At 71.2% G+C, this 115343-nt stretch carries 95 protein-coding genes and 1 riboswitch (2 of these 96 cut by a window edge); of the genes, 23 read left to right on the forward strand and 72 right to left on the reverse strand.

Annotated elements, in window-relative coordinates; translation table 11 throughout:
* The 12 genes from ACQXVK_RS12995 to ACQXVK_RS13050 form a co-directional block, all read right to left on the reverse strand.
* Window positions 1-1733 carry the 5' portion of a ComEC/Rec2 family competence protein gene (locus tag ACQXVK_RS12995; RefSeq protein ID WP_430853807.1) on the reverse strand. Its footprint begins 802 nt before the window's first position, so only the first 1733 of its 2535 coding nucleotides appear in the window; it begins with the start codon at window positions 1731-1733; its stop codon lies off the left edge, out of view.
* Between the two features lie 11 nt (window positions 1734-1744).
* Window positions 1745-2461 carry a helix-hairpin-helix domain-containing protein gene (locus tag ACQXVK_RS13000; protein WP_430853808.1) on the reverse strand — a complete coding sequence of 239 codons (717 nt, stop codon included), beginning with the start codon at window positions 2459-2461 and terminating at the stop codon, window positions 1745-1747.
* A gap of 265 nt (window positions 2462-2726) precedes the next feature.
* Window positions 2727-5267 carry a leucine--tRNA ligase gene (gene leuS, locus ACQXVK_RS13005; RefSeq protein ID WP_430853809.1) on the reverse strand — a complete coding sequence of 847 codons (2541 nt, stop codon included), beginning with the start codon at window positions 5265-5267 and terminating at the stop codon, window positions 2727-2729.
* 125 nt (window positions 5268-5392) lie between these two features.
* Window positions 5393-7141 carry a thiol reductant ABC exporter subunit CydC gene (gene cydC / locus ACQXVK_RS13010; protein ID WP_430853810.1) on the reverse strand — a complete coding sequence of 583 codons (1749 nt, stop codon included), beginning with the start codon at window positions 7139-7141 and terminating at the stop codon, window positions 5393-5395.
* On the reverse strand, window positions 7138-8787 hold the full coding sequence (gene cydD / locus ACQXVK_RS13015; RefSeq protein ID WP_430853811.1) for a thiol reductant ABC exporter subunit CydD: 1650 nt from the start codon (window positions 8785-8787) through the stop codon (window positions 7138-7140). The genes cydC and cydD overlap by 4 nt, the downstream gene beginning before the upstream one ends.
* Before the next feature lie 9 nt (window positions 8788-8796).
* Window positions 8797-9801, reverse strand: a complete 1005-nt coding sequence (gene cydB, locus ACQXVK_RS13020; RefSeq protein WP_430853812.1) for a cytochrome d ubiquinol oxidase subunit II — start codon at window positions 9799-9801, stop codon at window positions 8797-8799.
* The gene (locus tag ACQXVK_RS13025; protein ID WP_416394439.1) at window positions 9801-11213 is read right to left on the reverse strand and encodes a cytochrome ubiquinol oxidase subunit I; all 1413 of its coding nucleotides are present in this window, start codon (window positions 11211-11213) and stop codon (window positions 9801-9803) included. The genes cydB and ACQXVK_RS13025 overlap by 1 nt, the downstream gene beginning before the upstream one ends.
* Before the next feature lie 272 nt (window positions 11214-11485).
* Window positions 11486-12421: an ABC transporter substrate-binding protein gene (locus tag ACQXVK_RS13030; RefSeq protein WP_022907007.1), complete on the reverse strand. Its 936-nt coding sequence runs from the start codon at window positions 12419-12421 to the stop codon at window positions 11486-11488.
* Complete coding sequence (locus tag ACQXVK_RS13035) at window positions 12418-13158, reverse strand: ABC transporter permease (RefSeq protein ID WP_022907006.1); 741 nt, start codon at window positions 13156-13158, stop codon at window positions 12418-12420. The genes ACQXVK_RS13030 and ACQXVK_RS13035 overlap by 4 nt, the downstream gene beginning before the upstream one ends.
* On the reverse strand, window positions 13155-13877 hold the full coding sequence (locus ACQXVK_RS13040; protein WP_022907005.1) for an ABC transporter permease: 723 nt from the start codon (window positions 13875-13877) through the stop codon (window positions 13155-13157). The genes ACQXVK_RS13035 and ACQXVK_RS13040 overlap by 4 nt, the downstream gene beginning before the upstream one ends.
* The gene (locus tag ACQXVK_RS13045) at window positions 13874-14743 is read right to left on the reverse strand and encodes an ABC transporter ATP-binding protein (RefSeq protein WP_022907004.1); all 870 of its coding nucleotides are present in this window, start codon (window positions 14741-14743) and stop codon (window positions 13874-13876) included. Before ACQXVK_RS13045 ends, ACQXVK_RS13040 begins: the two co-directional genes overlap by 4 nt.
* 201 nt (window positions 14744-14944) lie before the next feature.
* A complete protein-coding gene (locus ACQXVK_RS13050; RefSeq protein WP_416394436.1) occupies window positions 14945-15592 on the reverse strand; it encodes a TetR family transcriptional regulator in 648 nt (215 codons plus the stop codon).
* Window positions 15593-15738: 146 nt separating this feature from the next.
* Between ACQXVK_RS13050 and ACQXVK_RS13055 the strand changes: the two genes are divergently transcribed.
* On the forward strand, window positions 15739-16803 hold the full coding sequence (locus tag ACQXVK_RS13055; protein ID WP_402262183.1) for an App1 family protein: 1065 nt from the start codon (window positions 15739-15741) through the stop codon (window positions 16801-16803).
* Between the two features lie 55 nt (window positions 16804-16858).
* Window positions 16859-18748, forward strand: coding sequence for a glycoside hydrolase family 15 protein (locus ACQXVK_RS13060; RefSeq protein WP_430853813.1), 1890 nt, complete (start codon window positions 16859-16861; stop codon window positions 18746-18748).
* A gap of 102 nt (window positions 18749-18850) precedes the next feature.
* Here the strand turns inward: ACQXVK_RS13060 and ACQXVK_RS13065 are convergent, their stop codons facing one another.
* From ACQXVK_RS13065 to ACQXVK_RS13090, 6 genes are all read right to left on the reverse strand, one after another.
* Window positions 18851-20230, reverse strand: a complete 1380-nt coding sequence (locus ACQXVK_RS13065; protein WP_430853814.1) for a glucose-6-phosphate dehydrogenase — start codon at window positions 20228-20230, stop codon at window positions 18851-18853.
* Window positions 20231-20389: 159 nt separating this feature from the next.
* Complete coding sequence (locus ACQXVK_RS13070) at window positions 20390-20806, reverse strand: cytochrome c oxidase subunit 4 (protein WP_402262175.1); 417 nt, start codon at window positions 20804-20806, stop codon at window positions 20390-20392.
* A gap of 4 nt (window positions 20807-20810) precedes the next feature.
* Window positions 20811-22550, reverse strand: a complete 1740-nt coding sequence (gene ctaD, locus ACQXVK_RS13075) for an aa3-type cytochrome oxidase subunit I (RefSeq protein WP_402262172.1) — start codon at window positions 22548-22550, stop codon at window positions 20811-20813.
* A 12-nt stretch (window positions 22551-22562) separates the two neighbouring features.
* Window positions 22563-23462, reverse strand: a complete 900-nt coding sequence (ctaC, locus tag ACQXVK_RS13080) for an aa3-type cytochrome oxidase subunit II (RefSeq protein WP_430853815.1) — start codon at window positions 23460-23462, stop codon at window positions 22563-22565.
* Between the two features lie 258 nt (window positions 23463-23720).
* Window positions 23721-24095, reverse strand: a complete 375-nt coding sequence (locus tag ACQXVK_RS13085) for a HesB/IscA family protein (protein ID WP_022905381.1) — start codon at window positions 24093-24095, stop codon at window positions 23721-23723.
* A 58-nt stretch (window positions 24096-24153) separates the two neighbouring features.
* Window positions 24154-25599 (reverse strand): dipeptidase, encoded by a 1446-nt coding sequence (locus ACQXVK_RS13090; protein ID WP_430853816.1) that lies wholly within the window; start codon window positions 25597-25599, stop codon window positions 24154-24156.
* A 53-nt stretch (window positions 25600-25652) separates the two neighbouring features.
* Between ACQXVK_RS13090 and ACQXVK_RS13095 the strand changes: the two genes are divergently transcribed.
* Window positions 25653-26228 (forward strand): DUF3043 domain-containing protein, encoded by a 576-nt coding sequence (locus ACQXVK_RS13095; RefSeq protein ID WP_416394431.1) that lies wholly within the window; start codon window positions 25653-25655, stop codon window positions 26226-26228.
* Window positions 26229-26820: 592 nt separating this feature from the next.
* Here the strand turns inward: ACQXVK_RS13095 and ACQXVK_RS13100 are convergent.
* The 3 genes from ACQXVK_RS13100 to hisD are packed head-to-tail and all read right to left on the reverse strand — an operon-like array spanning window position 26821 to window position 29693.
* The gene (locus ACQXVK_RS13100; protein ID WP_416394454.1) at window positions 26821-27888 is read right to left on the reverse strand and encodes a quinone-dependent dihydroorotate dehydrogenase; all 1068 of its coding nucleotides are present in this window, start codon (window positions 27886-27888) and stop codon (window positions 26821-26823) included.
* A gap of 5 nt (window positions 27889-27893) precedes the next feature.
* Window positions 27894-28373, reverse strand: coding sequence for a transcriptional regulator NrdR (gene nrdR / locus ACQXVK_RS13105; protein ID WP_430853817.1), 480 nt, complete (start codon window positions 28371-28373; stop codon window positions 27894-27896).
* A 12-nt stretch (window positions 28374-28385) separates the two neighbouring features.
* Window positions 28386-29693 carry a histidinol dehydrogenase gene (gene hisD / locus ACQXVK_RS13110; RefSeq protein WP_430853818.1) on the reverse strand — a complete coding sequence of 436 codons (1308 nt, stop codon included), beginning with the start codon at window positions 29691-29693 and terminating at the stop codon, window positions 28386-28388.
* A 53-nt stretch (window positions 29694-29746) separates the two neighbouring features.
* Here hisD and ACQXVK_RS13115 point away from each other — a divergent pair, with 53 nt between their 5' ends.
* The 4 genes from ACQXVK_RS13115 (at window position 29747) to ACQXVK_RS13130 (ending at window position 35407) form a co-directional block, all read left to right on the forward strand.
* Window positions 29747-31099 carry a hypothetical protein gene (locus tag ACQXVK_RS13115; RefSeq protein WP_430853819.1) on the forward strand — a complete coding sequence of 451 codons (1353 nt, stop codon included), beginning with the start codon at window positions 29747-29749 and terminating at the stop codon, window positions 31097-31099.
* The gene (locus ACQXVK_RS13120; protein WP_430853820.1) at window positions 31096-32541 is read left to right on the forward strand and encodes a glycosyltransferase family 2 protein; all 1446 of its coding nucleotides are present in this window, start codon (window positions 31096-31098) and stop codon (window positions 32539-32541) included. The genes ACQXVK_RS13115 and ACQXVK_RS13120 overlap by 4 nt, the downstream gene beginning before the upstream one ends.
* Window positions 32541-35144 carry a glycosyltransferase gene (locus tag ACQXVK_RS13125; RefSeq protein ID WP_430853821.1) on the forward strand — a complete coding sequence of 868 codons (2604 nt, stop codon included), beginning with the start codon at window positions 32541-32543 and terminating at the stop codon, window positions 35142-35144. Before ACQXVK_RS13120 ends, ACQXVK_RS13125 begins: the two co-directional genes overlap by 1 nt.
* Before the next feature lie 104 nt (window positions 35145-35248).
* Complete coding sequence (locus ACQXVK_RS13130; RefSeq protein WP_430853822.1) at window positions 35249-35407, forward strand: hypothetical protein; 159 nt, start codon at window positions 35249-35251, stop codon at window positions 35405-35407.
* Window positions 35408-35415: 8 nt separating this feature from the next.
* Here the strand turns inward: ACQXVK_RS13130 and ACQXVK_RS13135 are convergent, their stop codons facing one another.
* Window positions 35416-36129 carry an SGNH/GDSL hydrolase family protein gene (locus tag ACQXVK_RS13135; protein ID WP_430853823.1) on the reverse strand — a complete coding sequence of 238 codons (714 nt, stop codon included), beginning with the start codon at window positions 36127-36129 and terminating at the stop codon, window positions 35416-35418.
* A gap of 5 nt (window positions 36130-36134) precedes the next feature.
* A complete protein-coding gene (locus ACQXVK_RS13140; protein ID WP_430853824.1) occupies window positions 36135-38153 on the reverse strand; it encodes an acyltransferase family protein in 2019 nt (672 codons plus the stop codon).
* Window positions 38154-38270: 117 nt separating this feature from the next.
* Here ACQXVK_RS13140 and ACQXVK_RS13145 point away from each other — a divergent pair, with 117 nt between their 5' ends.
* Complete coding sequence (locus tag ACQXVK_RS13145; protein WP_430853825.1) at window positions 38271-39950, forward strand: hypothetical protein; 1680 nt, start codon at window positions 38271-38273, stop codon at window positions 39948-39950.
* A 21-nt stretch (window positions 39951-39971) separates the two neighbouring features.
* On the forward strand, window positions 39972-41078 hold the full coding sequence (locus tag ACQXVK_RS13150) for a glycosyltransferase (RefSeq protein WP_430853826.1): 1107 nt from the start codon (window positions 39972-39974) through the stop codon (window positions 41076-41078).
* A gap of 38 nt (window positions 41079-41116) precedes the next feature.
* Here ACQXVK_RS13150 and ACQXVK_RS13155 read toward each other — a convergent pair whose 3' ends face one another.
* The 8 genes from ACQXVK_RS13155 to ACQXVK_RS13190 form a co-directional block, all read right to left on the reverse strand.
* A complete protein-coding gene (locus ACQXVK_RS13155; protein ID WP_430853827.1) occupies window positions 41117-42883 on the reverse strand; it encodes a glycosyltransferase family 2 protein in 1767 nt (588 codons plus the stop codon).
* Window positions 42880-44397 (reverse strand): polysaccharide pyruvyl transferase family protein, encoded by a 1518-nt coding sequence (locus ACQXVK_RS13160; RefSeq protein WP_430853828.1) that lies wholly within the window; start codon window positions 44395-44397, stop codon window positions 42880-42882. The genes ACQXVK_RS13155 and ACQXVK_RS13160 overlap by 4 nt, the downstream gene beginning before the upstream one ends.
* Before the next feature lie 19 nt (window positions 44398-44416).
* Window positions 44417-45091 (reverse strand): hypothetical protein, encoded by a 675-nt coding sequence (locus tag ACQXVK_RS13165; protein ID WP_430853829.1) that lies wholly within the window; start codon window positions 45089-45091, stop codon window positions 44417-44419.
* A complete protein-coding gene (locus tag ACQXVK_RS13170; RefSeq protein WP_430853830.1) occupies window positions 45088-46308 on the reverse strand; it encodes a hypothetical protein in 1221 nt (406 codons plus the stop codon). The genes ACQXVK_RS13165 and ACQXVK_RS13170 overlap by 4 nt, the downstream gene beginning before the upstream one ends.
* Window positions 46305-47543, reverse strand: a complete 1239-nt coding sequence (locus ACQXVK_RS13175; RefSeq protein WP_430853831.1) for an SGNH hydrolase domain-containing protein — start codon at window positions 47541-47543, stop codon at window positions 46305-46307. Before ACQXVK_RS13175 ends, ACQXVK_RS13170 begins: the two co-directional genes overlap by 4 nt.
* 257 nt (window positions 47544-47800) lie before the next feature.
* A complete protein-coding gene (locus ACQXVK_RS13180; RefSeq protein ID WP_430853832.1) occupies window positions 47801-49228 on the reverse strand; it encodes an SGNH hydrolase domain-containing protein in 1428 nt (475 codons plus the stop codon).
* A 238-nt stretch (window positions 49229-49466) separates the two neighbouring features.
* Window positions 49467-50180: an ABC transporter ATP-binding protein gene (locus ACQXVK_RS13185; RefSeq protein ID WP_430853833.1), complete on the reverse strand. Its 714-nt coding sequence runs from the start codon at window positions 50178-50180 to the stop codon at window positions 49467-49469.
* 11 nt (window positions 50181-50191) lie between these two features.
* Entirely contained in the window at window positions 50192-51013 is an 822-nt protein-coding gene (locus ACQXVK_RS13190) for an ABC transporter permease (protein ID WP_430853834.1), read from the reverse strand.
* A 192-nt stretch (window positions 51014-51205) separates the two neighbouring features.
* On the opposite strand from ACQXVK_RS13190, the gene ACQXVK_RS13195 reads away from it, so the two are divergent.
* Both ACQXVK_RS13195 and ACQXVK_RS13200 read left to right on the forward strand, forming a co-directional pair.
* Window positions 51206-52576, forward strand: coding sequence for a glycosyltransferase family 4 protein (locus ACQXVK_RS13195; protein ID WP_430853835.1), 1371 nt, complete (start codon window positions 51206-51208; stop codon window positions 52574-52576).
* Window positions 52573-54027 carry a glycosyltransferase family 2 protein gene (locus tag ACQXVK_RS13200; protein ID WP_430853836.1) on the forward strand — a complete coding sequence of 485 codons (1455 nt, stop codon included), beginning with the start codon at window positions 52573-52575 and terminating at the stop codon, window positions 54025-54027. Before ACQXVK_RS13195 ends, ACQXVK_RS13200 begins: the two co-directional genes overlap by 4 nt.
* A 57-nt stretch (window positions 54028-54084) precedes the next feature.
* Here the strand turns inward: ACQXVK_RS13200 and ACQXVK_RS13205 are convergent, their stop codons facing one another.
* From ACQXVK_RS13205 to ACQXVK_RS13310, 22 genes are all read right to left on the reverse strand, one after another.
* Complete coding sequence (locus ACQXVK_RS13205; protein WP_430853837.1) at window positions 54085-54840, reverse strand: hypothetical protein; 756 nt, start codon at window positions 54838-54840, stop codon at window positions 54085-54087.
* Window positions 54841-54902: 62 nt separating this feature from the next.
* The gene (dnaE, locus tag ACQXVK_RS13210; protein ID WP_430853938.1) at window positions 54903-58385 is read right to left on the reverse strand and encodes a DNA polymerase III subunit alpha; all 3483 of its coding nucleotides are present in this window, start codon (window positions 58383-58385) and stop codon (window positions 54903-54905) included.
* Window positions 58386-59019: 634 nt separating this feature from the next.
* A complete protein-coding gene (locus ACQXVK_RS13215; protein ID WP_416395882.1) occupies window positions 59020-59943 on the reverse strand; it encodes an RluA family pseudouridine synthase in 924 nt (307 codons plus the stop codon).
* A complete protein-coding gene (gene lspA / locus ACQXVK_RS13220) occupies window positions 59940-60602 on the reverse strand; it encodes a signal peptidase II (RefSeq protein WP_430853838.1) in 663 nt (220 codons plus the stop codon). Before lspA ends, ACQXVK_RS13215 begins: the two co-directional genes overlap by 4 nt.
* Window positions 60603-60604: 2 nt before the next feature.
* On the reverse strand, window positions 60605-61288 hold the full coding sequence (locus ACQXVK_RS13225; protein WP_402262118.1) for a DivIVA domain-containing protein: 684 nt from the start codon (window positions 61286-61288) through the stop codon (window positions 60605-60607).
* 177 nt (window positions 61289-61465) lie between these two features.
* Window positions 61466-61768 carry a YggT family protein gene (locus ACQXVK_RS13230; RefSeq protein WP_402262115.1) on the reverse strand — a complete coding sequence of 101 codons (303 nt, stop codon included), beginning with the start codon at window positions 61766-61768 and terminating at the stop codon, window positions 61466-61468.
* 71 nt (window positions 61769-61839) lie between these two features.
* Window positions 61840-62403, reverse strand: a complete 564-nt coding sequence (locus tag ACQXVK_RS13235; RefSeq protein ID WP_430853839.1) for a cell division protein SepF — start codon at window positions 62401-62403, stop codon at window positions 61840-61842.
* 44 nt (window positions 62404-62447) lie between these two features.
* Window positions 62448-63173 (reverse strand): YggS family pyridoxal phosphate-dependent enzyme, encoded by a 726-nt coding sequence (locus tag ACQXVK_RS13240; protein ID WP_430853840.1) that lies wholly within the window; start codon window positions 63171-63173, stop codon window positions 62448-62450.
* 7 nt (window positions 63174-63180) lie between these two features.
* Window positions 63181-64350 (reverse strand): cell division protein FtsZ, encoded by a 1170-nt coding sequence (gene ftsZ, locus ACQXVK_RS13245; protein WP_022905410.1) that lies wholly within the window; start codon window positions 64348-64350, stop codon window positions 63181-63183.
* A 138-nt stretch (window positions 64351-64488) separates the two neighbouring features.
* The gene (locus ACQXVK_RS13250) at window positions 64489-65766 is read right to left on the reverse strand and encodes an FtsQ-type POTRA domain-containing protein (protein ID WP_430853841.1); all 1278 of its coding nucleotides are present in this window, start codon (window positions 65764-65766) and stop codon (window positions 64489-64491) included.
* Window positions 65763-67184, reverse strand: coding sequence for a UDP-N-acetylmuramate--L-alanine ligase (gene murC / locus ACQXVK_RS13255; protein WP_402262102.1), 1422 nt, complete (start codon window positions 67182-67184; stop codon window positions 65763-65765). Before murC ends, ACQXVK_RS13250 begins: the two co-directional genes overlap by 4 nt.
* Entirely contained in the window at window positions 67181-68302 is a 1122-nt protein-coding gene (gene murG, locus ACQXVK_RS13260; protein ID WP_402262099.1) for an undecaprenyldiphospho-muramoylpentapeptide beta-N-acetylglucosaminyltransferase, read from the reverse strand. The genes murC and murG overlap by 4 nt, the downstream gene beginning before the upstream one ends.
* A complete protein-coding gene (gene ftsW, locus ACQXVK_RS13265) occupies window positions 68299-69639 on the reverse strand; it encodes a putative lipid II flippase FtsW (protein ID WP_430853842.1) in 1341 nt (446 codons plus the stop codon). The genes murG and ftsW overlap by 4 nt, the downstream gene beginning before the upstream one ends.
* Complete coding sequence (gene murD / locus ACQXVK_RS13270) at window positions 69608-71134, reverse strand: UDP-N-acetylmuramoyl-L-alanine--D-glutamate ligase (protein WP_430853843.1); 1527 nt, start codon at window positions 71132-71134, stop codon at window positions 69608-69610. Before murD ends, ftsW begins: the two co-directional genes overlap by 32 nt.
* Window positions 71124-72227, reverse strand: coding sequence for a phospho-N-acetylmuramoyl-pentapeptide-transferase (gene mraY / locus ACQXVK_RS13275; RefSeq protein WP_022906691.1), 1104 nt, complete (start codon window positions 72225-72227; stop codon window positions 71124-71126). Before mraY ends, murD begins: the two co-directional genes overlap by 11 nt.
* The gene (locus ACQXVK_RS13280) at window positions 72224-73729 is read right to left on the reverse strand and encodes a UDP-N-acetylmuramoyl-tripeptide--D-alanyl-D-alanine ligase (RefSeq protein ID WP_430853844.1); all 1506 of its coding nucleotides are present in this window, start codon (window positions 73727-73729) and stop codon (window positions 72224-72226) included. Before ACQXVK_RS13280 ends, mraY begins: the two co-directional genes overlap by 4 nt.
* Window positions 73726-75363: a Mur ligase family protein gene (locus tag ACQXVK_RS13285; RefSeq protein WP_416395864.1), complete on the reverse strand. Its 1638-nt coding sequence runs from the start codon at window positions 75361-75363 to the stop codon at window positions 73726-73728. The genes ACQXVK_RS13280 and ACQXVK_RS13285 overlap by 4 nt, the downstream gene beginning before the upstream one ends.
* A gap of 14 nt (window positions 75364-75377) precedes the next feature.
* Window positions 75378-77147: a peptidoglycan D,D-transpeptidase FtsI family protein gene (locus tag ACQXVK_RS13290; protein WP_022906687.1), complete on the reverse strand. Its 1770-nt coding sequence runs from the start codon at window positions 77145-77147 to the stop codon at window positions 75378-75380.
* 49 nt (window positions 77148-77196) lie between these two features.
* Window positions 77197-77898: a hypothetical protein gene (locus tag ACQXVK_RS13295; protein ID WP_430853845.1), complete on the reverse strand. Its 702-nt coding sequence runs from the start codon at window positions 77896-77898 to the stop codon at window positions 77197-77199.
* Between the two features lies 1 nt (window position 77899).
* Window positions 77900-78907, reverse strand: a complete 1008-nt coding sequence (gene rsmH / locus ACQXVK_RS13300; protein WP_402262079.1) for a 16S rRNA (cytosine(1402)-N(4))-methyltransferase RsmH — start codon at window positions 78905-78907, stop codon at window positions 77900-77902.
* Between the two features lie 64 nt (window positions 78908-78971).
* Window positions 78972-79403 (reverse strand): division/cell wall cluster transcriptional repressor MraZ, encoded by a 432-nt coding sequence (gene mraZ, locus ACQXVK_RS13305; RefSeq protein WP_022906684.1) that lies wholly within the window; start codon window positions 79401-79403, stop codon window positions 78972-78974.
* A gap of 1210 nt (window positions 79404-80613) precedes the next feature.
* Window positions 80614-81009: a DUF3040 domain-containing protein gene (locus tag ACQXVK_RS13310; protein WP_022906683.1), complete on the reverse strand. Its 396-nt coding sequence runs from the start codon at window positions 81007-81009 to the stop codon at window positions 80614-80616.
* Window positions 81010-81092: 83 nt separating this feature from the next.
* On the opposite strand from ACQXVK_RS13310, the gene ACQXVK_RS13315 reads away from it, so the two are divergent.
* Window positions 81093-82211 carry a polyprenyl synthetase family protein gene (locus ACQXVK_RS13315; RefSeq protein WP_402262073.1) on the forward strand — a complete coding sequence of 373 codons (1119 nt, stop codon included), beginning with the start codon at window positions 81093-81095 and terminating at the stop codon, window positions 82209-82211.
* A 72-nt stretch (window positions 82212-82283) separates the two neighbouring features.
* Here ACQXVK_RS13315 and ACQXVK_RS13320 read toward each other — a convergent pair whose 3' ends face one another.
* On the reverse strand, window positions 82284-82640 hold the full coding sequence (locus ACQXVK_RS13320) for an Rv2175c family DNA-binding protein (RefSeq protein WP_430853846.1): 357 nt from the start codon (window positions 82638-82640) through the stop codon (window positions 82284-82286).
* Window positions 82641-82812: 172 nt separating this feature from the next.
* Between ACQXVK_RS13320 and ACQXVK_RS13325 the strand changes: the two genes are divergently transcribed.
* Entirely contained in the window at window positions 82813-84030 is a 1218-nt protein-coding gene (locus tag ACQXVK_RS13325) for a LysM peptidoglycan-binding domain-containing protein (RefSeq protein WP_430853847.1), read from the forward strand.
* A gap of 169 nt (window positions 84031-84199) precedes the next feature.
* Window positions 84200-86224 (forward strand): Stk1 family PASTA domain-containing Ser/Thr kinase, encoded by a 2025-nt coding sequence (gene pknB, locus ACQXVK_RS13330; RefSeq protein WP_430853848.1) that lies wholly within the window; start codon window positions 84200-84202, stop codon window positions 86222-86224.
* 212 nt (window positions 86225-86436) lie between these two features.
* Here pknB and ACQXVK_RS13335 read toward each other — a convergent pair whose 3' ends face one another.
* The 3 genes from ACQXVK_RS13335 to ACQXVK_RS13345 form a co-directional block, all read right to left on the reverse strand.
* Complete coding sequence (locus tag ACQXVK_RS13335) at window positions 86437-87780, reverse strand: class II 3-deoxy-7-phosphoheptulonate synthase (protein WP_402263783.1); 1344 nt, start codon at window positions 87778-87780, stop codon at window positions 86437-86439.
* Between the two features lie 97 nt (window positions 87781-87877).
* On the reverse strand, window positions 87878-88618 hold the full coding sequence (locus tag ACQXVK_RS13340; protein WP_402262063.1) for a lysophospholipid acyltransferase family protein: 741 nt from the start codon (window positions 88616-88618) through the stop codon (window positions 87878-87880).
* Window positions 88619-88650: 32 nt separating this feature from the next.
* Window positions 88651-89604, reverse strand: coding sequence for an ROK family glucokinase (locus ACQXVK_RS13345; RefSeq protein WP_031261143.1), 954 nt, complete (start codon window positions 89602-89604; stop codon window positions 88651-88653).
* A gap of 79 nt (window positions 89605-89683) precedes the next feature.
* On the opposite strand from ACQXVK_RS13345, the gene ACQXVK_RS13350 reads away from it, so the two are divergent.
* Window positions 89684-91570: an AMP-dependent synthetase/ligase gene (locus ACQXVK_RS13350; RefSeq protein ID WP_430853849.1), complete on the forward strand. Its 1887-nt coding sequence runs from the start codon at window positions 89684-89686 to the stop codon at window positions 91568-91570.
* A gap of 105 nt (window positions 91571-91675) precedes the next feature.
* Here ACQXVK_RS13350 and ACQXVK_RS13355 read toward each other — a convergent pair whose 3' ends face one another.
* The 3 genes from ACQXVK_RS13355 to ACQXVK_RS13365 form a co-directional block, all read right to left on the reverse strand.
* Window positions 91676-91807 carry a hypothetical protein gene (locus tag ACQXVK_RS13355; protein ID WP_402262056.1) on the reverse strand — a complete coding sequence of 44 codons (132 nt, stop codon included), beginning with the start codon at window positions 91805-91807 and terminating at the stop codon, window positions 91676-91678.
* Window positions 91808-91906: 99 nt separating this feature from the next.
* Complete coding sequence (locus ACQXVK_RS13360) at window positions 91907-92410, reverse strand: peptide deformylase (protein ID WP_430853850.1); 504 nt, start codon at window positions 92408-92410, stop codon at window positions 91907-91909.
* A gap of 1 nt (window position 92411) precedes the next feature.
* Entirely contained in the window at window positions 92412-95822 is a 3411-nt protein-coding gene (locus ACQXVK_RS13365; protein ID WP_430853851.1) for a pyruvate carboxylase, read from the reverse strand.
* A gap of 60 nt (window positions 95823-95882) precedes the next feature.
* On the opposite strand from ACQXVK_RS13365, the gene ACQXVK_RS13370 reads away from it, so the two are divergent.
* Complete coding sequence (locus ACQXVK_RS13370) at window positions 95883-96695, forward strand: ParA family protein (RefSeq protein ID WP_430853852.1); 813 nt, start codon at window positions 95883-95885, stop codon at window positions 96693-96695.
* A 621-nt stretch (window positions 96696-97316) separates the two neighbouring features.
* Here ACQXVK_RS13370 and ACQXVK_RS13375 read toward each other — a convergent pair.
* The 5 genes from ACQXVK_RS13375 to ACQXVK_RS13395 form a co-directional block, all read right to left on the reverse strand.
* Window positions 97317-97877, reverse strand: a complete 561-nt coding sequence (locus ACQXVK_RS13375; protein WP_070418635.1) for a MerR family transcriptional regulator — start codon at window positions 97875-97877, stop codon at window positions 97317-97319.
* Window positions 97878-98070: 193 nt separating this feature from the next.
* Entirely contained in the window at window positions 98071-98775 is a 705-nt protein-coding gene (ftsR, locus tag ACQXVK_RS13380; RefSeq protein WP_430853853.1) for a transcriptional regulator FtsR, read from the reverse strand.
* On the reverse strand, window positions 98775-99254 hold the full coding sequence (locus tag ACQXVK_RS13385) for an FHA domain-containing protein (protein ID WP_042723592.1): 480 nt from the start codon (window positions 99252-99254) through the stop codon (window positions 98775-98777). Before ACQXVK_RS13385 ends, ftsR begins: the two co-directional genes overlap by 1 nt.
* A gap of 123 nt (window positions 99255-99377) precedes the next feature.
* The gene (locus ACQXVK_RS13390) at window positions 99378-100373 is read right to left on the reverse strand and encodes a FecCD family ABC transporter permease (RefSeq protein ID WP_416395179.1); all 996 of its coding nucleotides are present in this window, start codon (window positions 100371-100373) and stop codon (window positions 99378-99380) included.
* The gene (locus ACQXVK_RS13395) at window positions 100370-101404 is read right to left on the reverse strand and encodes a FecCD family ABC transporter permease (RefSeq protein ID WP_430853854.1); all 1035 of its coding nucleotides are present in this window, start codon (window positions 101402-101404) and stop codon (window positions 100370-100372) included. The genes ACQXVK_RS13390 and ACQXVK_RS13395 overlap by 4 nt, the downstream gene beginning before the upstream one ends.
* Window positions 101405-101586: 182 nt before the next feature.
* On the opposite strand from ACQXVK_RS13395, the gene ACQXVK_RS13400 reads away from it, so the two are divergent.
* Window positions 101587-103092, forward strand: coding sequence for a S1C family serine protease (locus ACQXVK_RS13400; protein ID WP_022905200.1), 1506 nt, complete (start codon window positions 101587-101589; stop codon window positions 103090-103092).
* Between the two features lie 28 nt (window positions 103093-103120).
* Here ACQXVK_RS13400 and ACQXVK_RS13405 read toward each other — a convergent pair whose 3' ends face one another.
* Both ACQXVK_RS13405 and ACQXVK_RS13410 read right to left on the reverse strand, forming a co-directional pair.
* Complete coding sequence (locus ACQXVK_RS13405) at window positions 103121-104278, reverse strand: hypothetical protein (protein WP_430853855.1); 1158 nt, start codon at window positions 104276-104278, stop codon at window positions 103121-103123.
* A 480-nt stretch (window positions 104279-104758) separates the two neighbouring features.
* Window positions 104759-105019 (reverse strand): hypothetical protein, encoded by a 261-nt coding sequence (locus ACQXVK_RS13410; protein WP_430853856.1) that lies wholly within the window; start codon window positions 105017-105019, stop codon window positions 104759-104761.
* Window positions 105020-105057: 38 nt separating this feature from the next.
* Here ACQXVK_RS13410 and ACQXVK_RS13415 point away from each other — a divergent pair, with 38 nt between their 5' ends.
* Window positions 105058-105420 (forward strand): RNA-binding S4 domain-containing protein, encoded by a 363-nt coding sequence (locus tag ACQXVK_RS13415; protein ID WP_022905197.1) that lies wholly within the window; start codon window positions 105058-105060, stop codon window positions 105418-105420.
* Here ACQXVK_RS13415 and ACQXVK_RS13420 read toward each other — a convergent pair.
* The 4 genes from ACQXVK_RS13420 to ACQXVK_RS13435 form a co-directional block, all read right to left on the reverse strand.
* Window positions 105414-105785 (reverse strand): hypothetical protein, encoded by a 372-nt coding sequence (locus ACQXVK_RS13420; protein WP_430853857.1) that lies wholly within the window; start codon window positions 105783-105785, stop codon window positions 105414-105416. The genes ACQXVK_RS13415 and ACQXVK_RS13420 overlap by 7 nt on opposite strands.
* Window positions 105785-106732 (reverse strand): J domain-containing protein, encoded by a 948-nt coding sequence (locus ACQXVK_RS13425; protein ID WP_430853858.1) that lies wholly within the window; start codon window positions 106730-106732, stop codon window positions 105785-105787. Before ACQXVK_RS13425 ends, ACQXVK_RS13420 begins: the two co-directional genes overlap by 1 nt.
* 151 nt (window positions 106733-106883) lie before the next feature.
* Window positions 106884-107969 carry a winged helix DNA-binding domain-containing protein gene (locus ACQXVK_RS13430; protein WP_430853859.1) on the reverse strand — a complete coding sequence of 362 codons (1086 nt, stop codon included), beginning with the start codon at window positions 107967-107969 and terminating at the stop codon, window positions 106884-106886.
* 25 nt (window positions 107970-107994) lie between these two features.
* A complete protein-coding gene (locus ACQXVK_RS13435) occupies window positions 107995-108741 on the reverse strand; it encodes a phosphotransferase enzyme family protein (protein ID WP_022905193.1) in 747 nt (248 codons plus the stop codon).
* Between the two features lie 139 nt (window positions 108742-108880).
* On the opposite strand from ACQXVK_RS13435, the gene ACQXVK_RS13440 reads away from it, so the two are divergent.
* On the forward strand, window positions 108881-109531 hold the full coding sequence (locus tag ACQXVK_RS13440; protein ID WP_430853860.1) for a GntR family transcriptional regulator: 651 nt from the start codon (window positions 108881-108883) through the stop codon (window positions 109529-109531).
* Window positions 109528-110778: an MFS transporter gene (locus tag ACQXVK_RS13445; RefSeq protein WP_430853861.1), complete on the forward strand. Its 1251-nt coding sequence runs from the start codon at window positions 109528-109530 to the stop codon at window positions 110776-110778. The genes ACQXVK_RS13440 and ACQXVK_RS13445 overlap by 4 nt, the downstream gene beginning before the upstream one ends.
* Window positions 110779-111421: 643 nt before the next feature.
* On the opposite strand, the gene ACQXVK_RS13450 is transcribed toward ACQXVK_RS13445, so the two are convergent.
* On the reverse strand, window positions 111422-112477 hold the full coding sequence (locus tag ACQXVK_RS13450; RefSeq protein WP_430853862.1) for an NUDIX domain-containing protein: 1056 nt from the start codon (window positions 112475-112477) through the stop codon (window positions 111422-111424).
* A 67-nt stretch (window positions 112478-112544) separates the two neighbouring features.
* Window positions 112545-112640: riboswitch (TPP riboswitch) on the forward strand.
* Between ACQXVK_RS13450 and thiM the strand changes: the two genes are divergently transcribed.
* From thiM to ACQXVK_RS13465, 3 genes are all read left to right on the forward strand, one after another.
* The gene (gene thiM / locus ACQXVK_RS13455) at window positions 112629-113519 is read left to right on the forward strand and encodes a hydroxyethylthiazole kinase (RefSeq protein WP_430853863.1); all 891 of its coding nucleotides are present in this window, start codon (window positions 112629-112631) and stop codon (window positions 113517-113519) included. (Overlaps the previous riboswitch by 12 nt.)
* Window positions 113516-114238 carry a thiamine phosphate synthase gene (gene thiE, locus ACQXVK_RS13460; RefSeq protein ID WP_430853864.1) on the forward strand — a complete coding sequence of 241 codons (723 nt, stop codon included), beginning with the start codon at window positions 113516-113518 and terminating at the stop codon, window positions 114236-114238. Before thiM ends, thiE begins: the two co-directional genes overlap by 4 nt.
* Window positions 114235-115343 carry the 5' portion of a bifunctional hydroxymethylpyrimidine kinase/phosphomethylpyrimidine kinase gene (locus ACQXVK_RS13465; protein WP_430853865.1) on the forward strand. It continues 496 nt past the right edge of the window, so 1109 of the gene's 1605 nt are visible here — the first part of the coding sequence; the start codon lies at window positions 114235-114237; its stop codon lies beyond the right edge, outside the window. The genes thiE and ACQXVK_RS13465 overlap by 4 nt, the downstream gene beginning before the upstream one ends.

Raw genomic sequence — 115343 nt, forward strand, 5'->3', positions numbered from 1 at the left:
ACCGCGCCAACGTGGTCGCGGTCGAAGTGCGTCAGGACGAGCAGGTCCACCCGGTCGACACCGAGGAGGTCCAGGCAGGCGCCGAGCCGTTCCGGGTCGTCCCCGACGTCCACCATCGCGACGCCGGTCCCGCCGCGGATGACCACGGCGTCACCCTGCCCGACATCGCACGCCGCGATCGCCCAGTCGCCCGGCAGCCCCGCGCGGACGACGATCCGCGGCACGGCGACCGACACGAGTCCGATCGCCGTGACGGCACCCGCGGCGACGAGCAACCGGAACCGGACCGCGCCCGGTGTCAGGATCGCGACGGCGATGCAGGCGCTCACGACGGCTGCGGCCGCCACGCCGGTCACACCCGCGGGCCACGGCGCCGCCGCGACGGGGAGCGCAGCGGCGCCGTGCGCGATCCCGGCGATCGCCGTGGCCGGCGCCCAGGCGATGGCGGCGAGCACCGACGCACCCCACGGCCACAGCGGCGCGAGCACGCAGGCGCCGAGCCCGACCACGGTGACGATCGGCGCGAGCGGCTCGGTGAGCAGGTTGGCCGGCACCGCGTAGGTCGGGAACGCAGCCGACAGCGGGATCGTCACGGGCCAGCAAGCGACCTGGGCCGCGACCGGGATCGCGAGTGCCGCCGCCAACGGCGTCCGGAGGCGCGTGGCGAGGACCGCGGTCAGCGGTGGACCGAGCACGACGATCCCGCTCGTCGCGAGCACCGACAGGGCGAACGCGAAGGAGCGGGCGTACCAGGGATCGGCGACGAGCATGCCGACCACGGCCAGGGCGATCAGCGGCACACCCCGGACCGGGCGACCGGCGAGGTGGACCACGAGGACGACCACCGCCATCACCGTCGCGCGCACGATCGACGGATCCGGCCGGACGAGGACGACGAACGCCCCCAGGAGCGCGATCGCCGCCGCGGCGCGAGCGACGCGGGAGAGTCCGACGAACCGGCCGAGCACGACCACGAGGCCCACGATCACCGCGCAGTTCGACCCGGACACAGCGGTCAGGTGGGTGAGCGCCGAGGTCTCCATCGCCGCCTCGGTTCCGGGGTCGAGTCCGCTCCGGTCGCCGATCGCCAGGCCCCGCAGCAACGACGCCCCGGGTTCCGGCAGCGCCCGGGTGACCGCCACGAACGCCTGCCGTGCCCGATCGGTCGCGGCGAGCAGCCCCGTCGGCGGCGTGGTCCGGACGGCTCCGCGCAGGAAGGCGACGTACGCCGTGGCGTTCCCCGGTTCGTCCGGCTCGAGCACGGCCGCCCCGCGCAGCCGGGAGCCGGCGGCGATCGGTCCGTCGGCGCCGGTCCCAGCCGGGACCACCCGGACCGGGACGTGCAGTCCCTCGGTGTCGCCCGCGTCGACGAGGGTCCCGACGACCGAGCGGTCCCCCGGCGCGAGGTCGCGGGTGAGCACGACCTCGACCGTGACCGTCCCCGCACCGTCCAGCGCGACGGGACTCCGGCGGGCGTCACCGACCACCACCGCGACCGCCACCACGGTGCAGAACGCCGCCGCGACGACGACGATCCCGATGAGGCCGAGGGCACGCTGTGGGCGCTGGACGACGAGCCAGGCGATGCCGCCGCACACCACCACCGCACCGATCAGCACGACCCATCCGGCACGCTCGGGCGACCCGACCAGCAGCGCGGCACCGACCCACGCGGCCGCCGCGGGCAGGGCCACGCGCAGGTCGCGGACGCCGGGCGTCGTCTCGACGGCCACCGGGAGGCCGATCAGACCCGCACGCGGTCGCGGAGCTCCGCGAACCGAGCGTCACCGATGCCGCTGACGTCGAGCAGGTCCTCCACCGCGGCGAAGCGTCCGTGCTCGTCACGCCATGCGAGGATCCGACCCGCGAGCGACGGGCCGATCCCCGGGAGCGTCTCGAGCGCGGTCTGGTCCGCCGAGTTGAGGTCGACGACGGTGCCGCTGGACGCACCAGTGGCCCCAGCCCCGACGTCGGCGCCCGCGCCCGGCGGACCGTCGACGGGCTCCGGGATCGCGGTCTCCCCCGTCGCCGGAACGTACAACCGCTCCCCGTCGGCCAGTACCCGCGCGAGGTTCACCCGGCTCAGGTCGGCATCGTCACGCGCACCGCCCGCCCGGTCGACCGCGTCGGTCACCCGGCTGCCGGCGGCCAGGGTGACGAGGCCCGGCCGCGCGACCGCTCCGAGGACGTGCACCACCACCCGGTCGGCCACGGCCGAGGCGGACGGCGACGACCCGCGGACGCCGGGGGACCCAGGACCGCCCGTTGCCGCGGTGGACGACCGGACGGACGGCGCTCCGGTGACCGTCAGCGCACCACCCCCGTCGTCCGGTGCGGACGAGCCCGATCGGGCTCCGAGCAGCACCACGACCAGGGCGATGACGACCACCACGGCGGCCAGGAGCACCGTGGCACGGGGCGACACCGCCAGCGCGGCGAACCGCGACGAGGACGAAGACAAGGACGAAGACGACGAGGACCCGGACCGACCATCACCAGACGACATGCCGGCACGCTACGGACGCACCACGCCCGACCGGGGGCCCGCCCGGAGACCGGTGGACCACCGGACGGTCCGCTCGCCTGTGGAGGAACGACCGGAACGACCACACCGACCGGAACGACTGAACGGGCCGGAACGACCAGACGGACCGGACCGACCAGAACGACCAGCCTGACCGGACCGCCCGGACCGACCGGACCGCGCGGACCGACCCGCCGGAGCGCTACCCCTTGATGGCGATGTTCACGAGCTTCGGCGCCCGCACGATCACCTTCACGATCTCGCGCTCACCGATGTACCGCTGCACGTTCGCCGACGCCCGCGCCATGGCCTCCAGCTCCGCGGGCTCGATCGACTTCGACACCTCGAACGAGTCCCGAACCTTGCCGTTGACCTGCACGACCGCCGTCAGCGACTCCTGCACGAGCAGCGTCGGGTCGGCCTTCCGCCACCCGTACGTGGCGACGGTCGGCTCGTAGCCCAGCTTCTCCCACATCTCCTCGCCGACGTACGGCGCGAAGACCGCGAGCCCGAGCGTGATGGTCTCGACGGCCTCGCGCACGGCGGGGTCGGCCGCGCCGGGCCCGTTGTCGATCGCCTTGCGGGTGACGTTCACCAGGTCCATCAGCCGCGCGATCACGACGTTGAACTTGAACGACTCCATCATCCCCGGCGCATCGGCCAGGAAGCGGTGCGTGACCTGCCGCAGCGCACGGTCGCCGTCCGCCCACACGACGTCGGGCGACGAGGTGACGTCGAGCGCCAGTCGGTAGGCACGGGCGAGGAAGCGTGCCGAGGCGGACGGCGAGACGTCCTCCCAGTTGATGTCGTCCTCCGGCGGACCGGCGAAGCCCATCACCAGGCGGATGGCGTCGACCCCGTTCGCGTCGAGCTCGTCGCCGAGCGAGACGCCGCCCTTCGACTTCGACATCTTCGAGCCGCCGGACAGCACCATGCCCTGGTTGAGCAGCGCCGAGAACGGCTCGGTGAAGTCGAGGTAGCCGAGGTCGAACAGGACCTTCGTGACGAAGCGCGCGTAGAGCAGGTGCAGGATCGCGTGCTCGATGCCGCCGATGTACTGGTCGACGGGGGCCCACTTGCGCGCGACCGCGGGGTCGAACGCCTGCGTGTCGTCGTTCGCGGCGAGGAAGCGCAGGAAGTACCACGACGAGTCCACGAAGGTGTCCATCGTGTCGGTGTCGCGGAGCGCGGGGGTGCCGTCCACGGGGTTCGGGACGTTCACCCAGTCGGTCGCGCCACCGAGGGGCGAGGTGCCCTTCGGCTTGAGGTCGAGGCCGTCGGTCTCGGGCAGCCGCACCGGCAGCTGGTCCATGGGCACCGGGTGCTCGGTGCCGTCGGCGCCGTGGATGATCGGGATCGGGGTGCCCCAGAACCGCTGCCGCGAGATGAGCCAGTCGCGCAGTCGGTAGGTCTTCGCGGCGCGTCCGGTGCCCCGCTCCTCGAGCAGGGAGATCGCCGCGCTGATGGCGTGCTGCTTCGACATGCCGTCGAGCGGGCCGGAGTTGATCATCCGACCGGTGCCGGTCAGCGCCTCGCCGGTGGACACCGGGTCGAGTGCCGGGAGCTCGGTGTCGGGCGTGATCACCGGGATCGCCCCCGTCACGGCGGCGTTCGTGTCCACCACGACGCGGACGGGCAGGTCGAACGCCCGGGCGAAGTCGAGGTCGCGCTGGTCGTGCGCCGGCACGGCCATGACGGCGCCGTGGCCGTAGTCGGCGAGGACGTAGTCGGCGGCCCAGATCGGCAGGCGCTCCCCCGTCAGCGGGTGGATCGCGAAGCGGCCGAGCGGCACGCCGGTCTTCGGGCGGTCGGCGTTCTGCCGGTCGATCTCGGAGGTCTTCTGGGTGGCGGTCAGGTAATCGGCGAACGCAGAACGCACCGAGTCGTCAGCAGGTTCGACGAGCGAAGCGGCCAGGTCCGAGTCGGGCGCGACGACCAGGAACGTCACCCCGTGGATGGTGTCCGGACGCGTGGTGAACACCGTGACGGGCTCCTCACGCCCCTCGATCACGAAGTCGACGTCGGCACCGACCGAGCGGCCGATCCAGTTGCGCTGCTGGGCGATGACCTTCGCCGGCCACCGACCCTCGAGCTGGTTGAGGTCGTCGAGCAGCCGGTCGGCGTACTCGGTGATCTTGAAGTACCACTGCGTCAGCTTCTTCTTGACGACGACGGCGCCGGAACGGTCCGACGTGCCGTCCGGCAGCACCTGCTCGTTGGCGAGGACGGTCTGGTCCACCGGGTCCCAGTTGACCCAGCTGTCCTTGCGGTAGGCCAGGCCCTTCTCGTACATCTTGAGGAACAGCCACTGGTTCCACTTGTAGTACTCGGGGTCCGAGGTGTGGATCTCGGTCGTCCAGTCGAACGAGGGCGCGTACCGCTTGAACGAGGCCTTCTGCTGCTCGATGTTCGCGTAGGTCCAGTCCTTCGGATCGACCCCGCGCTTGATCGCCGCGTTCTCGGCCGGCAGCCCGAACGAGTCCCAGCCGATCGGGTGCAGCACGTTGAAGCCCTGCTGCCGCCAGTACCGCGCCACGAAGTCGCCGAGCGCCCAGTTCTCGGCGTGCCCCATGTGCAGGTCGCCGGACGGGTACGGGAACATCTCGAGGATGTACTTCCGGGGACGCGTGTCGTCGAGGTCGGTCGTGAAGAGCCCGAGCTCCTCCCAGCGCGGCTGCCACTTCTCCTGCAGACGACGGAAGTCGTAGGCGTTCGGGTCCTCGGGGTACGGCTCGGTGGTCACGGAACTCTCATTCAGTCTGGAGGCACGGATCACGTCCGTCGGACGCGCTCCGGTGGTCAAGGATATAAGGCCGGGAGGAACGGATCACCGCACCGGCGTCGGCCCGCCCCCGGCGGGTGGTCGGCTCACGCCGCCACGAGTCGCCCGTCGCGCATCCGCAGGGTCCGGTCGACGAGGTCCGCCGCGACGGGCACGTGCGACACGATGACGACCGTCCTGCCGTCCTGCCGCGCGGCCCCGACGAGGTCGCGGAGCACGGCGTCACCGAGGTCGGGGTCGATGTCGGCCGTCGGCTCGTCGAGCACGAGCACCGGGAACGCGTGCAGGAGCGCCCGGGCGAGCGCGAGCCGGTGCGCCTGCCCACCGGAGACCAGGGCCCCGCGCTCCCCCACGCCCGCGTCGAGGCCACCGCGACCGTGGACCCAGGCGGCGAGACCGACCCGCTCGAGGACGGCGAGCAGCTCGTCGTCGGTCGCGGTGTCGCGGGCGAAGAGCAGGTTCTGCCGGACCGACTGGTCGAACACGAACGGGTCCTGCTCGATCAGGCCGACGCGCGCCCGGACGGCGTCGGGGTGCATGTCCCGCGCCTCGACACCGTCGAGCGTGTAGGAACCCTCGTGGTCGACGAACCGGACGAGCGCGTCCACGAGCGTCGACTTGCCGGCGCCGCTCGGGCCCTCGAGGACGACGACCTCGCCGGGGTGCAGGTCGAGCGACACCCGGTCGACGGCGGCGGCCGCGGCGCCGGGCCAGCGCACCGAGACGTCGCGGAGGGCGATGGTGACCGGACCGTCGACCACGAGCGAGGCGGGGTCGGCGTCGGCGTCCGGCTCGGGGACGATGCCGGCCGGCACCTCAGCCGGGACGACCCGCTCGACCCGGTCGGCCGCGGCGCGGACCCGACGGAACGTCAGGACCGCGAGCGGCACGCCGCCGACGACCTCGAACAGCGCGAGCGGGACGAACACGGCGAGTGCCCAGAGCGGGCCGTCGAGCGCTCCGGTGACCACCGCGGGCGCGCCGACGGCCAGGATCCCGACGACCGCGCCGCCCCCGACGAGACCGACGAGCGCACCGACCAGGGACTCGACCGTCCCCCGACGCCGCACTGCCCGGGTCACCCGGGCGTCGAGCCCGGCGATGTGCTCGAGCCGCTCGTCGAGCGTGCCGTACGCGGCGAAGACGTCGAGCGTCCGCACGGTGTCGAGCACGAGGTCGGCGACGTGGCCGCGGTCCGCGGCCGTCTGCTCGTCGGAGCGCCTGGCGACCGACAGGGTGACGACCGAGCCGAGCAGCGCGGCCACGGCGAGGGCGACGAGCAGCACGACCGCCGCCGGCACCGACACGACGGCGACGGCGATGACCGAGAGCAGCGCCGCCACCCCGGCGGACACGAGCGGACCGACGACCCGGATCGGCAGGTCCTGCAGCCGGTCGGTGTCCGTGACGAGCCGGGTGAGGAGGTCACCGCGACCGGTGGCGCCGAGTCCCGCCGGCGCGACCGAGGACAGCCGACGGTACATCTCGGTGCGGACGACGGCGAGCTGCCGGAACGACGCGTCGTGCCCGGCGAGGCGGTCCACGTAGCGCAGGGCCGCCCGGCCGAGCGCGAACGCACGCACGCCCACCATGACGAGCGTCAGGTACAGGATCGGCGGGTGCTCGGCCGCCCGGGTGATGAGGTAGCCGCTCGCCGCGAGCAGCGCGACGGCGCAGACCGCGCTGAGCGCACCGGCGGCGACCGCCTTCGCCCACCCGGCGCCGTGCGGCATCGCGAGCCGCAGGACCGAGTCGTCCCGCGCGGCCCCGCCGCCACGCCGTCGGCGCGTCGGACGGTGGCCGACGTCGTGGGTCTGCCGTGCCTCCTGGCTCATGCTCGCACCCCGTCCACCGGGGTGACCGTGACCGCACCACCGGAGCGCACGTCGACGCGCACGTCCGCAGCCGCGACGACCGCGGGTCGGTGGCTCGCGACGACGACGACCGCGCCGTCGTCGGCGAGACGTCGCAGCGTGCGGACGACGTGCGCCTCGGCGTCGGCGTCGAGCGCGGACGTCGGCTCGTCGAGCAGCACGAGTCGCGTGTCCGCGCGCCGGACGCGGTACAGCGCCCGCGCGACGGCCACACGCTGCGCCTGCCCGCCGGACAGGCCGCTGCCGCCGGAGCCGACCGGGAGCCACGGGTCGAGTCCCAACCCCGCCTCGCGCAGGGCGGTGCGCACCGCCTCGTCGTCGGGGGTCGCGCTGAGCGCGACGTTCTCGGCGACGGTGCCGCGGACGAGTCGGGGACGCTGGTCGGCCCAGGCGGTCCGCTCCGCGACCGTGCTGCCCCCTCGACCCGGCACGGTCACGGTGCCGTCGTGGGGCAGTGCGCCACGGATCGCCCCGATGAGGCTGGACTTGCCGGAGCCGCTCGGACCGGCCAGCACGACGAGCGTCCCCGGCCCGGCCCGCAGGTCGAGCGGCCCGATCACGACGTCGGGACGGCGGACGGTGAGCCCCTCGAGCACGAGGTCACCGGCCGCGGGGAGGCCGCCGGGCCGTGCCGCGGGTGCCGTGGTGTCGTCGAGGACGTCCAGGACCGCCGACGAGGCCTCGACACCGTCCTGCGCCGCGTGGAAGTCCGCACCCACCTGGCGGATCGGGGCGAAGGCCTCGGGTGCGAGCACGAGCACGAACATCGCGGCGCCCAGCCCGAGCGAGCCGTCGACGAGCCGGATGCCGATCGACACCGCGACGAGCGCGACGGCCAGGCTCGCGGCCAGTTCGAGTGCGAACCCGCTCACGAACGAGAGCCGGAGGACACCGATCGTGCCACGCCGGTACTCGTCGGTGACGACACCGATCCGGCCGACCTGGCGCCGCGCGCGGCCGAACACCTTGAGGGTGGCCAGTCCCTCGACCGCCTCGGTGAAGGCACCGCCGAGCGTCGCCAACGCGTCGGACTGCTTCCGCTGCAGCGCCTGGGTGGCGAGGCCGATGAGGATCATGAACACCGGGATCACCGGCAGGGCGCAGAGCACGACGAGACCACTGGTCAGGTCGCCGAGGCCGATCGCCACGAGGAGCACCGGCGTGGCGATCGCCGTGAGCGCCAGCTGCGGCAGGTACCGGCCGAAGTACGCGTCGAGCGCGTCGAGCCCGGGGCCGAGCGTGGTCGCGAACGCCGAACTGGAACGCTCGGCGAGCCACGACGGCCCGCGTTCCGCCGCGCGGGCGAGGACCGTCGCCCGCAGCTCGCTCTTCACCGTCGCCGCGGCACGGGCGGCGAGGTCGTCGGTCGCCCAGGCGGCCACCGCGCGGACGACGAACGCCGCGCCGAGGAGCGCGAGCGCCGGGACGAAGGCGCTCGGGACGCTGCCGTCACGGACCGCGTCGACGCCGAGGGTCACCGCCGCCGCGATCCCCCACGCGATCGCGATCGTCGCGAGCGTGCGGAGGACCCCGGTGCCGGCGGCCGCGACGATGAAGCCGCGGGCCGTCCGCGACAGCCGCAGCAGGCGCGGGTCGAGCGGCTTCACCGTCGCCGCCTAGTGCGCGGCCTGGGTCACGTGGGCCCGGGTCACGCGCTTGCGGAAGATCCAGTACGTCCACGCCTGGTAGGCGAGCACGAGCGGCACGAAGATCAGCGCCACCCAGCTCATCACCGTCAGCGTGTACGAGCCGCTCGAGGCGTTGTACACGTTCAGGCTGTTCGCCGGGTCGTTCGTCGCGGGCATGACGTCCGGGAAGATCGCGGTGAACATCGCCAGAACGATGGCGGCGATCGTCAGCGCCATCAGGGCGAACGCGCGCCCCTCCTTGCCCCAGGCCGTGCAGAGCACCGCCAGCACGAGGGCGAGCGCGGCGACGACCGACAGGACGATCGAGGTCGGGGTGGACCGCACGAACGCCATCCACACCAGGAACGCTGCACCCACCACGATCGTGAGCACGCCGGCACGGGTCGCGAGACGCTTCGCCCGCTGCCGCATCTCGCCCTCGGTCTTCAGCGCGACGAACACGACACCGTGCGTGAAGAAGACGAGCAGCGTCGCGAGACCGGTGAACAGCGCGAACGGGTTGAGCAGGTCGAACAGCGTGCCGGTGTAGTTGTGGCCGGCGTCCATCGGGATGCCGCGGACCACGTTGCCGAACGCGACGCCCCAGAGGAACGACGGCACCGCGCTGCCGACGATGATCATCAGGTCGAACCGGCGCTTCCACTCCAGGTGCTTGTTCTGGTGCCGGTACTCGAACGAGACGCCGCGGGCGATGAGCGCCGCGAGGATGAGCAGCAGCGCCAGGTAGAACCCGGAGAACATCGTCGCGTACCACTCCGGGAAGGCCGCGAACAGGCAGGCGCCCGCGACGATGACCCAGGTCTCGTTGAGGTCCCAGACCGGCCCGATCGTGTTGATCAGGACCCGGCGGTCGGTGTCGTCCTTGCCGAGGAACGGCAGGGACATGCCGACCCCGAAGTCGAAGCCGTCGAGGACGAAGTAGCCGACGAAGAACAGGCCGACGATCGCGAACCAGAGAACGGGGAGATCCATCAGTAGACCGTCACTTCGTGCTTGACCTCGCCGGTGGCCTCGTCGACCTCGGCCGGTGCGCCGGGGCCCTCCTGCGCCACCTTCTTGATGAGCCGGAACTCGACCACCGCCAGCGAGCCGTAGATGAGCGTGAACACGATGAGCGAGATGAGGACCTCGACCCCGGTGACGTTCGGCGAGACGCCGTCGCTCGTCTTGAGCAGCCCGAACACGAGCCACGGCTGGCGGCCCATCTCGGTGAAGATCCAGCCGACGATCATGGCCGCCATCGGCAGCGGGACGGTCCAGGTGGCGATGCGCCAGACCCACCGCTGCGTCGGGAACCGGCCCTTGCGGGTCAGCCAGAGCCCGACGAGCGAGACCAGCACCGCACCGACGCCGAGGGCGATCATCCAGCGGAACGACCAGTAGGTGACCCAGATGATCGGCTTGTAGTCGCCCGGGCCGTAGACCTGGGAGTACTGGGCCTGCAGGTCGTTGATGCCCTCGACCGTGCCGTTGAAGGTGTGCGTCGACAGGAACGACAGCAGGTACGGCACGCGGATCGAGAACAGCTCGTGCACGCCGTCGGGGGTGCCGAGCGTGAAGATCGAGAACGACGCGTCCTTGCCGGTGGCGGTGTTGTAGAGCGCCTCGGCCGCGGCCATCTTCATCGGCTGCGTGTCGACCATGGTGAGGCCGAGCTGGTCGCCGGTGAGGACCGTGAGCGCCCCGGCCGCGAGCATCGTCCACATGCCGAACTTCAGCGCCGGCATCATCGTCTCGAGGTTCTGGTTCCGCGCGAGGTGGTACGCGGCGACCGAGATGATCACCGCGGCCGCGACCATGAAGCAGGCGAAGAGCGTGTGCGGGAAGGCGGCCAGCGCGACCTTGTTGCCGAGCACGGCCCAGATGTCCGTGAGCTCCGCGCGGCCCTTGGCCTCGTTCATCGCGAAGCCCACCGGGTGCTGCATGAACGCGTTCGCGGCGATGATGAAGTACGCCGACATCATGGTGCCGACGCTCACGCACCAGATGCTCGCGAGGTGCAGCCCCTTCGGCAGGCGGTCCCACCCGAAGATCCAGATGCCGATGAACGCCGCCTCGAAGAAGAAGGCGAGGATGCCCTCGAGCGCGAGCGGGGCGCCGAACACGTCACCGACGAAGCGGGAGTAGTTCGACCAGTTCATGCCGAACTGGAACTCCTGCACGATCCCCGTCACGACGCCCATCGCGAAGTTGATGAGGAAGATGCGCCCGAAGAACCGGGTCAGCTGGAGGTAGTGCGCGCGCCCCGTGCGGTACCAGGCCGTCTGGAACACGGCCACGACGACGGCCATGCCGATCGTCAACGGGACGAAGAGGAAGTGGTAGATCGTCGTCAGACCGAACTGCCACCGCGACAGGAGGAGCGGGTCGAGGATGTCGTTCATGCGGCGTTTCCGAGCCGGTTCGCCGCGCGCTGTTGGTGCACGTCAGTTGCTTCCTGTGGAGGGGAACTTCTGGTGTCACTGGCCGTTGGGACACCACCACGTTACCTCCCGGACACATGGTTCGACAAGTTGTAGAAACCCGCTCTGCACGAACGTGCAGGAGAGTTGCACGGCACAACCGTGCGGAACACTGGTGCATGCGCCGTGTGCACCAACGACGACAGGTGCCGGGCAGATTGCCCGACACCTGTCGTTTTGTGGTGCTGTGCGTGCTACAGCAGGTCGTTGTCCTGCAGGAACGCCTTGGCGACGGAGGCCGCCGACTTCTGGTCGACCGAGTTCTGACGGTTGAGCTCGATGAGCGCGTCGGTCGTGAGGAGCTTGTTCACCTTCTCGATGGCGTCCGCCGCCTTCGAGTCGAGGTCCTTCGACACGATCGGGGTGACGTTGTTCGCCGGGACGAGGTGCTTCGGGTCCTCGAGGGTGACGAGCTTCTCGGTCTTGATCGAGGCGCTGGCGGAGTAGATGTCCGCGACCTGCGAGTCACCGTCCTGGATCGCTTTGATCGTCAGCGGGCCGCCCGAGTCGTTCTGCTGGTTGACCTCGCCGGTGATGCCGTACTTCTCCTTGAGGCCCTTCGGACCGTAGGCGGCCGTCGCGAACTCCGGGTTGGCGGCGATCGAGATCGTGCCGCCGATCTTCGAGAGGTCGGCGATGGACTTCAGGTCGTACTTGTCCGCCGTCGCCTGGGTCACCGTGTAGGTGTCGGCGTCGGAGGCGTCGGCCGACGGCAGCGCCTTGACGTCCGACGGCAGCGCCGACTTCAGCGCGGAGTTGATGCCGTCCGTCGTCGTCTCGGTCGTGGTGTCCTTGCCGTCCTCCTGCAGGAGGTAGTTCAGCAGGTTGCCGTTGTACTCCGGGAAGACGTTGATGCTCCCCTTCGCGATCTCGGGCCAGTACGCCTTGCGCTGACCGATGTTGAGCTTCTTCGTGACGGTGAAGCCCTCGTGCTCGAGCTCCTGCGCGTAGAGCTCGGCGATGATCTCGTTCGACGGGTACGCCTGCGAGCCGACGACGATGGTCTTGGAGTCCCCGCCGCCGGAGCCGGAGGAGAGCGGGTCGCTCGACGAGCAGCCCGCGAGGGCGATGGCTGCCGCGGACGCGACGGCGATCGTCGCGGCGAGACGCCGGGTCGTTGCTGTGATCACGGGTGGGTTCCTTCCACAGGGGTTGATGCTCGTGGTGCTGAGCTTCGGGAGCTCCGACGCGACAGACGCGCCGACCCGGCGGAGACACCCGCGGGGACGGCGAGCCGCTGCAGCGCGGCGAAGACGATCTCGAACGCGATGGCGAGGGCGATGACCAGGAGGGATCCGCCGAGCACCTCCGCGTAGTCGGAGTTGGCGATGCCGGAGAAGGCGTAGCCGCCGAGTCCGCCGGCGTTGATGTAGCCGACGAGGGTCGCGGTAGCGACGACCTGCAGCACCGCCGCACGGATGCCGCCGACGATGAGCGGCAGGGCGAGCGGGATCTCGACCTTGCCGAGGACCTGCCAGCCGGTCATGCCCTGCGCCTTGGCGGCGTCGATCGTCACCCGGTCGATCGCCTCGACGCCCGAGTAGGCGCCGGCGAGCACCGACGGGATGGCGAGGACGACGAGGGAGATGAGCGGGGCGCCGAGCCCGAGGCCGATCGCCAACGCCAGCAGGGTGAGGAGGCCGAGCGTCGGCAGCGCGCGGATGCCACCGGAGACGCCGACCGCGATCGAGCGGCCCCTGCCGGTGTGGCCGATGGCGAGACCGAGGGGCACCGCGATCACCACGGCGATCGCGACCGCGAGCAGGGTGATCCAGACGTGCTCCCAGAGCCGGACGCCGACGGCGTTCTGGCCGACGTTGTTCGCCGGGTCGAAGATCCAGGCGATGCCCTGTGCGAAGAGGTTCATGCGGACACCTCGTTCGCCCGGACGTCGTCGGCGGCACGACGGCGGACGGCACGGGCCGACCGGCTGCTCCCCCGCGTCCACGGCATCACGAGCCGGCCGATCCCCACGAGCAGCACGTCGAACACCAGCGCGAGGACGATGGTGAGGACGATGCCGGTGAGGATCTCGGCGCTGATGGCACGCTTGAGCCCGTCGGTGAGCAGGAAGCCGAGGTTCGGCACGCCGATGAGCGCACCGACCGTGACGAGGCTGATCGTCGACACCGACACCACGCGGATGCCGGCCAGCAGCACCGGACCGGCGAGCGGCAGCTCCACCTTGAAGAACCGCTGCGTCGGCGAGTACCCGAGCGCCTCGGACGCCCCGACGACGTCCTGGTCCACCGCGTCGATCGCGTCGGCGGCGGACCGGGCCATCAGGGCCACGCCGAAGATCGTCATCGCGATGACGACGTTCACCGGGTCGAGGGTGCTCGTGCCGATGATCGCCGGCAGGACGAGGAAGAGCGGCAGCGCCGGGATCGTGTAGAGCAGGCTCGCCACGACGACGATGGTCGACGCGGTGCCGCGCGCGACGCCGCTGCGCTTCCGGAGCCGCGAGACGAGCAGGCCGATCGGGACCGACAGCAGGAAGCTGATGACGATCGGCGGGATCGACAGCCAGACGTGCGCGATCAGGTTGTCACTGATCGTGTCCGTGTTGCCGAGGACCCAGTTCACGCGTCGCCCCGGGTCTCCTGGGGCACTGCCGCGGCCGCGTCGACGACCTGCACCGGACCGGTGAGCACGCCGGCGGCGCGCCCCTCGCCGTCGACCACGATCGGGCCGGTCGGCGTCTGCTCGACGCGGAGCGCACGGCGGCCACGGCCGGCGCCGATGAAGTTCGCGACGAAGTCGTCGGCGGGCTCGGCCAGGATCTCGGCAGGGGTGCCGAGCTGGGCGATCTCGCCGCCCTTCTTCAGGATGACGACCTGGTCGCCGAGCTTGAAGGCCTCGTCGATGTCGTGCGTGACGAAGACCACCGTCTTGCCGAGCTCGCGCTGCAGCCGGATGAGCTCGTCCTGCAGGTCGTTGCGGACCAGCGGGTCGACGGCACCGAACGGCTCGTCCATCAGCAGGATGTTCGGGTCGACCGCGAGCCCGCGGGCCACACCGACGCGCTGCTGCTGTCCGCCGGAGAGCTGGGAGGGGTACCGGTTCGCGAACGCGCGGTCGAGGCCCACCGTGTCCATCAGCTCGAGGGCGCGCTGCCGGGCGTCGGCCTTCGAGACACCGGTGAGCAGCGGCACCGTGGCGATGTTGTCGACGACCTTGCGGTGCGGCAGCAACCCGGCGTTCTGCATGACGTAGCCGATGCTCCGACGGAGCTTGACCGGGTCGACGCCCGCGACGTCCTCCCCGTCGATCTCGACGGCACCTGCGCTGGGGTCGACCATGCGGTTGATCATCCGGAGCAGCGTGGTCTTGCCACAGCCGCTCGACCCGACGAAGACCGTCGTGGTCCTCGAGGGGATGACGAGGCTGAAGTCGTCGACCGCGTTGGTGCCGTCCGGGTAGGTCTTGCGCACCGAGCGGAACTCGATCATGGGTGCCCTTCTGTTCGGAGGTAGCCCGACTCCGAGTGAGAGTACCCGTCGGGTGCGACACCCGTTCCCCCGTGACGGCGCGTGTCGCCTCCTGGACAGCGCGAACGGCGTCCGGACGGGGCGACGCCCGCACCCCTGGCCGGGGTGCGGGCGTCGCCGGATCACCGGTCGGGACGCCGCTCGGGCGCGCCGCGCAGCGGGTCAGGAGGCGGCGATCACCGCTTCGAGGTGGGCCCGGCTCATCGTCCGGTACTCCTCGATCAGCGCGGTCTCCGGGTTCGCCGGGTCGCGGTGGGCGCGGGCGAGGACGGCGTGCGACGACTCGGCGAGGACCACCCAGGTGCGGGCGAGGCGCTCGGTCGTCGGCATGCCGAACCGCTCGTGCATGATGTGTGCGACGGCGCCGCCGAGCGCCGCCATCCGGTCCTCGGCGTCGCCGGTGCCCGTGTCCGCCGCGTCGCCGAACCGGATCGCCCGGAAGCCGGGCTCGGTGCGGTACATCTCGGCGGTGACGTCGATGAGCGCGTCGCAGGCCTGCTGCCAGGTCGTGGCACCGCTGGTGTCGAGGGCGGTGATGAACCGCTCCGCGAGTCGCTGGGTGCTGCGGATCGCCAGCGCCTCGACGACGGCGATCCGGTCCGGGAAGTAGCGGTAGACCGTGCCGATGGACGCTCCGGCGCGCTCGGCGACCATGGCGGTGGTCAGGCGCTCGAACCCGATCTCGTCGATCACCCCGGCGGCCGCGTCGAGGAGGCCGGCGAGGCGCGCCGAACTGCGGGCTTGGACCGGCTCGTTCCTGAGCAGTGATGATCCCCCCGGCAGTGCGTTCGATACCTCGGTGACGAGCACGTGTTCTCCTCTTGCGCGGGCAGCGCTTCTCAAGTGGGTGGCTGACGGACCAACTGTCGCAGAGACCGGCTGGAATATCGCTGCGACTCTCCCAGTACACGTGTGAGGTCGTACGTGAGCCAGGTCCGACGTGGAATGATGGCACGATGCCCGACCCGACGCCCCACGAGCCGTCGCTGGCCGAGCCGATCCTCCACCGGGCCGCCCGCATCGAGGACGCCGTCCAGGAGTTCCGCGAGCACCGCGCACGCCGCCGCGGGCTCGTGCCGACGGTGATCCCCTACAACGGCTACGGCGCACCGGGCTGGATCCGCGTCCTCTGCCGCGTCCTGCTCACCCGACGCGGGCTGGCGTCCGACGCCTCGTACTACGGCGTGCGCGGGTGGCGCAGCTTCACGAGCGTCGCGGTCGACGCGGCCGAGGTCACGATCACGGCCGGCGGCACCTCGCACGTCGTGCAGTCGGACCGCGGCGGGGTCGTCGACACCATCGTGCCGATCGACCTCGAACCGGGCTGGCGCACGATCAAGCTGTCCGCCGGCGGCATGCGCGACGTCGAGGCGGACGTCTTCATCGTGCACCCGGACACCCGCTTCGGACTGCTGTCGGACATCGACGACACCGTCATGGTGACCTCGCTCCCCCGCCCGATGCTGGCCGCGTGGAACTCGTTCGTGCTCACGGAGCACGCCCGCCGGCCGGTCCCGGGCATGTCCGTCCTGTACGAACGGGTGCTCGCGCAGCACCCGGGCGCCCCGACGGTCTACCTCTCCACCGGCGCCTGGAACGTCGCGCCGACCCTGCAGCGCTTCCTGAGCCGGAACCTCTACCCCTCCGGCACCCTGCTGCTGACCGACTGGGGCCCCACGCACGACCGGTTCTTCCGGAGCGGGCAGCTCCACAAGCAGCAGAACCTCGAACGGCTCGCCCAGGACTTCCCGGACGTGCAGTGGCTGCTCGTCGGTGACGACGGCCAGCACGACGAGACGCTCTACGGCGACTTCGCCCGGGCCCACCCCGAGAACGTCGCCGGCGTCGCGATCCGCCAGCTCTCCACGAGCGAGGCCGTCCTCGCCGGTGGTCGTTCGCGTGCGCAGGAACGCTCGCGCGAGTCCCAGGCTCCGTGGGTCTACGCACCGGACGGCGCGGGCATGTGGTCCGAGCTCGCCCGCGTCGGCATCACGCGCGCCGATCCGAGCGACCCGGCCTGAGCCATCCCTCAGCAGGAGCCACCGCCAGCGGGGGCGACGGTGGTTGGATCGGCCCATGAGCCCGGCTGACACCCCCACGAACCGCATCGAGGACCACGCCCTGATCGGCGACACCTACACCGCCGCGCTCGTCGGGCGGGACGGCACGATCGACTGGGCGTGCCTGCCCCGGTTCGACAGTCCGTCGACCTTCGCCTCGATCCTCGGCACCGAGGACCACGGGCACTGGACCCTCGCCCCGACCGACCCGGACGCGACCGCGAAGCGCCGGTACGACCCGGACACGCTCGTCCTGTCGACCGTGTGGACGACGGGGACCGGGGTGGTCGAGGTCACCGAGTTCATGCCGATCGGGGCGCACCGGGCGAGCATCGTGCGCCGGGTCCGGGGCCTGCGCGGCGCCGTCGAGGTCCGGCAGGTGCTCCGGATCCGCTTCGACTACGCCCGGGCGCTCCCCTGGGTGCGGCAGATCGGCGGCGACGAGGACCCCGCACTGCTCGCCACCGCCGGCCCCGGCTCCGTGATCGTCCGCGGCGTGCGCTTCCACGCCGACGACCACCGGCACTCCGCCACGAGCACCGTGCACGACGGCGAGGTGCTCGACGCCGTCCTCACCTGGTACCCCTCGCACCGGGAACCGCCGGCGCCGCTCGACGTCGACGCGGCCCTGCACCGCACGGTGCGCTGGTGGCGGGACTGGATGTCGACCGCACGCACCGACGGCCGGTACGCCGAGGCCACCCGTCGGTCCCTCGTGATCCTCCGCGCGATGACCCACGCCGAGACCGGTGGGGTCGTGGCCGCCGCGACGACGAGCCTGCCGGAGGACCCGGGCGGCGAACGCAACTGGGACTACCGCTACGTCTGGCTGCGCGACGCCTCCCTCGCGCTCGCCTCGCTCATCGCGCACGGCTACCGGGACGAGGCGGCACACTGGCGCGGATGGCTCCTCCGCGCCATCGCCGGCGACCCCGCCGACGTGCAGATCATGTACGGCATCGCCGGGGAGCGCGAGCTCCCCGAGCGCGAGCTGTCGAACCTGCCCGGCTACGCCGCCTCGACCCCCGTCCGCGTCGGCAACGGCGCCTACACGCAGTACCAGGGCGACGTCTTCGGCGAGGTCCTCGCCGCACTGCACGACGCCCGCGAGCTCGGCGTCGAGGAGAACGCCGACTCGTGGGCGCTGCAACGCGCGCTCCTCGGCTACGTCGAGGAGCACTGGCAGGAGCCCGACAACGGCATCTGGGAGATGCGCGGCCCGAGGCGGCACTTCACGCACTCGCGGGCGATGATCTGGGCGGCGTTCGACCGCGGGGTCGCCGCGGTCGAGGAGTTCGGCCTCGAGGGTCCCGTCGACCGCTGGCGCACCCTCCGCGGAGCGGTCCGCGCCGAGATCGAGGAGCACGGCTGGAACGCCGAGCGCGGCAGCTACCGGCAGCACTACGACACCGACGAGGTCGACGCGAGCCTGCTCGTGCTCCCCCAGATCGGCTACCTCAAGGCCGACGACCCGCGCATGACCGGCACGGTCGCCGCGATCGAGCAGGACCTCCGCACCGGCGACGACGGACTCGTGCTCCGGTACCGCACGTCGTCCGGCTTCGACGGACTGTCCGGCAGCGAGCACCCGTTCCTCGCGTGTTCGTTCTGGCTCGTCGAGCAGTACGCCGCGTCCGGCCGGGTGGACGACGCCGAGCGGCTCATGGACGTGCTCACCGGGTACGCGAACGACGTCGGCATGCTCTCCGAGGAGATCGACGTCGCCACCGGGCACCACATCGGGAACACCCCGCAGGCGCTCTCGCACCTGACGCTCGTGTCCGCGGCGGACGCGATCGCCCGGGCCCGCGGCACGGCCGCCGGCCACCGCACCCGCCTCGCCGTCCACGACGGCGGCACCCGGTCGTGGACCGGCGAGGGTGAGCGGGCGGGCACACCCGCCTGACGTCGTGGTCGCGACCGCAGACGGACGGGAGGCACGGTGCCAGCCGGCACCGTGCCTCCCGTCCGTCAGCAGCGCCCGATCAGGGCGCCGACGTCACGTCCGTCAGGACGAGGACTCCCAGTCCGCCGGGCCGCGCGAACCCGCGCGGTACTCCTCGAGCGGGACCTCGTCCGCCTTCCAGGCGTCGACGACCGGCCCGACGATCTCCCAGCAGCGCTCGGCCACGTCACCGCGGATCGAGAGCAGCGGGTCGTCGTGGAAGATCCCGTTCAGGACCTCGCCGTAGGGGGTCAGCTCGCCGTCGGCGAAGGACGAGGACAGCGTGACCTGGCCCATCTCGAAGGGGTTGCCACCACCGTTCGCCGACACCGTCAGCTCGATCTCGTCCGGGTTGAGCACGATGCGGAGCGTGTCCGTCTTCGGGCGACCCGAGAGCCCGGAGGGCAGGCGCGTCACCGGCTTGAAGGTGATCAGGACCTCCTTGCGGCTGGCGCCGAGGGCCTTGCCGGAGCGCAGCGTGAACGGGACGCCCTTCCAGCGCGCGGTGTCGACCTCGACCGAGATCTCGGCGAGCGTCTCCGTCTGGCGCGACTTGTCGACGCCGTCCTCGTCCTGGTACGACGGCAGCTCCTTGCCGTCGATCGTGCCGGCCGTGTAGACGGCACGACGCGAGGCGACCTTCGGGTCACCGCCCTTGAGCTCGGTGGAGCGGAGCACCCGGGCCAGCGACGAGCGGAACTCGACCGCGTCGATGTCCGACGGGGCGTCCATCGTCACGATGCCGAGGATCTGCAGCAGGTGCGACTGGATCATGTCGACCATCGCGCCGGCCTCGTCGTAGTACTGGGCGCGGTTCTCGAGACCGAGGGTCTCGTCGTAGAAGATGTCGACCTTCTCGATGTTCTCGGCGTTCCAGATCGGCTCGAACAGGCGGTTCGCGAAGCGCAGGCCGATGATGTTGAGGACCGTGGTGCGACCGAGGAAGTGGTCGGTGCGGTGCACTCGCTCTTCCGGCACCAGCTTGAGGACCGTCTCGTTGAGGGCACGGGCGCTCGCGACGTCGGTGCCGAAGGGCTTCTCGAACGCGAGGGTGGTGCCCTCGGGGAGCTCGACCTGCTGGAGGGCCTCGCAGATGTCGGACGCGATCTGCGGCGGGAGCGCGAAGTAGAGGATCGGCTCGGCGTCGGAGTCGGCCGCGGCGAAGAGCGCCTTGAGGTGCTCGGGGTCGGTCGGGTCACCCTGGATGAACTGCGTCGAGGCGAGGGTCGCGTCGACCTCCGGGCCCTTCACGTCCTGCGACGCGAAGGACTTCGTGACGACGTCCTTCCACTGCTCCTCGCTGCGGGCACTGCGGCCCGTGCCGATGAGCTGGACGGGGACCGCTCGACCGCTCTGCAGGAACGTGCCGAGGCCCGGCAGCAGCAGGCGGGAGGCGAGGTCGCCCGTCGCGCCGAAGATGATGAGAGTGCGCTTGTCGGTCACCGGAGGTGACTCCTTTCGCTGGTGTGGGGGTGGTCCGCTTGAGGCCAAGCCGTGGGCGGACTGGTTGATTCCCGAACGGGTCGGGGAGTTCGTGTCCGGACGCACTTCGGGCGGCACCGGTGTGGTGCCGCCCGAATGTCAGGTGCGCTGCGGGTCCGGTCAGTGACCGAAGTTGCCGCGGTAGTACTCGTAGACCCAGCCGACGAGGGTGACGGCCACGCAGGCGAGCCCGATCGGCACGATCCAGAGGCCGGCTGCGACACCGAGGAAGCAGAGGCCGGTCGCACCGGCGAGCAGGATCGGCCACCACGACCACGGGCTGAAGTGCCCGAGCTCGGCGTCGCCGTCCTCGATGTTGGCGTCCGGACGGTCCTCGGGCAGGACGCCGCCCTGCGAGGACATGACCTTGCCGAGGTAGAACGCGATGAACGCGGACATGATCCCGGTCAGGCCGATCGACACCGTGCCGACCCACTCGGGACGGCCGTAGCTGATCAGCGACCAGATCGTGTACGCCGCGTCGGCGAGGATGAAGAAGACGAACAGGATCCAGAACAGGTTGGTGTTGGCGCGCATGGCCTTACTTCACCTCGCCCTTCGCGGCGTCGTAGGTCGGGGCGTCGGGGGCGTCCTTCGCCGGGCCCACACCGATCGGCACACCGGCCTCGGGGTGGTTCAGGTCGAACGCCGGCGACTCCGAACGGATGCGCGGGATCGACGTGAAGTTGTGCCGCGGCGGCGGGCAGCTGGTCGCCCACTCGAGCGATCGGCCGTAGCCCCACGGGTCGTTCACGGCGACCTTCGGTGCGTTCCGGGCGGTCACGTAGACGTTGAAGATGAACGGCAGGAACGAGATCGCGAGGATCATCGAGCCGATCGTCGACAGCTGGTTCATCCAGGTGAACCCGTCGTTCGGCAGGTACGTCGCGTACCGACGCGGCATGCCGATGACGCCCAGCCAGTGCTGGATGAGGAACGTCGTGTGGAAGCCGATGAACAGGAGCCAGAAGTGGATCTTGCCGAGCCGCTCGTTGAGCATCTTGCCGGTCCACTTCGGCCACCAGAAGTAGAACCCGGCGAACATCGCGAACACGACGGTGCCGAAGACCACGTAGTGGAAGTGCGCGACGACGAAGTACGAGTCGGACACGTGGAAGTCGAGCGGCGGCGACGCCAGGATCACACCCGTGAGACCACCGAACGTGAAGGTGATGAGGAAGCCGACCGACCAGAGCAGCGGGGTCTCGAAGGTCACCGAGCCGCGCCACATCGTGCCGACCCAGTTGAAGATCTTCACGCCGGTCGGGACCGCGATGAGCATCGTCATGAGCGAGAACCACGGGAGCAGGACGCCACCGGTGACGTACATGTGGTGCGCCCACACCGTGACCGAGAGGGCCGCGATCGAGATGGTCGCGTAGACGAGGGTCTTGTAGCCGAAGATCGGCTTGCGGCTGAACACCGGGAAGACCTCGGAGACGATGCCGAAGAACGGCAACGCGATGATGTACACCTCGGGGTGGCCGAAGAACCAGAAGAGGTGCTGCCAGAGGAGCGCCCCGCCGTTCGCCGGGTTGAAGATCTGCGCGTTGAAGACGCGGTCGAGACCGAGGCCGAAGAGCGCCGCCGCGAGGACCGGGAAGGCCATCAGCACGAGCAGGGCCGTGACGAGCGTGTTCCACGTGAAGATCGACATGCGGAACATGGTCATGCCCGGTGCACGCATCGTGATGATCGTGGTGATGAAGTTCACCGCGCCGAGGATCGTCGAGAAGCCGGTCATGCCGAGGCCGAAGACCCAGAGCGTCCCGCCGAGGCCGGGTGTGAACGTCGTGTCACTCAGTGGTGCGTAGGCGAACCAGCCGAACGACGCGGCACCCTGCGGGGTGAGGAAGCCACCGACCGCGATGAGCGCGCCGAAGACGTAGAGCCAGAACGCGAACCCGTTGAGACGCGGGAACGCGACGTCGGGGGCACCGATCTGGAGCGGCATGATCGCGTTCGCGAAGCCCGAGAACAGCGGCGTCGCGAAGAGCAGCAGCATGATCGTGCCGTGCATCGTGAAGAGCTGGTTGTACTGCTCCTTCGTCGCGACCACGTGCAGGCCGGGCTCGAAGAGCTGGGCGCGGATGACCAGGGCCATCACACCCGCGAGCAGGAAGAAGATGAACGACGCGATCAGGTACATGTACCCGATGGTCTTGTGGTCGGTGGACGTGATCCACCGGACGATGATGTTGCCCTTGCGGCCGACTCTCGACGCCTGGAAGTCCAGGGTCGTGGAGCCTGCCGCCGGCTGGCCGACGAGCGACGTGGTCATCTGACGGAGCCCCTACTCGTTCTCGGACGCCGTCACGGGCGCCTTGTTGTTCGGTTCGTTCGTGTTGGTGTTGTACTCGTTGCCGAGCAGACCCACCTTGCCCTGCTTCTCGAGCGAGTCGAGGTACTTCTGGTACTCGGTCGGCGTGACGACCTTCACCTGGAAGAGCATGAGCGAGTGGTACTCACCGCAGAGCTCCGCGCACTTGCCCTGGTAGGTGCCGAGCTTCTCCGGGATGAAGTACTCGTCGTTCTGCTTCCCGGGGATCATGTCCTTCTTGTAGAGGAAGTCGATGATCCAGAACGAGTGGTTGACGTCGCGCGAGGAGAGCTCGATGTGGACCTTCTTGCCCTTGGGCAGGTAGAGGGTCGGGAGCTGCGACTCGTCGATCGCGCCGTTCGCGTTCTCTTCTTCCTGGGCCTGGATGCCCTGGTAGTAGACGCTCTTGGACTTGTCGGCCTCGTTGATGTAGTTGAAGTCCCACGCCCAGCGCTTGCCGTAGACGTGGATGGTGGCGTCGGCGTTCTTGAACGGCTGCTCGATCGCGGTCTGGTCCTTCGCGGTGAAGGCGAAGAAGCCGAGCACGAGGATGAGCGGCACGATCGTGTAGAAGATCTCGAGCGGCATGTTGTACCGCATCTGCACCGGCAGGCCGGTCTGGCCCTTGCGGCGGCGGTAGACGATCGCGGCCCAGATGATGAGGCCCCACACGATCAGACCGACGGCGAGGAGCACGACCCAGCTGGTGGTCCACAGGCCGACGATGCGGCTCGTGTGGTTGGTGACGTCCTTCGTCTCCTCCGTGCCGGGGAGCCATCCGTTCAGCTGCTGCTGCGTGCAACCAGCCAGTGCGATGACCAGACCGACGGCCACCGGGACGGCCGCCCAACGTATACGGCGATTCGAACGCACTGTTACCTCTCGGAAGAACGTGAAACCGGAGCAGGCCGCGACGTGAAGGTCGCGCATGGCTCGCTCCCAGCTTGGTTGGAACACTCCTAGCTTACTCGCAGCTCGGGGCCGCTCGCGCACACGCGACACACCTCGGGCCGCTATCCGCAACGGCCCAGGACGGGTTTTCCCTGGTCGTGCCGCATGCCGCGCCCGGGAACGAACGAGCGGGGAGCGACCGTGTCGGTCACTCCCCGCTCGTGTCGGGTCGACGGGTGCTCAGTGGAAGCTGTCACCGCACGCGCAGCTGCCCTGCGCGTTGGGGTTGTCGATCGTGAAGCCCTGCTTCTGGATGGTGTCCTCGAAGTCGATCGAGGCACCGTCGAGGTACGGCACGCTCATCTTGTCGACGACGACCTCGACGCCGCCGTCGAACTCGGCCGTGGCGTCGCCGTCGAGCAGGCGCTCGTCGAAGTAGAGCTGGTAGATCAGGCCGGAGCAGCCGCCGGGCTGCACGGCCAGACGCAGACGGAGGTCGTCGCGACCCTCCTGCTCGAGGAGGCTCGCCACCTTCGCCGCGGCCGCGTCGCTGAGCAGGACGCCGTGCGACGGCGCCTCGGTCGTCGGTGCGTTGTCGGTGATGGTGTCGCTCATCCGCGCGTCTCCCTCCGTGCGGTGTCGATCACCGCGCTCGGAACGATTGTAAGCACCGTCAGCCGCGAGCCGCGAGACGCGCCAGCAGGATCGTCTCCGAGGCGATGGCCCGGTGCAGCACGCCGAGGTGCTGCGACTCGTTCGGGCTGTGCGCCCGGGTGTCCGGGTCCTCGACGCCGGTGACCAGGATCTGCGCGTCCGGGAACTGCGCGGCGAGGTCCGACACGAACGGGATCGACCCGCCGATGCCCTGCTCGACCGCCTCGTTGCCCCAGCCCTCGCGCATGGCGACCCGCGCCTCCTGGACGGCCCAGCCGGCGGTGTCCACGAGGAAGCCGTCGCCGGCGTCCGGCTCGGTGATCTCGAGGCGTGCGCCGAACGGCACGTGCGCGCGCAGGTGCCGTTCCACCGCCGCGTACGCGTCGGTCGCGGCCTGCCCGGGCGCGACGCGCACCGAGACCCGCGCCGAGACCGTCGGCAGCAGCGTGTTCGACGCGTTCGCGACGCTCGGGACGTCCATGCCCGTGACCGTGATCGACGGCTGGAACCACATGCGGGACAGGACCTCGCCGCGACCGACGGGACGCACGCCCGGCAGCAGTGCGGCGTCGGCGGCGAGCTCGTCCTCGGTCCGCGTCGGCACGTCGGCCTCGTACGCGGAGAGGCCCTCGACCGCCACGGCACCGTCGTCGTCGTGCAGGGAGGCGAGCAGCCGCACCATCGGGATCATGGCGTCCGGAGCCGCTCCGCCGAACATGCCGCTGTGGCTCGCGTGCTCGAGCGTCGTCAGCGTCAGCTTGAAGGTGACGTTCCCGCGGAGGGACACCGTGATCGACGGGACCTCGGTCGACCAGTTGTCGCTGTCCGCGACCACGATGACGTCGGCGGCGAGGTGCTCCTGCTGCTCGCGGAGGAACGTCCGGAACGACCGGGAGCCGAACTCCTCCTCGCCCTCGATGAACAGGACCACGCCGAGGTCCAGGTCGTCGCCGAACCGGGCGTGCAGCGCCCGGAGCGAGGCGATGTGGGTCATCACGCCGGCCTTGTCGTCCGAGGCGCCGCGCCCGTACAGGCGGTCGCCGCGCAGGGTCGGCTCGAAGGGCGGCGTCTCCCAGAGCGCGTCGTCGCCCTGCGGCTGGACGTCGTGGTGGGCGTAGAGCATCACGGTGGGCCTGCCGTTCCGGGCCGGGCGCACCGCGAGGACGGCGGGCTGACCGAGCTCGCCGCCGGCGGCCTCGACCGTCGCCGTGTCCCCCTCGACCGCCGACCGGACGATCCGGACGGCGTCGTCCGCGAACACGCCCGTCGACCGCGCCAGGTCCGCGACGGCCTCGGCGCTGGCCCGCACGTTCGCCGGGTCGAAGGCCGACCAGGACACCGACGGGAGCCGCACGAGGGCGGACAGGTCGGCGATCGTCGTGGGCAGCGATCCCTGCACGTGTTCGCGGAGGGCGTCGAGGAGTGCGGGGTCGGTGGCGGCGGCGTGCTGGTCGGTGTCGGTCATGTCCCGTAATCTAGAGGACGATCCAGCACGCAGACCGCAGTCAGGAACGCACCGTGGCGAAGGCAGCCCCCAAGACCAACACGACCGTCAACCCGTCCGAGGCCGAGCTCCTCGAACAGGGGAAGGGCCGTCCGACGCCGACCCGTCGCGAGCGCGAGGCGGCCAACCGCCGTCCGATCGTGGGCGGCTCCGCCGAGGACAAGAAGGCCGCTCGTGCCCGCCTCGCGAACGAGCGCGAGAAGGCCCGGGTCGGCATGGCCAACGGCGAGGAGCGCTACCTGCCGGCGAAGGACCGCGGCGAGCAGCGGAAGTTCGTCCGCGACTGGATCGACGCCCGCTGGAACGTCGGCGAGATCATGATGCCGGTTCTCGTGCTGTTCCTCATCGTCGGGTTCGCCGCCTCGCAGACCGTCATCGCGTCGTACTCGCTGCTGCTCGTCTGGGCGTTCGTGGCGCTCTTCGTGCTCGACTGCCTCGTGCTCTGGCTGTCCTTCCGCAAGAAGCTGACGGCCAAGTTCGGCACGATGCAGCGCGGGACGTTCCTCTACATCCTCACGCGTGCGTGGCAGCTGCGCTTCCTGCGCCTGCCGAAGCCGCAGGTCAAGCGCGGGCAGTACCCCACCGTCTGACCCCTCCACGAAGCGCCGTCCGGTCCGCCGGGCGGCGCTTCGTCGTGCGCTGGCAGTGGGTCGCCCCGGCGCGGGCCCGCCGCCTCCCCACCGAGCGGGCGAAATACGTCACGCTCGCGGCCTCCAGGCGGCAGTTCTCGCCCGCTCGCCGAACCTGAGCGGCACGTCGTGCCCACTCGCCCCGCCCGCACGTCGAACGTGAGCGGCAGTTCCCGCCCGCTCGACGAACCTGAGCGGCACGTCGTGCCCACTCGCCCCGCCCACTCGCCGAACGCGAGCCGCACGTCGCGCTGCCGACCACCTGCGGATCGACGCGCCGACCACCCACCGGACTGGAGGCGCGGTGCACCCCCGCCCCGCGCCTCCAGTCCGTCAGGCGCGCCCGTGGGCGCGGGACCCGTCCGATCCGCACCGGCGAGGTCGCGAGAAGTGCCGCTTCGCGGCGCGCGCGACGGCACCTTGCGCGACCTCGCGGCAGCGCCCGCGGCGTGTCTCGCGACCTCGCCGCAGCGCGCGCGGCGTGTCTCACGACCTCGACGACGGAGGTGCGATCTCGCGCAGCGACCCGGACGCGGGGAACGAGACCCGGCGCTCAGCGCGCGGCGCGCCGCAACCGCCGGCGCCGCAGCCGGTTGATCCGCGCGGCCCAGGTCGGCCCCTCGTAGAGGAACGCCGTGTAGCCCTGCACGAGGGTCGCCCCCGCGTCGATCCGGTCCTGCACGTCCTGCTCGCTCGTGACGCCCCCGACCGCGATGACGCAGAAGTCCTCGGGGACGGCGGCGCGGACGCGACCGAGGACCTCGAGGGAGCGGGCGGCGACCGGTGCGCCGGACAGTCCCCCGGCGCCCATCGCCTCGACCTCGGCCGCGGGGGTCCGGAGTCCCTCGCGCGAGATCGTGGTGTTGTTCGCGATGATCCCGGCGAGCCCGATCGACACGGCGAGTCCGGCGATCGCATCGATCTGGTCGTCGGTGAGGTCCGGCGCGATCTTCACCAGCACCGGGGTCTTGCCGGCGGCGTCGCGCACGGCGGTGAGCAGTGGGCGGAGCTGGTCGAGCTCCTGCAGACCGCGGAGTCCCGGGGTGTTCGGCGAGCTGACGTTGACCGCGAGGTAGTCGGCGAACGGTGCGAGCCGCCGGGTGGACTCGAGGTAGTCGTCCACCGCGTCCTCGACCGCGACGACCCGGCTCTTGCCGATGTTCACGCCGATGACGGGTCGACCGGGGTGCCGACGGGCGCGTTCGAGCCGACGGGCGGCCGCGGCGGCGCCGTGGTTGTTGAACCCCATGCGGTTGATGAGCGCGCGGTCCGGGATGAGCCGGAAGAGCCGGGGTCGCTCGTTGCCGGGCTGCGGCTTCGCCGTGATCGTGCCGACCTCGACGTGCCCGAAGCCGAGGACCCCGAGTCCGGCGATGCCACGAGCGTCCTTGTCGAACCCGGCGGCGAGGCCGAAGCGGGACGGGAAGTGGATCCCCATCGTGGTCACGCCGTCGGCGGCCGAGGGGCGGCAGTACTGCTCGACGACCCGACCGAGGACGGGCACGCGCGGCAGCCACTTGATCACCGCGAAGGCGATGTGGTGCGCGCGCTCGGGGTCCATGTTGGCGAACACCGAGCGGAAGACGACGGCGTACCCGTTCCGGACGACCCGCTCGGCGATGCCGCTCACGCGTCGGCCCCGGCCGGGCTGGAGGTGCCGTGGTGGTCGAGGCGGAGCTGGGTGATGGCGTCCTCGAAGTCCTCGAGCGAGTCGAAGGCCTGGTAGACGCTCGCGAACCGCAGGTAGGCGACCTCGTCGAGCTCGCGGAGCGGTGCGAGGATCGCGAGACCGATGTCGTTCGCGTCGATCTGGCTCGACCCCGAGGAGCGCACGGTCTCCTCCACGCGCTGCGCCAGCACCGCGAGGTCGCCGTCGGTGACCGGGCGCCCCTGGCAGGCCTTGCGCACGCCGGAGACGATCTTGTCGCGGCTGAACGGCTCGGTGACCCCGTTGCGCTTCACCACGTTGAGCGAGGCGGTCTCGGTGGTCGAGAAACGGCGCCCGCAGTTCGGGCACTGACGACGACGGCGGATGGAGGTTCCGTCGTCGCTCGTCCGGGAGTCGACGACGCGGGAGTCCGGGTGGCGGCAGAAGGGGCAGAACATGTCGTGCCCAGGCTACCGGTTCGTGCGCTCCGTCACGGCGGCGCCGTGCGCGGGGAGCTGCTCCTCGGTGGCGAGGGCGACGATGTGCGGCGCGACCTCGGCGAGGGCGTCGGGCGTGTACCGGACGACCTGCTGGGGCCGCAGGAACGTCGAGGCGGACAGCCCGGCCCCGAAGCGGGCCTGCCCGCCCGTGGGCAGGACGTGGTTCGACCCGGCGAGGTAGTCGCCGAGGCTCACGGGCGTGCTCGGTCCGACGAACACCGCACCGGCGGCGTCGATGTCGGCGAGGACCGCGTCGTCGTCAGCGGTCTGGATCTCGAGGTGCTCGGGTCCGTACGCGTTGCTCACGGTCGCCGCGTCGGCGAGCGAGTCCACGAGCACGATCGCGGACTGCGGTCCGTCGAGCGCGACCTGGAGGCGCGACACGGTCCCGACGCGCGCCGCGCGTTCCGGGATGGCCGCCTCCACCGCGTCGGCGAACGCCACGGACGTCGTCACGAGGACGGCGCCGGCCTGCTCGTCGTGCTCGGCCTGGCTGATGAGGTCGGCGGCGACGTAGCCGGGGTCCGCGGTGTCGTCCGCGATCACGAGGATCTCGGTCGCGCCGGCCTCGGAGTCGATGCCGACCGTGCCCCGCACGATCCGCTTCGCCGCGGCCACGTAGTTGTTCCCGGGACCGGTGACGAGGTCGACCGGCTCGAGGCCGATCTCGCCGACACCGTGGGCCAGGGCGCCGACGGCTCCGGCGCCGCCCATGGCGTAGACCTCGTCGATGCCGAGGAGCCCGGCCGCGGCGAGGATCGTCGGGTGCACCGCGCCGCCGTGGGCGCGCTGCGGCGGCGACACGAGCGCGATGGACCGGACGCCGGCGACCTGCGCGGGGACGACGTTCATGACGACGCTCGAGGGGTAGACGGCCTTGCCGCCGGGCACGTAGAGCCCGACGCGGCGCATCGGCTGCCAGCGCTGGTGCACCTCGGCACCGTCGGCCAGGGTGGTGACGGACGCGGCGGGGACCTGTGCGGCACTCGCCGCCCGGACCCGGCGGATCGCCTCGTCGAGCGCCGTGCGGAGTTCCGGCGTCAGACCGGCGACGGCCGCGGCGATCTCGGCCGCCGGGACCCGGACGTTCGCGGGCGCTCCCCCGTCGAAGCGTTCGGCCTGGTCGCGCAGCGCCGACGCCCCGTGCTCGCGGACGGCGTCGACGAGCTCGCGGGCGGCGTCGACCGCGTGCGAGACGTCGCCGGTGGCGCGCGGCATGAGTCGGAGGAGTTCGGCGCGGGCGGGGAGCCCGCCGCGGAGGTCGATTCGCTGCATCATGAGGGTGTCGATCCTACCGAGCGACGCCGTGTGGCCCAGTAACGTGAGGGTCGATGAACTTCGAGAAGGCACGACGCCTCGTCGGCGACCTCGTCCGTGTGAACGAGCGCTACGCCCGGGACGGCCACTACCGGAACGACGTCCGCGAGCGACTCGGGCGGACGGTGTCCCGCGTGGACGTCGGGGTGGCCCGGCGCGAGCGCGACCGTGCACCGCTGACCGCCCGCCCGTTCGAGGGCCTGGTGGAGACGAGCCTCGCGCTCGCCGGCATCCGGACGACCGACCGTGCTCCCGAGGTCGTGCTCGTGGTCGACGAGCTCCGCGAAGGTGCTGCCTTCGCCGGTGTGCAGACCGCACTGGCCGTGGCGCTCGCGCTCGGCGGACGGCTCGGCCGACCGGTCCGCGTGGTGATGGTCCGCTGGACCACGCCGGGCAACAGCGCCGCCGCGGCCGAGGCCCTCGTCGCCGACCGCTTCCCGGAGTCCCGCGTCGACGGCCGCCCGGGGATCCGGGTGGTCCGCCGCGAGGACGTCCTCGACACCACGTTCGGCGACGACGACGTCTGGATCGCCACGCACTGGAAGACCGCGCACCCGATCGACGTCGCGGTCACCGCCGGGGTGATCGGCCGCGAGCGCGTCGTCTACCTCGTGCAGGACTACGAGCCCGGGTTCAGCCCGTGGTCGACGGAGTACGCCGTCGCCGCCTCCACCTACCGCGCCGGCTTCCAGATGCTCGTGAACTCGGAGCCGCTGCGCCGGTACCTCGCCGAGGTCGAGGCACTCGACGTGCCGCGCGAGCGCACCTTCGCGCCGCACCTGGACCTCGAGCTGCTCGACCGCGTCGCCGACGCACGCCGGCACGAGGACGTCGTGCGCGTGCTCTTCTACGGTCGTCCGAGCAAGCACCGCAACCTGTTCCGACTCGGGGTCGCGGCGCTCCGGGTGGCGGTCCAGGAGCTCGCCGCCGACGGTCTGCGCGTCGAGTTCCACTCGGCGGGCGAGCAGCACGGCGACGTCGAGCTCGACGGCGGTCGCGGCGACGTGAAGCTCGTCAGCCACGGCACGATGCCGTGGGACGACTACTTCCGCTTCATCGCGTCCACCAACGTCGTGCTGTCGCTGCAGCACAGCCCGCACCCGAGCCACCCGCCGTTCGACGGTGCGATCTCGGGGGCCCGCGTCGTCACGAACGAGTTCCGGGACACCCGTGCGCACCTGCACCCGAACCTGACGGCCGTGCCCGCCGACGCCCGGTCCCTGGGGCTCGCCGTCGCCGACGCGGTCCGGCGGGCGGCGGCCGAGGGGCCGACCGGTGCCGTCCCGCTCGCCGACGGCGCGCTCGGGGGTCCGCTCGACGCGGCCGTCGACGCACTCGCCACCAGCCTCGAGGAGCCCTCCGCATGACCCGCACCACCCTCGTCGTCGTCCCGGTGTACGGCGATCTCGAGTCCCTGCTCCGCTGCGTGGACGGGTTGGTCGAGCACCTCGACACGGACCGCCACCGCGTGCTGCTCGTCAACGACTGCGGCCCCGACGCGGACGCGATCGAGACCGCCCTGCTCGGGCGCATCGCGGACCGGCCCGGCTTCCGGTACGAACGCAACGACCACAACCTGGGGTTCGTCGGGACCTGCAACCGCGCCGTGACCGAGCTCGACGCGGGCGCCGACGGCGAAGCGGTCCTGCTGCTGAACAGCGACGCGGTCCCCCCCGCCGGCTTCCTCGACGCGATGCTCGCCGTCCTCGACGAGGACCGCACCGGCGTGGTGACCGCCAGGAGCGACAACGCGACGATCGCGAGCATCCCGTACCGGCTGACGAACCGCGGCGCGGCGCGGACCGAGGCACGGACCCGCGCGGTGTGGGACGCGATCGCACCGCTGCTGCCGGCGTCGCAGGTGCTCCCCGTCGCGATGGGCTTCTGCTTCCTGACCCGTCGCGAGCTCGTCACCGAGCACGGCCTGTTCGACGAGGCGTTCGCCCCCGGGTACGGCGAGGAGAACGACTACTGCCTCCGCATCGCCGCGCACGGCTGGCTCGCGAAGATCGCGAACCGGGCACTCGTCCTGCACGCCGGCGGGAAGAGCTTCGCCGGCAACCGGTCCGCGCTCCGCGCCGCCCACCAGCGCGAGCTCGAGCGCCGCTACCCCTTCCTGCCGGACGCGGTCGCCGCCTACCAGCGGCACGGCACGACGGCGACCGAGCGGTTCGCCGACGTGCTCGTCCCCGCGGGACCCGCCGCGCGGCTGGCGGTCGACCTGCGTCACGTCGAGGACGCCGCGGGGCTGGCCCGGCGGATCGACGCGGCCTTCGGGGACGGCTTCGCCCTGGAGGCGCGGCTCCCCGCCGGCACGCCGGCCCCGGACGGCTGGACGGTCACCACCGACGACCCGGACCCGGACGACCTCGTCACCGTGCAGGTGCTGGTCGACCCGACACCGGCCGACCTCGTCACGGCGAACCGCCGCGCCGCCTTCTGGGTCGTCGTCGAGACCGGCGTCGCGTCAGTCCCGTGGTCGTCCGCGCCGTACCGCGCCGGGTCGGACCGCGTCGACGCCCTCGTCCGGCCGTTCGCGGACGTAGTGGGCCCGGAGGAGCTGGAGAGCGCCCGCGAGGGCGTGGAGCACAGCATGCTCGCCCCGCTCGAGGGCACCTCTGCCCACCTCGAGCGGCGCTGGGCGGCACTGCTCCCCCTCGACCTCGCCGCCGCCGAGGTTGGTGCGCGCGGCACGGCCACCGAGGTCGCGCGACTCCGCCGGGAGCTCGAGGACCTGCGCACGAGTCGGTCCTTCCGCACCGGTCAGGCGATCGCCAAGGTCGCCGCACGACTGCCGGGGCGTCGCTGATGGCCGACCGGAGCGGCATCGGACGCTTCACCCGGCGACTCGCACGCGGGCTGCGGGGCCCCGAGAAGCCGCTGACCGTCACGGACCGGCTCGACCGGTGGGCGCGGCGCATCGGCGAGTTCGACGTGCTCGACCGCCCGTACCTCGAGGCCCAGACCGGGCGAACGTTCGCCACCGACGACGAGGCGATCGCCTTCTACGTGCACAACGACGGGCAGCGGGGGCTCTCGCTCAGCCCCCTCGTGGAGCACGAGTGGATGCGCGAGCACCAGCCGGTGCCCGCGATGTCCTGGTACGACGCACTGCACCAGGAGGGGCCGGAGCTCTTCCAGACCGGACCGCTCTTCGACGCCGCCGCGTACGCGGCGTCGCTGCCGGCGGCCGACCGACCGGCGTCCACGCTCGATGCGCTCCGCCACTTCCTGCGGAACGCGACCGACGAGACCACGCTCCCCGTGCCTCCAGGCCGTCGCGGACCCGCGCCCACCTGGGCCGCCGTCCGCGAGTCGGCCATGGTGGCCGCACGCGAGTTCGCCGCGGCCCAGCACCGGACCCGGCGTCGCTACCGGGCGACGTGGGACGGACCGGAGACCGCCGAGGTCCTCGCACGGTACCCGCGCGGGGCCGCCCGCCGCGAGGCCGAGCAGCCGCTCGTCTCCGTCGTGATGCCGGTGCACCGCCGGGCCGACGTCGTCGGCGCGGCCATCGCGTCCGTGCGCGCCCAGCAGCACGCCGCGTGGGAGCTCGTGCTCGTCGACGACGGGTCGGGTGACGACACGGTCGACGTCGTGCGGCGGGCCGCGGCCGACGAACCGCGCATCCGGCTCATCGAGCGCGAGAACGGCGGCGCCGGTGCCGCGCGCAACACCGGGCTGGCCGCCGTGCGCGGCGACTTCGTGGCGTTCCTCGACGCGGACAACACCTGGCGGCCCGAGCACCTCGCCATCGCGGTGTCGGCGCTGCTCGAGACGGACGGTCCCGGGGTGCACACCGGCGTGCGGATGATCGGCGCCAACAACGCCGACGACTCCACCGCGCCGGTCGAGACGTACCGCGGCGAGGACGGCACCCTCGACGACCTGTTCGCCGGGAACTTCATCGACCTCAACGCCCTCGTCGTCCGCCGGGACGTCGCCGCCGCCGTCGGCCCCTTCGACGAGACGCTCCGGCGGTGGATCGACTGGGAGTGGCTGCTCCGCATCGGGAAGCGCTTCGGCGTCCCCGCGTACGTCCCCGTGATCGGCGTCGACTACGACAACGTCCGCGACCCGCGGCGGGTCTCGTCCGCGCAGCCCGCGTCGTGGCAGGAGGTCGCGCTCGCGCGGCACCGCATCGACTGGGACGCCCTCGCCGCGGCGGCGCCCACCCGCGACGCCGCCCTGGTGTCCGTGGTCGTGCCCGTCTTCCGCGACTGGACGATGACCCGTCGGGCCGTCGACACCGTGCTCGGCGCGGCCGACCACGACGGCGACCGGGTCGAGGTCGTGCTCGTCGACAACGGGTCGCCGCGGTCCGTGTCGGCGATCCTCGGCGCGTGGTTCCGCGACGAGCCCCGTGTCGTGCTGCAGCGCGAGGACCGCAACCGCAACTTCGGGCTCGGCAGCGACCTCGGCCTCGCCCGTTCCGCCGGCGGCACCGTCGTCATGCTCAACAACGACACCGAGGTCACCACCGGGTGGCTCCGCCCGCTCGTCGCGGCGCTCGAGGACCGTGCTGTCCTCGGCGCGCAGCCGCTCCTCGTCTACCCGGACGGCGTCGTCCAGACCGCCGGCACCGTCTTCGGCGGCGACAAGGTGCTGCCCTGGCACTTCCTCGGCGACCACCCGCGCCACGACGCGTCCCGAGCCTTCGGCGCGACCGCCGGCGACCCGGGCTCCCCTGCCCGGTTCACCGCGATCACCGCCGCGGCGGCCGCCTTCCGAGCCGCCGACCTGATCCGCTGGCACGGGTTCGACCCCGTGTACGCGAACGGCCTCGAGGACGTCGACCTGTGCCTGCGGGCCATCGAGTCCTCGCCTGCCGGATCGGCCTTCGTCGTCGTGCCGGCGTCCGTCGTCGTCCACCACGAGAGCCGCACACCCGGCCGCGACGACGCCCGCGTCGACAACCGCCGGATCTTCGACGAGCGCTGGCGCGGTCGCTACCCGGCCGCCGACGCCGTCGACCGGTACGACACCGCCGGCCTCCGGTACCTCGGCGTCGAACCCGGGCTGCCGAAGGGCCACGACGTGCACGTCCGGTCGTCGCGGCCGGTCGTCGTCCGCGAGGAGGGGGCGGTCGGGCTCCGCGTCGCGATCAAGCACGACGGGACCCGCGTGGCGGACGTCACGGCGCTCGTCGCCGCACTGGAGGCCGCCGGCCACACCGCGGCGGTCGACATGCCGACGTCCTGGTACCGGGGGTCCAGCGGGATCGACGAGGTGACCGTGACCGTGGTCGGCGGTGGCTCGGCGTCCGGCCGCGCCGGTGCGTCGTTCGTGCCGCAGCCGGGCGCGCGGAACGTCGTCTGGGCCGCGCCGGGGCAGGTCGTGGCGGACGGGGACTTCGCGGTGGTCGTGCCGGCGGGGGACGGGGCGGAGCAGGTGGTCCGGGCGCTTCTCTGAAGGTGGTGCACCGAGTCGTCCACTCGACCGTCTCACGGCTCGGCCTGACTGGTTTGTCAGCGTCTCTCCGGGGTCACCACGGGTACGCGGCGTAGTTTCGCGTCATGTCACTCGTCGATCACCTCGGACACCTTGCACACGTCGCAACGGTGCGCTGCGTCGAGTGCGGGGAACCGATCCGCCGGCGGGACGCGCTCATGGTCGACGGCGAGGCGTTCTGCTGCGTCCTCCACGAGGTCGAGCACTTCGTTCGCGGCATCTGACGATCCGCTCATCCTGCTTCTGCAAGGATCTCCCACCGCAGCGTCCGGCCAAGGGCGCGGTAACCGCCGATCGAACCCGGATGCACGCCATCGACTGAGAATCCTGGTTTCCAGGCGTTCCCGTCGCGAGCGAACCGCCACGCATCGAACCAATCCCAGCCTTGCGACTGCACGTACTCGCGCAGCATCCGGTTGTACCGGATGCCGCCGGTCGGATTCGGTACGTAGGGCGGGATCGACGAAACGATCACGCGGCGCGGCGCGATGGTGCGGACGATCTGGTCGTACGCCGACTGCTCCTGTTGGAACGACACACCGACCCGGACGGCGTTCGTCCCGGCGAGGATGACCAGCACGTCGACCTTGCCGAGCGGCCGGACCGCCTCGGCCATCTCCTCCGGTGTGGCTCCGGCGTGAGCCCATCCCCCGGCGTACTCGACCCGACCGCCCTGCGCGTAGGTCATCCAGCTGCCTGCGTCGAGCCCGTTGCCGAGGAAACCTGACGAGCCCGCGCTGAGCGAGTCCCCGACGACCGCCACGCGGATGGTATCTGCGGTGGAAGCTGAGGACGGCGTCGGGGCGGGAGAACTCGCCGACCGCGAACGCTCGGCACCACGATCACGATCAGTTCCCCGCGGAGTAGCAGCGAGGACGAACGGCACAACGATCACCGTGGCGGCGGCGATCACGAGGACGACCAAGCCCGCGATCAGGAAGCGCACTCGCACTAGCCGACATCCTCCTGCACTGCGTCCACGAGGAACGGAGCGACCGTCTTGCTGTACGTGGCCGTCATGTGGTGCGCATCGCGGTACACGATGGCGCCGCCGACCACCACCGGGCATGCACCCGCGCTACAGAAGTACCGGTGCATGTCGATCGGTTTGAGACCGGCTGACTTCGCAGCGAGGGCGTTGTAGTCCGCACCACCAAGCCCTTCGCGTTCGGGTACAGAACACGACTCGAACGACTGCTGACTGGCTGGAGCGTCCGTCACACAGGAAAGAGCCGCCGGTGTGATCTCGGGGTTGTCGAGGATCGGGACAACGGTACTGCCGGCATCCTCTGCGAGAGTCCACGCGCCGGTGATCGCCGGAACGATCGTCCGCTGACGCGAAGGGGTGGTCAGAAGATCACGATGTGCGGTGGTGAGGATCATGTCGTACTTGCCATCGATGAGCGCGTCTTGCAACGCCTGCAGGTACTGGCGGTCAGGCCCGGCAGCCACTGAGTCGGGTGTCCGCCAGACGCCGCCGTTGCCGACGAAGGTGTCGACGTGCCAGTCAGCGGCAACTGCTCGGTCGCGCAGCCCCGGGATGAGCATCGCTGCGTGCGAGTCCCCGACGAGGGCGACCTTTTCTGCGTCCGCTTTCTCGGAACCGAACGAGCAGCGCTTCAGCGTCGCCTGGCCGGCGGGTCGGTAACACGAGAAGGCTCCGCCGGTGTCATCGAACAGCGTGGCTCGGTCAGGGAGCAGGGAAGAAGCGGCTGTCTGCTCGCGGCACTTGTCCCCCGCAGTCATGGCGAGAGCTCCGAAGCACCCAGATCCGCTCGACGCGAGCTTGCTCGCCGCCGCAGCGCTGCGCGCCTGCACGGTCTGCGTGTACTGCACTGTTCCGATGGGAACAGCTGCGACCAAGACCATCGCGGCGGCGGCGGCGCCGAACGTCATCAGGTTCCGGCGTTTCGCTCGGGGCATCGCATTCCGCGTCGTGTCCTCGACGAGCCGCTTCGTGAGTGCCGCCAACAGGATTCCGGCCGCGAGGATGACCAGTTTGTCGACGAATCCCAGCGGGTGACCGAGCGCGAACGGCACGATGACGATGAGTGGCCAATGCCAGAGGTACAGGGAGTACGACAGGTCACCGATCAGCTGGACAGGCCCGAACTCCATGAGTCCGGTCGGTGACCATCGATCGACACGTGGGTCCCCGGTCTCCGGCGCACCCGCCACGATCACCGCGAGCGTTGCGAGAACCGGGAGAAGGGCGGTCGCGCTCGGGAACGGGGTGTCGCCCGTGAAGATGAGGAGCGTGACAGCGATCGCGGCCCAACCGGCCCACGACACCAAGGAACGTACCCGCGCATCCACACGGAGCGCCTCTGGCTGCAGCGCCGCCACAAGGCCGCCCGCGGCGAACTCCCACACGCGGATGTGCGTGCCGAAGTAGGCCAAGCTCGGGTTGGTCGCAGTGGTGTAGACCGACAAGACGAGCGACAACGCGAAGAGGACAGCCAGGACAGCGATGACGCCGATTCGGGCGCGGCGCCGGACGACCAGGATCGTCAGGAGCAGGATGATCGGCCAGACCAAGTAGAACTGTTCCTCGACCCCGAGCGACCAGAAGTGCTGGACTGGACTCGCAGTGTTGTCTGCCGCGAGGTAATCCACAGCCTGCGACGCGAGTAGCCAGTTCTCCGCGTAGAGAGTGCTTCCGAGGATCGCTTGCGAGAACTGTGCCCAGTACGTCCGTGGCACCACGAGGAGAACCCCGAGTGCCGTCACGAGGAGCACGAGGAGCGACGCTGGGAGCAGGCGCCGCACGCGTCGGGCCCAGAACGTTCCGACAGCCACCCGGCCGGTGCGATCGATCTCGCCGAGGAGATGACCCGTTATGAGGAACCCCGAGATCGCGAAGAAGACGTCGACCCCGACGAATCCCCCGGGAAGACGGTTGGGCCAGAGATGGTAGAGGACGACCGAGAGGACTGCCGCAGCGCGGAGAGCCTGGATCTCGATCCTCACGGAACGTCGACGCGACACTGCGTGAGACTAGCGCAATCCTCAAATCCAACGGCGCTCGACACGGCGGGGCCTTCGAACGGCCGCGGACCTGAGCATCACGCACCCTAAGATCGACTGGTGTCGAGATTCCTCATCCTGGTCCATGACGACTCTGCCGCGGGGACGATCGACGACTGGCTGCAACTTCGACGTTCGACGTCGTCGGAGCAGTGGTCGACACGTTTGAACTCGACGTACACGCTGCGGATCGTGTCTCGCGACGTTGCTGAGGCGGTGCGGGGCCGCTCATTCTTCACTGGTGTCGCGATGTCCGAGAGTTCGGCGTTCCTCACCCTCGACACTGCAGGGTGGCAGCGGTCTGAGCGGCTGAGGTCGCGGGCCGTCGCCACCGCGGGTGCGTTCGTGCAGGCAACTTGGTCGCGGAGCGAAGTGCGCATCGGCAACGATCTGTTCGGAACGGTCCCGATCGCGCAGGCCCACGGCCCTGGGTTCGTCGCGTTCTCCGACTCGTTGCTCGTTCTCGCCGATCTCCGTGATCGGTTCGGGCTCGTGAATACCCCAAACGCGGAGGCTCTTCTCGCGCGGACTGGGCTGTCGTGGCGCACGGCGCAGGTGCTCTCGACCGAAACCCCCGTTCGTGAGATCGCGCTCGTGCCGCCGGGTCGCGGCGTGACCGTCCAGTGCACGAGACCCTTGCTCGTCGACGCGGACGAGACGTCGCTCGGAACTGTCCTCGAATCGGGTCCGGGCGCGATCGAGGCAGCCCGCACTTCCGCAGCGTTCCTCGTCTCGGTCCTGGGGGGATTGCCCGACAAGTTCCCGACGTCCCTCCTGGTCTCCTCGCCGCAAGAGCACTTCCTCCTCGACGTGCTCCGTCGCTCAGGGAGCGCAGAACGAGTCGCGGTCAGGGCAGCCGCGTCATCGCTCGACCGGCTCACGCTGGGCCAACGAGAGCAGGACATCGAGAGCGCGCAACCGCTCCCCGACGACGAAGCACTCACGAGCTGGGCGGCCAGCTCGCTCGGGCTCTACGACGTCGTCGCTCCGTCCGAGCCGACGCCCTCCCTCGGCGACAGCACCATCGGCGTCGACGCCGCAGGGAACGCCGTTGCGAGGCGGATCTGGGGCTCTCAATCGGCAGAGGAGATGCGTCAACAGTCCGGCCTCGAAGGGCGTGCCGGTGACGCCTACGTGGCCCAGGTGGCAAAGGGTCTGCGGTCGATCGGTTGTGATCCGGTCTCGCAGTCGTCCTCGCAGCAGCACTATGTCGCCTATCGGTCGCCCCGGTACGTCGCTTCGGTCTGGGCCGGTTCGACGACGCTGCACCCGCTTCACAGTCTGAGCTCTGCGACCGTCTCGACGATCGGCCGGCAACTCGACGGTGTGGACGGTCTCGACGCGATCGAGGCACTCCTCACGGAACGGACCGGTCACGGTCCAGACGCCGTCGCCGGCCGTGCCGTGCACGCGCTCACGCTCGCCGAACTCGGCGGACCGCTGCAGGACTCGGAGGTTCCCGAGCTGGAGATCTTCGGCAACGTCCACTCGGCCCAGGGATCCACCGAACTCGGACTCGCGATCGCTGCTGACCGAGGCCTCGGCGGCTCGACCGCCGAGCGGGATGTGCTGGCGGCCCTCATGGAGGACCTCCTCGGGGTGCTGCCGACAGAGCTGCTGCCTGCGTTCGAGCCCTTACTCAGCAACGCACGGTGGCACCTGCTCGACAAGCGAGAACCGTTCGCCGAAGCCGGCCCGAGTATCGGGAAGTTGCTGTCGCTCGTCCTGTTCGCCAATTGATCGCTCTCTGCGAGGAACACCATGCTCACGACTCGACGGATCGGTGTCTTCCCGGCTTGGGAGGACAACCCCTACCTGAACTACCTGTACCTGGCGCCGCGAACGCGGGGTTTCGATCTGCTGCACGCGACGACGTTCGCGAGCGGGGTCGCGTTGCTCGGCCGGCTCAGCGCTGGGGACGTCTTCCACATGCACTGGACAGCTCCGATCGTGCAACGCGCCGAGGATGACGGCGAAGCCCGCGCGCGTTTGGCGCGTTTCCGCGATGCGATCGACGAGGCTCGGAAGAACGGCGTCCTGATCGTCTGGACCATCCACAACGTGCTTCCACACGACGCGAAGTTCCTCCCTGTGGAGACCGAGCTGTGCAAGATGCTCGCCGAGCGCGCTGATCTGGTGCATGCGCTGTCACCCGCCACCGAAGCAATGACCGCGGAGCACTATGCGCTCCCCGCGGACCGCGTTGTGCGAATCCCTCATCCGAGCTACCAGGGGGTGTACGCGAATGCTGCAGACCGTCGATCGGCGCGTCGCTCGCTCGGCGTCGCCCCAGACGAGCGTGCAGTGCTCTTCTTCGGACAGATGCGGCCGTACAAGGGTCTCGACGCGCTCTTCGAAGCGCTCGACGCCCTTCCGTCGGACGAAGCCGAGAAGACGGTCCTGCTGCTCGCGGGTCGTACGCGACCGGAGGACCTCCCAGCTATCGAAGCGGCTCTACCGAGCCGCGTGCGTGTCATCAGAGACCACTCGTTCATCCCCGATGAGGATGTCGATCGGTGGTTCCGCGCAGCTGACGTCGCCGTGTACCCGTACCGGGCGATCCTGAACTCCGGCAGTCTGCACCTCGCTGCGACCTTCGGAGTTCGAGCGCTCCTGCCGGGCGAACCTCACCTCCTGGATGAGTTCGACGGCGAGGACTGGACAGCGTTCTACGACCCGGAGGCCGCAGCGGCCGGTATCGCGTCGGCTCTGCTTTCGCCCGACATCGCCGTCCCCATCACGTCCCACGCCGAATTCTCCCGACGTCTTTCGCCCTGGAACGTGTCGGTCCGCTTCGCAGACGCGATCGACGCCGCCCTCGAGGCACACGTGAGCGCCACCAGCGGCGGAGTTCCGGGAAGTTCTTGACACCGCCCCAGGGTTGGGGAAGGGCACGACCCTGACCGTCAGCGGCGCGGCACGACTCGCCGAACTACCGTCAACGCTGCACGGGACGTCGCCGCGCGACGGCGCTCGAGGACAACTCGCCATGAGCGGGCCCGATCGCTGAGAACCCTGATTCGATCCGTTCGCTCCGGTACTGGAAGCTGCATACGCGCCGTGACGACGGGGACTTCCACCGTCGCATCGCCGATCGCCAACTCACCGACCAGATCCCAGCGCCCCAGGGCCAACGACCCTGCCGGTACGCGCACAGCCCAGCGATCGGTGCTGGTCTGCGGAAGCAGACGAACACTTCCCGGCCCAGCTCCCTGCGGGCGAGCGATCAACGTCAATCGAACCCCCTCGACGCTGAGGCTTGGGCCAGAGAGGAGCGCGCCGCCTCGATCCAGGACGACCTCCTCTGCAACGAGCCGAGTGCGGATGCTGGTCGAGATCAGCCATGCTGCCCCCGTTGTCCCCGCGCGCAGCGCGAGGACAATCTGCCGCACTGGCCCGCGTTTGATCTCGCCGGGGTCGATCTGCGAGAAGAGTCCCGCCCGAGCCACTCGATCGGTCAGTGCGTCGATCACCCGACGGTCGACGTCGTGAGCGTGATGCAGGAGCAGCGTCGCGAGCCCTTCAACCAGCAGTCGAGCCCTGGGAACCTTCTCGAGCACGTCGGGTCGCGCCAGGATGATCTCGAGCGAGTCGACCCACGCGTTGAACGACTCGTCATCGTAGACGTCCCGCTCGCGTGCGCGCTCCTCGAGCTCGTTGAACCGGACAGCAGCCTCGAGCTCTCCGGCAGCCACCAGGCACCAGAGGACCTGCTTGTGCGGAGTCGCCACGGGAAGGGACCAGTGGGGAGTGGCTGCGATGAGCCGTTCGACGGCGCTGAGCGCGCCGCTTGACCGCACACGCTCCGCCGGTGTCGCGCGGAGGAAACGACTGAGGTGCAGCCAAGCATCCGCGTCGAACACGAGGGAGGAGTACGTCTTGGCAACGCCAGCATCGTCGTAGGCGGAGATCAGTTCGGCGCACGCAGATTCCTGCGTGAAGTAACTCACGGCGGCCGCGTCTGCTCCGGCTCGAGCCGTCATGGACCCGGTCCCGGGACGATCACGGTAGAGGTAGACGCAGTCTGGGAGCACGTCGATCGTTCGCGCCGTCAGGTATGACCGCGTCATCGGGAAGATGTCGTTCGACCGAGCTACTTCTGGAAACCGGAGTCCGATCTCCTGCAGGAACGACCGACGGAAGACCTTGTTCCAGACGGCCCGACCACGGATCAGGGCAGGAACCTCTGTCAGTGCTACTCCTGGTCGCTCCTCGTCGAACACGCGCCAGTTCTTCGACGGCTGCCAGGTCTTGATCGACGAGAACTTGAGCCAGTCCCCGAACGCGATGTCGGACCCAGTCTTCTCGAGCGATCCAACCAGCCGTTCGTACGCTCCAGCAGGCACGATGTCGTCGCCGTCGGCGAACGCCACGTATTCACCGCGAGCAACCGCGAGGCCGGTGTTGCGCGCCCCAGCGCCACCACGTCCGTGTGCCCGGACGATGTGGACGCGGGGATCTGAAGCGGCAAGATCAGCGAGACGCTCATCCGTCCCGTCGGACGAATGGTCGTCGACGACGATCACCTCCATCGAAGTGAACGTGCAACGCAAGATGCTTGCGAGCAGTTCGTCGATCCAGGGCTCGACGTTGTGCGTCGGCACGACGACTGACAGGAGCAGGCCGATCTCAGGCCGACGACGCTCGACTTGTCGCACGCTGATCGCGCTCACTGTGCTTCGCTCTCCTTGTGGATCACCGCGTTGCCACGGCTGGTTCGATCAACGCGATACGGACGGCCGTCGTGCCACCACCGAGGGAACGCCATCGTCGGCGCCGACTTCGTGATGACATCTCGCGACCCACCCGGCCCATCGATGTGGACGACCAACACCCAGGTGCCCGTCGGCGTGTCTGCGATGTCGACCTCGGCGCTCCACCGCGCCGTGCCGAGCGTCGGATCGACTTCCTCCCATGTGACGTCCCCAACAGGACGCTGCCCGTCGAGTCGATCGTCCGCGAGGAAGAGCCGTGTGTCGAAGGCGTCAAGGCCACCGTCTGGAAGCTGCAGAAGGCCGCCCATCCGAAGTCGTCCGTCCTCGCCGGCACGCTCGACTTCGTCGAGCACCGACTGCGCTCCCCGGTCGTTGACGAGCGCGCTCCGCCGGAGCGCATCACCGAGGCGGTACTTCGCGAGTTCCCTGGTCCGCGTCCATCGCTCGTCGACACCTTCGAGTACTCCGGCGTGATCCAGTCGGCGCACATCGGTCATGACGGAGTCGAGTTCGTCGTCGTCGAGGACCACAGCTCTGTCTCGGAGCACCGGGACTGCGAGTTTGCGGGCCATCTGGCGCCACGCGTCGACCTCCGCTGCCGGCCCCTCTGACAATGCTTGCTCCGTCACGACGGAAACGAGTTCGCCGAGAGACCGGTGCCGCACAACCTGGTTGGTCCGAACAGGCTCCTCAGTCCACAGATCCGTCGGGAACGCGTCCCGAAGGGCTGTCCCCTTCGAAACGTGAAGTGGATCAGCACCGCCGAGCGCGACCGCCTCCTCGACGGTTTGCGCGATGGTCACACCCGCGCGTCCTGTTCCCTCGTAGTAGTCGAAGTACTTCACCACGCTCTCGCTCGTCGAGCGGACGGCACGTGCAGGGACTCCGTACGCCTCGGCGATGACGATGGCGTGGAGAGACGTACCGACCACGAACTCCGCGGACAGGATCTGCTCGATCACCTGCCACGGGTCGCCGGTCGGCGCAATGACGTGATGGCCCGCAGCATCAAGGTCGGTGTCGTTCACGTTCGGCACGACGACGACGTCGAACCGCTTTCGGTCGAGCGCCGCGAACGCGACCGTGTCGGGGAAGAGCTCTGGGAGGAGGATTGCGGGGTCACCGTAGACCGGAGGGACGCCGTTGCCTTCTGCCTCTAGGGCGATCGCCGTGAAGGGGCCCCGGACCGCTCGCACGTCGAAGAGCCGACGAGGGTCGAGGCGCCGAGTGCGGAGTTTGGCGTTCAGACCGCTGCCCCACACGACGTCCCCGGGCTGGCCGAACTGCATGATCGAACCGATGGCGAGCAACGATCGGCCGCCGTCATCGGCCCGGGCCCGCGGAGCAAGGCGCCGAACAACCAGCGGCCCCAGCAGGTCACCGAAGTTGTCGACACGACCGCCCCCGTCGACCTCGGGGTTCCATCGGACGACGGGTACCCCGAGGACGTCCTCCCGGTAGTCGTTCTCCACGACAGACAACCTTATTGGCTCAGCGAAGCGTCGAGAGCCAGCGCAGGAGACGCTCGACAAGGGTCGGCACCTGGCGCTGGTCCGCGGAGGAGGCGGGCGTCGCCTCTGCACCGATGATCCGGACGACCTTCGCCGGCACGCCGGCTACGAGCGCGTTGGCGGGGACGTCGCGATTGACGAGAGCGCCTGATGCCACGACCGCGCCAGCTCCGATCGTGACCCCTCCGAGGACCGTGACGTCTCCACCGATCCAGGCACCGTCCTCGACCGTGATCGGCCGCACGGTCTTCTTCCCAGCTCGTGAGGCGCGAACTCCGATCTCGTGGCCTTCTGTCATGAATCGCGAGAAGGGGCCAACGGCTACTCGCGCTCCGAAGTTGACGCCCGGCTTCACGTACACATCGCGGTTGAGGAACGTGCCTCGTCCGATGGACAGTGGTCCGAAGAGTTCAGCACCCCGGTAGACGTTCACATCGTCCGCAAGCGAGATGAGCGCATCCTCTGAGCTGTGCATCCGAACTCGTGGATCGACGCGAACCCGCGCACCGGTCCGTACCGACTCCCCGAAGTCGGAGGACGGGAACAGCTCACGCCGAAGCTTCGAGACCTCGTTCTCGAGATCGTTGATCGTCGCTCGGAGATCTTCCAGTGCGTCGCGATCCGGGATTGCCGGTCCGTCGTCAGAGCGGATCATCGCGCGTACTGGCCGTACTTGACGAGCACCTCGGCTGAGGCTGCGCGAGCAGTGCAGTTGGCGACCGATCCCGTGTAGGCGAACGCTGTCTTCGTGTCGTTCCGGGCAGTGAAGAGGTGCGCCGTGACGCCGTAGTCCTCCGAGATCGGCCGGGCATAGCCCGACAACAGCGAGTCCTTCGCCGAGTTCTTCCCTGGAGCCGCGAGCTGATACGTCTTCACCGCGCCGTCGTACGGACCGGATCCTGCCGGCAGGGCGATGACGTTGTACTGGGACTCGATTGCCTGCGCCTGAAGCCCGATCGTGAGACCGGAGGCAGCCGCGAGCATGGTGTTGTACTTGATCGCGACGTTTCGCGGACTACCGCTCGCCGTACTCGGAGTACTTCCGGCTGCCTTGATGTTCGACCCTCGAGGAGCACCTGCGATGAGGTTTCGTTCGATGACCCCTCCGGTCGAGTAGACGCTCGACATGAGGTAGATGTTGTGGTCGGTCCCCTGGGCTCCGGTCGCTCTGTTGTCGTGGATGCAATTCCCGGCGATCTGAAAATCCCGAGGAGCAGCAGCACGCAGAACGCTGGTCGATCCCGACGCCGTCGTCGCGTTGACCAACAGGTTCGCCACGCCGGTCGAACCCGTGACCTCGTTGTTGCGGAAGCGCCAGCCTTCGCCGCCGGACATGAGGACGACCGCTTGGCCGTTCTTCTGGATCGCGGCGTTGTAGACGAAACGGATGCCCTGCACAGTCCAGTAATCAGGTGAAGACATGATGAGTGTTCCGCTCACCTGCACACGCTCGCCCGGTGCAGCCTGCAGAACGATGGGACGGCTGCTCGTTCCGCGGGCGATGCCCCAGCCGATCGCCTCAGCGTAGGTGCCTGCGCGGACGACGACGACGTCGCCGGCGTGCGCCGACCGAATGGCTGCCTGGATGGTGCGCAACGGCGCATCGACCGTCGGCTCGGGGCACGCGTCCTGGTACGGAGGCGTGGATGCCGGGTCGCGGAGGCACGGGATCCTGGAGTACTGCTTGTACGAGTCCGTTCCGTTCGGGGCGACGTACAGGTACCTGCCGTTCGGCGACGGGGTCGCGAGACTCGTCGATCCCACGCCGTACTGAACGTCAGCAGCAGCCTGAGCTGGCGCGCTGCCGGTGAGAGAAGTCGCTGCCACGAGGAGCGCCGCGATGATGCTCGACAGCAGGGTGGGTCGAATCACAGGGAACCAGCCATCTCGGTGAACAGGTACGGAACAAGCGAACGAACGAACGTCGCGGTCATGTGGTGTCGGTCGCGGTAGGCCATCACATGGCCGATGACCACCGGACACGTCGTTGCATCGCACATGCGTCCGGTCTGATCGATCAGAACAGCACCGGGCGCCTCTGCGACCGCGGCCCGCATCGGGTCCTGCACGGCGAACGCCGTGGACCTGGGCGTGCCACACTTCGCGGCGGCAGTGGCCGTCTTCGACTCGAGCGCGCAGGAGAAGGCTTCGGCGGACTGCATCGGGTCATCCGCGACGGCGATCACCTTCGTACCCGCAGCGATGAGCGACTTCCAGGCCGCGGCGTAGGTAGCGGGATCGACGGAATCGCTCCGGAGGGCCGTCACGATGACGACGTCGTAGCCGCCCGCCGCGAGGCGCTTCGCGAGGTCCGAACGGCGTTTCTGACACGTGTCTGACGAGTTGGTCGATGCGAGGACGCAACCACGTCCGACGTAGGAGTCCACGCGCCAGTTCGCTGTTGTTGCCGTCGCACGCAGCCCGGACAGGAGCATGGCCGCATGGGAATCGCCGGTGACGGCGACCCGGAGCGCGTCCCCACGCGTCGAGCCGTATCGGCATGAAGGCACGACCGCACCGACGTCGGACGTGTAGCAGGAGAACGCGCCCTGCGTATCCTTCTCGGCTGCGACGGGCTGGGGCGAGATCGTCTGCCCCCAGCGTGACCCGTCGCAGGATCCGGATGCCGTGGCATCCGCACCCCAGCACGGCTTTCCGTCGTCGAGGACGGCTGACGCAGCGCCGTACGCGCCGGCACGCAGCACGCCGCTCGCCTTGACTACCAGCCCGTCGCCGGAGGGCACGACCATGCGGTACGCAGCGGCGCCCCATCGTTTGACCTTGACCGGGATCGAGACGGTTCCATCGGTCTTGGCGTACGACTGCGCCGAGAACACCCAACCAGATGGCGTCCACTGCTCCACCTTCACCCGCTTGCCGGCAAGGCCACCGTGAAGCCGTCCGCTGAAGACCCGCACGGCACCGACAGCGACATCGGCGGACCCCGTCGCTGTGGCGTCGTAGAGCTGCGGTTGTACCTGGAGCGTGAGCGAAGTACTCGTGACCGAAGTCGAACCGATCACGGCGCGTGCGCGGACCTGCGCACCCTTCAACGCCCGCATCGACTCCGACCAGGCTCCCGCCCTGTCGGAGCTGGTCGTGCTCACTTCACGCCAGGAGCCAGTACTCCCCAGATCGCGGGACTCAACGGCGACGGCGGCGACCGCGGGACCCGCAGCGTTCCGGACCACGCCCGTCAACGAGATGTTCTGAGCATAGGCAGCCCCGGTCGTCGAAGATCGGAGAGTCACGGCGGGCGAGGCCGCGGCGTGCGCCGGGGTCACCGGGCCCAGGGCAGCGAGTAGGACTGCAGCTGCCGCGACGACCAACGTCGCACCCGTGCGTACACGGTTCAACACCATGATCAAGCCCCTCGTCTGATCTCGTCGAGCGCGTCCAACACGTAGGGACCGAGCGTCGAACTCCAGGTCCCCGTGATGTGATGGCGGTCTCGGAAGACGATGACACCTCCGATGACCAACGGGCAAGTGTCTGCGGTGCAGTAGTGGGATGTCATGTCGATGATCGACGCCCCGGGCGAGCCCTCTACCGCTGCTGCCAGTGGATCGATCCCGCCGAGCGCGAAGGATCGAGAAGTTGCACACTGCGCCGCCGATCGAGCGCCGCCGCTCATCGTGCAGGCGATCAGATCATCGGTCAGGTAGGGCTGATCAGCGATCGCGACGACCTTGGTGCCGCTCGCGATGACAGGCGCCCAAGCGGCGCGGTACCCCTCCGTCGTCGCGGCCGCACCAGCGTTCCCCGCTGCGCCCCTCGGCTGCCGCAGCCCGGAGACGACAACCATGTCGTAGCGGCCAGCGAGGACCCTCCGACCGATGTCGTCCGATCGCGGAGCACAGGCATCGCCGGGTTTCTGCGCGAGCCATCTGCACGTGACGCCGAGATAGGTGTCGAGATGCCAGTTCCTCGCAGCGAGACGGTCTCGGATCCCGGCCAGGTAGCCGGCCGCGTGCGAGTCGCCGACGAGCGCAACCCGGTACGCATCGCCTCTCGTCGACCCGAAGCTGCAGGACGGCACGGTGGCAGTCCCGTCCGCAGTCCAGCACCCCTTGGCGTACGAGCCTCCGGTGTCTGCGCTGAGCCCGGCCTTCTCCGTGGTCGGAAGAGCGAGCCCGTCGAGCTCGTGGTTGGCGCACGTGGCGGAGAGGGGCGCTGCAGCCGCGCCGACACACGTCGTCTTGGCGGACAGCGCGTCGATCGATCCGACGGTCGTGAGCGGTTGCACCGGGCCGAGCTTCGAGATCAGACCTCCTGTTGCCGGGAGGTAGATGCGGATGGCCGTGTCCGCTATCGTCGCCCGGTACGAGAGCTCGATCGCGCCGGTCGTCGCCACTCGTGCAACGGTGGAATCCGTCCAGGCACCGCCACGCAACACCACGAGCTTCACCCTCTGGCCCGCGAGTTGCGCGTAGACCGCAGCGCTGACCGACTTCTCGCCGCCGGACACTGCGTAGGACCGGGCAGCCGGGACGACCGAGTAGATCTGGGCCTGCACGGCCACCGGCATGTACCCACTCGCAGCGCCTGCGTGCGCAGATGTCTTGAGCACCTCGGCCTTGAGCTTGAACGAGGTCGTCGGAGTGAACGAGAAAGCCCACTTGCCGTTGCTCCCCGACCGCGTCGACCCGATGAGGACCCAACTCGTCTTCCCGGAGGGCATGCCGACGATGCGGACCGTCTCGCTCGTCGGACGGCTCGACGCCGTGACGGTGCCGCTCAGCGAAATCGGCTTGCCATAAGCAACACCTGTCGCGCTTGCGGCCGCGGTCACGCGCACCGAAGCCGTGGCCGCGACGGCGGAGCTCGCTCCACCGACCGAGAGGGCGACGCCTGCGAGGAGAACGAGAACAGTGAGCAGGGCACAGAACGGAGAGCGACGCGATGTCGACCCCTCGGAGAGACGGGTGTTCAGGGCAAACTCGTTTCAGAAGGGAACGAACGGTGTTACCACGATCATAGGTGATCGAGTGTCACTTCCCGCGCCGCGCCCCGGTCCAGCACGCACACCGTCAGACGGTTGCGTTGTACGCCTCGATGACGGGGGACGCCTCGCCTGCACCACGGAGCTGACCGGCGTCGAGCCAAGCGACCTGGTCGCACATGTCTCGGACGGTGCTCATTGAGTGGGAAACGAGGATCACCGTCCGGCCCTCGTCACGCATCTCGCGGAACTTGGTCCGGCAGCGCTTCTGGAACGTCGCATCACCGACCGCCAGCACCTCGTCGACGACGAGCACGTCGGGCGTTCCGGCGACCGCGACCGAGAAGCCCAAACGGACGTACATCCCCGAGGAGTAGTTCTTGACGGGCTGGTCGATGAAGTCTCCGACACCGGCGAAGGAGACGATCTCGTCGAATTTGCGCGCGACCTCCTTCTTCGTCATGCCGAGGATCGAACCGTTGAGGAAGACGTTCTCCCGGCCGGACAGCTCGGGGTGGAAGCCGGAGCCGACTTCGAGCAGTGACGCTTGGCGACCGTGGACGCGGATGCGGCCCTGGTCCGGGTACAGGATCTTGGCGAGGCACTTCAGCAACGTGGACTTCCCGCTGCCGTTGCGGCCGATGAGTCCGAAGGTGCTCCCCCGTGGCACTTCGAAGGAGACGTCCTTGAGCGCCCAGAAGTCCTCGTGCACCGACTTCCGGCCACGCATCACCGCGCTCTTCAGGGTGTTGTTCTGCTCGTGGAACATGCGGAAACGCTTGGCCACGTGTTCGACGGACACAGCGACATCGTTCACAGCAGTTCCGCCAGCTTCTTCTCGTTGCGGGAAAAGACCGCGTAGCCGATCGCAAGGCTTGCGACGGCCCAGATGAAGCACGCGAGCAGGTCATCCCATGCGGGGAGTCGGTTGTCGTACATGAGGTTCCGGAAGACCGTGGAGAACCGCTCGATCGGGTTGAAACGGTAGACGGTGAGGATCCAGGGATGTCCGGCCTTGTCCGCGGCCTCTTCGACGAGGGAGATGGGGTAGATGATCGGCGACAGGTACATCCACATCTGCAGGGCGATGCCGACGAGGTGCTGCATGTCACGGAAGTGCACGTTGACGATGGCCAAGACCAATCCAACGCCGCTCGAGAACATCGCCAGGAACACCATCGTCAGCGCGATCACGGGCAGGTAGATCCAGAAGTTCGAGCCGGCGATGGCGAGGGCGATGAGCAGCACACCCATCTCGACGAGCCAGGTGAAGCCGAAGGAGCCGACGGCCGCGAGCGGCAGCGTCATCCGGGGGAAGTAGACCTTCTTGATGAGCGAGCCGTTGGCGACGATCGACGTCATGCCGGAGTTGATGACGTTCCGGGCGAAGATCCACGGCAGGAGTCCGCACATCAGCCAGAGCGGGTAGATGTTCAGTCCGCTCGGGTCGCCGACCTCGAGACGCGCCCGGAAGATGAACGAGTACACGATCGTGTAGATCAGCATCGTCGCGAGCGGGTTGATCAGCGACCACAGCTGCCCGAAGACCGTGCGGCGGTACTTGCCCTTGACCTCTCGCGCTGTGAGGTTCGCCAGCAACTCGCGCGATGACATGAGCTCGTTCAGGTACGTCATGCTTCGGGTGCTGGCTCCTCCGGAGCGCGACAGAGCGCTCCTCGCGGGATTCGGGGACGAGGCATTCTCGCACAGACGTTGCGTTCTGCAGCGCTCCGAGGCGGTACCGGCGTCGCTGAGCGCGGTGTGGAGCCCGGCGCCGAACCCTGTCGAGATGACGAAGACTCGCCGAAACCTTTGTAGAGTGACAAGGTGATCGTCAGTTTCGCCAACCACTCCACGGCGCCGGTGAACCTCGGTGGTGCGGAGCGGTCACTCCTCCGGTTCGTCGAGGACTGGCTGACGATCGACCCGACCATGACCCCGACCTTCGTCACGAAGGCACCCCGGGGCAAGTTCATCGAGGCGCTCGACGAGCGCGGCTGGTCCTACGACGCGCTGCGCTTCCGCGGCTGGGCCCTGCCGAGCCCGCAGCCCGCACCGGCTGCTGAGCGCGCCGCCTTCGCCACCGTCGACTACGCGGCCGTGAGCGCGATCATCCGGCTCTACGAGCGCCAGCGCCCGGACCTCGTCGTCACGAACACGCTCGTCGCCCCGTGGGCGTCCTTCGCCGCCGCCGTGCTCGGGATCCCCCAGGCCTGGTTCGTCCGGGAGTACGGCGACCTCGACCACGGGTTGCAGTTCCAGACGGGGCGCGCCGGGGTCCTCGGCGACATCGGCCTCATGTCCGGCGCCGTGGTCACCAACTCCGAGGCGATGCGCGCGCACCTCGCGCAGTACGTGCCGGACCACAAGCTCTCCGTCGCCTACCCGACGGTCGACACCACGCGCCTCCAGGCCACCCGCGACCAGACGCCCGCGGTGGTGCCCTTCCCGCAACCCGACCCCGGGCTCCGCATCACGGTGCTCGGCCGCGTCGAGGAGTCGAAGGGCCAGTTCCGCGTGGTCGACGCGCTCGGCGCGCTGCGCGCGCGCGGCGTCACGGCGAGCGTCTGCTTCGTGGGCAGCTGGAAGCACCCGGGCGAGGACCAGCGCCTCACCGACCGCGCCCGGGCGCTCGGCGTCGCCGACCACGTCGTGTTCGCCGGCGAGCAGCACACCCCCGCGCCGTTCATCGAGGCGGCCGACGTCTGCGTCACGCCCTCGACGATCGAGGCGTTCGGCCGCACCACCGCCGAGTACATGACGCTCGGCAAGCCGGTCGTCGCCACCCGCCAGGGCGGGAGCGCCGAGCTGGTCGAGCCCGGCGTCACCGGCACGCTGGTGGACGCGGACGACACCGCGGCCCTCGCGGACGCCCTCGCGGCGTACGCGGCCGACCCCGACTCGGCCAGGAGGCACGGTGCGGCCGCTCCGGAGCGGCTCGCCGCCGTCACGGGGTCGGGTCACGACAACGCCGCCGCGATCGAGCGGCTGGTCGCCCTGGTCGGCACCGAGGGCTACCGGCTCCCCCAGGCCGCGCGCTACTGGTTCGAGCTGCCGGGTGCCTACGCGTCCCTCGGCGCGACGAGCGCCCGCGCCGCGGTGGGTCTGCTCGCGAACCGGGTGCGGTCGCGCTCGGGTGCGGTGGGCCGGCTGCTCGCCCGTCCGGGTGTCGTCGTGCGGAAGCTGGCTCGCCGGTGACCCGCGACCGCCGTGCGGTGACGATCGTCGTGCCGGTCTACGACGACCTGCCCGGACTCGAACGCTGCATCGAGGCGCTCCTCGAGACGGTCGACTTCTCGGTCGACCGGGTGCTGCTCGCGAACGACGTCGGCCCCCGCGTCGACGAGCTCGAGGCGCGGATCCTCGAGCTCGTCGGCGACCACGACGGCTTCGAGTACACCCGCAACGCACGGAACCTCGGCTTCGTCGGCAACTGCAACCGCGCGGTCCTCGAACTCGACCGGACCGGCAACGACGTGCTGCTCCTCAACAGCGACACCGTGCCGATGCCCGGGTTCGTCGACGAGATGACGGCGGTGCTCGCCTCCGACGACGTGATCGGCGTCGTCTGCGCCCGCAGCGACAACGCCACGATCGCGTCGTTCCCGTACGCCCGCCGGAACCCGAGCGCGAACCTCGCACCCCGAAGGACCCGCGAGCTCCACGGCCGCACGAAGTACCTGCTCCCCCGCCACACGGTCTCCCCCGTCGCGATGGGCTTCTGCTTCCTCATCCGCCGCGAGATGATCGACCGCTTCGGCCTCTTCGACGAGGTCTTCTCGCCGGGCTACGGCGAGGAGAACGACTTCTGCCTGCGCATCAACGAGGAGGGGTTCACCTCGGTCCTCGCGAACCGTGCGCTCGTCCTGCACACCGGGTCGACGAGCTTCAGCGGTGACCGCGGCCCGTCGCTGCGGCTGGAACACGAGCGCATCCTGCTCGAGCGCTACCCGTTCTACGGCGGCGCCGTCGCCCTGTTCCTCGCCCGGTACCGCGACGCGGTGGACGTCTTCGCCGACGCCTTCCTGCCCGACGACGACGTGGTCCGGGTCGCGCTCCACCTTCCCGGCGACCTCACCGACGAGCTCGTCGCCCGGGTCCGCAGCACCCTCGCCGCAGCGTCCGACGACATGGTCGTCACCGTCATCGTCCCCAAGTCGCAGGTGCGCGCGGCCCGGCAGGCCCTGCCGGGCGCGTCGATCGCCGTCGGCGGGCGTCCGCGGCAGATCTTCGACGTCGCCGTCGCCCTGGGCGCGCTGACGACGTTCGCCCAGCTCTCCGCGCTGAACGCCAACGCGCCACGGTGGGTCCTGGTCGATCCCGTCTCGCACGACCACCGCTGGTCGCTCGCGGTCGCGAACCACCGCGCGTCGGCCATCGACCGGATCCTGCGCCGCTTCGAGAACCACAGCACCGTGTGGCACGGCGGCGACGACCTCGTCAAGCTGGTCCGCATGGCCGCGTCGTCCGAGATCGACCCGGTGGCGCTCCGCGCGCGCTGGCACGCGGTGTCCGACATCGCCGAGGCCACGGGGCTGCTCGTGCACCGCGCGACCGTCTCGATCCGCCGACTGACCGCGCTCACCTTCGGTGCGCGGAGCCCCCGTCTCGTGGCGCGCATCCGCGCCATCACCGGCCGCGGGGCCTGACCGGACCACCCGCCGGTCTGGAGGCGCTGTTCGGCGCCGACCCGCGCCTCCTGGCCGTCAGACGAGCGCGTCCACGACCGGACCGTGCCGGTGGGCGGTGGCCGGGTCCCACGCGTCCAGCAGCTGCAGCGTCGCGATGCGGAACGCGAGCGCCCGCACCAGGAGCTGCGCCCACTCGGCGATCCCGTCGCCGAGGGCGCCGACCGCGTCGACCGGGTACCCGTGCCAACACACGGCGTCCACCGCGGCGATGGCCGCGCCGAAGCCGGCGGGCCGCCAGGACGGTGGCCAGTCGATCACCGTCGGCGGCTGACCGTCGGCGAAGAGGACGTTGCCGAGCAGGTCCCGGTGCACGAGCTGGGACGGCGACCGGACCGGCCGGAACGCGGCACCGAGCCGGTCGAGGGCGGGGTGCCGCGGGAGCGGAGCAGTCCCCCAGGCCATGCCGTCGGCACGACTCCACGCGTCGTCGGCATGGTCGAGGAACGCCGGGCGGTCCAGGTGCGCGATCGCCTCGTGGAACGCCGTCCCCGCGGCGATGACGTCGGCCACCCGGGTGGGGTCGGCCTGCCCCGGCACCCACTCGAGCGCTTCCCACGCGCCGGCGCGCCAGGACCCCTCGGACGTCGGGACCGGCCGTGGTGTGCGGAACGCCGGGCTGTGCTCCAGCTCGGCGAGGACCTCGGCCCGCCAGTCCGTCACCGCCGCGCCGTCGTGCGGCCGGAGGACCACGGTGTCGGCGCGCCAGGTCAGCTCGCGGCCGCCCGAGAGCAGGACCGGTCGGGCACCGTCCACCCCGAACGCCCGCAGCACGGCGGGATCGGGGCGGACGGGCAGCACGTCAGACCAGGCAGCGCGTCAGACCCGGCAGCACGTCAGACCAGGCAGCGCGGGCCGAGCAGGCTCTTCAGCTCGCCGAACAGGTCGGGTGTGAGGTTCACCGGGAACGGCAGCTCGAAGGTACGAGCCACGTCGTCCTTGATGAGCTTCAACCGGACCTCGGTCTCGCCGCTGTGCCGGCCGAGCACGGCGGCGAGCTCGGTGACCGTCGTCGTGGTCGCCTGGCGCTCGGGCAGGCTCAGCGTGAGCGGTCCGGACCCCATCGCGTCGCCGACGTTCGGCTGGAACATGCTCACCGCGTGCAGGGCCTTGCCGTCGTCGCGGACGTTCACCCGCCCGCGCAGGACGACGATCGAGTCGGCGACGAGCGACGGCCCGAACTCCTGGTACGTCTTGCCGAGGAACATCACGCCGATCTGGCCACCGAAGTCCTCGATGTCGACGATGCCGTACGGGTTGCCGCTCGACTTCGCGACCCGGTGCTGGACGCTCGTGAGCAGGCCGGCGACCGTGACGGTCTCGCCCTCGACCGAGTCGTCGGCCGCGATGAGGTCGGCGATGGTGATCGACTGGTGCTTGGCGAGCTCGATCTCGAGCCCGGCGAGCGGGTGGTCGGAGACGTACAGGCCGAGCATGTCGCGCTCGAACGCGAGCTTGTCGCGCTTGGACCACTCCGGCCGGTCCGGGACCTGCGACACCACGGCCGCCGAGGGCTGTTCCTCGGCCACCTCGGCGAAGAGCGAGTCGAAGTCGAACCCGACGTTGCCGTGGGCCTCGTCGCGCTTGACCTTCACCGCGCCCTCGACCGCAGCCTCGTGGATCTCGACGAGCGCCCGCCGGGAGTCGCCGAACTCGTCGAAGGCACCGGCCTTGATGAGCGACTCGACGGTGCGCTTGTTCGCGGACGAGATCGGGATCTTGCGCAGGAAGTCGTGGAACGACTCGAACGCGCCCTTCTCGGTGCGGGCCTTCACGATGTCGTCGACGACGTTGAACCCGACGTTCCGGATGGCGCCCATGCCGAAGCGGATGTCCTCGCCGACGGCCGCGAAGAAGCCGATCGACTCGTTGACGTCCGGCGGCATGACCTTGATGCCCATGCGGCGGCACTCGTTGAGGTACAGCGCGAGCTTGTCGCGGGCGTCACCGACACTCGTCAGCAGCGCCGCCATGTACTCGGCCGGGTAGTGCGCCTTGAGGTACGCGGTCCAGAACGACACCACGCCGTACGCCGCCGAGTGCGCCTTGTTGAACGCGTAGTCGGAGAACGGCAGCAGGATGTCCCACAGCGTCTTGATGGCAGCGGCCGAGTAGCCGTTGTCCTGCATGCCCTTCTCGAAGCCCGCGTACTGCTTGTCCAGCTCGGACTTCTTCTTCTTGCCCATCGCGCGGCGGAGGATGTCCGCTTGGCCGAGGGAGAACCCGGCGACCTTCTGCGCGATGGCCATGACCTGCTCCTGGTAGATGATCAGGCCGTAGGTCGTGCCGATGATGTCCTGCAGGGGCTCGGCGAGCTCGGGGTGGATCGGGGTGATCGCCTGCTCGCCGTTCTTGCGGAGCGCGTAGTTCGTGTGCGAGTTCGCACCCATGGGCCCCGGACGGTACAGGGCGATGAGCGCCGAGATGTCCTCGAAGTTGTCCGGCTTCATCAGGCGCAGCAGCCCGCGCATGGGGCCGCCGTCGAGCTGGAACACACCGAGGGTGTCACCGCGCTGCAGGAGCGCGTACGCCTCGGGGTCCTCGAGCCCCATGGTCTCGAGGTCGAGCTCGATCCCGCGGTTCGTCTTGATGTTGTCGAGGGCGTCGCTGATGATCGTCAGGTTCCGGAGGCCCAGGAAGTCCATCTTGATCAGGCCGAGCGACTCCGCTGCCGGGTAGTCGAACTGCGTGACGATCTGGCCGTCCTGCTCGCGCTTCATCACCGGGATGATGTCGATCAGCGGGTCGCTCGACATGATGACGCCGGCGGCGTGCACGCCCCACTGTCGCTTCAGCCCCTCGAGCCCGAGCGCGGTGTCGAACACCGTCTTCGCCTCGGGGTCGGTCTCGACGACCGTCCGGACGTCCACCGCCTCCTTGAAGCGGGGGTGCTCCTTGTCGAAGATCCCGGTGAGCGGGATGTCCTTGCCCATCACGGGCGGCGGCATCGCCTTGGTGAGCTTCTCGCCCATGCCGAAGGGGAACCCGAGGACGCGCGAGGAGTCCTTGAGCGCCTGCTTCGCCTTGATCGTGCCGTACGTGACGATCTGCGCGACGCGCTCGGACCCGTACTTCTCGGTGACGTACTTGATCGCCTCACCTCGGCGCCGGTCGTCGAAGTCGACGTCGAAGTCGGGCATCGAGACGCGGTCCGGGTTGAGGAACCGCTCGAAGATCAGACCGTGCCGGATCGGGTCGAGGTCGGTGATGCGCATCGCGTACGCCACCATCGAACCGGCACCGGAACCACGGCCCGGGCCGACGCGGATGCCGTTGTTCTTCGACCAGTTGATGAAGTCGGCGACCACGAGGAAGTACCCCGGGAAGCCCATCTGGTTGATGATCCCGACCTCGTAGTCGGCACGCTCCTGCACCTCGGGCGTGATGCCCTCGGGGTAGCGGTACTCGAGCCCCTTGGCCACTTCCTTCTCGAACCACGAGTGCTCGGTCTCGCCGTCGGGCACCGGGAACTTCGGCATGTAGTTGGCCGCGGTGTCGAACTCGACGTTGCACCGCTCGGCGATGAGCAGCGTGTTGTCGCAGGCCTCGGGGTTGTCGCGGAAGAGGTGCCGCATCTGCTGCGGGGTCTTCAGGTAGAACTCGTCGGCGTCGAACTTGAAGCGGTTCGGGTCGTTGAGGGTGGAGCCGGACTGCACGCACAGCAGCGCCGCGTGCGACTTGGCGTCGTGGGCGTGCGTGTAGTGCAGGTCGTTCGTGCCGACCAGCGGGATGTCGAGGTCCTTCGCCAGGCGGATCAGGTCGCTCATGATCCGTCGTTCGATCTCGAGCCCGTGGTCCATGACCTCGGCGAAGTAGTTCTCCTTGCCGAAGATGTCGCGGTAGTCCGCCGCCGCCTTGACGGCTTCGTCGTACTGCCCGAGCCGCAGGCGCGTCTGGATCTCACCGGAGGGGCAGCCCGTCGTGGCGATGATGCCCTCGTGGTACTCCTCGAGCAGTTCGATGTCCATGCGGGGCTTGAAGTAGTACCCCTCGATCGACGCCTTGCTCGAGAGCCGGAACAGGTTGTGCATGCCCGTCGTGTTCTCGGCGAACATCGTCATGTGCGTGTACGCGCCGGAGCCGGACACGTCGTCTCCGCCGCCGTCACCCCAGCGGATGCGGGTCTTGTCGGTCCGGTGGGTGCGCGGCGTGATGTACGCCTCGGTCCCGATGATCGGCTTGACGCCGCCGGCCTTGGCGGCCTTCCAGAACTCGAACGCGCCGAACATGTTGCCGTGGTCGGTCACCGCGACGGCGGGCATGCCCTGCGCCGCGGTCTCGGCCACGAGGTCGCCCAGCCTGGCGGCGCCGTCGAGCATCGAGTACTCGCTGTGCACGTGCAGGTGGACGAAGGAGTCGGAATCCGACACGGAACCTCCGGTTCGCGGGAGCTGCTGCGGTCTGGGAACAGCCTAACCGCGACCGGGGACAAACCCGGGCGCGTCGGCGCGGTCGCCGGGCCCCGGCGCGGCGCACGCGCGGACCGCGACGCCGAGGTCGCGCAACACGCCGAGGGACACACGCGGGACTCGGCGCCGAGGTCGCACAACACGCCGCGCGCGTGCCGCCCAGGTCGCACGATGTGTCGCTCCTCGGCGCCGTGAGCGACAGATCCCGCGACCTCGCGGACGAGGTGGCCGGGCCCGAGGTGGCCGGGTCCGGCGAGCCTGGCGCCCGGCGCGACCGACACCGGACGGGAGGCGCGGTGCGGGGCCGACCCGCGCCTCCAGGCCGTCGGGGGTCGCCCCGCGCCCGACGCGACGCGACGCCGAGCGGACGGGACACGCCGCGTGCGCGACACCGAGCGGGCGGGACACGCCGCGTGCGTGCCGCCGAGGGTGCAGAACGTGCCGCTCGGAGGCGCCGGGCGTGACGTATTTCGCCCGCTCGGCGGGGCGGGACAGGACGGGCCGGGGCCGCGCGGGACGGGACGGGACGGGACCCGCCGCGCGCCTACGCGGAGCGGATGCGGTCGAGCGCCAGCTGCAGGTCGTCGGGGTACTCCGCCGAGTACGACACCCACTCCCCCGTGCGCGGGTGCTCGAACCCGAGGCGGACGGCGTCGAGCCACTGCCGGGTCAGCCCGAGCTCGTTCGCGAGCACCGGGTCGGCCCCGTACATCGTGTCGCCCACGAGCGGGTGCCGCGTCGCCGCCATGTGCACCCGGATCTGGTGCGTGCGGCCGGTCTCGAGGTGCACCTCGAGCAACGTCGCCGACCGGAACGCCTCGAGCGTCTCGTAGTGCGTCACGCTCGGCTTGCCGTCGGCCGTGACCGCGAACTTCCAGTCACTCGAGGGGTGCCGTCCGATCGGGGCGTCGATCGTGCCGGAGGTCGGGTCCGGGTGGCCCTGCGCGAGCGCGTGGTAGACCTTGTCGACCGTGCGCTCCTTGAACGCCCGCTTGAGGTGCGTGTACGCGAGCTCGGTCTTCGCGACGACCATGAGCCCCGAGGTGCCGACGTCGAGGCGGTGCACGATGCCCGCACGCTCGGCGGCACCGGAGGTCGCGATCGTGAAGCCGGCGGCGGCGAGGCCTCCGGGCACGGTCGGGCCGTCCCAGCCGGGCGAGGGGTGTGCGGCGACGCCGATCGGCTTGTCGACCACGACGATGTCGTCGTCGTCGTGCACGACCGTCATGCCGGGGACCTCGACCGGGATGATCCGGGGGGCTTCCTTCGGCGTCCACTCGACCTGCAGCCACGAGTCGGCGTGCAACCGGTCGGACTTGTCCACGGTCACACCGTCGACGGTCACGCCACCGGCTGCGACGACCTCGGCCGCGAAGGAGCGGCTGAACCCGAGCAGCTTCGCGATGGCGGCGTCGACGCGCTCACCGGCGAGCCCGTCCGGGACCGGCAGGGAACGGCTCTCGGTCACGTCGCGTCGTGCCCGAGGGTGTCCCGCCCGTCACGCGGCGCGCGCGGGTCGTCGACCAGGGGCCGGGAGGCGCGGTGCTCGTCCGCCTCGGAGGCGTCCGACTGCGCGCGGGCGGCGTCCGCCGCGCGCTGCTGCTTCGCGGAGAGGGCGCGCGAGCCGTCGAGGTTCACGCCGAGGATCACCAGCAGGACGAAGATCACCATGCTGATGCAGATGAACGAGTCGGCGATGTTGTAGATCGCCGGCATCATCCACGGCGTCGAGATGAAGTCCACCACGTGGCCGCGGCCGAAGCCGGGCTCACGGAAGAGCCGGTCGAGCAGGTTGCCGAGCGCCCCGCCCAGGAGCATGCCGAGCACGAGCGCCCACCACATCGAGCGGATCCGTCGGGCGAACAGGATGATCGCGACGACGACGGCGGTGGAGACGATCGAGAACACCCAGGTCATGTTCACCGCGAACGAGAACGCGGCACCGGGGTTCCGGACGTAGAGCAGCTGCAGGACGTTCCCGAGGACCGGGACCGGCGTGCCGTACGGCAGGTTCTGGACGACGAGCGCCTTCACGCCCTGGTCGAGCGCCACCACGACGACAGCGGCGAAGGCCAGTGCCGCGATCGCGCGGACACTGACCTTCGCTCGTGATGCTGGTCGCGACAACGTCAGTTGCCGAAGCCCTGCGCCGATGCCGGCGCCGGGGTGAGACCGGACTGCTCGGTGCCCGAGCCGTCCAGCTCAGCGAGCTGACCCTGGATGTAGCTCTTGAGCTGTGCGCGGTAGTCGCGCTCGAACGTGCGGAGCTCGTCGATCTTGCCCTCGAGCTGGCGCTGCTCCTGCTCGAGCACCGCGACACGCTGACGGTTCGTGTTCTCGGTGTCGGCGATGATCTGGCGCTGCTTGGCCTCGGCCTCGGAGACGAGACGAGCGGCCTGGGCGGTGCCCTCGGCGATGAGCGCATCACGCTTCTCGACGCCTTCGCGGACGTGCTCCTCGTGGAGACGACGCGCGAGGGTCAGGAGGTTCGTGGTGCCCTCGGTGTCCTCGTCGGCCGGGACCGTGGTGGCCGGCGCGGCGGCGGCGACCGGGGCCGGCTCCGGAGCGGCTGCCACGGGGGCGGGCTCCGGCTCGGGCTCGGGGGTCGGGGCGGACTGCTCGGCCTCGGCCGGCTTCGGCGCCGACTCGGCCGCCTGCAGACGCTGGCGGAGCTCGTCGTTCTCGGCCGTCAGGCGACGGAGCTCGACCACGACCTCGTCGAGGAAGTCGTCGACCTCGTCCTGGTCGTAGCCCTCGCGGAACTTCGTCGGCTGGAACCGCTTGTTGACTACGTCTTCCGGCGTCAAAGCCATTGCCGTCACCTCAATAGAACTGCTGAACGTGTGGAACCGAACCGGTGCGACCGAATCTACCAGTCGCGCCGTACGGTGCGGATGCCACGCCGGGGCGAGCATCGGTCCCGACCACCGTACACCGACGGTGGCCGTGAACCGTGACCGCACCCTGGGCGTGGCGCGTGTCGTGTCCCCCTAGTTGGCGAACACGGGGATGAGCAGGGCGATCACGAACCGCAGGATGATCGCCACCAGGAGCACGATCGTCCAGCCGAAGTCGAGGGCCACGGGCCCCATGCGCATCGGCGGGAGCACGCGTCGGACCGCCCGGATCGGCGGGTCCGTCACGGTGTAGACCACGTCGGCGACGACGAGGAGTCCTCCGCGCGGCCGCCAGGACCGGTTGAACTGCTGGACGATGTCGAGGACGAACCGCCCCCACAGCACGAGGATGTACAGCAGGAGGAGGTAGTACAGGATCGTGAGGATCGCGGTCACGATGGGGCTCGCTCAGCTCGGGTGCGGATCGTCACGCGACGACCTGCACGGGGCGGGTGGGCCTGAGGGACTCAGGACTGGGCGAAGAAGGACGCCTCGATGTCGGACTCTACCTCAGGCGCCTCACCGCTCACCGCGACGTGGGCCGGCGAGAGCAGGAAGACCTTGTTCGTGACGCGCTCGATCTTGCCATAGAGGCCGAGCGACAGCCCGGAGGCGAAGTCGATCATGCGTCGGGCGTCGGCCTCGGTCATCTGCGAGAGGTTGATGATGACGGGGATGCCGTCACGGAAGCTCTCGGCGATGGACTGGGCGTCCTTGTACTCGCGCGGGTGGACGGTGAGGATCTCGTTCATTTCCTGGACCGGTGCTGCCTTCTGTGCGGACGTGTGCGAGCGGCGGAGCGGGGTGACCTGTGCGCCGCGCTGGTGGGTGTGCGCCTTGGGCTCGGCAGCGACGGGCGCCACCGGTGCCGCGGCGGGCGCGGGGGTCTCGTCGGCGACCTGCGCGGCCGCGGGGGCGGGAGCCGAAGCGGACTGCTGGCGCGCGGTCTGCTGCTGCGGCTCGTCCTCGTACTCGAGTTCCTCGTCGGCGAGGCCCAGGTAGACCATCGTCTTCTTCAGCGGGTTGGCCATGGTTCCTCCGGAGGTCGGTGCTCGTGGATGCCCTTGCAACGAGGCTAGGGCGCGACCGGCCGATTTCCCGTGATTGCGGACCCGATCCGCAGGTGTGTCGCGCCCTCGAGCACGGCGTCGGCGTAGTCGCCGCTCATCCCCGCCGAGATGTCCGTCGCCGTCGGCACGATCGACACCACGCGCTCGGACACGCCGCGGAGCCGGGCGAACGCCGCGCGGGGCTCCTCGTCGAGCGGTGCGACCGCCATCACGCCCCGCAGCCGGATCGTCCCGGTCGCGAGGACCCGTTCGACCATCGCTTCGACGGCGTCCGGTCGGACACCACCGCGGTCCGAGTCGTCGGTCAGGTTCACCTGCACGAAGCCGTCGATGACCGGCGGCTCCGGCTCGGCCTCGGTCGGGGCGAACGCGTCCACGACCGAGTCGCGGTCGAGCGACTGCACGACGTGCGCGTACCGCCGGACCTGCCGGGCCTTCTTCGACTGCAGCTGGCCGATGAAGTGCCAGGTCAGGTCGAGGTCGGCGAGCTCCGCGGCCTTGGCCTGCGCCTCCTGGTGGCGGTTCTCCCCCACGTCGGCGACGCCGAGCCCGGCGAGCTCGCGGACGAGGGACGCCGGGTGGAACTTCGTGACGACGATGAGCGTGAGCTCGTCGGCCGAGCGCCCCGCGGCGCGCGCCGCGTCGGCGATGCCGCTCCTGACGGACGCGAGACGCGCCTCCGGTCCGTCGTCTGGTGACGAGGCGGACGGGAGGCGCGGTTCGGCTACCAAGGAGGACTTACTTCAGGAAGTCGGGGACGTCGAGCTCGTCGTCGTCGTCGTCGAACGCCGGGTCGGCGGCACGCTGCGCGGGCGCCTCGTGCTCCTGCGACGCCCACGACGGAGCGGACGAGGACGAGTCCTCGATCGCACCGCTGGCACCGGCGGACGCCACGGGCACGGTCGCACCGGCGTCCGGGTCGACCCAGCTGGAGCGACGCTCCTTGAGCTGCGAGGTCGGCTCGCCACCGTCGAAGCCGGCGGCGATGACGGTCACGCGGACCTCGTCGCCGAGGGTGTCGTCGATGACGGCACCGAAGATGATGTTCGCCTCGGGGTGCACGGCCTCCTGCACGAGACGGGCCGCGTCGTTGATCTCGAAGATGCCGAGGTTCGATCCGCCCTGGATCGAGAGCAGGACGCCGTGGGCGCCGTCGATCGACGCCTCGAGCAGCGGGCTCGCGACGGCCAGCTCGGCGGCCTTGATCGCCCGGTCGGCGCCGCGCGAGGACCCGATGCCCATGAGCGCCGAACCGGCACCCTGCATGACGGACTTGACGTCGGCGAAGTCGAGGTTGATCAGGCCCGGGGTGGTGATGAGGTCGGTGATGCCCTGCACGCCGGCGAGGAGCACCTGGTCGGCGGTCGCGAAGGCCTCGACCATCGAGATGCCGCGGTCGCTGATCTCGAGCAGGCGGTCGTTCGGCACGACGATGAGCGTGTCGACCTCGTCCTTGAGCCCGGCGACGCCGTTCTCGGCCTGGGACTGACGACGCTTGCCCTCGAAGCTGAACGGCTTCGTGACGACACCGATGGTGAGGGCGCCGATGGACTTGGCGATGCGGGCGACGACGGGCGCACCACCCGTGCCGGTCCCACCACCCTCACCGGCGGTCACGAACACCATGTCGGCACCGGCGAGGGCCTCTTCGATCTCCTCGGCGTGGTCCTCGGCGGCACGACGGCCGACCTCGGGGTCCGCGCCGGCGCCGAGACCGCGGGTGATCTCGCGGCCGACGTCGAGCTTGACGTCGGCGTCGCTGAGCAGCAGTGCCTGCGCGTCAGTGTTGATCGCGATGAACTCGACGCCACGGAGGCCGAGCTCGATCATCCGGTTGACGGCGTTGACGCCGCCGCCGCCGACACCGACGACCTTGATGACGGCGAGGTAGTTGTGGTTCGTGGTCACGTCAGTCAGGCCTCCGGTTGAACCCTCAACCTCTACTTGAAGTTCAGGGGCAATGCTGGTAGATGTGGTGCTCGCATCGACGCTACGGGTGCCGTCCGCAGGCTGTCGCGCCGCCACGCCGCGTGTCGCGCGATTCCGCTACTTCTTCGCGCGGATGATCCCGTTGTCGGGCGCGCTCACGTCGTACTCGACCACGGTGCCGGGGTTCCGGGCCGCGTGGTCCTTCACGAGGGCCGCGAGGAGCGCCGCCTTGGCGTCGGACTGCTCGGGGTTGCCCCAGACCACGCTCGAGCGGTCGCGCAGGGTGAGCGTCACGTCGTCGGCGGTCGAGCCCTTCACGCTCGTCACCTGCGACCGCACGGTCGACGGCAGCGCGAGCACGACCTCGGTCATCGTGCGGAACTCGCTCGATCCGAGCTTCGCGTTCCCGATGTCGGCGAGCGGCATGTTCGCGGGCTGCTTCGGCGAGGTCTGCACGACGATGCCGGCGGGGTCGACGAGGTCGAAGGACTTCCCGGACCGCACCGCCACCACGGGCGTGCGCTCGGTGACCGTGACGACGAGGGTGTGCGGCGGGGCCTCCTCGGTCACGTAGCTCTCGATGAGCGGGAAGCCGGCGATGTCGCGCTTGATGGCGTCGAAGTCGAGCCGCGCCAGCGGGGTGCCGATCTGGTCGGAGAGCGCCTGGCGGACCTCGGTGGCGTCGACGCGGTTCGTGCCCTTCACCTCGATCGTCTGCAGGGCCATCAGGGGCGAGAACACCGCGACGAGGATGGATACCCCGAACACCAGGACGATGCTCGCCGCGGTGATCCACGCGGCACGGCGGTGGCGGCTGCGGCGGGTGAAGCGACGGACCTCGGCCCGCTCGAGCAGGCGACGGCGGCGCTTGGCGACCCGGGCCTCGCGCGCGGTCTCCGCCGCGCGGACGCCGGCGCCGATCGGGCGCTCGCCCTCGCGCTGCTCGGAGCCGTTCGGGTCGGTGCCGTCCGGGTCGGAGCCGTGCAGGTCGGTGAGGTGGGCGAGCCGCTCGGCGTCCTGCCGTTCGGTCTCCCGCCGCTCGCGGGCGGCACGCTCGGCCTCCGGGTCGTGGTGGTCCTCGTCCGGCGTGTACTCGCGCAGCCGTCCGGCGACCGAGGACAGCCCGGCGCCGAGGCGCCGCCCCGCGGCGCCGGCGAGGGCCCCGGCGCGGTCGCGCGCCGAGGCTGTCGCCGGCTCGGTGGCGGTGGGGTCGGCCGTCTCGTCGTCCGGCGCGGTCGGGGCAGGCTCGTGCCGCGCCTCCTGGACCTCCGGCGCGACCTCGCGGGACGGACGCCTCGGGGCCGTCGGGGTGCGGCGCTGCCGGGGCGCACGCGCGCCCGCAGCAGGTGCGTCCGGGCGGGCCGGACCCTCGTCGAACCCCTCTGGACGCTTCACCGGGACTGCGCCCCGTCGTCGTGGAGGGCACTGAGCACCTGCGGGATGATGCGGTACACGTCGCCGCAGCTCAGCGTCATGATGATGTCGCCGTCCCGCGCGACCGCGGCGGCGCGCGCGGACGCCTCGTCCCAGTCCGGCAGGAACTCGACACGCGACTGGTCGGCGAAGCGCTCCTGGACGAGGGCGCCGGTGACGCCGGGTTCCGGGTCCTCGCGGGCGCCGTAGACGTCGAGGACGACGGTGTGGTCGGCGAGCTCCTCGTAGACCTTCGCGAAGTCGCCGGCCATCATCCGGGTCCGCGAGTACAGGTGCGGCTGGTGGATCGCGATGATGCGGCCGTCGCCGACGACGTTCCGTGCCGCCCTGAGCGCGGCCGCGACCTCGGTCGGGTGGTGGGCGTAGTCGTCGTAGACCGACACCCCGCGCTCCACGCCGTGCAGCTCGAAGCGCCGCTGGGTGCCACCGAAGGCCTCGATCCCGCGGATCGCGTCCGCGGCGGCGACGCCGAGCCCGGTCAGGACGGCGAACGCGCCGACGGCGTTGATCGCGTTGTGGCGCCCGGGCACGCGGAGCGTCAGGTGGTGCGATGCGCCCGCTGCGCGGAAGTCGACCTCGACCCCGGCGGACTCGGTGATGCCCTCGATCCGGACGTCGGCGTCGACGGCCTCGCCGAAGGTGACGACCTCGGGGGCGTCGGTGCGCGCGCGGATGCCGGCGGTGACGGCCTGGGCGCCGGCGTCGTCGCTCGAGATGACGACCCGTTCGGACGCCTTCGCGGCGAACTCGACGAACGCCTCGGTGAAGGCCTCCTCGCTGCCGTAGTGGTCGAGGTGGTCGGCGTCGACGTTCGTCACGAGCGCGACGGCGACGTCGTAGAGCAGGAACGAGCCGTCGGACTCGTCGGCCTCGACGACGAACAGGTCGCTCGATCCGGGAGCGGAGCTCGTGCCGAGGGACTGGATGACCCCGCCGTTGACGAAGCTCGGGTCCAGACCCAGCTCGACCATCGCTGTGACGATCATGCCCGTCGACGTCGTCTTGCCGTGGGCACCGGCGACCGCGACGAGGCGCTGGCCGGCGATGAGCGCGGCGAGGGCCTGCGAGCGGTGCAGGACCGGGATGCCGCGGCGCTGGGCCTCGAGCAGCTCGGGGTTGTCCGGCCAGAGGGCACTGGTCACGACGATGGTGTCCGCGTCGCCGACGTTCCGGGCGTCGTGGCCGATGTGCACGTCCGCGCCGAGCTCGCGCATCGTCTGGGTCGTGGCGGTCTCGCGGGAGTCGCTGCCCGTCACGCGGTGGCCGGCGGCGAGGAACATCCGGGCGATGCCGCTCATGCCGGAGCCACCGATGCCGACGAAGTGGACGGTGCCGAGGTCCTCGGGGATCGGCTGCGTCAGGTCCGGCTTGATGGTCATCGTTCCTCCGTGGTGCTGGTGCCGCTCGGCCGCGTCCGGCTGGCCGGTGTCCGGCCCGCGTCGAGGACGAGGTCGGTCATCCGGTCGGCGCCGTCGCGGTGCCCGACGCTGCCGGCCCGGACGGTCATGTCCGCGATGCGGGCCCGGTCCTGCAGGATGTTCAGGAGCTGGAACGTCACCCAGTCCTCGTCGAATTCCGCGTCCGCGACGAGGACCGCTCCCCCGGCGTCCACGACGTCCTTCGCGTTGTGCCGCTGCTCGCCGTTGCCGACAGGGTACGGCACGAGGACGCTCGGCAGCCCGACGGCGGTGAGCTCGCAGACCATGCCGGCGCCGGCGCGCGAGACCACGAAGTCGCTCGCGGCGTACGCCAGGTCCATGCGGTCGCAGTAGGGCAGCACGTGGTAGCCGTCGAGGTCGCTCGGACCGATGTCGGACTTGCCCCCGACGACGTGCAGGACCTGCCAGCCGGCGCCGACGATGGTCGCGGCGGAGCGGTTCACCGTGCGGTTGATGCTGCGCGCACCCGAGGACCCGCCGGTCACGAGCAGGACCGGACGGGCCGGATCGAGGCCGAACTCGGCGAGGCCCTCGGCGCGGACGGCGCGACGGTCGAGCGACTCGATCTCGCGACGGAGCGGCATGCCGACGACCCGGCCGTGGCGCAGGCGGGTGTTCGAGAAGGTCAGGCCGACGTGGTCGGTGAGGAAGGCGGCGAGACGGTTCGCGAGCCCCGGCTTCGCGTTCTGCTCGTGCACGACGATCGGCGTCCCGGTGCGACGCGCCGCGATGTACGCCGGCGCGGCCGCGTAGCCGCCGACGCCGAGGACGACGTCGACCCCGCGGTCGCGGATGATCTGCTCGACACGACGGACCGCGCCGAGGAACCCGCCGGGGAAGCGGAGCGCGGCGGCGTTCGGCTTGCGCGGGAACGGCAGGCGCGGGATCGTCAGCAGCTCGTACCCGCGCATCGGGACCAGGCGGGACTCGAGCCCCTCGGCCGTCCCGAGGACGAGGACCTCGGCGTCGGGCTCGCGTTCGGTCAGACGGTCGGCGACCGCGAGCAGGGGGTTGACGTGACCGGCGGTACCGCCGCCGGCGAAGAGGTAGGTGCTCACCGGAGGGTTCCGTTCGTGGTGGTGCGGCCGCTCGGACCCGAGAGCGCGCTCGTGCGGCCACTCGGACCCGGGAACGTGCTCGCCCGGTCGCTCTTGCCCGGGAACGCGCTCGCGCGGTCGTTCTTGCCCGGGAGGTCCCGCGCGAACGACAGGACGACGCCGATGGCGACGAGCGTCATGATGAGCGCGGAGCCGCCGGCCGAGATGAGTGGGAGGGGGACGCCGAGGACCGGCAGGAGGCCGAGGACCACGGCGATGTTGACGAGCGCCTGGCCGATGATCCACGCGAGGACGCCACCGGTGACGGTCTTCACGAAGGGGTCGTTCGACTGGCGGATGATCTTGATCATGCCGACGGCCAGGACGACGAAGAGGGCGAGCACGACGACGGCGCCGACGAGTCCGAGCTCCTCGCCGATGATCGCGAAGATGTAGTCGTTGTCCGCCTCCGGCAGCCAGGACCACTTCGCCTTGGAGTTGCCGAGCCCGACGCCGAAGACGCCGCCGGAGGCAAGCGCCCACATGCCGTGGGTCGGCTGCCAGCAGAGGTCCTGGTACTGGCTCGTGTCCGTGCAGCCGGAGAGCCAGGCGCTGATGCGGTGCGACCGGGAGCTCGACGCCATCGTGACGAACGGCAGCAGCACGGCGAGGCCGACCACGCCGACGAGCAGGTGCTTCGCCCGGGCTCCCCCGACGTAGAGCGCACCGAACACCAGGATGAGCATGATCATCGCGGTGCCCTGGTCACCGCCGACGAGGACGAGGCCGATCGACCCGAGCGACGCGATGCCGATCGGGATGAAGACCTCTTTCCAGTCGTCGAGCTTCTCGCGCTTGACGTACATGATCGCGCCGATGCCGAGCACGAGCGCGAGCTTCAGGATCTCGGACGGCTGCGCGGTGAACGACCCGACGCGGATCCAGTTCCGGTTGCCCTGGATCGAGTACCCGAGCGGCGTCAGGACGACGAGCGCCTGCACGACGAGGCCGACCCCGACGATCCACATCGCCCACTTCCGCCAGAACCGCGCGGGCAGACGGGAGGCGATGAGCATGAGCGGCACGCCGAGCACCGCGTAGAGGCCCTGACGGGACGCGGCCCCGAAGAAGTCGTGCGTCGCGGCGTACTGCTCCACGCTCGACGACGAGAGCACCATGACGACCCCGAACACGACGAGGAAGAGCGTCACGCCGAGGATCGTGTAGAAGGTGCTCGACTCGGCGACGAAGACGTTCTTGACGGCGACGACCGCACCGTTGTGGCGGCGGGCGGATGTGTGCGGGCGGCTCGGGGCTCCCCCGGTCTCACTGCCGCTCGGAAGATCCGTCGTCGCCATCGGCGTTTCCTCCCAGGTGCTCGTGGACCGCCGCCGCGAATCGACGCCCCCGGTCCGCGTAGGAGCCGAACTGGTCGAACGACGCCGCGGCCGGGGCGAGGAGGACCGTGTCGCCCGGTCTCGCGACCGATGCGGCATGCCGGACCGCCTCGGGCATGACCTGATCAGTGTCCGCTGCCTCGACCTGCAGCACCGGCACCCCGGGCGCGTGTCGCGCGAATGCCTCGAGCACGGGGGTCCGGTCGGTGCCGATCACGACGACGGCACGGACGTCGGGGCCGAAGCGCGCGACGAGTCCGTCGACGTCGACGCCCTTGAACAGGCCCCCGACGATCCAGACGACCGTGTCGAACGACGCCAGCGAGGCCGTCGCCGCGTGCGGGTTCGTGGCCTTCGAGTCGTCCACCCACGTGATGCCGTCGGCGGTGGCGACGTGCTCGGTCCGGTGATGGTCGGCCCGGAACGCCTGCACGGCGGCACGGATCGCGGCCGGCTCGACCGACGCCGCACGGGCGAGTGCGGCCGCGGCGAGCACGTTCATGGTCATGTGCGGGCTGGTGAGCCCGGCCGCCTCGAGGTCGGCGACGGTCGCGAGCTCGAGCGCGCTGTTGCGTCGGTCGTCGGTGAAGGCCCGGTCGCACAGGACGTCCTCGACCACGCCGACGTCACCGGGAGCCGGGATGCCGGGGGTGAAGCCGACCGCACGGCACCCCTCGACGACGTCGGCCTCCTCGACCATGTGCCGGGTGGCGTCGTCGGTGGTGTTGTAGACGCAGGCGAGCACGGTGCGCTCGTAGACCTTCGCCTTGGCGGCCCGGTAGGCCTCGGCCGAGCCGTGCCACTCGAGGTGGTCGTCGGCGATGTTCAGGCAGGTGCTCGCGAGGGGCACCACCGCGCCGTCGCCGGTGGTCGGCATGTAGTGCAGCTGGTGGCTGGACAGCTCGACCACGAGGACGTCGAAGCCGTCCGGGTCCCGAACGACGTCGAGGACGGGCACGCCGATGTTGCCGCAGGACACGGCCCGCAGCCCGGCGGCCTCGAACATCGCGGTGGTGAGCTGCGTCGTGGTGGTCTTGCCGTTCGTGCCGGTGATGGTCACCCACGGCGCGGCGATCGGACCGCGCACGACCTTGTCGCGGACGCGCCAGGCGAGCTCGATGTCACCCCAGACGACGCTGTTCGCCTCGGCCCACTGCACGGTCGCGTTGTGCGGCGGCAGGCCCGGCGACACGACGACGAGGTCCGGCGCCTGCGCCTCGAGCGCGGCGGGCACGGTGTCCAGCGGCGCCTGCACGAAGCGCGCGCCGATCACGTCGAGCAGTTCGACGCTGTCCGCGGGGGCGTCCGACGAGTAGACGGTCACGGCGCTGCCGAGCTCGACGAGGGTGTCCGCGACCGAGAACCCGGTGGCGCCGAGTCCGAGGACCGCGACGTCGAGCCCCTTCCAGCCCTCGGCGTACCAGCTGTCGAGCGATGCCAGGCGGTCAGCCGACACGGGCGATCCACTCCAGGTAGAACAGGCCGACGCCGGCCGCGACGCAGAGTCCGGCGATGATCCAGAACCGGACGACGACGGTCACCTCGGCCCACCCCTTCAACTCGAAGTGGTGGTGCAGTGGACTCATCCGGAAGATGCGCTTGCCGTGGGTGATCTTGAAGTACGCCCGCTGCAGGATGACCGAGCCGGTGACGATGAAGAAGAGGCCGCCGATGAGGACGAGCAGGAGCTCGGTGCGGCTGAGGATCGCGAGACCCGCCAGCGCGCCGCCGAGGCCGAGCGACCCGGTGTCGCCGAGGAAGATCTGCGCCGGCGACGTGTTGTACCAGAGGAAGCCGATCAGGCCGCCGCAGACCGCCGCCGCCACGACCGCGAGGTCGAGGGGGTTGGTCACGGTGTAGCAGGCGTGCTCGGTGTTCGAGTCGAGCCGGGCACCGCCGCAGATCTGGTTCGACTGCCAGAAGCCGATGATCACGTACGAGCCGATCGCGAGGATGCTCGACCCGGTGGCGAGGCCGTCGAGGCCGTCCGCGACGTTCACACCGTTCGACGTCGAGACCGTGAGCAGCACGATCCAGGCGAGGAACAGCACGGTGCCGATCACGGTGCCGAGCGCCATGAAGTCCAGCCACGGGATGTCCCGGATGGCCGAGACCATGGTCGACGCCGGCGGCTTGCCGTTGCCGGACGGGACGACGAGCGCGACGGTCGCGAAGATCACGCCGACGATGACCTGACCGAGGACCTTCGCCCACCCGCCGAGGCCGAGGCTGCGCTGGCGGCGGACCTTGAGGAAGTCGTCGATGAACCCGACGAACCCGAGGCCGACCATGAGGAACAGCACGAGCAGCCCGGACAGCGTGATCGAGTCGCGGCCGACCAGGTGCCCGACGAAGTAGCCGAGCACCGCGCCGATGATCAGGACGATGCCGCCCATGGTCGCGGTCCCGCGCTTGGTGTGGTGCGACTGCGGACCGTCGTCGCGGATGAACTGTCCCCAGCCGAGGCGGTGGAACAGCTTGATGAACAGCGGCGTGAGCAGCAGTGTGAACACCAGCGACACGGCGCCGGCGATCAGGAGGGCGATCATTCGGTGACACCTCCGAGGCGGTCGCCGAGGAATCGCAGTTCGGCGGACTTCGAGGACTTGATGAGGACGACGTCGCCGGGGCGGAGCATCTCCTGCAGTGCGTGGACGGCGTCGTCGACGTCCTCGATGAACACGGACTCGCCGTCCCACGATCCCTCGAGTGTGGCGGCCTGGTGGATGGGCATCGCGCCGCGGCCGACGACCACGAGCTGACCGATGCCCAGACGGACGACGAGCCGGCCGATGCGGTCGTGCTCCTCCGTCGAGAACTCGCCGAGCTCGGCCATCTCGCCGAGCACGGCGACGGTCCGCTCCCCCGGGCGGACGATCTGGGCGAGCGTCCGCAGCGCGGCGGCGGTCGAGTCGGGCGACGCGTTGTACGCGTCGTTGATCACGGTGACCCCGTCGGGGCCGCCGGGGAGGAGCTCCATGCGCCAGCGCTCGGCGCGCGTCATCGACGCGAGCGCGGCCGCGCCGTCGGCGAGGGGCACGCCCCACAGGTGGGCGACCGTGAGCGCGGCGGACGCGTTCATCGCGTGGTGCTCACCCAGGATCGCGAGCTGCACGTCGACGTGGTCCGTCCCTCCTGGCTGTCCGTCCGCAGACGGGTCGCCTTCCTGGCGGACGGGAGGCGCGGTGAGCGTGAAGCGGGTGCCGTTGCGGTCCGTCTCGATGCCGGTGATGCGGTAGTCGGCATCCGCGGACGTGCCGAAGCCCACGACGGTCGCCGCCGTCAGGTCGCGCATCGACGCGACGCGGTCGTCGTCGACGTTGAGGAGCGCGGTCGCGCTGGCCGGCAGGTCGGCGACCATCTCGGACTTGGCGCGCTGGGTCGCCTCGATTCCGCCGAACTCGCCGGCGTGCGCGAGGCCCACCTTGAGGACGACACCGACGTCCGGCTCGGCGATCGAGACGAGCTTGGCGATGTGGCCGATGCCGCTCGCGCCCATCTCGACGACCAGGTACCGGGTGTCCGCGGTGATGCGGAGCATCGAGATCGGTGCGCCGACGTGGTTGTTGAACGATCCCTGGGGCGCGATCGTCGCACCGTGCTGCTCGAGGATCGTGCGCAGCATGTTCTTGGTGCTCGTCTTGCCGTTCGAGCCGGTGATGCCGACGACCCGCAGGGGTGCCGGGCGACCGTCGGCGTCGACCCGGTCGGCGGTTGCCATCCGGACGCGTGTGACGACCTCGTGCGCCAGCGCCGCGAGGGCCGCGTAGCCGTCGGTGACCACGATCTGCGGCGCGGTGGTGTCGACGCGCTCCGGCGTGACGATCAGCGCGGCGCCGGCCTCGGTCGCGGCGGGGACGAAGCGGCGGCCGTCCGTGACCTCGCCCGGGAGCGCGAAGAACACGCTGCCGGGTCCGACGAGCCGGGAGTCGGTCTCGACCGAGCCCTCGACGACCAGGTCACCCTGGTCGGCGACGTCGGTCGCCTGGGCACCGGGGATCAGCTCGCCGTCGACCGCGGTCGCGATCTCGGCGAGGGTCAGGGCGATCATCGTGCGTCCTCGGCCGGACCGGAGTTCGGCTCCCACCCGGCCTCGCGGAGGGCCTGGCGGGCCTCGTCGCGTGCCGAGTACGGGGTGCGGACGCCCTGGATGTCGCGGTAGTCCTGGTGGCCGGGGCCGGCCCAGAGGATCGAGTCCCCGTCGCCGACGAGGCCCACGGCGGTGCGGATCGCCGCCTCGGGCGGGCTGACCTCGTGGATCTCGTGGTCCGGGAACGCCTCGCGCGCGGCGTCGACGAGGGTCTTCCGGATCGACGCGGCGTCCTCGAAGCGCGGGTGGTGGTCGGTGATCACGAGGATGTCCGACCCGGCGGCGGCCACGCGGGCCATGTCGGGACGCTTGGTGGTGTCGCGGTCGCCGTCGGCGCCGAAGAGCATGAGGACCTTGCCGGAGGTGAACTGGCGCACCGCGGCGAGGGTGTTCTCGAAGGCGTCGGGGCTGTGCCCGAAGTCGACGTAGACGCTCGGACCGCGATCGCCCGAAACGCGCTCGGTGCGGCCGGGCAGGTAGCACTCGATGGCGCTCGTCGGCTCGTCGCGCTGCTCGCGCTCGTCCTCGTCCGGGTAGCGGCGGTGGTTCGTCTCGAGCGCGTGCGCGATGGCACCGAGCTCGAACCCGCCCTCGACGAGCATCACGATCGCGAGCGCTGCGTTCGCGGCCATGTGCCACCCGATGAGCGGCACACGGGTGGTGAGCTCACGCCCCTCGGGTCCGGTCAGGCGGAACTCGGTGTAGGCGGCGTGCGCCTCGACGATGTCGACGTGCCACTCGGCCTCGACGTCGGGGTGGACCGTGATGGTCGTGACCGGGATGCGGGAGTCCTGCACCACGCGGTGGCCCCAGTCAGTGTCCAGCGAGACGACGCCGCGGCGGGCGTGCTCGGGCTGGAACAGCGGGAGCTTCGCCTGGTAGTACTCCTCCATGTCGGCGTAGTCGTCGAGGTGGTCGTGCGACAGGTTCGTGAAGGCCGCGACGTCGAAGACGATGCCGTCGACGCGGTGGCGGCTGAGGGCCTGGGCGCTCACCTCGACGGCGACCGCGCGCACCTCGCTCTCGCGCATCCGGGCGAGCAGCGCGTGCATCTCGCTCGCCTCGGGCGTGGTGAGCCGGCTCGTGACGCTGAGGGTGCCGATGTGGCGCTCGGCGGTCGAGCTCAGGCCGGTGACGAGACCGAGCTGCTTGAGGATCCCCTCGAGGATGTAGGACGTGCTCGTCTTGCCGTTCGTGCCGGTGACGGCGAACAGCTGCGGCAGGTCGGTGGCCTCGTCCGGGTGGGTGCGGTAGACCCACGCCGAGACGTCGCCGAGGGCCGCACGGGGGTCGTCCACGACGAGCACGGGGAGACCGGCCGCCTGGGCGTGCTCCACGCCGGCGTCGTCGGTCAGGACGGCCACCGCACCGCGCTCGGCGGCCTCTGCGGAGAACTCCGCGCCGTGGCGGTTCGCACCGTGCACGCCGACGAAGAGGTCACCCGGCTGCACCTCGGCGGCGCTCAGGGTGACACCGGTCGTCTCGACGGCGTCGACCGAGCCGACGACACGCAGACCGAACGCGTTCGCGAGTTCGGCCACGGCCCTCGGGGTCGGGTGTTCGGGTCGGAGGACCGGGGGGATCCGTGCGGACAAGTGCTCCTTCTTCCTCACCACGTGGTCGGGTAGGTCTTCGCCGGCGTCGTGGAGGGGGCTACTCGGTACTTCTCGAGCACCTGGGACATGAGAGTTCGGAACGCCGGAGCCGCTCCGCTGGACCACTTGTTGGTCTGCGGCTTCGTGAACGTCACCGTGACAACATACTGGGGGTCCTCGGCGGGTGCCATTCCGGCCACCGACGTGATGCGCTGTCCGCCGTAGCCCTTGGACCCCTCGGCCACCTCGGCGGTGCCCGTCTTCGCGGCGATGTTGTAGCCGGAGATCGGCTTCATGCCGACGAGGGTGCCACCCGTGACCACGCTCTGCAGCATGTCCGTGACCTGCGTCGCGGCGTTCGCGGACACGACACGCGTCGGCTGCACGTCGGGCGCGTCGATCATGGTGCCGTCGGCGGTCTCGCAGCCCTTCACGAAGTGCAGCGGGATCCGGACACCGTCGTTCGCGAGGGTCTGGAAGATGCTCGCGACCTGGATCGCGGTCGTCGAGATGCCCTGCCCGAACATCGAGTTGATGTTCGTCTGCTGGTCCCACTCCGGGCTCGAGCCGTAGTCCATCGACGGCTGCCCCGGGTAGTCGATCGCCGACTCGGGCTCGAACAGGCCGAACTTCTTCATGTAGTCGTACCGCTGCTGGGCGGTCAGGCGCTCACCGAGCTCGGTGATGCCGACGTTCGACGAGTTCTGCAGGATGCCCGTGAGCGTCAGGTTCTCGGTCTGGTGGAACTCGGAGTCGTGGATCGACCCGCCCCAGGGGAACGAGCGCGAGTACGGCACGACCGCTCGGTCGGTCGGGCTCGACTTGCCCTGGTCGATGAGTGCCGCCGCGATCGCGGCCTTGATCGTGGAGCCCGGTTCGTACGTCGCCGTGAGCGCCCGCGATCCGAACGCGCCCTTGTCCGTGGTGGCGTCGACGTCGTTCGGGTCGACGGTCGGGTAGTCCGCGACCGCGAGGATCTCCCCCGTCTTGACGCTGGTGACCGTCGCCGTGGCGGACTCGGCCTGCAGCGACTTCGCGGCGGACGCGATGGTCTGGTTGGCCATGTACTGCAGGTCGCTGTCGATCGTGGTCTCGACTGTGCCGCCGTCCTTGGCCTCCTTGGTCGTCACGGTGCTCCCGGGGAGCTGGACGCCGTCGGAACCACGCTCGTAGGTCTCGGAGCCGTTCGACCCCGCCAGGCACTTGTCGTAGGCGTACTCGAGCCCGGCCTGTGCACCGTCGGTGCCCATGAAACCGGTGATGTTGCCCGTCGTGGCCGCCGTCGGGTACACCCGCGACGCCTGCTGCTCCTTGTAGATCCACGGGATGCCGAGCGCGGTCACCGCCTCGTAGTGCTTCACGTCGAGGCCCTTGACGAGGTAAGCGAAGTCGGACCGCGGGTTCGCCGCGATGCTCTTCTGCATGGTCGCCACGTCGCCGCCCGAGGCCTTCGCCAGCGCGGTGAGCGCTTGGTCGACCGTGACGTCCTTCACGCGGGTCCCGCCGAGCTTGCCCTCGAACTTCTTCACCAGGCGCGGGGCCGTCGTGATGTTGTAGCGGGTGACGCTGTCGGCGAGCTCGGTCCCGTTGCGGTCGACGATCGACCCGCGGGTCCCGTAGATCGTGACCGGGATGCTCCGCTTCTCCTTCGACAGCTCGTTGAGCGAGGCGGCCTGGACCACCTGGATGTCGACGAGGCGGACCACGAAGACCGCCACGAGGGCGATCACGGCGATCATCACGACGCTGTAGCGCAGTCGACGGTTGCGGATCGTCTTCGTCACGCGGTGCGGTCCTTCCCGGGTGGTGCGGCAGGCTGTCCCGACCCGCAGGTCACCGGGTGGAGGGGGCCTGGAGCTGGTTCGGGTCGGACTCTACGTCGGCGGTGGACGAAGCCCCGGCCGACGCGCTGGCGCCTGTGGTCTTCCCAGCGTCGGCGGCGGTGCTGTCCGTGGTGGTGCCAGCGTCCTTGCTCGTCGAGCCGGCTCCGCTGTCCGTGTTCGTCGAGCTGGCCCCGCTCTCCTTGCTCGTCGAGGTGTCACCCGGCTTCGCGGCCAGCGGCACGTCGGCGAGCAGCGAGTTCGGCACCTGGTTCGACGTCGCCGCGGTGGCCGGGTCGGCGACCGCCGGGGTCGGCGTGCCGTAGACACGACCGGTCTTCGGGTCGAGGTACACCGGCGTCGAGTTCGCGATCATCCCGAGCGCCTGGGCGTTGCGGGCGAGGTTCTGCGGCGAGTCGAGCACCCGCAGCTCCTCGGACAGTGACTGCTGGGTGCGGGACAGGTTCGTCTGCTCGGCGCTCAGGGAGTTGAGCGTGTACGCGCCCTGGCTCAGCACCATGCTGATGCCGAGCTGGGCGAGGAGCAGGATGCCGAGGGCGACCACCGCCACCACGGCGTAGGCGATGCGGGGGCGTGCCCGGCGCTGGGCCTTGGTCGGGGTGACCTCGACGAGCTCCGGGCGGTTCTGTCGCGTCGGACGCGGGGCGCGGGACGGGACGACGGCGGGGTCGACGAGTGCGAGGTTCGTGCTCATGTCACTTCCGGATCCGCTCGGCCGCGCGCAGGCGCACGGGGGTTGCTCGTGGGTTGGCGGCGCGTTCGGCCTCGTCGGCCAGCTCGGCGCCCTTGACGACCAGTTCGTACGTCGGCCGGTGCTCGGGCAGTTCGACCGGCAGGCCGGCGGGTGCGCTCGACTTCGTCCGTGCGGTGAGTGCCCGCTTGACGATGCGGTCCTCGAGCGACTGGTACGACTCGACGACGATCCGGCCGCCGACCGCGATGGAGTCGAGGGCCGCCGGGATCGCCCGCTCGAGGACGCTCAGCTCGGCGTTGACCTCGATGCGGAGCGCCTGGAACACCCGCTTCGCCGGGTGTCCCTGTCGCTGGATCGCCACCGGGGTCGCGTCGTGCAGGACCTGGACCAGGTCGCCGGACATCTCGAACGGGGCGCTGGCGCGTCGCTCGACGATGGCGCGGGCGTAGCGTCCGGCGAGCTTCTCCTCGCCGTAGCGCTGGAAGATCCGGCGCAGCTCGCCCTCGTCGTAGGTGGCGAGGACGTCGGCCGCGGTCTGCCCCTCGGTCCGGTCCATCCGCATGTCGAGCGGTGCGTCCTGGCTGTACGCGAAGCCACGCTCGGCACGGTCGAGCTGCAGCGAGCTGACACCGAGGTCGAACAGCACACCGTCGACCTGCTCGAAGCCCTCGCCCTCGATCGCCTCGACGATGCCGTCGTAGACGGTGTGCACCAGGCGGACGCGGTCACCGAACCGGGCGAGTCGGTCCCCCGCGATGCCGAGCGCGTCGGTGTCGCGGTCGAGGCCGATGAGCGTCAGCTCCGGGAACCGCTCGAGGAGCCCCTCGGAGTGGCCGCCCATGCCGAGCGTCGCGTCGACCACGACCTTGCCCGGCCCCTCGAGCGTGGGCGTGAAGAGGTCGACGATGCGCTCGAGCATCACCGGGGTGTGCGGGAAGCGCGGTGTGTTGGTCTCGTCCTCGGCCATGTGCAGCCCCTCGTCCTCCGGGCCGCGGGTCCGGATCCCCATCCATGCGACCTGACACCGGGGAAGGGGTGTCAGGGATGCACGGCTGGGAGTCCCGATCCACGGATCAGAAGATCCCCGGGATCACCTCCTCGTCGTTGTCGGCGAAGCCCTCTTCGACTTCGGCGTAGTAGGCCTCCCACGCGGGGGTCGACCAGATCTCGGCGCGGTCACCGGAGCCGATGACCGTCAGGTCCCGCTCGAGCCCCGCGTACTCGCGGAGGTTCTGCGGGATGGTGACGCGGTTCTGCTTGTCGGGCTGTTCCGCGCTCGCTCCGGAGAGGAACAGGCGCATGTAGTCCCGGGTGCGCTTCGAGGTCATCGGTGCGGTGCGGATTCGCTCGTGCAGCTGCTCGAACGTGTCCGCGCTGAAGACGACGACGCAGCGCTCCTGCCCGCGGGTCATCACGAGGCCCCCGGACAGTTCGTCCCGGAACTTGGCGGGGAGGATCACGCGACCCTTCTCGTCGAGCTTCGGGGCATGGGTACCGAGCAGCACGTCGGGCCTCCCCTCCGCTCCACCGGACCGTTGTGTGCCCCACTTTACTCCACTCCCCTCCCCACGGGGCGGATTTCATTCCCGAAGTCGCCCGTCAGCCCCGTTCTGGGGGCGGATCTCGTCGTCGATCGGGCAATTCCGGCCTGTACTGCCGCGGAACGGTGGGGCTGTGGAGCGGAATGGAGCATGTGGAGGGAAGTGGAGGACTTTCGCAGCTCCGTGGGCACGACGGCGGCGTGCCGAGGCGCCCCCGGCAGGGCCGTCCCGGCGGGCGGTCGCCGCAGCCAGGACGGCGGGACCCGGGCGGCGGGTCGACTCCGTCGCCGCGCTGGTCGCACGACGCGCCGTCCGCCGATCGCCCGGGTCGCACGACGCGCCGTCCGCCGATCGCCCGGGTCGCACGACGCGCCGCCGCCGACTGGCCCCGGCGACACTTCTCGCGACCAGGGCCCGCGCGCCGGCGCGCGCATGCCCGCCCCGCCGACACTTCGCGAGACCAGCCCGCCCGACGACCGGTCCGCTCGCGCTCGACCTCACGCGCGGGCTGCCCGGTTCCCGAGCGGGCGGAACACGCCGCGCGCTCTTCGCCGAGCGGGCGGAATCGGCCGCCCGGGCTCGCCGAGCGGGACGGACATCGCCCGCTCGCGGGAGAGCGGGGTACAGCAGCACCCGTCGGGGCCGGGAGGCGCGGTGCGGGGCCGACCCGCACCTCCCGTCCGACAGCCGCGCACGATCACCCGCCGAGCGGGCAGGACACGCCGCGCGCTCCCCGCCGAGCGGGCGGGACGCGCCGCGCGCTCCCCGCCGAGCGGGCGGGACGCACCGCGCGCTCCCCAGCGAGCGGGCGGAATCGGCCGCCCAAGCTCGCCGAGCGGGACGGACATCGCCCACTCGCGGGAGCGCGGGGTACAGCTGCACCCATCGGGGACGGGAGGCGCGGTGCGAGGCCGACCCGCACCTCCCGTCCGACAGCCGCGCACGATCACCCGCCGAGGGGGCAGGACACGCCGCGCGTTGCCCGCCGAGCGGGCGGATTCGGCCGCTCAGGGCCGCCGAGCGGGACGTATTTCGCCCGCTCGCGGGTCGCGGACTCGCCCGCTCGCGGGGCGCGGGGGCCCGGACTCGCGGGGCGCGGGGCGCGGGGCGCCCCCGCGCACGACAACGGGGTCGGCCCCGAAGGACCGACCCCGTGGAGGAGTGTGGAGGGCGGCTAGCCCTGGTTGTCGTTCCGCTTGTCCCAGCGCTCGTTCATGCGGTCCATGAAGGACCCGCCGCCACCCTGGCTCGGCCGAGCGGACCCGCCCGACGACGGCTTGCCGGCCCGAGGCGTCTTCGCCTTGGGCGCTCGCATGCCGGGACGCAGAGCGAAGAGGACTCCGGCCAGCATCACGACGAAGCCGAGGATCCCGATGAGCGGCTGGCGCATGACCAACCCGACGATGACGATCGCGACACCCGCGAGGGCGCCGAGCACCCCGAGCGTGATCGACGTGTAGGTCGGACGACCCTGGCGACGCGTGACGCGCGCGACGAAGTCGGAGTCATTCTGGTAGAGGCTCCGCTCCATCTCTTCGAGGAGTCGCTGCTCTTGCTCCGAGAGTGGCATCTGTGTTCCCTCTGTTCCTGGGATCGACGCGTGGTTGAGGTGGACCGAGTCTACGACTCGACCGCTCCACTAGGGTAGGGAGTGTGGCTGAGAGTACGCGATTAGTGGACCTCGTGTCGGCGCGGATCGATCGAGCGCTGGACGACCAACGGGAACGGCTCGCAGCGATCAGTCCGGACCTCGCTCCGTTCGACCGGTACGCGCGCGATCTGCTGTCCGGGGGCAAGCGGTTCCGGGCCCTGTTCTGCTACTGGGGATGGCAGTCCGTGGCGGGACGATCGGGCTCGTTCGACCCGCTCGGCGAGGGGTCGCGGCAGACCACGGCCGAGGCGATCGTCACGGTCGCGGCGGCACTCGAGATCTTCCACGCGGCGGCTCTCGTGCACGACGACATCATGGACCGCTCGGACACCCGTCGCGGGCGTCCGGCGGCGCACCGCCGGTTCGAGTCCCTGCACGAGGAGTCCGGCTGGGTCGGTGACCGCGCGCTGTACGGCACGAACTCCGCGCTGCTGCTCGGCGACCTCCTGCTCTCCCTGAGCGACGCCGTCTTCGACGAGGGGCTCGCCCTGCTCGACCCCGCTCGTGGTCGGATCGTCCGCCAGGAGTTCCACACCATGCGCCTCGACGTCACGGCGGGCCAGTACCTCGACGTGCACGAGGAGACCGCCTGGCCGACCATCGACGAGGACGAGCACCTCGTGCGGGCGCAGCGCGTCATCGTCTTCAAGTCGGCGAAGTACTCGATCGAGGCACCGCTCGTCATCGGCGCCCTCGTCGCGGGGGCGTCGGACGCGCAGCTCGAGGGGCTCCGGGCGTTCGGACTCCCGCTCGGCGTCGCCTACCAGCTCCGCGACGACATGCTCGGCGTCTTCGGCGACCCCGAGGTCACGGGCAAGCCCGCCGGCGACGACCTGCGCGAGGGCAAGCGCACCGTCCTCATCGCCTCGGCCCGCAAGGCGCTCCCCGGTGGTCCGCGCCAGCTGCTCGACGAGCTCCTCGGCGACCCGGACCTCGACGAGGCGCAGGTGCAGATGCTCCGCGCCACGCTCACCGAGTCCGGTGCGGTCGCGGCCGTCGAGCGGTCGATCGACCGGCACGTGCAGCGCGCGAAGGCCGCCATCGAGGCGGCTCCGCTCACGCCGTCGGCGCGCGAGCAGCTCGTCGCGCTGGCCGACACGGTCAGCCGCCGCGTCGCGTAGACGTTCCAGCCTGACGAACAGGAGGCGCGGTGCCAGCTGGCACCGTGCCTCCTGTCCGTCGGGCGGGGACCGCTAGAGCAGGGACTGGGCGATGCGACGCACCTCGGCCTTGCGGCCGGCGCGCAGCGCGGCGATCGGCGAGGTGCCGATCGCGTCGTCGTCCGAGAGCATCCAGCGGACGGCCTCGTCGTCGGTGAAGCCGTTGTCCGAGAGCACGATGAGCGTCCCGCGCAGCTCGGGCAGCGGCTCGCCCTCGTCGAGGAACTCGCTCGGCACCCGCAGGACGCCGTCGACGCGGGCGGGCAGCAGCGTCTTCTGCTCGAAGAGACGGTGGATGCGCCCGGGGCTCACCCCGAGCAGGTCCACCAGGTCGGGGACGGTCAGCCATCGCTCGGAAAGGGTCGTGTCGTCGATGGGTGCAGCACTCACAGGCCCCATGTTGCCAGAGTGGGGCGCGGCGTCACACCGACTCGTTCGTCACATTCGTCACACACGCAACATCCGACTCTCTGGTTGACTTGGGAAACGCGCCATGCCAGCGTGGGAACACCTGTGAGTGCGCACGCACGCGCAACGGCTCACCGCTCGAACAGGAGACACCGTGGACAACGCTGCAGACGAAGACGCCCGGCGCGCACGATCCGCCCGGTTCGCGACCATGCCCATCGTCCTCGCGGGGACGATCGCGGTGACCGCCGGACTCACCGGCCCGGTCGCCCACGCCGAACCACGCCACGACGACGACAACCGCAACAAGCGGCACGTCGACGAGGACCGCACCGTGACCGACCGACCGGTCTTCCAGACCGCCGTGGCCCGTCCGGCCGAGACCACCGTCACGACGGTCGCCGCCGTCTCCACCCGGGTCCCCACCACGTACACCGTGCGCCAGGGCGACACCGTGTCGGGCATCGCCGCCCGGTACGGCCTGTCCGCGCAGGAGGTGCTCGTGCGCAACGGCCTCGGCTGGAACACGATCATCCACCCCGGCCAGACGCTGCACCTCGCGTCGACGCCAGCGGTCACGACGGCCTCGGCGCGGACGTCGGCCACGGGCAGCTACCACGTCAAGCAGGGCGACACGGTGTCCGGCATCGCCGCGCGCGTCGGCGTGTCGACCACGGCGCTCCTCAGCGCGAACAAGCTCTCGCAGCGCTCCGTGATCTACCCCGGGCAGACGCTCCGGGTCCCGACGGCTGGTGTCACGGCGGCGCCCGTGGCGTCGGTCGCGGCCGCCCCGACCTCCGGCTCCGGGAACGCCTCGTCGGCCCGGGCCGGCAGCGTGAAGATCGGCACGGGCGACACCATCGCCTCGATCGCCGCCGCGCACGGGGTGTCGGTCTCGGCGCTCCTCTCGGCGAACGGGCTCACCTACACGAGCACCATCTACGCCGGCAAGACCCTCGTGCTGCCGTCCTCCGGCCCGTCGCTCTCGGCGGAGCAGCGGGGCAACGCGGCGACGATCGTGTCCGTCGGCCGATCGCTCGGGGTGTCCGACCACGGGATCGTCATCGCCCTCGCCGCGGCGATGCAGGAGTCGAGCCTCCGCAACCTGTCCCACGGCGACCGCGACTCGGTCGGGCTGTTCCAGCAGCGGCCGAGCCAGGGCTGGGGCTCCGCTGCGGCGCTGCAGGACCCGGTGACCGCGACGAAGCGCTTCTTCACCGGCAACCCCGGGCACACCCGCGGGCTGCTCGACATCGCCGGGTGGTCGTCGATGAACGTCACCACGGCGGCGCAGGCCGTCCAGGTGTCGGCGTACCCGAAGGCGTACGCGCAGTGGGAGAAGACCGCGCAGAGCCTGCTGGCATCGCTCTGACCCCGGCCGCGCGGCCCCCGGGCGTGCCCGCACGCCTGGCCGCCCGGTCCCCGGGCGTGCTCGCAGGCCTGGCCGCCCGACAGAACCGAGTCATCCGCAAGATCGAGATTCGGTCACGACCGGTGCGTCAGTGCGGGTCCGTGCAGTCCCGATTCGTAGAATGCCGCCGATGACCACCAACGCCGCCACGGACCCGATGATCGGTCGCATGATCGATCACCGGTACCGCGTACGCTCCCGCATCGCGCGCGGGGGCATGGCGACCGTGTACCTGGCGACCGACGTGCGGCTCGAGCGACGCGTCGCGATCAAGATCATGCACGGCCACCTGGCGGACGACCAGGCCTTCCGGGAGCGCTTCATCCAGGAGGCCCGCTCCGCCGCCCGGCTCTCCCACCCGAACCTCGTCGGCGTGTACGACCAGGGCGCCGAGGACGACACGGCGTACATCGTCATGGAGTACATCCCGGGCATCACGCTCCGCGACCTCCTGCAGGAACACCACGCGCTCACGCCGGAGCAGGCGACCGACATCCTCCGGGCCGTCCTCGCCGGCCTCGCCTCGGCGCACCGTGCCGGCATCGTGCACCGCGACCTCAAGCCCGAGAACGTCCTGCTCGCCGACGACGGCCGCATCAAGCTCGGGGACTTCGGCCTCGCCCGCGCCACCACGGCGAACACCGCGACAGGTGCGGCCCTGCTCGGCACGATCGCGTACCTCTCCCCCGAGCTCGTCACGCGCGGCGCCGCCGACTCCCGCAGCGACATCTACGCGCTCGGCATCATGCTCTACGAGATGCTCACCGGCGAGCAGCCCTACAAGGGCGAGCAGCCGATGCAGATCGCCTACCAGCACGCGAACGACCAGGTCCCCGCACCGAGCGCCGCCGTGGCCGGGATCCCGCCGGAGCTCGACGACCTCGTCGCCTGGTCCACCGCCCGCAACCCGGACGACCGTCCGCGTGACGCCCGCGAGATGCTCGACCACATGGCGGGCGACCAGCAGCGCGCCACCGGGCAGTACCGGACCGCCGTGCTGCGTCCCGAGAACGCGACCGCGATCATCCCGGCCGGGTCCGCGACGCCCACCTCGGCGGACTCCGGCGACGCCACCACCATCCTCGAGCCGGCGCAGCGCTCATCGGCCCAGCAGCCCGGCGGCCGTGGCGGTCGGAACGCACCGGGCCCCCGGCGCACCGGCTCGCAGCCCGGTGCGCTCTCCCCCGCCGCACAGCGCCTCGCCGACAAGTCGACCAGGCGCCGGAAGCGCGGCTGGATCGTCCTCGTCGTCGTCCTCGTGCTGATGGCGCTCGGCGGGTCGATCGGCTGGGCGTTCGGTCCCGGTCCGTGGGGCAACGTCCGCATCCCCGAGGTCGCGGGCAAGTCGGTCTCGCAGGCTCGCCAGCTCCTCGAGGCGCAGGGTCTGCAGACGGCGTCGTCGACCGCGACCCGGTTCGACGCGGTCGTCGCGAAGGGGCAGGTCTCCACGACCAAGCCCGAGGCCCGGCGCGAGGTCCGCAAGGGCACCTCGGTCCAGATCGTGGTGTCGAACGGCCCGAAGATGATCGCCCTGCCGGCGATCGTCGGGCAGCCGCTCTCCACCGTCACCGCCGCGCTCGACGACGACTTCGAGCTGCAGGACGACCAGTACCAGTTCTCCGCCGACGCACCGAAGGACACCGTCATCGCGGCGACCGGACTCGGCACCGACGGGGCATCCGTCGACCTCTCGACCGTCAAGGCCTACGGCGAACGCGGCCCGGTGACGCTCACCGTCTCGCTCGGCGCGGTGCCGGACGTCGTCGGCAAGTCGGTCGACGACGCCTCGGCGACGCTCGACGCGGTCGGCCTCACCCTCGGCTTGCAGGACGCGCAGTACAGCGACACCGTCCCGACGGGGCAGATCATCTCGGCGAAGGCCGCGGACGACCCCGTGGTCGAGGGCTCCGCGATCGACGTCGTCGTGTCGAAGGGTCCGACGCCGATCACACTGCCGGACGTGCACGGCAAGACGATCAACGACGCCACGGCGACGCTCGACGCGCTCGGGCTGAAGGTCTCGGTGCCGGACTGCACGAACATCCTGTGCGGCTTCTACGACTGGAAGGCCTCGCTCCCCGTCCAGTCCACCGACCCGGGCGCCGGCGCGACGGTGTACCGCGGCGACACGATCACGCTCGCCTACGAGCAGTAGGCGCACGCCCCGCACGCCGCACTCCGCGGTGCCGAGACTCGGCCAGGCGGACAGTTTCGCGCTTCCGGAGCCACGAAGGTGTCCGCGGAGCCGAGTCTCGGGGCGAGCGGCGCGGGGCGGGGCGGCGGCCGCACGCACGTGACGGACGGGAGGCGCGGTGCCAGCTGGCACCGCGCCTCCCGTCCGTCAGCAGGTCGCGTGAGCGCGCCGCGCTACGCGCGCACGTGCGGGTGGGCGCTGAGCTCCTCGGCGACGAGGAAGGCCAGCTCGAGCGACTGCATGTGGTTGAGGCGCGGGTCGCACAGGGACTCGTAGCGGGTCGCGAGGGTCGCCTCGTCGATCTGCTCCGAGCCGCCGAGGCACTCCGTGACGTCGTCACCGGTGAGCTCGACGTGCATGCCGCCCGGGTACGTGCCGACCTCGCGGTGGGCCTCGAAGAAGCCGAGGACCTCGTCCACGACGTCGTCGAAGCGGCGCGTCTTGTACCCGGTCGGCGTCGTCAGGCCGTTGCCGTGCATCGGGTCGGTCACCCACAGCGGGTTGGCGTCCATGCCCTTGATCGCCTCGAGCAGCTTCGGCAGCTCGTCGCGGATCTTGCCGGCGCCCATGCGCGTGATGAACGTCAGACGGCCGGGCTCGCGGTTCGGGTCGAGCTTGTCGACGAGTGCCTTCATGTCGTCGACGCTCGTCGTCGGGCCGAGCTTCACGCCGATCGGGTTCCGCACGCGGGACAGGAAGTCCACGTGGGCGCCGTCGAGGTCACGGGTGCGCTCACCGATCCAGATGAAGTGCCCCGACGTGTCGTAGGCGAGCCCCGACCGCGAGTCGATGCGGGTCATCGGGCGCTCGTAGTCCATGAGCAGGCCCTCGTGCGAGGCGTAGAACTCGACGTGCTTCAGCTCGTCGAAGTCCGCACCGCAGGCGCCCATGAAGCGGATCGCGCGGTCGATCTCCTTGGCGAGGTGCTCGTACCGGGCGTTCGCCGGGTTCGACGCGAAGCCCTTGTTCCACGAGTGGACCTGCCGCAGGTCGGCGAAGCCACCCTGCGTGAAGGCACGGACGAGGTTCAGCGTCGACGCGGCCGTGTGGTAGCCCTGCACGAGGCGCCGCGGGTCGGCCTGGCGGCTCTCCGGGGTGAAGTCGTAGCCGTTCACGATGTCGCCGCGGTAGGCGGGCAGCGTGACGTCGCCGCGGGTCTCGAAGTCGCTCGAGCGCGGCTTGGCGAACTGCCCCGCCATGCGCCCCATCTTGATGACCGGCATCGACGCGCCGTAGGTCAGCACGACGGCCATCTGCAGGATCGTCTTGACGCGGTCGCGGATCGAGTCGGCGGTGGCCCCGGCGAAGGTCTCTGCGCAGTCGCCGCCCTGCAGCAGGAACGCCTTGCCCTGGGCGGCCGACGCGAGCCGCTCACGGAGCTTGTCGACCTCGCCCGCGAAGACGAGCGGGGGCAGCGTGGCGATCTCGGCCGATGCCGCCTCGGCCGCGGCCTGGTCCGGCCAGGTGGGCTGCTGCTTGATCGGGAGCGTCCGCCAGTAGTCGAGGCCCTCGATCACGTCCGGATCCTGCAGGGCGACGAAGTCGGTCGACTCGAACAAGGGTGGTACCTCTCGAAGGGATGGCCGTCCGGGCGGTTGCCGGAACCATCGAATCCTAACGTGCCGACGTGCCCCGGCCATTCCGTGTGACCTTGGCACGGAGGACCTGCTCACGTGCCGTGCTCGCGCGCTCCTTGACGCTCGTCGCGTACACGTCGACGTACTCCTGACGGCTCAGTCCGGCGAGCTCGTGCATGACCTCGTCGGTGACGCTGCGGAGGATGAAGCGGTCGGTCTCGAAGCCCTCGAATCGCGAGAAGTCGAGCGGCTTGCCGAACACGACGCCGACCCGCTTGAACTTCGGGAACCGCTGCCCGATCTGCTGCACCTCGCGCGTGCCGATCATCGCGACGGGGACGACGGTGACGCGGCCCTCGAGGATCATCCGGGCGATGCCGGTGCGGCCCCGGTACAGCTTGCCGTCCGGGCTGCGGGTGCCCTCGGGGTAGATGCCGAGCTGCTCACCGCGTGCGAGGACCTGCAGGCCGGTGCGGAGCGACGCCTCGGACGCCTTGCCGCCGGATCGGTCGATCGGCAGCTGCCCGATGGCGTTGAAGAACGTCTTCGTCGCCCAGCCCTTCAGCCCGCGCCCCGTGAAGTAGTCGCTCTTCGCGAGGAACGACAGCCGACGGTCGAGCACGGCCGGCAGGATCACCGAGTCGATGAAGGAGACGTGGTTGGACGCGAAGATCACCGGCCCCGTCGTGGGGACGTGCTCACGGCCGACGACCCACGGCCGGAAGAGCGTGAGGATGAGCGGCCCGAGCAGGAAGTTCTTCAGCAGCCAGTAGGTCATCGTCGACTCCGAGACGGTGGGGTGGTGCGACCCTACGCCGTGCGGGCGTGGATCCGAGCGAGGTCGGCCGCGCCGACGACACCGGCGTCGTTGACGAGTTCGGCGATCACGAAGTCCGGCTCCGGGTGGTACCCACGGGCCGGCAGGTTGTTGAGGTACGCCTGCTTGATCGGGTCGAGCAGCCGGTCCCCCGCGCTGGCGACGCCGCCGCCGAACACGAAGAGCTGCGGGTCGAGCACGGCGGACAGCGAGGCGCAGGCCTCGCCCAGGTGCCGACCGAGCCGCCGCAGCGCCGCGAGGGCACCGGGGTCGTCGGCCAGGATGAGGTCGCCGACGATGTGCCCATCGAGCTCGCCGCCGTTCGCCGCGCGGGCGTCGGCCAGGGCGGACCCGATGCCGCCGGCGTCCGCGACGTCGTTCGCCATGCGCTGCAGGGCACGACCGGACCCGTACTGCTCGATGCAGCCGCGGGCACCGCAGCCGCAGGGCAGGCCGTTCGGCACGATGCGGAGGTGGCCGATCTCGCCGCCGGTGCCGAAGCCCCCGCGGAAGAGGCGGTCCTCGGTCACGATCGCGCCGCCGACACCGGTGCCGATCGTCAGCATGGTCATGTCGGAGACGAGCCGACCGGCGCCGAAGCGGAACTCGGCCCAGCCCGCGGCGTTCGCGTCGTTGTCGACGGTGATGTGCAGGTCGCCGATCCGCTGCTGGAGCTTCTGGCGCAGCGGCTCGTTCCGCCACCGGATGTTCGGCGTGTAGTAGACGATCGACTGCGAGGCGTCGATGAAGCCCGGTGCGGCGACGCCGACGGCGCCGACCTCGTTCGCGGCGCGCAGTCGCGAGACCATCGCGACCACGTCGTCGAGCATGGCGTCCGGGTCCGCAGCGTTGGTGGCCACCCGGTCCTCGGCGAGGATCTCGCCCAGTTCCGTGACGACCGCTCCCGCGATCTTGGTGCCCCCGATGTCGATTCCGATGGCGTGCACGAGCAACGAGCCTACCGGTTCCCCGCACGCTCACGGAACGCGGGGGAACGCGTCCTATGCTGACGGTGCGGCCTCGACGATGAGGCCCACTCGAATCGAACCGGCCGACAAGGGAGTCACCGTGAACGATCAGCGGCACCCAACCCCGCTCACCGCCCCCGACCACGGCTCGGCCGCGCGACTGCTCTCCGAGCGGGCCCGGACGACGCCGGACCGTCCGATCCTCGCCGTGCGGCACGGCGACCGGTGGACGCCCATCACGGCGGCCGAGACCCTCGAGCGGGTGCGCGGCATCGCCAAGGGCCTCGTCGCCGCCGGCCTCGAACCCGGGGCGCACGTCGCGATCCTGTCGCGCACGCGCGTCGAGTGGACCCTGGTCGACTTCGCCGTGTGGACCGCCGGGCTCGTCTCGATCCCGGTCTACGAGACGAGCTCGCCCGACCAGGTGCGCTGGATCCTCTCGGACTCCGAGGCCGTCGCGATCATCGTCGAGCAGGAGGAGCACGCACGCCGGGTGGCGTCGATCGCGCCGGACCTGCCGCACCTCGGCCAGCACTGGACGATCGACGGCGGCGGCCTGGACGACCTGGTCCGCCTCGGCGAGGACGTCACCGACGCCGAGCTCGACGCGCGCACGGTCGACGTGCACGGCCACGACGACGCCACGATCATCTACACCTCGGGGACGACGGGCCGGCCGAAGGGCTGCGTGCTCCGGCACGACAACTTCACCGCGACGGTCGAGGGCGCGTCCGAGGCGATGCCCGAGGTCGTCGCCGACGGCGCCTCGACGCTGCTGTTCATCCCGATGGCCCACGTCTTCGCGCGGTTCATCGCGGTGATGTCGGTCTCCGCCGGGGTCCTCGTCGGCCACGAGCCGGACACGAAGGACCTCATGCACGCGGTCTCGACGTTCAAGCCGTCCTTCCTGCTCGCCGTGCCGCGGGTGTTCGAGAAGATCTACAACTCGGCCGAGCAGAAGGCCGACCTCGGTGGCAAGGGACGCATCTTCCGGGCCGCCGCGAAGACCGCGGTCGCGCACTCCGAGACCCTCGCGGCGGGCAGGGTCCCGCTCGGCCTGGCGCTCCGCTTCAAGCTGTTCGACCGGCTCGTGTACGCGAAGCTCCGCGATGCCATCGGTGGACGGGTCCGCTACGCCGTGAGCGGCTCGGCGCCGCTCTCACCGCGCCTGTCGCACTTCTTCCGGTCGATCGGGGTGCTCATCCTCGAGGGGTACGGCCTCACCGAGACGACCGCACCCGCCACCGTCAACCGGGCCGGTGAGCTCCGGATCGGCAGCGTCGGCCGCGCGCTCCCCGGGGTCGAGATCCGCATCGCGGACGACGGCGAGATCCTCATCCGCGGCGTCGACGTGTTCGACCGCTACTGGCACAACGACGAGGCCACGGCGAAGGCGCTCGTCGACGGGTGGTTCCGGACCGGCGACCTCGGTCGGCTCGACGAGAACGGCGTCCTGACGGTGACGGGCCGCGCCAAGGAGCTCATCGTCACGGCGAGCGGCAAGAACGTCGCGCCGGCGCCGCTCGAGGACGGGATCCGCGAGCACCCGCTCATCGGCCAGGTCGTCGTCGTCGGCGAGGGCAAGCCGTTCGTCGCCGCCCTCGTCACGCTCGACCGCGACATGCTCGGCGGCTGGTGCGAGGCCCGGGGCATCTCCCCCGCCCTGTCCGCCCACGAAGCCGCCTACGACGAGCGGGTGCACCAGGCCGTCCAGGAGGCCATCGACGCCGCGAACCAGCGGGTCTCACGGGCGGAGTCGGTGCGGTCGTTCACGATCCTCGACACCGAGCTCACCGAGGCGTCCGGGCACCTCACGCCGAAGCTGACGATCAAGCGCCAGGTCGTGCTGCGGGACTTCGCCGCCGACGTCGAGCACATCTACTCGGGGTCGAAGGTGCAGACCACCGTGACGCCCGTCGTCGAGGGGCGCCGTCGGCGGGGCTAGGGCACCAGCGCAGGCCAGGAGGCGCGGTGCGGGTCCCACAGACCCGCACCGCGCCTCCTGTCCGTCACGCCGGGCGCGGGGCGCGGTCCGCGACCGCGCGCGGGATCAGGCGTCCTGCGGTTGCTCCGCTGCGGGGGCGTCGAGGACGGCCGTCGAGGAGGTCGTGACCTGGACCTCGGTGGCGCGGCGGTTGGTACGGGTGCGGTGCGAGCTGAGCTCGTCGTCCTGAGCGGTCATGGGGGTGTCCTGGGGGGTGTGGGGTACGACGTCGGTGGGAAGCCGACGGCGATACGGTACCCCCTCGTCAGGCCCGGACGACAATCCCGCGTTGGGGTGTCAGTGGAACCAGTCCTGCGCGCGGATGTCACGGAGCGCCCGGCGGCGGACGTCCGGGTCGAGCGTCATCACGTAGACCGTGCCGTCGAGGTGGTCGACCTCGTGCTGCAGCGCCTCGGCCATGAGCCCGGTGCCCTCGAGCACGACCTCGGCCCCGTCGACGTCCACGCCGCGGACCTTGGCGTACGGGGACCGCCGGGTCGGGTAGGACAGCCCGGGCACCGACAGGCACCCCTCGTCCATCAGCTCCGGCTCCCCGCCGACCTCGACGATCTCGGGGTTGAGGACGTAGCCGACCTCGCCGTCGACGTTGTACGAGAAGGCGCGCACCCCGACACCGATCTGCGGAGCGGCCACGCCGGCGCGACCGGGTTCCTTGACGGTGTCGATCAGGTCCTGCACGAGGTCACGGATGCCCTGGCTCCCGACGGCTTCGGGGCGGATCGGGTCGGCCGGGGAACGGAGGACGGGGTCGCCGAACAGGCGGATGGGACGGACGGTCAATTTACTGCAGCACCACCAGGAGGTCGCCGGCGTCCACCTGCTGGGTCGCCGGGATCGCGAGACGGCCGACGGTCCCCGCGACGGGTGCCGTGATGGCCGCTTCCATCTTCATCGCCTCGATGCTCGCCACGGCCTGACCGGCCTCGACGACGTCACCGACGGCGACCTTGAGCGTCACGACGCCGGAGAACGGCGCCGCGACGTGCTTCGGGTCGGTCTTGTCCGCCTGCTCGGCGGCCTTCGTCTCGACCTCGATCGACCGGTCACGGACGTACACCGGGCGGAGCTGCCCGTTCATCGTCGCCATGACCGTGCGGACGCCGCGGGCGTCCGCCTCGCCGATCGCCTCGAGGCCGACGAACAGGTCCACGCCCTTGCCGAGCGGCACGACGTGCTCCTGCCCGGGACGCAGGCCGTACAGGTAGTCGACGGTCGGGACGACGGAGAGGTCGCCGTACTGCTCGCGGACGCGCGCGAACTGCTGCGTCGGCTGCGGGAAGAGCAGGCGGTTGAGGGCCTGTCGCCGTTCGGGACCGGGGGTGTCCAGGTGTGCCCGCTCGGCGTCCGGCACCGGCGTGACCTCGAGCCGCACCTCGCGCCCCGCGAGCACCTTCGAGCGGAACGGCTCGGGCCAGCCGCCCGGCAGGTCGCCGAGCTCGCCGGCCATGAAGCCGACGACGGAGTCCGGGATGTCGTACTTCTCGGGGTGCTGCTCGAAGTCGACTGGGTCGGCGTCGACCGCGGCGAGCTGCAGTGCGAGGTCGCCGACGACCTTCGACGACGGCGTCACCTTCGTCGGGCGACCGAGGATCCGGTTCGCCTCGGCGTACCAGTCCTCGACCTGCTCGAACCGGTCGCCGAGGCCGAGGGCGATGGCCTGCTGGCGGAGGTTGGACAACTGGCCGCCCGGGATCTCGTGCTTGTACACGCGGCCGGTCGGCCCGGGCAGCCCGGACTCGAACGGGGCGTACGCGCGCCGCACGGCCTCCCAGTAGGGCTCGAGGTCGCCGACGGCGTCGAGCGACAGCCCCGTGTCGCGCTCGGTGTGCGCCAGGGCGGCGACGAGCGCGGACATGCTCGGCTGGCTCGTCGTGCCGGCCATCGGCGCGGCCGCGACGTCGACGGCGTCCGCACCGGCACGGGCCGCGGCGAGGAGCGTCGCGAGCTGCCCGCCCGCCGTGTCGTGCGTGTGCACGTGCACCGGCTGGTCGAAGCGCTCCCGCAGGGCGGTGACGAGCTGCTCGGCCGCGCCGGCGCGGAGCAGGCCGGCCATGTCCTTGATGCCGATGACGTGCGCACCGGCCTCGACCATCTGCTCCGCGAGGCGGAGGTAGTAGTCGAGCGTGTAGAGGTCCTCGGACGGGTCGAGGAGGTCGGCGGTGTAGCAGAGCGCCGCCTCGGCGACGGCCGTGTCGGTCGCGAGCACGGCCTCGAGCGCCGGACGCAGCTGGCTGACGTCGTTCAGCGCGTCGAACACGCGGAACACGTCGACGCCCGACGCGGCGGCCTCGGCCACGAAGGCGTCCGTCACCTCGGTCGGGTACGGGGTGTAGCCGACCGTGTTCCGGCCGCGCAGCAGCATCTGGATCGGGATGTTCGGCATCGCCTCGCGGAGCGACGCGAGCCGCTCCCACGGGTCCTCGCCGAGGAACCGGAGCGCGACGTCGTAGGTGGCACCGCCCCAGGCCTCGACGCTGAGCAGCTGCGGCGTGAGCCGGGCCACGTACGGCGCGACCGCCACGAGGTCCTTCGTGCGGACGCGGGTGGCCAGGAGCGACTGGTGGGCGTCGCGCATGGTCGTCTCGGTGACGGCGAGCTCGGTCTGGCCACGGAGGGCCTTCGCCCACTCCGCCGGGCCGAGCAGCCGGAGCCGGTCGCGCTGCCCCTCGGGCACCGGGGCGCCGAGGTCGATCGTCGGGAGCTTCTCGCTCGGTTCGACGGTCTGCGGGCGTCGCTCGCCGTTCGGCTTGTTGACGGTGACGTCGGCGAGCCAGTTCAGCACCTTCGTGCCGCGGTCCTTCGAGACGTGGCCGCCGAACAGCTGCGGGCGCTCCTCGATGAACTTCGTCGAGATGTCACCGCGGTCGAAGTCCGGGTCCTCGAGCACGGCCTGGAGGAACGGGATGTTCGTCGAGACGCCGCGGATCCGGAACTCCGCGAGGGCACGCTTCGCCCGGGCGACCGCCGCCGGGAAGTCCCGTCCGCGGCAGGTCATCTTCGCGAGCATCGAGTCGAAGTGCGGGCTGATCTGCGCGCCCGTCGCCACCGTTCCGCCGTCGAGACGGACACCCGCGCCACCGGGGCTCCGGTACGTCGTGATCCGGCCGGTGTCCGGTCGGAAGCCCTGGGTCGGGTCCTCGGTCGTGATGCGCGTCTGGAGCGCCGCACCGTGGACGCGGACGCGGTCCTGCGACAGGCCGAGGTCGGCGAGGGTCTGCCCGGCGGCGATGCGCATCTGCGACTGCACGAGGTCGACGTCCGTCACCTCTTCGGTGACGGTGTGCTCGACCTGGATGCGCGGGTTCATCTCGATGAAGACGTGCTGGCCGGCCCGCTCCCCCTCGGTGTCGAGCAGGAACTCCACCGTGCCGGCGTTCACGTAGCCGATCGACCGGGCGAAGGCGACGGCGTCGCGGTGCAGTGCTGCGGCGATCGACGGGTCGAGGTTCGGCGCCGGGGCGATCTCGACGACCTTCTGGTTCCGGCGCTGCACCGAGCAGTCCCGCTCGAACAGGTGGATCGTGCCGGCGTCGGTGCCGGTCGCGTCGGCGAGGATCTGCACCTCGATGTGGCGCGGGCGGATGACGGCCTGCTCGAGGAACATCGTCGGGTCGCCGAACGCACTGTCGGCCTCGCGCATCGCCTCCTCCAGCGCCGCGCGGAGCTCGGGCTTCGTCTCGACCCGGCGCATCCCGCGGCCGCCGCCACCGGCGACGGCCTTGGCGAACACCGGGAAGCCGATCGCGTCGGCACCGGCGAGGAGCTCCTCGATGTCGCGGCTCGCCGGGGTGCTCGCGAGCACGGGCACGCCGGCCGCGACCGCGTGATCCTTCGCGGTGACCTTGTTGCCCGCCATCTCGAGCACGTGCTCGCCCGGGCCGATGAACGTGATGCCGGCAGCGGCCGCGGCGGCGGCGAGCTCCGGGTTCTCGGACAGGAAGCCGTACCCGGGGTAGATCGCGTCGGCTCCGGACTCGCGCGCGACACGCACGATCTCGGAGACGTCCAGGTAGGCGCGGACCGGGTGCCCGCGCTCCCCGATCAGGTACGCCTCGTCCGCCTTCAACCGGTGCAGGGAGTTGCGGTCCTCGTACGGGTAGACGGCGACGGTGCGCGCACCGAGTTCGTACGCCGCGCGGAACGCACGGATGGCGATCTCGCCACGGTTCGCGACCAGGATCTTGTCGAACACGAGGTCCCTTTCAGCCCGGGTTGAGGTGAGACAACCCTACTGGCGGTAACGTTGCTGACCGTGCATGTACTCAGCGTGAGCTCCCTCAAGGGTGGTGTCGGCAAGACGACGGTGACGCTCGGCCTGACTTCGGCCGCGTTCGCCAAGGGACTGCGCACGCTGGTGGTGGATCTCGACCCGCAGTCGGACGTCTCGACCGGCCTCGACATCAACATCGCCGGGCACCTCAACGTGGCCGACGTCCTCGAGAACCCGAAGGAGAAGATCGTCCGCCAGGCGATCGCCCCCTCGGGCTGGACGAAGGGCTCCCAGGGCAAGATCGACGTCATGGTCGGGTCGCCCTCCGCGATCAACTTCGACGGGCCGCACCCGTCCATCCGCGACATCTGGAAGCTCGAAGAGGCCCTCGCCAACGTCGAGCAGGACTACGAGCTCGTCCTCATCGACTGCGCGCCGTCGCTCAACGCCCTGACCCGCACCGCGTGGGCCGCGTCCGACCGTGTGACCGTCGTCACCGAGCCCGGCCTGTTCTCCGTCGCCGCCGCCGACCGTGCCCTCCGTGCGATCGAGGAGATCCGTCGCGGCCTCTCCCCCCGCCTGCAGCCCCTCGGCATCATCGTGAACCGTGCCCGCGTGCAGTCGCTCGAGCACCAGTTCCGCATCAAGGAGCTCCGGGACATGTTCGGCCCGCTCGTGCTCTCGCCGCAGCTGCCCGAGCGGACCTCGCTGCAGCAGGCGCAGGGTGCGGCGAAGCCCCTGCACGTGTGGCCGGGTGAGTCGGCGCAGGAGATGGCGCGGAACTTCGACCAGCTGCTCGAGCGCATCATGCGCACGGGCAAGATCGGCCCGTACGCCGAGGGCGGCGCAGCCTAGGGCGCTCCGCCTGCGCGCGCGGGGGCGTGCGGCCGCGCGGTGCGTTCCGCGCGCGGCGCGCGCGGCTTCGCCGAGCGGGCCTTTTTCGTCACGCTCGGGCGGACGGAGCGGCCGATCCTGCCCGCTCGACGTCCGACACGCGGCGTGTCCCGACCGTTCGGCGTGCCTGGCCGGCTCGGCACGACTCGCCCGTTGTGCCTCCACCGAGCGGGCCTTCTCCGTCACGCTCGGGACGCCGGAGCGGTCGATCCTGCCCGCTCGACGTCCGACACGCGGCGTGTCCCGACCGCTCGACGCGGAGTCCGCGACACAGGACGCGCGCGGCCCGTCCGGGCTTACCTCCGCCCCGACGAACGCGCAGCTCCGGTGGGCCCAGCGCATGCGTCGACGCCCAGGAGGCGCGGCTCACCTCCGCCCAGACGCGCAGCTCCGCTAGGCCCTGCGGACCGCGGCGGGCCCATCCGTCGAGCGGGCGCGACACGCCGCTGGCGGTTCGCCGCCCGGGTACGAACTGCCGTTGCGCGTCGCCGAGTGTGACGTATTTCGCCCGCTCGGCGTCGCCGCGGTCGGCTGCGCGGGTCCTGGTGGTCCCCGTGGCCCCGGCGCCCCGGGCGCGCGGGACTAGGAGGCGCGCGAAGCCCGGCGGGCGGCGAGCTCGTCGTCGGGGTCGGCCGCCGGCGTGGCGTCGAGTTCGACCAGGGACGACTCGACTTCGCGCAGGACCTTGCCCACCGCGATGCCGAACACGCCCTGGCCGCGCGAGACCAAGTCGATGACCTCGTCGTCGGAGGTGCAGAGGTACACCGACGCCCCGTCCGACATGAGCGTCGTCTGGGCGAGGTCCGAGACGCCGGACTCGCGGAGCTGGTTCACGGCGGTGCGGATCTGCTGGAGGGAGATGCCCGTGTCGAGCAGTCGCTTCACGAGCTTGAGCACGAGGATGTCACGGAAGCCGTACAGCCGCTGCGACCCGGAGCCGGCGGCCCCGCGGATCGTGGGCTCGACGAGCTCGGTGCGCGCCCAGTAGTCGAGCTGGCGGTAGGAGATGCCCGCGGCGCGGGCTGCGACCGTGCCGCGGTAGCCGTTCTGCTCGTCGTGCTCGGGCAGGCCGTCGGTGAAGAGCAGCCCGAGGTCGTACCGGGTCATCTCCGACTCGGTCCCGGGGGTGTCGTTCCCACTCATCAGGCTGCCTTCCACGACGATCGAGCTCCCAACTGAACGTTCAATGACGGGTTGAGAGTTGTTCCGAGGTCCACGGTAGCGACTCGAACCGCTCCGGCGCGGGACATCCGACTCGGCGCGTCCGGCGTGTCGAGGATACGCCCCACCCACCGACGCGCACCAGCGGTCGAGGACGGACGAGCCACGACGCGCGTCATGCGTCGAGACGCCCGATCGCCGTGCGGATCAGGTTCGACCGGATCACCTCGAGGTGGCCGGCGATCTCCCGCGCGAGCTCGGTCGCCTTCGCCCGTGAGGTCGCGTCGCCGCGCCGCGACACGGGCATGAGCGCGGACTCGATGAGCCCGACCTCGCGCTCGGCGACGCTGCGCATCGTGCGCAGGTGTCGTGGTTCGATCCCGGTGCGCTGGAGCTCGACGAGCGCCTTGAGCACCGAGACCGCGTCGTCGGCGTAGGTGTCGGCAGCGGGCAGCAGCGAGGCGGACACGGCGTCGGCGAGGAGCATCGGCGACGCCCCGGCGGCCCGGACCGTCTCATCACGGGTGTACCGCCGTTCGCGGCCGAGGATCGACGGCTTCGGGGCGTCCCCGCCGCCGGGCAGGACCGGTTCGCGCCCGGCGTCGAGGTCGGCCAGGTAGTCCTTGATGACCTTGAGCGGGAGGTAGTGGTCGCGCTGGAGGCCGAGGATGACCCGGAGGCGTTCGACGTCGGCCGCCGAGAACTTCCGGTACCCGCTCGCCGTCCGGATCGGCGTGACCAGCTCGCGCTCTTCGAGGAACCGGAGCTTCGAGCTGGACAGGTCCGGGAACTCCGGTTTGAGGCGAGCGAGGACCTGCCCGATCGTGAGCAGGTCCGGGACCGCGGACCCCGCCCGGGCCGCGGCGGACCGTGCGGCCACTACGCGTTCGCCAGGCGCGCCAGGTCGACCCGGGAGGCATAGAAGGTCAGGCGGAACTTGCCGACCTGCACTTCGGACCCGTCGGTGAGCAGTGCTTCGTCGATGCGGACGCCGTCGAAGTAGGTGCCGTTGAGGGACCCGTTGTCCTTGACGCTGAAGCTCGTGCCGTGACGGAGGAACTGGGCGTGCTTGCGCGACACCGTCACGTCGTCGAGGAAGATGTCGGCGTCGGGGTGTCGCCCCGCCGTCGTGACGTCCGAGTCGAGGAGGAACCGCGCACCGACGTTCGGCCCGCGACGGACCACGAGCAGCGCCGACCCGGAGGGCAGCGCGTTGATCGCGTCACGTTCTTCGGCGGACACACCGGACTCGGCAGTGAGCGCCGCCCCCATGTCCATGCTGAAGGTCAGTGTGGTGTCGACCAGCCGCTGCTCAGGGGTCTTCTGACCGTCCGGCTGCGGGACCACTGGATCTGGCATCGTGGACCTCCTCCTCTTGGCGCACAAGCGTATCGGAAACGACCCACCGAACCCCAGCCCCGAACGGGGCTTGGGACAACTCGAGGGAACGCGTACAGCGAACGTACCGGGAACACCCACCGCTCAGCGACCGCGCGCGAGCAACCAGAGCAGGTACGGCGCCCCGATCACCCCGGTCACGACCCCGACGGGCAGGGCGTTCCCGGGGATGGCGAACTGGGCGACGAGGTCGCTCGCCAGGGTGACCACGGCACCGACGGCCGCGGTCGCGCCGAGCGCCACGCGCCCACCACCCACGAGCCGTCGGGCGATCGGGGCGGCCATGAGCGCGACGAACGACACCGGTCCGGCGGTCGCCACGGCGGCGGCGGTCAGGCACACGGCGGTCAGCAGCAGGAGCACCTTCGCGCGGTTCGGCCGGAGCCCGAGCGAGGAAGCCACCTCGTCGCCGAGGGTCAGCACGGTGAGTCGCGAGGACTGCAGCAGCGCGAGCACCATGAGCACGACGAACGCGACGGCGAGCACGCCGACGAGGTTCCGGTCGACGGCGTTCAGGCTGCCGGAGAGCCAGAGGAGCGCGGTGCCGGCCTGCGTGACCGTGCCGCTCGTGAGCATCCACCCGGTGATGCTCAGGCAGATCGCCGCGACGCCGATCCCGACGAGGACCACCCGGTTGCCGGTGATCCCCCGCCGCCAGGAGAGTCCGGCGATCACGAGCGACACCACGACTGCGCCGACGAGCACCACCGAGAAGAGGGTCCCGCCGCTCGCGCCGAACAGCACGATGGCCGTCAGACCCGAGGCGCTCGCCCCCGAGGTGATGCCGATCACGTCGGGGCTCGCGATCGGGTTGCGGACGACGCTCTGCACGATGCCACCGGCCACGCCGAGCGACGCCCCCACGAGCATCGCGCCGGCGACCCGGGGGCCGCGGAGCTGTCCGATCACGAAGTCCGAGATCGTGTCGCCGTGCCCGACGAGCGCGCTCGCGACCTGCACGGGCGACAGCGGGATCTCGCCGACGCCGAGCCCGACGAGCACGAGGACGAGGAGCAGGACGAGCACGGCCACGAGCACGAGGGCCTCGCGGCGACGAGCGGTCGGGCGCACCGCGGTCACAGCCCCTTCACCGCCCGCGACCGGACGAGCCAGATGAACACCGGTGCACCGATGAGTGCGGTCACGATGCCGACCTGCAGCTCCCCCGGGTAGGCGACGACGCGCCCGATGACGTCGGCGACCAGCAGGAGGGCCGGCGCGACGACGGCGGACAGGAGGATCGTCCAGCGGTGGTCGGGGCCGCTCAGCCGACGCACCGCGTGCGGGACGGCGAGCCCGATGAAGGCGATCGGTCCGGCCGCGGCGACCGCCGACCCGGCGAGCAGCACCGTGACGACACCCCCGACGGCACGGACGAGCACGACCCGCTGCCCGAGCGAGGCGGCCAGTTCGTCGCCGAGCGCCAGCGTGTTGAGCGACCGGCCGAGGCCGAACGCGATGACGAGCCCGACGAGGACCGGCACCGTGATGACGCCGGCGGTGCCGAGGTCCTTGCCGGCGAGGGCACCGACCTGCCAGAAGCGGAGCTGGTCGAGCAGGCTCTGGCTCGTCACGAGCACCGCGGTGGTGATCGACGACAGCGCGGCGGCGACGACGGCCCCCGCGAGCGCGAGCCCGACCGGCGACAGGCCGCGGCGCGCGACGGCGGCGATGCCGTAGACGAGGAGCGCGGCGAGGGCGGCGCCGACGAACGCGAACGGCAGGTAGGCAGCGGTGCCGCTGATCCCGAACAGCGCGATCCCGGCGACCACCGCGAGGGCGGCCCCCGAGTTGATCCCGAGGACGCTGGGGTCGGCGAGCGGGTTCCGCGTCACGCCCTGCATGACCGCGCCGGCGACCCCGAGCGCGGACCCGGCGAGGAGCCCGACGACCGTGCGGGGCACCCGGTTGCCGAGGACGATCAGGCCGATCTCGTCGTTCCGCCCCGGGTGCATCACGGTGTCGAGCACCGTGCCGAGCGGGATCGGACGCGACCCGAAGGCCACCGAGAGCGCCACCGCCACGACGAGGACGACCACGGCCAGCACGGTGGCACCGACGAGGCGGGGCACGGAGCTGGGCGCGGGAGGGGTGGGCGACGGCGAACGCATGGGAAGTAAGGCAACCCTAACGGACGATCCCGCACGGCGACCCCCGATCAGCCCGTACGGCGACCCCCGAGCAAGCCGTGAGCAGCCGCAGGGTCCGTTCATAGGTTCGTCATGGGAACCGGGCCTGTACTCGTACCCATCGACGCCCGACCGGGCCGTCGAGGGACGACCGGAGAGCACCGATGAACGAGACCCCGAACCCCGCCGCCGACGAGAACGGCACCGCCCGCACCGACGCTGCGCAGCCGCAGGCCGGGGCGACGTGGGAGGCACCGCACGCCGACCCGTCGACCCTCCGCTCGGCGTACGCGTTCGACGGCAGCGGCCCGTACCTCTACGGCCCCGACGGCTCCGGCCCCTACGGGTACACCCCCGACGGCCGCGGTCCGTTCCGCATCGGCAGCCCGGCACTCCCCGGCTTCCAGCACGGCTGGGTGCACGGCGCCGCGACGGCCGACCACGGTGTGGCGTCGGCGAACCACGGGTTCGCCCCCACGAACCACGGCACGAAGCGCCCCCGTCGCCTCGGACTGATGATCGGGTCCGGGATCGCCGCGCTCGCGATCGTCGGTGCCGCCGGCGGGACCGCGCTCGGGCTGTCCTCGCAGCACACGACGACCACCTCGAGCCAGTCGCAGGGCACCACGACGCTGCCGGGCACCGGGTCCGGCACGGGCTCCGGGACCGACGGCAGCGGCACCAACGGCTTCACGGTGCCCGGAGACGGCACCGGTTCGAGCGACGGCAGCAGCGGCACGAGCACGCAGTCCGCCGCGACCGCGGCGACGAGCGCCCAGAAGAAGGGCGTCGTGACCATCAACACCGTCCTCAACTACGACGAGTCGTCGCAGGCGGCCGGCACGGGCATGATCCTCACGTCGAACGGGACGATCCTCACGAACAACCACGTGATCCAGGGTGCGACGAGCATCACGGTCACCGACGAGACGACCGGCAAGGAGTACAAGGCGGACGTCGTCGGCACCGACGCGACGCACGACGTCGCGGTCCTCAAGCTCGAGGGCGCGTCGGGGCTGTCCACCGTGACGCTCGACGACGACGGCGAGCCGAGCACCGGCGACACCGTGACCGACGTCGGCAACGCCGAGGGCACGGGCAACCTCGTCGCCGCCGAGGGCACCGTGACCGCGACCGACCAGGACATCCAGGTGCAGAGCGAGTCGGGCACCGGCACGGAGTCGCTGCAGGGCCTCATCGAGGTCGCCGCGGACATCGTCTCGGGCGACTCCGGCGGTCCGGTCCTCGACAGCGAGGGCGAGGTCGTCGGCATGGCGACCGCGGCCTCGTCGGGCACCGCGGACGTCACCGGGTACGCGATCCCGATCACCACGGCGAAGTCGATCGCGGACAAGATCCTCGCGGGCGAGTCCTCGTCGACCATCACCATCGGGCTGCCGGCGTTCCTCGGGGTCGAGGTCAGCGGGACCGCCTCGACCGGCGGCGTCGCCGTCGCGGGCACGGTCGAGGGCTCGGGTGCCGCGTCGGCCGGTCTCGCCGCCGGCGACACCATCACGAGCATCGACGGCACGGCCGTGGCGAGCTCGGACGCCCTGACCTCGGCGATCCAGTCGCACTCGGTCGGCGACAAGGTGACGGTCGGCTACACCGACAGCACCGGCGCCGCGAAGACCGTGACGGTCACCCTGACCGCCGGCCCCGCCGCGTAGCGGGAGCGGGAGCGGGAGCGGGAGCGGCTCAGCCGCGCAGCGCCCGCACCACCGACCGGTAGACGTTCGCCGGGGAGTCCGTCGTGAAGACGGTCTCCCCGGCTTCCGTGCGTCCGACCCGTGCGAAGCCCTGCCCCGCGGCGCGCACGACCACGATCGGGTTCGGCTTGCCCGGTCGACGCAGCGACGAGACCGTCCACGCTGCCGCCCAGAAGCGCGCCAGCCGAGGGTCCGCCTCGGCGGTCGCTGTCGGCAGGTCGGCTGCTGCCTCCGACCCGGAGGTCCGGCGCGCGAGCAGGTCCGCCGGGAGCGACCCCGTGCGGAACGGGAAGGTCCATGCCGGACCGATGCCGAGCCTCCCGGCCACCAGCGCGACCACGCGCTCGACCGGCAGCTGCGCGATCACCGCGCCCGTCTCGTCCGTCCCGTCCACGACGGTCTCCGACCAGGCCTGGAGGCGCGTGGTGCGCCCGTCGGGCAGCCGCTGTTCCAGCGTGACCGGCTGGGCGTCGCCCTCCCACGGCGCGAGGAGCGCCTGCGTCGGTTCGGGGAGGGTGCCGAGCCGGCCGACCAGGCCGGACTCGATGAGCTCGCGGCCGGCCGGCGTGCGGAGGAGGGTGGGGTTCCACCGACGGCCTGCGAGGGAGCGCAGGGTGGCGAGTGCCTCGGTGCCGAGGTGGGTGCCCTCGAGGTCGGCCGCGGGCGCGGCGTGCGGCAGCGGCTCGAGGTCGCGCTGCACCCGCGACGGCGCCGGCTCGGTGGCGCGGACGCTGTCGAGCACGGCGAACACGAGGTCGTCGGTGGCGAGCATGCGGGCGAGGGGCCGCTCGATCGTGAGGTCCACGCGGTGCCGCCCGGTGACGAAGAGCAGGTGCGCTCCCGCGACGTCGCCGTCCTCGTCGGGTCGGACGTACTCGACGAGCCGTGCCGGAGCGCCCGTGGTCGTCCAGGGGTCCGAGCCGATGAGCCGGAGTCCGTCGACCGAGCCCGGGAGGCGTTCCAGCAGGCTGGTGTGTTCCTCCGCGACGGTGCGGTCGCTCGGACGGGAGCGGACGGTGAGCACGACGTCGTCGCCGGTGACGCGCAGGTCCGCCTGGGCCGAGTCCTCGCGGCGCCACGCATCGGGGCGGCGGAGGGTCAGGCGGGCGGTGCGGTCCTCGGTGCCGAGCGGGACGGGGACGGCCATGGCACGAGGCTACGTCGGGGCCGGCGCGGGGGCGGTGGCGGCTCGCCGGGGTCGCCCGGTTCCGGGGGCGGGGCGGGGTGGGGTGCGGGCGGGGTGTGGGGTGGGGGTGGGTGCAGGCGGGTGGGCGTGCGCGGGCGGGGGTGCGCGCGGCCCGCCGCACCGTGCGCGTTCCATCGGCCCGTGCGAGGTTGACCGCCCGGTGCGGCGCTACAAGCCCGCACCCAGCGATCGGCGCCGCACCGCTCGGCCAAGGCCGCACCGTGCGGATCGTCCGGTCGCCCCCGCGCGGGCCCCCGCGCGGCCTGCTGCACCGTGCGCGCTCCGTCAGCCCGTGCGAGGTTGACCGCCCGGTGCGGCGCTACAAGCCCGCACCCAGCGGTCGACGCCGCACCGGCTGGCCGAGGCCGCACCGTGCAGGGCTGCCGCCGACGCCGCACCCGCCTGCCAAGGCCGCACGGTGCGAGGCGGCACGGTGCGAGGTCAGCGGCGCGGGGGCCGCGGCGCGGGCGGCGGCGGGACCGGCTTCGCGGCGACGACGTCGGCGAGTGCGACGTCGACGAGGCCTCGGCGGGTGTCGACCCGCACGGACGAATCGGTACGGCCGACGAGCGTCCCGAGCGCGTCCCGCGCCCCCGCGCCGTCGAGCGCCCGGACGACCAGCCGGTCGCCGATCGCCGCGTCCCGGAGCACCGCGAGCGCCAGCGCCCGGGCGATCGCCTCCTGCCCGGCACCGTCTCCCACACCGCCAGCGTACGGCCGGTCCGCCCTAGAGTGTGGGGATGGCCAAGGCTCGCGTGGACAGCTGGATCTGGGCGGTGCGGATCACGAAGACCCGCTCCGCCGCGACCGCCGCGTGCAAGGCCGGGCACGTCCGGGTGAACGGGGAGCGCGCGAAGCCCGCGCAACCGATCGGCCCCGGAGACGAGGTGCGGGTGCGCCAGAACGGGTTCGACCGGATCGTCGTCGTCACCGGCATCATCCTCAAGCGGACGAGTGCGCCCGAGGCGGCGAAGCACTTCGAGGACAGGACCCCGCCGAGACTCCCCAAGGAGGAGGCCGGCTTCGTCCCGATGCGCGACCGCGGCGCCGGGCGTCCGAGCAAGCGGGAGCGCCGCGACCTCGAGAAGCTCCGCGGCTACTGACGCTTCCGCTCGCCGTCGGGATCGACGACGACCTCGAACTCCGGGTCCCCATCCCACTCGACCGTGACGGGCTGTCCGGTCCACCGGGCCTCGAGGTGTCCGTCGTCGTCATCGTCGAAGCCGCGGAGTGCTCGACCACTCGGCACGCGATCGATCGCGACGCGGCCGTCCCGTCCGACGGCGAACAGCTCGGTGACACGCCCTCGGTCCCGCTGGTTCGGCACGGTGTCGTGCCGGATCTCCGCGAAGCGCCGCGCGCCGTCGGCCGACACCACGCCGTACTCGACGACGTCACCGATCTCGACGGGGAGCCCGCAGCACTGGTGCTCCCAGCCACCGACGAGGACCACCACCGGCTCGGGCATCACACGAACCGGACGGTCTGCTGCAGTCGGTCGCGGACCTCGAACACGTCGACGTGGCCCTCCGGCGACCACACGCCGTTCAGCACCTGGCCGAGCGCACTGCGGCGGACCACCAGCGCGGTGGGCTTGCGGGGCGAGCCGACGAGCTGGACGTCCTCGTCGACGGCGGAGTCCGGCACGACGAGCAGGCGCCCGGTGAAGCGCACCCGGGTCTGCTTCTGCACGGCGCGGGCGGCCCGGACGAGCTCCTTCACGGGACGCTCGCCGTCCGCGAGGGTCTCCCCCGCGATCTCGCCGTGCTCGATGCGCACCGGAGCGCCCCAGTCGATCGACTCGACGGCCCACAGACCGCTCGGGGTGAGGACGGCGTGGTCGAGCTTGCCCTCGGCACCGGCGTCGAGGTCGTGCCACACCGTCACGCCGATGCCCATCTCGGAGACGATCGACGCCGTGGCCTCCTCGGCGAGGGCCTCGGCGAGGAGCCGCCGGATGTGCCGCGGGGCGGAGCGGATGAGCGTGGGGTCGTAGGGGTCCTGGATGGGGTCCCCGAGGCCGACCCACTCGCGTTCGGCCTGCAGGAAGACCTCGCGCGACCGCCCGCCGGGGTGTCCGTGGGACCGGGCCCGCGGGCGTGTGTCGCGACGCGCCGCCGGGGGTGCGTAGGCGTCGCGACCGGTGTCGCTCCTCCAGGCCGACGAACCGGACGGGCCGGACGCGCCCTGCTGGCCACCACGCTGCGACCCGGCGTCGTAGGCGCGCCGTGCGGCGGGGGTGCCGATCCGCTCCCAGGCGATCTGCACCTGGCGGAAGCGGCGCGCGTCGCCGCCGAGGTCGGGATGGGACTCGCGCGCTGCGCGACGGTAGGCGCGGCGGAGCTCGTCGTCGTCGGCGGACGCGGGGACGCCGAGGACTTCGTACGGGGTGGCGTCGGCCGGGCTGTCGGTCATGGCCCTGCGACATTACCCGAGGGAGCGTCGGAGTCCGCCGCGTGGCGGCTGGGTGCTGCCTGGAGGCGCGGCGCGCGCCCGGCAGGCGGCATCGGTCCGCGACACGGCACCGGTCGATCGACGGGTGGGGTGTCGTCGACCGCGTGCGGGATCAGGACGGTCCGGCGACGGCCAAGGAGACGGGGGTCGCGAGGAACGCGCCGTAGCGGCCGGCGGCCGCCTCGAGTGCGCGGAGGGCCGCCGCGTCGAGCGGTTCGAACGGCGTGACGGTGACGCGGACGTCCCGGGAGCGCTCGGATCGGCTCCAGGTCCCCACGACCCGGCCGCGGACGACGGCCATCGGCAGGAAGATGCCGTTGCCGCCGGGGACGACGCGGTCGGCGTGCACGGGATCGAGCTGGGCGGTGCGGTCGGCGTAGCCGAGGAGGTACTCGTCGAACCCCGGGAGGAGGTGCGCCGTCGGCACGCCACCCGGGTCGGGCCGGTCGGCGAGGGCGAGGAGGCCGTCGCCGAGGTCCTCGACGGCGTCACCGGCGACGGCACGGGCACGCCGGACGTCGCCGAGCGGCAGCTTCGTCCACGCAGCGGTGTCGGCCTCGGTCGCGGGGCCCCGGCCGCGCAGGTGCCCGACCAGCACGCGGCGGAGCGCCTCGTCACGGTCGGGCAGGTCGGTGGCGGCCGGTGCCCAGTCGCCGAGGAGCACGAGCCCCTGGCCGACGCGGGCGGTCGGACCCCACGCGACGATCCCCTCGAGCGCCAGGCGGAGCAGCACGTGGTAGCCGCGGCCGCCGGCCGGGTCGAGGCCGGCGGCGCGGTAGGCGTCGAACAGGTCGTCGCGCACGAGCGACCGGCCGCCCGAGAGGGCGTCGGCCGTGGTGTCCCGTGCGGCGCGGAGGACCGCGTCGTCGATGCCGAGTTCGGCCGCTCGCCGGGCGATGGACCGGATGGTCCGCTCGGCGGTGAGCGAGAGGAGCAGTCGCAGGTCGTCGGGCCGCATCGCGTGCAGGGTGCCGCGCATCGGCCACGAGCGGACGATCTCGGCACGGTCGAACGCTGCACGGACGTCGTCGCGGGTCGACCCGGGAGCCCGGACCCCGACGGCCCAGTTCACCTGCGCGAGGTCCTGGCCCTGCACGGCGAGCATGCGTTCCACCACCGCGGTCGGACCGTGTCCGGGCGCGGCGATCCCCTGCGCCGCGAGTCGCATCGCGCGCAGTCGGGCCGGGGTCGTCGTCACGGCACCAGCATGCCCGGCACCACCGTCAGGCGACGGCGGCGCTGATGTCGGCCGCGTGCCGCTCGATGTACGCGACGTCGGCCCGGTACAGGTCGGCGTGGCCGTGGTGCAGGTCGCTGACGAACTTCGGGTTGCCCGCGGCCGCCTCGGTCTCCATCGTCGTGACGAGGGCGACGAGCGAGGCGATGATCGTCTCGGCGAGGACCTGGCGCGACCGGGCGTCGAGGTCGTAGGCGCGGCAGAACTCGGCGGCACGGTCGAGTCGTTCGTCGAGCGACGGCGCGGTGGACCCCTCGACCTCGCCGGTGGTGAACGGGGCGAACCGGTAGACGGCGCTCGCGACGTCCCACACCCGCGGCCCGGGGTGCGCCGTGTCGAAGTCGATGAGCCCGACCGCGGCGATGCCGTCGTAGACGCAGTTGTACGGGGCGAAGTCGCCGTGCACGATCGTCTCGGCCGGGTACCGCTCCGCCTGGGACCACAGGTCGCGGTCGTCGTCGCGCGGGAACGTCGCCGCGGCGTCGTGGTAGTGCCGCAGCAGCCGGGCGGTCGTGACGAGGGCTGCCTCGCTCGCGACGTCGGCCGTCCACGGGTACTCCCCCGCCGCGCCGGGGACGAACGAGACGGTCTCGAGCGTGTGCCCGAGCTCGATCGGTTCCGGTGCCGCGACGAACCCCTGTTCGTGCAGGTGGGCGAGCAGCCGGTGCACGGTCGGCGTCCACGGCCCTGCCGGGCGGTGCACGCGATCGTCGGCCCTGGTGATCCGCTCCATCGGAACCTCCTGTTGTACGTCTCCGTTGACGTGGTGGCCCAGCGTATCCGGCTCCGGGCGCCGATGTACCGGTCAACGCGTGAACAGCGTGTGACAGCAGTGCATGCACCGTTGCATGCAAGGCGTAGGATCGTTCTCCGTGAGCACTCCGAGCACGACCACCACCGGCCCGGCGGCGTCCGAGCGGGCGTACGACCACGTGAAGCGCGCGATCATCCGCGGGGACCTCCCGGGCGGGACGGCGATCAGCGAGAACGCACTCTGCCAGGAGATCGGCGTGTCGAGGACCCCCGTGCACGAGGCGTTCCTGCGGCTCGCCGCCGAGGACCTGCTCACCCTCGAGTCCCGGAAGGGTGCCGTCGTCCGCCCGATGTCCCCGAGCGAGGCGGCCGACGTGCTCGAGATGCGGGAGGCGATCGAGTCGACCGCGGCGACCCGCGTCGTCACCGACGGCCGCGTGTCGGACGTCGCCCCGCGCCTCCAGGCCATGCTCGCGGAGCAGGAGCAGGCGGTCACGACCGGCGACGTCGACCGGTTCATCGAGGTCGACGCGGAGTTCCACGGTGCCGTCATCGAGGCGTCGCGGAACGCGATCGCCGTCATGTTCGCCCGGACCCTGCGCGACCGGCAACAGCGGCTGCGGCACCACCTCATGCGGCTCCAGCCGTCCCAGCTGCAGGCGTCCCTCGACGACCACCGTGCCCTCGCCGCCGCGCTCGACGCGGGTGACGCCGCGCGGTACGCCGAGGTCCTCGGCGCCCACGTCGCATCGCACCGGGGCGCGCTGTGAGCGCGGGCGTCGGCACCGGGAGCATCCCCACAACCGGGTCGGTCGCGCTGCCGTCGGCCCGGGTCCTGCCGTGGGTCGCGGTGTGGGGAGCGGTGTTCGTGTGCTCGTGGGGCGGCAACCAGTTCTCGCCGCTGCTCCTCATGTACGAGGAGCGCGCGCACTACTCGTCGCTGCTCGTGAACGTCTTCCTCGGCGTGTACGTGCTCGGGCTCGCGCCGGCGCTGCTCGTCGCCGGGTCGCTGTCCGACCGGCACGGCCGCCGCCCGCTCATGCTCGTCGGGATCGTCTCGGCCGTCGTCGGCAGCGGCCTGCTGGCGTTCGGGCCGCTCGGGGCGGGGTTCCTGATGGCCGGACGGTTGTGCTCCGGGATCACCGTCGGGATCGCGATGGCGGTCGGCAACAGCTGGGTGAAGGAGCTCTCGCAGGGACGCTTCGACCCGTCCGCCGACGCCGGGTCCGGTGCACGCCGGGCGTCACTGGCGTTCACCCTCGGGTCGGCGTCCGGTGCCCTCGTCGCCGGCCTCATCGCGCAGTGGGGCCCGATCCCCGAGGTGCTGCCCTTCCTCGTGCACATCTGCGTCGCAGTCCCGTTCGCGGTCATCGTGTGGCGGACGCCCGAGACCAGCCGCACCGGGGGCCTGCCGGGTCCGTGGTGGAGGCAGCTCGCCGTGCCGAGCGCCGGACACCGCCGGTTCACCCGGGTCGTGCTCGTCGCCGCGCCGTGGATCTTCGGCTCCGCCGCGATCGGGTACGGGTACCTGCCGACCAAGCTCGCCGGCGCGACCGGTCAGTGGGGGCTCGTGTTCGCGACCGCCGCCACCGTCGTCGCGCTCGGCGTGTCGAGCGCGGTGCAGCCCCTCGCCGGCCGGCTCACCTCGCTCCTGTCCGCCCGCGGGCTGCTCGTCGCGGTGGCCCTCATGACCGGGGGCATCGCGGTCGTCGTCGTTGCGATCCAGCTGCAGTCCGTGGTGATCGGGCTCGCGGCGAACGTGGTGATCGGCCTGGGCATCGGGATCGCGCTCGTGTCGAGCCTGCTCGAGGTGCAGCGGATCGCGGGGGCGCGCGACCTGGCCGGACTCACCGGGGTGTTCTACGCAGCGGCGTACGCCGGGTTCCTGGCGCCGGCGGTCATCGCGGCGGTGGCGAACGTCGTGGCGGTGCCGACGATCCTGTGGGTGGTCGTCGGGCTCGGGATGGTGTCGTGGGTGGCGATCCTGGTGTCGTCGCGGCGGGGCGTTCCGGCGTAGGGGGCGGGCGCGGGCAGGCGCGGCGGGGCGGTCGGTCGGGGCCAACGCCGCGGGGCGGTCGGTCGGGGCCGGTGCGGCGGGTCGGGCGGGGCCGCGGGCGGCACCGTGCGGGGTCCGTCACTCGGTGCACGGTTGACCGCTCCGTGTGAAGACACAGGCCGTCACCGAGCTGCCGACACCGCACGGCACGAACAACACCGCACCGTGCGCGAGCGGGCCAGCGCAGGCAGCACCGTGCGAGTCCCGTCACCCGGTGCGCGGTTGACCGCTCCGTGCGACGACACAGGCCGTCACCGAGCCGCCGACACCGCACGGCGCGAACAACACCGCACCATGCGCGGGCGGGCCAGCGCGGGCAGCACCGTGCGAGCTCCGCCACCCGGTGCGCGGTTGACCGCTCCGTGCGACAACACAGGCCGTCACCGAGCCGCCGACACCGCACGGCGCGAACAACACCGCACCGTGCGCGGGCGGGCCAGCGCGGGCAGCACCGTGCGGGGTCCGCCACCCGGTGCGCGGTTGACCGCTCGGTGCGAAGACACAGGCCGTCACCGAGCCGCCGACACCGCACGGGACGAACGACACCGCACCGTGCGCAGGCGCCGGCGCGCACGGGGCGCGAGCGGGCGCCCGGCACCTCACGTCAGAACTGGTCGCGCAGCCAGGACGGCCCGTGCACGACGGCGCCGAGGTCCTCGACGCGGGCTCGGAGGCCTCGGTCGGCCGTCACCACGACGACCGGGGCGTCGGCCACGGCGACCGCCGCCCGTGCGGCCTCGACGATCGCGTCGTCACCCGACCCCGGCGCCCGCACGACGGACACCTGGTCGGCAGCGACGGCACGGCCAGCCGCCGCGCCGGCAACACCAGCAGCGCCAGCACCGCCGGCAACACCAGCAGCGCCAGCACCGCCGGCACCGCCGACCGGAGCATCGGCAGTACCAGCAGCGCCAGCAGCGCCAGCAGCGCCAGCAGCACCGGGAACACCAGGCGCACCGGACGGGTCGGCGGCGCGCGCCTCGCCCTCGAGCACGACGGTCCACCGCGGCCACCACCGGTCGAACGGCAGAGCCAACCGGTCGGCGAGCACGCCCGCTGCGGCGAGCGCCTCGACCGACCCGAGCAGCCGCGACGCGGCCCCGGGTCGGTCCTTCCACCAGCCGTCCGGCACGCTGCCCACGACGTTCGCGGCGTCCACCACGACGTGCGGGGTGGTCTCGATCCGTGCCCGGAGCGCCGGCCAGGACGCGCCGAACCCGGGGTGCAGGGGCAGGTCCTCGACGTCGGCGACGGGCACCCAGGCGAGTTCGAGGCTCTCGCGGTCCGCGATCACCGGCTCGAAGGGACGGGAGGCGCGCCCCACCACCGTCGTGTAGGTCCAGAACCCGAGGTCCAGCACCGCGGTGTGCCGGAGGTTGACACCGTCGAAGGGGACGCCGGCCTCCTCGGCGGACTCGCGGAGCGCGCCGGTCACGGCGTCCTCGCCCTGGTGTCGGGCTCCGCCGGGGATCCCCCAGGTGCCGCCGTGGTGGCTCCACTCGACGCGGTGCTGCAGGAGCACCCGGCCGGAGCCGTCGTCGACGAGGAGTCCGGCCGCACCGAACCGTCCCCAGGCCTTGGTGCCGTCGGGTCCGACCGCCCAGGCGTCGCCGGGATCGCGGGGGCCGGGTGGGGGCCCGGGAGGCGTGGTGTCTGGCACCCGTCAACCCTGTCACACGGGACCCGTCATGTGACCGGGGACGACGGAGCAGTTCGTGTACGGTGTCGGTCGAGACACGGGGTGCCGCGACCGGCGGCTGAGATCACACCCGTCGAACCTGCTCGAGCTCGTACTCGCGAAGGGATCGTCCATGCACACTGCTGCGCCCGTACCCACCCCGCCCGCCGGGGGTCCCCACCCGGACTGGGCCGATCGGACCGCCACGCTCCTCGAGGCCGTCCGCGCCCGGAGTCCCCTGGTGCACTGCATCACGAACACGGTGGTGCAGAACGTCACCGCGAACGTGCTGCTCGCCCTCGGCGCCTCGGCCGCGATGGTCGACGTCGTCTCCGAGGCCGGGCCGTTCGCCCGGGCCGCCGACGCCCTGCTGGTGAACACCGGTACCCCGCACGCGGAGCCGAGGGCCGCATCGCTCGAGGCGGCCGTGGCCGCCGTCGACGCCGGGACGCCCTGGGTCCTCGACCCCGTCGCGGTCGGGTCGCTGCCGGTCCGGACGGCGCTCGCCCGCGACCTGCTGGCGCTCGGTCCGTCCGTGCTGCGGGGCAACGCTTCGGAGGTGCTCGCGGTGCTCGGTGCCTCGGCCGGCGGCCGCGGCGTCGACAGCACGGTCGGTCCCGACGACGCACGAGCGGCTGCGGTCGACGCCGTGTCCGGCCCGAGCGGATCCAGGAGGCGCGTGGCCGCGGTGGCCGTGTCCGGTCCGGTCGACCTGCTGGTCGCGCCGGGCACCGGTCCGGCGCGGGTGGCGAACGGCACGGAGCTGCTCACGCGGATCACCGGCGGCGGGTGCGCGCTCGGTGCCGTGGTCGCCGCGTTCACGGCCGTCTCGCCGGACGACCCGGGGGCTGCCGCCGTCGCCGCGACCGCGGTGCACACGATCGCGGCCGAGCTCGCCGCGCGGGAGGCCGGCGGGCCTGGCACGTTCCAGCCGCTGTTCCTCGACCGTCTGGCGTCGCTCTCGCCGGAGGACGTCGTGCGCACGGCACGGATCACGGTCGAGTCCCCGGCGGTGCCCGCGTGAGCGCCGGCGGGTTCGGGGTGTACCTCGTGACGGACCCCGTGCTGTCGGACCGGCACGGCATCGGCGTGCTCGGGGTCGTCCGGGCCGCGGTGCACGGCGGAGTGCGGATCGTGCAGGTGCGCGACAAGCACGCGTCGGCGCGGGACCTGCTGGCGCTGACCGCGGCGGTGGCGGACGCCGTGGGTGACCGGGCGACGGTGGTGGTCGACGACCGGTTGGACGTCGCCCTCGCGGCTCGGCACGCCGGGCACCGCGTCGCCGGGGTGCACCTCGGCCAGTCGGACGTCCCGGTGACGGCGGCCCGTGCCCTGCTCGGTCCCGGCGCGCACGTCGGGTTGACCGCGAACAGCCCGGAGCACCTCGCGGCCGTGGCCGCACTCCCCCGCGGCACCGTCGACCTGCTCGGGATCGGGGTCGTGCACCCGACGGCGACGAAGGCCGACCACCCGCCGGCCCTCGGGCACGCCGGGTTCGCCCGGCTCGCACGCGGCACGGACCTGCCGTGCGTGGCGATCGGCGGGGTGACGCTCGACGACGTCGGACCGTTGCGCGACGCGGGGGCCGCCGGCGTCGCGGTCGTGTCCGGCATCTGCGCGGCGGCCGACCCGGGCTCCGCCGCCGCCGCGCTCGTCGCGGCCTGGTCCGGTGCCGACGGCCGACGTGCCGGGGGCGACCCGCGCCTCCCGTCCGACCGGGCGCACCACGGGGCGGACGCGTGAACGGCGCAGACGCGCGCCCCCGGCACGCCCCCCAACCGCCGCGCATCCCGCGCGTCCTGAGCATCGCCGGGACGGACCCGACGGGCGGGGCGGGGATGCAGGCGGACCTCAAGGCCGTCGCGGCGCACGACGGCTACGGCATGGGCGTCGTGACCGCGCTCGTCGCGCAGAACACCCACGGGGTGCGGTCGGTGCACGTGCCGGACGTCGGGTTCCTGCGGGAGCAGCTCGACGCGGTCTCGGACGACGTCACGATCGACGCGGTGAAGATCGGGATGCTCGGCACCGCCGCGGTCGTCCGGGTCGTGACCGAGTGGCTCCGCGAGCACCGCCCGCCGGTCGTGGTGGTCGACCCCGTGATGGTCGCGACGAGTGGGGACCGGTTGCTCGACGAGGACGCCTCGCAGGCGATGGTGGCGCTCGTCGGGCTCGCCGACCTCGTGACGCCGAACCGGGCGGAACTCGCGGTGCTCGCCGAGCTGGCCATGTTGCACGGACCGGACCAGCGGCGAGACCGGCCGGACCAGCCGGACAGCCCGGACCGGCCGGATCGGTCGCTCCGGCCGGATCAAACGGACAGCCCGGAGGGCCAGGCCCTCGTGATCGCCCGCACCTGGGACGTCCTCGTGCTCGCGAAGGGCGGCCACGACGCAGGCGACACCGCCGAGGACGTCCTCGTCGGTCCGGCCGGGGTCCTCCGGCGGTTCACCGCACCCCGGGTCCGGACCACGAACACGCACGGCACCGGGTGCTCGCTGTCGAGCGCGATCGCGACGCTCGCTGCCCGCGACGGCGACTGGGAGCTCGCGATCGGCACAGCGAAGCACTGGCTCACCGCGGCCCTCCGCGGCGCGGACGCCCTCGACGTCGGGACCGGCAACGGGCCGGTCGACCACGGGGCCCTCGTCCGTGCGGCGCTGCCGGAGCCGCGGTGGACCGACCGCTGGTGGGACGACGTCGCCGGGGTCCTGCACGAGACGATGGCGTGCGACTTCCTCACCGGGATGCGTGCCGGGACGCTCGACCCCGAGGTCTTCGCCGCGTACCTGGCGCAGGACGTCCACTACCTCCGCGCGTACGAGCGGCACCTGGCGCTGCTCGGCTC

The organism is Curtobacterium sp. AB451 (assembly GCF_050585845.1).
Taxonomy (GTDB): Bacteria; Actinomycetota; Actinomycetes; order Actinomycetales; family Microbacteriaceae; genus Curtobacterium.

Coding starts and splice junctions, on each gene's coding strand:
- cydC (WP_430853810.1), bottom strand. CDS start 7,141: ATGAGCCAGGAGGCACGGCAGACCCACGACGTCGGCCACCGTCCGACG.
- cydB (WP_430853812.1), bottom strand. CDS start 9,801: ATGGATCTCCCCGTTCTCTGGTTCGCGATCGTCGGCCTGTTCTTCGTC.
- ACQXVK_RS13025 (WP_416394439.1), bottom strand. CDS start 11,213: ATGAACGACATCCTCGACCCGCTCCTCCTGTCGCGGTGGCAGTTCGGT.
- ACQXVK_RS13035 (WP_022907006.1), bottom strand. CDS start 13,158: ATGAACCTCTTCGCACAGGGCATCGCCTGGATCTTCGACCCGGCGAAC.
- ACQXVK_RS13045 (WP_022907004.1), bottom strand. CDS start 14,743: ATGATCGAGTTCCGCTCGGTGCGCAAGACCTACCCGGACGGCACCAAC.
- ACQXVK_RS13055 (WP_402262183.1), top strand. CDS start 15,739: ATGCCCGACCCGACGCCCCACGAGCCGTCGCTGGCCGAGCCGATCCTC.
- ACQXVK_RS13060 (WP_430853813.1), top strand. CDS start 16,859: ATGAGCCCGGCTGACACCCCCACGAACCGCATCGAGGACCACGCCCTG.
- ACQXVK_RS13070 (WP_402262175.1), bottom strand. CDS start 20,806: ATGCGCGCCAACACCAACCTGTTCTGGATCCTGTTCGTCTTCTTCATC.
- ctaD (WP_402262172.1), bottom strand. CDS start 22,550: ATGACCACGTCGCTCGTCGGCCAGCCGGCGGCAGGCTCCACGACCCTG.
- ACQXVK_RS13085 (WP_022905381.1), bottom strand. CDS start 24,095: ATGAGCGACACCATCACCGACAACGCACCGACGACCGAGGCGCCGTCG.
- ACQXVK_RS13090 (WP_430853816.1), bottom strand. CDS start 25,599: ATGACCGACACCGACCAGCACGCCGCCGCCACCGACCCCGCACTCCTC.
- nrdR (WP_430853817.1), bottom strand. CDS start 28,373: ATGTTCTGCCCCTTCTGCCGCCACCCGGACTCCCGCGTCGTCGACTCC.
- hisD (WP_430853818.1), bottom strand. CDS start 29,693: ATGATGCAGCGAATCGACCTCCGCGGCGGGCTCCCCGCCCGCGCCGAA.
- ACQXVK_RS13115 (WP_430853819.1), top strand. CDS start 29,747: ATGAACTTCGAGAAGGCACGACGCCTCGTCGGCGACCTCGTCCGTGTG.
- ACQXVK_RS13120 (WP_430853820.1), top strand. CDS start 31,096: ATGACCCGCACCACCCTCGTCGTCGTCCCGGTGTACGGCGATCTCGAG.
- ACQXVK_RS13125 (WP_430853821.1), top strand. CDS start 32,541: ATGGCCGACCGGAGCGGCATCGGACGCTTCACCCGGCGACTCGCACGC.
- ACQXVK_RS13130 (WP_430853822.1), top strand. CDS start 35,249: ATGTCACTCGTCGATCACCTCGGACACCTTGCACACGTCGCAACGGTG.
- ACQXVK_RS13150 (WP_430853826.1), top strand. CDS start 39,972: ATGCTCACGACTCGACGGATCGGTGTCTTCCCGGCTTGGGAGGACAAC.
- ACQXVK_RS13165 (WP_430853829.1), bottom strand. CDS start 45,091: ATGATCCGCTCTGACGACGGACCGGCAATCCCGGATCGCGACGCACTG.
- ACQXVK_RS13190 (WP_430853834.1), bottom strand. CDS start 51,013: ATGACGTACCTGAACGAGCTCATGTCATCGCGCGAGTTGCTGGCGAAC.
- dnaE (WP_430853938.1), bottom strand. CDS start 58,385: ATGCTCGACGGCGCCGCCAGGCTGGGCGACCTCGTGGCCGAGACCGCG.
- ACQXVK_RS13225 (WP_402262118.1), bottom strand. CDS start 61,288: ATGGCTTTGACGCCGGAAGACGTAGTCAACAAGCGGTTCCAGCCGACG.
- ACQXVK_RS13235 (WP_430853839.1), bottom strand. CDS start 62,403: ATGGCCAACCCGCTGAAGAAGACGATGGTCTACCTGGGCCTCGCCGAC.
- murC (WP_402262102.1), bottom strand. CDS start 67,184: ATGACCATCAAGCCGGACCTGACGCAGCCGATCCCCGAGGACCTCGGC.
- ftsW (WP_430853842.1), bottom strand. CDS start 69,639: ATGGCGACGACGGATCTTCCGAGCGGCAGTGAGACCGGGGGAGCCCCG.
- mraY (WP_022906691.1), bottom strand. CDS start 72,227: ATGATCGCCCTCCTGATCGCCGGCGCCGTGTCGCTGGTGTTCACACTG.
- ACQXVK_RS13280 (WP_430853844.1), bottom strand. CDS start 73,729: ATGATCGCCCTGACCCTCGCCGAGATCGCGACCGCGGTCGACGGCGAG.
- ACQXVK_RS13295 (WP_430853845.1), bottom strand. CDS start 77,898: ATGAGCACGAACCTCGCACTCGTCGACCCCGCCGTCGTCCCGTCCCGC.
- rsmH (WP_402262079.1), bottom strand. CDS start 78,907: ATGGGGATCCGGACCCGCGGCCCGGAGGACGAGGGGCTGCACATGGCC.
- ACQXVK_RS13310 (WP_022906683.1), bottom strand. CDS start 81,009: ATGCCACTCTCGGAGCAAGAGCAGCGACTCCTCGAAGAGATGGAGCGG.
- pknB (WP_430853848.1), top strand. CDS start 84,200: ATGACCACCAACGCCGCCACGGACCCGATGATCGGTCGCATGATCGAT.
- ACQXVK_RS13340 (WP_402262063.1), bottom strand. CDS start 88,618: ATGACCTACTGGCTGCTGAAGAACTTCCTGCTCGGGCCGCTCATCCTC.
- ACQXVK_RS13350 (WP_430853849.1), top strand. CDS start 89,684: ATGAGGCCCACTCGAATCGAACCGGCCGACAAGGGAGTCACCGTGAAC.
- ACQXVK_RS13355 (WP_402262056.1), bottom strand. CDS start 91,807: ATGACCGCTCAGGACGACGAGCTCAGCTCGCACCGCACCCGTACCAAC.
- ACQXVK_RS13375 (WP_070418635.1), bottom strand. CDS start 97,877: ATGAGTGGGAACGACACCCCCGGGACCGAGTCGGAGATGACCCGGTAC.
- ACQXVK_RS13385 (WP_042723592.1), bottom strand. CDS start 99,254: ATGCCAGATCCAGTGGTCCCGCAGCCGGACGGTCAGAAGACCCCTGAG.
- ACQXVK_RS13395 (WP_430853854.1), bottom strand. CDS start 101,404: ATGCGTTCGCCGTCGCCCACCCCTCCCGCGCCCAGCTCCGTGCCCCGC.
- ACQXVK_RS13400 (WP_022905200.1), top strand. CDS start 101,587: ATGAACGAGACCCCGAACCCCGCCGCCGACGAGAACGGCACCGCCCGC.
- ACQXVK_RS13405 (WP_430853855.1), bottom strand. CDS start 104,278: ATGGCCGTCCCCGTCCCGCTCGGCACCGAGGACCGCACCGCCCGCCTG.
- ACQXVK_RS13415 (WP_022905197.1), top strand. CDS start 105,058: ATGGCCAAGGCTCGCGTGGACAGCTGGATCTGGGCGGTGCGGATCACG.
- ACQXVK_RS13420 (WP_430853857.1), bottom strand. CDS start 105,785: ATGCCCGAGCCGGTGGTGGTCCTCGTCGGTGGCTGGGAGCACCAGTGC.
- ACQXVK_RS13425 (WP_430853858.1), bottom strand. CDS start 106,732: ATGACCGACAGCCCGGCCGACGCCACCCCGTACGAAGTCCTCGGCGTC.
- ACQXVK_RS13435 (WP_022905193.1), bottom strand. CDS start 108,741: ATGGAGCGGATCACCAGGGCCGACGATCGCGTGCACCGCCCGGCAGGG.
- thiM (WP_430853863.1), top strand. CDS start 112,629: ATGCACACTGCTGCGCCCGTACCCACCCCGCCCGCCGGGGGTCCCCAC.